Origin of the sequence: Flavobacterium branchiophilum FL-15 (genome assembly GCF_000253275.1) — a bacterium.
Classification (GTDB): Bacteria; Bacteroidota; Bacteroidia; order Flavobacteriales; family Flavobacteriaceae; genus Flavobacterium; species Flavobacterium branchiophilum.
Map to the genome: position 1 here is coordinate 57,672 of NC_016001.1, position 115,343 is coordinate 173,014.

Genomic DNA, 115,343 nt, shown 5'->3' on the forward strand with positions numbered 1-115,343 from the left:
CTCCTACTTTCACTTTATCTACCATAGGATGATTTCTTAAATAATAGAACGTCGAAATAATATCTTGAACCTCTTCGGTTACATGAAATGTTTTTTCGGTTTTGTCTTTATAGTTTTTAACAAATACTTTATTGGCATCCTGATTGAAAAAACCCTCCTGGTTTTTGGTATAGCCTCCCTCATTTATTTTTCTAACAAATTGAAAGGGTTTGCCTGTATTTCTGTCAAAATAACTTTCATAATGGTCTTCAACTTTAAAAAACATTTTGGTCATACCTGTTGTATAACCTTTGCCAACGGCATGAAAAACTTTTCTATTGTTTACAACGGCATCTTTTAATTCTAGTGTGGCATATCCTGCATTGACAAAGCCATAATGAATTCTAAATTTAAACCATTCTCCCACTTCAAAGGCATCTTCTCGTTGTACACTATCAAAGCTTAAAAGACTACAGATACACAAAATTGCAACTATTTTTTTCATCTTGAATTGTATTTTTTTTTGAATTGTTACAAATTTCGTTCCAAATGTATGAAAACAAAAAAACCCAGTCAAATAAATGACCGAGTTTTTATGCTATTAACCAACCAAAAAATTATAAATTATGAAAACTTATAAAAAAACAGATAGGAAACCACTCCTAATTGTTTTACGGTGAAAATTTAATATATTTTTGTTAAATATTCAACATTTTATCAATTTTAACATATATTTATCAACTATATGGTTGCTATAACGTTGTATTATGAAAAATTGATAAAAAAAACTCGTTTTTTTTATGCAGAATGTTTTTTTTGGCTGTAATAATTATATTTTATAAATGGACTTACTTTTTTATATAAACTACATTATTTTCTTTTTATTGCTCATGCAACAAATTTTTAAGGCTATTCCTTTATGGTTTTAATTAATATTACAAAATATGACTGTTTGTAACAGACAACAACTCAAATTCAATTAATTAATTTAATTCACAATAATACTGTTGCGGTTAGTCAATTATTAAAACACTTAACTAATGTTTTGAATTGATATTAAAACTTAAAAAACGTATTAAGAGGGTAATCATTGGGCTAAATGAACCCCATATTACATTTTGATTGCCTTGAACCATTTTTTGAGTAAATCAGTCTCTAATCAATGGTGTATCGTTATTTAAAATATTTTAGAATATAAAAGCAATAAGTTGGTTTCATTTTTTGATTGAAATAATAAATGTTAAATGACTAAAAAATAAATTTTTAATTCGAAATAACTTCTAATTATCGCTTCTTACATTTACTTTTATTTCGATTGAAAATAGTCTATCAATAACTGTATTTTTAGTGAATTTTTCAATTAGAACTGATTACAAAAATAGTATATTTGTAAACAATAAACAGATAGAATAAAAAAGTTCTTTGTTTTTTTTAATTATTTCAAATACTTTTGTAATATTGTAAATCTATTATAAACAATTTTAAGCATGGCAATAAATTTACAAAAAGGTCAAAAAATTGACATCGGATTATCAAAAATCACGGTAGGTTTAGGTTGGGATCCCAATGAAGGCACAGGACATGGTTTTGATTTAGATGCTTCGGCAATCATGATTGATGAAAACAGAAAATTATTAGGCGAAGAATATTTTATTTTTTATAACAATTTGAGTTCGCCAGACGGATCTTTAACCCACACTGGGGATGACCCAACAGGCGGAAACAGCGACGGAAGTGACGATGAAGCTATAAAAGTAGATCTTAGTTTGGTAAACGAAAAAGTGCAAGAAATCCTTTTTGTAGTTACTATCGAAGATTTTGAACGCAGAAAACAAAACTTTGGACAAGTTAGAAATTCGTACATCCGAATAGTGGATGAAAACACAAATACAGAAATTGCCAAATACGAATTGGACGAAGACTTTTCTATAGAAACAGGTGTTGAGTTTGGAAGGCTTTATAAAAGAAATGGCCAATGGAAATTTGAAGCTTCGGGTATAGGCTATCGAGCTGATTTGGGTTTCTTTTTAGAGAAATATTATTCAGGACAAATCATCAAATAATTTTGAAAAATACATCATTTCCTAACTTGCCAATACATCAATTCGAACATTTGTCTTTTGATTTATGGCTTACATTAATTCGATCCAATCCTGAATTTAAAGCCAAAAGGAATCAATTATTTCTTGATTTTTTTGAAATCAAGGCCTCTTTTGAAACTGTAAGTAAGCTCATCAGATATTATGATGTGTTATGCAATACTATGAATGAAAAAACGGGTTTAAATATTGATACTTTTGAAATTTATTATTTAATTTTAAACGCTTTACAGGTTGATATTTCAGCCATTTCTATCGAAAAATTAAATTTATTTTATTTGGAAACAGAAGAATTATTTATGCAATATAAACCAGTATTGATATATCCTAAATTGAAACAACAATTTAATGTTTGGTCTAAAGAGCATAAAACAATTAATATTTTGAGCAATACAGGATTTATAAAAGGAAAAACATTGCGTAAATTATTAAATTATTATGAGTTAGATACTTATATTTCTTTTCAAATATATTCTGATGAAGAAAAGTTTTCTAAACCAAATTTTATTATATTTGACAAAGTTTTTTGCCAAGTAAACCAAATCAAATCGCTCCAAAAAAACCAAATTGTACATATTGGCGATAATCCATTAGCCGATTATCAGGGAGCAGCTTCTTTTGGATTTAAAGCAATATTAATTTAATTAAACATAAGTGAATACACGTTTTAGCTTACATAAAATAATAGACAAAGACCAATATCCTTTTGACCCAAAGGCTTACAGCTGGTTTAAATTTGGCGATAAAAAATATGCGCAAGAATTTGCTTATGATTTGTTTCAAGCATTTATTTCAAATTATAAAGAGGTACTTTTAAAACATGACGAAATTGTGATTTTACCTAGCCCTTATTTGTCTATTCCTACGGCTTCTAATTTTTTGTGTTATTATTTTAAAAAAGAACTCAATCAATTTTTATTCCATCACCATAAAAAGGCCTCTTTAGAATCTAAAATCTATCGCAATCAAACGTATGTTACGGATTATGGTAATTTAAACTTTGAGGATAGGGTGCAATTGATTTCGAATGATACTTATTATGTTGACAGTAATTTTATAAAAAATAAACTATGTTTGTTTTTAGATGATATAAAAATAACTGGAAGTCATGAGCATACTGTGAATAAAATTCTAAATCAATATCAAGTTAAAGGCGATTTTATATTTATTTATTTTGCAGAATTAATTAATAAAGAAATACATCCAAAAATTGAAAATTTTTATAACTATTATGCTGTTCAAAACCTACATGATATTATCAACATCATCAACAGGCCAACTTTTCAGTACAATACTAGAATAGTAAAATACATTTTGAATTTGAATCAAGATTCGTTTCAAACTTTAATAAATGCTATTGGAGAAAACCAAAAAAAGGAATTATTTCATTTGGCAATTAGTAATAATTACCATCAAATCACGGATTATAAAACAAATATTCAATCAATTATAATTTAAAAAAAACCAAAAATTATGGCTATTAATTTACAAAAAGGGCAAAGAGAAAATATCAATGCACCACAATTTACAATCGGTTTAGGTTGGGATACCAATCAATCGTCAACAGGATCAGGATTTGATTTAGACGCTTCGGTTTTTGTATTAGGCGAAAACAAAAAAATGTTGTCCGATGATCATTTTGTTTTTTATAACAACTTAAAAACACCAGATGGCGCTGTAGAGCACACCGGAGATAATTTAACAGGTGATGGCGATGGGGATGACGAGCAAATCAAGGTAAATTTATCAAAAATAGCAGCCAATGCTTCTGAAATTTGTATTGTTGTTACTATTCATGATGCCGAAGAACGAAAACAAAATTTTGGACAAGTTCGCAATTCTTTCATCCGAATATTTGATACAGCAAGCAATCAAGAGATTTTAAAATATGAATTGGACGAAGATTTTTCTATAGAAACTGCAGTAGAATTTGGTCGAATTTACAAACGCAATGACGAATGGAAATTTGAAGCAGTAGGAATGGGAATGAAAGGTGGATTACAAGATTATTTAAACAAATACAATTAAATCATGGCTATCAATTTAGAAAAAGGACAAAGAATCAACCTCGAAAAAGGCAATGGAAGCAAATTACAAAATATTTGCGTAGGAATCAACTGGGGTGCTATTGAGAAAAAAGGGTTGTTTGGTACCAAAAAAGAAGCCGTAGATTTAGACGGAAGTTGCACCGTTTATGATGCCAATAAAAATGCAATAGATACCGTTAGTTTTAAAAAATTAATGTCATCTGATCAAGCTATAAAACACAGCGGTGATGATTTAACAGGCGATTTGAATGGAGACGATGGTCTTGATAATGAGATTATTACATTAGATTTAGCCCGTTTAAATCCGAATGCAAATTATGTTGCATTTTATATCAATAGTTTCCGTGGACAAGATTTTAAAGATATTCCTTTTGCATCCATTCGTATTTTTGAAGGAACGCCTTCAAGAGTGCAAGAAGTTTTTGCAAAATATGATGTGGCAAACGATAAAAACTTTGCAGGAAGTGTCTCTATGGTTTTAGGTGTTTTCTACAAAAGAAATAATGAGTGGAAATTTAATGCTATTGGGGAACCAACTAGAGATCGAAATATCGAAGAAACAGTGGTTACAATTCAACAAAATTATTTATAATTAAATGGAAACCAATCAAAACATGCATCCAGACAATGCTTTAGTCATTTCTAAAGAAGGAACAGTAAATTTAGAAGTGATTTCTCCAGCAGACATGACTGTTTATCAACCTATTACTGAAAAATTAGTAGAAAGCGACACCAATTCAATCATCAATTTTGGGGCTGAAATTCAACAAAATATTTCCAAACAAAGTGATCATTTTTTGAATTCCGTTCGAACGTATAATTCCGGAGAAGTGGGCAATCATATCAATGAATTATTAACCGAATTGAATTATATAGACGTTGACGAATTGCAACAATCGGGTTTTAAGAAATTCTTGAAAAATGTTCCTTTTCTGAAAAATTTGGTAACAAATGTTGAAAAAATGTTCCAAAAATATGATAAAGTTACGGCAAATATTGAAAAAATAAGCAATAAGGTGAAGGCAGGAATGATCAATTCTGCAAAAGATAATGCCGCTTTGCAAACTATGTTTGATGCCAATGTAAATCAAATTAAGGAAATCGAAAAATACATCGTTGCGGGTTCGTTGAAATGGAAGCAAGTTAACGAAGATTTGGCAGTTATGGAAGGCAATCCATCGCAATATCAAGACTATCAAATTGCTGATAAAAGAGATTTTTCTATCCGATTAGACAAGCGATTGGCAGACATGAAAATTGTTCGTTTTATTATGATGCAAACCCTGGCACAAATTCGTGTGGTGCAAAATAATAACACCTCAATAGCCGAAAAAGCACAATCTATATTGACCACGACCATGCCCGTTTGGAAAAACCAATTGACATTGGCAGTAGCATTACAACGTCAAAAACAAAATATAGAAGTGCAAAGAAAAGTATCCGAAACAACGAATACAATTCTACAAAAAAATGCGGAAATGCTCAAACAAAATAGCATCGAAGTGGCTCGAGAAAATGAAAATACCATTGTGTCTTTGGAAACCTTAAAAATGACTACACAATCTTTGATTGAAACCTTAACAGAGGTGAAACAAATTCATGAACAAGGTACAGAAACAAGAAGAGCATTGGATACGGGATTACAACAATTAGAAACCGAATTGAAGAAAAATATTATTTCTTAATCTATAAAAAATCATTTTTTTGGAAGAAAATGCCCTCATAAAAGACAGTGAAAAGCGCATCAACAAGTTGAAAGTATTGCATCATTTTTTTGATCATCAACTTGTTGTGGCTATTTCCGTTCGCACAAGGGTTATTCATGATATATTCGCTTCAAATACGGCTTTGGATAGCAACAAATTAGAGCTTTTTCATTTGCAATATACCGATTCGCTTTTGGATGTATTGAAAAAATTAAAGAAAAAAAACGAACAAAAATATTTGATTTTCAATAATGAAATCACGATAAATCAAGAATTGATAGATGAATTTCAAAAAGAAATAGAAAAAGATGTTTTTTATGATAGGGTAAAAACGCACAACTTGATCATGCAGGCATTTATGCAATCGCTTTATCAGGATTTGGCTTATGAAAATACGGTTTCTGTTTTAACCAATTTGAAAGAAAAAAACGATTTATCAGACGAATTGGGATTGGAATTTTATCGTAAAATTTCAGAAGAAAATTATCGAAAATTAGTATCCTATCCTAGAAATGCTTCGTATCAATTTTTAGATTTTGAAATCGAAAAAAAATTAATTGGAAAACTAAATACACAACATTTTATGTTCAAATTAAGTTGTGGTTTTCAATTTAATGGCGTTTTTATTGAAGTTTATGAATTCATTCATAGCAATGACTATTTTGTTTATATAAAAGACAAAAAACAGTATTTTTTCATTAATAAAAAAGATTTTAATGGCTTGGATTTTTCAAGAAACAAGTCCAATAAAAAGGAAATCATAGTGCAACTCAAACAAAAAAATGAACAAATTCAAATAAAAGCCAAACAGCAATTGCATTTGGTGCCCAATGAAGTAGAAAATGTATTAAAAGAGTATTTAGACAAAATTACTTCGGTAGAATTTTTAGATGATTTACAAAATATCGATGAAGAAACAAATATTTTAAAAACAATGTTAAACTTAAACATAAAATAATATGGCGATCAATTTAGAAAAAGGTCAAAGAGAAAAAATTAATGTACCGAGCTTCAAAGTAGGCTTGGGATGGGATAGCAATCAAAGTGCCACAGGGGATGCATTCGATATTGATGCCTCGGTTTTCATTTTAGGAGCAAATGGAAAATTAGTAAGTGATAATCATTTTGTATTTTTCAATAATTTAGCGTCACCAGATGGAGCTGTGGTGCATAGTGGTGATAATTTAACAGGTGCTGGCGATGGAGATGATGAAGTAATTTCAATAGATTTATCCAAAATAACAAACGATGTAACCGAAATTACATTTGTTGTAACCATTCACAAAGCCGCTGAAAAAAGACAAAATTTTGGTCAAATTAGAAATTCATTTATCCGAGTTGTGAACCAACAAAATAATGAAGAAATCGTTAAATACGAATTAGATGAAGATTTTTCTATAGAAACCGCAGTCGAATTTGGACGAATTTATAAACGCAATGACGAATGGCGTTTTGAAGCCGTTGGAAATGGACTAAAAGGCGGATTACAAGATTTTTTAAACAAATATAACTAACCAAAATCAATCAAAAATGGCAATTAATTTATCAAAAGGTCAAAAAATTGACTTAAGAAAAACCACAGGCGAAACATTAACAAACTTTTGTGTAGGTGTAAACTGGGGTGGTATTGAAAAGAAAACATTATTCGGTTTATCCAAAACAACTCAAGATGTAGATTTGGATTTAAGCTGTGTATTAATTGACGATCAAAACAATATTTGCGATCATTTATATTCTCCCCTATATCGTGTGGAAGTATTGCAAGAATTTGGTCTTCCTAAAGGAAAATTATTAACTTCGGATAGCGCTTTGAAACATACAGGTGATGATTTACAAGGGGATAAAGGCGGTGATGATGGTCTTGACAACGAAATTATTACAGTAGATTTAACAAAAATTAATAGCAATGTAAGCCAAATTTTCTTCTTCTTGAACAATGCAGGTGCTGAAGATTTTGCTCAAATTCCGTATGCAAAAATCAGAATGTATGAAGGAACGCCAACGCGTGTAAATTCCGTTTTTGCAGATTATAATGTTTCTGCTGAAGCACAATATGCGGGTAAACGCTCATTAATTATGGGTAAATTATACAAAAGAAATGGCGAATGGAAATTTAGTGCCATTGGAGATCCAACAGAAGATTCTTTCTTAGGACAAACAATTCATCGAATTGTAAAATCATATCTATAATTTATGCTAATCAAAAACATCGAAGGATTACGAGTTGCAGAAATTAAAGATTTAGTAAATAGAGGGGGGAAATTTGTTATTTTCCCCTATACCATTTCTTTTGTTGTTATGACTCTTCAACGCAATTCCGATATCTATTTTATTCGTCCTGAAGAAAAATCAATAAAATATTCTTTATCTTATGTTTTATTGAATTTTTTTATTGGTTGGTGGGGCATTCCTTGGGGTCCCATTTACACAATTGGGGCTATTTACAGACATTTACAAGGTGGTAAAGATGTAACCGCTATTGTTTTGGCAGACTTGATTCAAAATGATCCTGAAGCAGATACCTCAACTTATGCTATCAATACCATGAATTCTTCAGATTCTAATGCTAACAATGGGTATAATATTCCCCGTTAATTTCAATTTATTATGAGAAGATTACCAGTTTATTTGCTTTTAGACACTTCGGGTTCCATGAATGGCGAACCTATTGAAGCCGTGAAAAATGGCGTTCAAGTGATGATTTCTTCTTTAAGACAAAATCCACAAGCTATTGAAACCGCTTTTTTGAGTGTTATTACCTTTGATAGTGTGGCACAACAACTTATTCCGCTTACCGATTTGGCTTCTTTTCAAATGGTAGATTTGAAAGCAACTGGAGTTACCGCTCTTGGTGAAGCTCTAAAATTAGTAGCTCACAAAATAGATACCGAAGTAGCTAAAACTACTATGGATCACAAAGGCGACTGGAAACCATTAGTTTTTATAATGACCGATGGAATTCCAACAGACGATTGGCAAGCCGGATTAATTGAATTTAAAAACAGAAAAACCGCATTTACCGTAGCTTGTGCCGCTGGAAGTGGTGCAGATACAAAAGTACTCAAACAAATTACAGATAATGTAGTGAGTTTGGACAATGCAGATGGTGCGAGTATTAGTAAATTTTTTCAATGGGTAACCGCTTCTATCGGCGTTAGTTCTACAAAAGTGGAAGACAATGGTAAAGATATCCAAGGGTTTAAAGAATTGCCACCGCCACCGCCTGAATTAAATATTGTAGTTTAAAATGTCAAAATTCGGATTTTCATTTTCGCTTTCTAGATTATTAGGCATTACAGGTGTAAAGCAACGTTTTGCTAGAAAAACAGGCATACCAACATCAAAAACTGGTATAGAACGAAAAATTGGAAGTTTGATAATTCGTTCCTTATTTAAAAAATAATTTTATGAGAAGATTACCCGTTTATTTTTTATTAGACACTTCGGGTTCTATGTATGGCGAACCTATTCAGGCTTTGAATAATGCCCTTGCTGGAATGGTCAATAATTTACGTCAAGACCCATTAGCGCTGGATTCTCTTTGGATCAGTATTATTACTTTTGATCGAGATGTAAACGAAATTTGCCCGTTGACCGAATTGGCTTTGTTTCAATTGCCAGAAATTTCTTGTCCGCAAAGTGGGCCCACGCATACTGGAAAGGCTTTAGAATTATTGTATAGCAAAGTTCAAACCGATATAATGAAAAGTACTGAAACCCAAAAAGGCGATTGGAAACCCTTACTTTTTCTTTTTACAGACGGAAAACCTTCTGATATTCAATTATATAACGAAATAGCGCCTAAGTTTAAAAATCTAAATTTTGGAGCCATTGTAGCTTGTGCCGCAGGAAATTTAGCCGATGATTCCAAATTAAAACTATTGACCGATGATGTGGTACATTTAGACAATGCGGATAGTGCTACATTAAAGCAATTTTTCAGATGGGTTTCTGAAACTATTGAACAAGGAAATAAAAGTCAAGGAACTGGTGAAAGTGTAGCACTTCCTCCTCCTCCAAGCGAAATAACTTTAGTAATATGAGAACAATTTTGCATTTCTTTATTATTATAGTCATTGTAGGGCTGTTTTTATACAATAAATTATTGCCTTATAAAGAAAAACTCAATCCACAATATAAAAAAGTGTTTTCCTTTTTTGACGCTATTTTTTCTCCTGTTTTTGAAATATTGAAGTCAATTTTTAAACCTGTTCAAGTAGGATACGGATTATTTGTGGACATGACCCAAGTGATTGTTTTACTGATTTTATTGTTTTTATTACATTTATTTTAAAATATGAGAAGATTACCTATATATTTCTTGATAGACGTTTCCGAATCGATGGTTGGGGAACAAATTCAATTTGTTGAAGAAGGAATGGCAACAATAATCAAAGCCATTAAGCAAGATCCACACGCTATTGAAACCGTTTGGGTCTCCATTATTATTTTTGCGGGTCAAGCCAAAACCCTTGTGCCTTTGCAAGAAATCGTGAGTTTCTATCCGCCAAAATTTCCTATTGGTGGAGGCACTTCTTTCGGAAAAGGTCTGGGGCATTTGATGTATGAACTTAGAAAAAACACGGTTAAAACTACTTTTGAACAAAAAGGCGATTGGAAACCAATTGTATTTTTGTTTACAGATGGTGTGCCCACAGATGATGCCAAACCTGCAATAAACGAATGGAAACAAAATTGGGCAAGAACAGCAAATCTTGTAACCATTTCTTTTGGTGACGATACCGATACATCGCTGTTGAGTGAACTGACTGAAAATGTTTTACAATTTAAAAATACAACGGAAGAAGATTATAAAAAATTCTTCAAATGGATTACCGATTCTATCAAAACAAGCAGCGTTAGTGTCGAAAAAAGCAGCTCCGGATTTGAATTAGCCGAAATTGATCATGACACGATAACAAAAATTGATTTGACTAAGCAACCTCCAAAAAAAGCGAATGTGGACAGTAATTTTGTAGTGCTTTCAGCAAAATGTCAAAATTCTAAACGTCCGTATTTAATGAAATATAAAAAATTCGTTCAACCCTCTATTTATGCGGGTATGGAAACGCGTTCCTATCGATTAGTAGGTGGTTTTCAGATCGATAACTCCTATTTTGATTTGTCCGATGATGAGCAAATGAACACACAAATCAATAGTGATGAGCTAGTTGGTGCTCCTGCCTGCCCTTGCTGTGGCAATCAATATGGTTTTGCTATGTGCCAATGTGGAAAAATTCATTGCATTGGTGACGAAGAACTAAACACCTGCCCATGGTGTGGCAATCAAGGAAATTATGGCTTTGGAGATGGCAGTTTTGATGTAAACAGAACATTAGGATAATCAAAAAAAATGACAAAATCATATATAGAAAAATTATTATTTGCTCACAATAAGACAATAACTCCAAAAAAATAATCTTATTTTTGAAGCATTTATTAACGATTCTGAAATAATAAATGCAGTTGCAACTATATTAAATCAACAAAAACAAATTATGGCAAATTGGCAAATTCGTGAAAGTATTCATGACATCATTTCGGCTTCCATTCCAATTCCTAATGGCACCGTTGGAAAAGTGTATGACTATGCTTTTGCTAATGAAAATGCACTTTGGAACAACATCCTCCATTTTGAAATGGAAGGTCTTGAAAAGGTCGGTTTGCAATTTGACCCTATTGAAAAAAGAATTTTTGGAACCCCAAATAACAATGGTGATTTTAAAATAACTTTAAAATTCAGAGTTAATGGCGAACTAGAAAACAGCATTTTAAACGAAAAAACAATCAATTTAATCATCAATGCCGATCCAAAATTGCTTTGGCAAAATAAAGCGAGTGATCATACAGATCCATTTTGGAAAGAAGATAATGTAACTTCTTTTGAAAAAATTGGTGATAAAAATATTGTAGTAGCTTCAAAAAGAGGACGTTCTCATGCCAATGTAGGTTCGTTTCGAGACGATGATTTTGCCTTTCATCATTTTGAAAAAAACAATTGGAGTGTTGTTGCCGTTTCTGATGGTGCTGGAAGTGCAAAATACTCCAGAAAAGGCTCAGAAATTGCTTGTAATGAAGTCATTAATTTTTTTGAAATCCATTTTACAGAAGCTCCATTAAACGATTTTGATTTGCTTTTAAAAGAATATGCCAAAGAAAATAATTTGGCTAAAGAACTAATAAATACAGAAGCAATTCCTCAAGAACAGCCGATACAAGAGCAAGAAACTGCGTCGAATAAAACATCCAATCAAATAGCGATAAGCAAATTTATTTACCATTATTTAGGCGGTTGTGCCAAACACGTTTTTAATAAATTAGATGATTTTGCTAATAAAAACGGTTTTGAAATCAAAGATTTGCACAGTACATTAATTTTTACCTTGTTCAAAAAATACGATTTTGGGTATGTTTTACTTTCTTTTGGTGTGGGCGATTGTCCTATTGCTGTCATCAACAAAGATTTTTCTGATTTTAAACTCATGAATTGGTTAGATGTGGGAGATTATGGCGGAGGCACCCGATTTATTACCATGCCTGAAATTTTTACAAATGATAAATTTTCAAGTCGATTTGGTTTTAAAATTTTTGATGATTTTTCATATTTAATGCTCATGACAGATGGTATTTATGATGCCAAATTTGTGGTGGAAGCCAATTTGGAGAAATTAGATAAATGGAAAGAATTTATTGCCGATTTGAACGGAAAAAATGAAGAACAAGCAAAAGTAATTTTTGATGCAACCCATCCTGATTTAGCCCATCAACTATCAAATTGGATGGATTTTTGGAGTCCAGGAAATCATGATGACCGAACTTTAGCCGTGATATTTTAATTTAAAAACAATTCAAATGTCGATAATAACAGTAAAATCAATATTAAATGACGCAACTTATCAATATATTGATACGGGTGACCCCAAAAGTGGCACTGCTAAAAATGTCTATTTTAGTCCCGATAGAAAATATGTTGTAGCCATTTTCAAAGAAAAACAAGATTTTAACCAAATTGACCGTCTCAAACGTATTGCAAGTGTTCAACTCGAACGCATAAAAAAAATGGATGGAGGCGATTATTATTTGGAAGAATTGTTCCGATGGCCCACGGATGTTATTGAATCTAATGGAAAAACAGGGATAATTGTTCCGATTTATAAACCCAATTATTTCTTTAAAATAGGGTATGCCAATCAAGATTTAATCAAAGGAGAAGAGAAAAACGGCAAGTGGTTTGCTGGTGCTAAATTTAGAAACAAACTATTCCCATTGAGTTTAGATGCTTCAGAACTAGGCAATTGGCTCAATTATTTTCAAATTTGTATCAATATTTGCAGAGGTGTAAAAAAATTGCACCAAATGGGATTGGCACATTCCGATTTATCGTATAATAATGTTTTGATAGATCCCATTACAAAATCCGCAGTGATTATTGATTTAGATGGCATGGTGGTACCTGGAATTTATCCCGCAGAAGTATTAGGTACGGCTGATTTTATAGCTCCAGAAGTATTGGCTACCAAACATTTGGACCTCAACGATCCGAATAGAAAGTTGCCAAATATCAGAACCGATTTGCATGCCTTACCCGTTTTGATTTATATGTTATTATTACACAGACATCCATTAAAAGGTGGAAAAGTGCATGATTTGGACACCGAAAAAGATGATTTACTTTCAATGGGAGAAAAAGCGTTGTTTATAGAACATCCATCAGACAAAAGCAATCGCCCGAAAGTGAATCAAGTTTCCAAATGGGATTTATATTGGTCGGATATTGATAAATTGCCATACACCATCACTGGACCCTATTTGAAACCGCTTTTTGACCGAGCCTTTATCGATGGTTTGCATCAACCTATGGCAAGGCCAACTGCCGAAGAATGGGAAACCGCTTTGTTGAAAACTTCCGATTTGGTACAAACTTGTAGCAATACCGCTTGCGAACAAAAATGGTATGTGTTTGATAATACCAACACGCCTAGATGTCCGTTTTGTGGTACCAAACACCAAGGTTCATTGCCTATTTTGGATTTTTATTCACAATTCAATGAAGGCGTTTGGAAACCAGAAAATCATCGGTTGATGGTGTATCACAACCAATATTTGTTTCAATGGCATGTGAATAAAAACATCATTCGCAGTGAAAAATTGTCCAATGAACAAAAAATTCCTGTTGGATATTTTACTTTTATTGATAACAAATGGGTATTTGTGAACCAAAAATTAACTTCTTTGGTAGATAAAACAGAAAACAAAGAAATCCCTATTGGAACCATGCTCGAACTCACGGATGGAAAACAAATTCTATTGTCCAAAGAGCCCGGCGGAAGAGTGATGCTGGTAACCTTGGCTAATAAATAAAAAAAATATTATTTTTAAACACGATTTATAATTCAAAATTTTTTAAACTCAAATAAATTAAAAATGAACAATCACCCTATTTTTTCGGAGCATCCATGGCTCATTGTTACTTTTGCAGTAGCTGTTTTTGTCATGTTATTATTAGATCTTGGTATCTTTAACAAAAAAAGTCATGAAGTGTCGAACAAAGAAGCCATAACCTGGTCATTAGTTTGGATTTCTCTAGCAATGGCTTTCAGTGGTTTGGTATATTATTATGCTGGAGCTGCGAAATTTTATGAATTTCAATCGGCATATTGGATAGAAAAAGCCCTATCTGTGGACAATTTATTTGTGTTTATTCTTGTTTTCAAATTTTTTGATGTTGCGAATACGAACAAGCACAAAGTATTATTTTGGGGAATCATTGGTGCATTGGTATTGCGAGCCCTATTTATATTCTCAGGAGCCTTTTTGATTGAATTGACCTATTTGAACAAATTGTTAGGCCTTGCAGGAATAGAAGGTTTCAAATATGACATCAATATAATCATGACTTTGTTTGGATTGTTTTTGGTATATGCAGGAATCAAATCATGGTCATCAGGAGATGAAGATGAAGACGAAGATTACAACGATACACGAGGAGCAAAATTGATTCGAAAATTTTTCAATGTGAGTGATAAATACGATGGCGATAAATTTTTCACTTATGAAAATGGCGTAAAATTCGCAACACCATTATTAGTAGTTGTGGCAGTAATTGAGTTTACCGATTTGTTGTTTGCAGTAGATTCTATACCAGCCATTTTTGCCATTTCAAATGATCCATTTATTCTATATACCTCAAATATTTTTGCCATTTTAGGACTTAGAGCATTGTTTTTCTTATTAGACAATTTCATCCATTTGTTCAACAAATTGCCTTATGGATTGGCAGTAATTCTATCCTTCATTGGAGTAAAAATGATCATTGCTCCGTTTTATCATATCGAATCGTTGCATTCCTTGCTAGTTATCGGAGGTGTTTTGGTTATTTCTGTGATTTTGTCACTCCTATTTCCAGACAAGCAAGAAGAATAATCAATTAAAATACCAAACACTCATATAAAATAGCCCAATCTGCTAGCTCTTTTTCTCCAAATATTTCACAAAAAAATAATTACGTAGCCCAGCTATGAAATGATTTTTTTATAAAATCTTGAAAAAAAATAGCATTGCATTTTTAGACTATTTTATATAAGTGTTTGGTATAAAAAGTCAAAACACAGTAGCAACTTATTTTTTAGATAAGTCGCTACTGTGTTTATGAAATCAATAGAAATACGGGTGTTAGTATCTTTGGTATAAACCAGGTGGTTTTGTTATTTTTCTAATTGAAATTCTGTAATCCATTTTGCCACCACACCACACCATTCGTCTTCGTCATTCATACACGGAATGGCCATAAACTCTTCGCCTCCATGATGCAAAAATTGCTCGTTGGCTTCCATAGCAATTTCTTCTAATGTTTCTAAACAATCTGCCACAAATGCTGGCGTTACAACGGCTAATTTCTTAATCCCTTTTTCGGGCATTTTGTTGATTTCTACATCCGTATAAGGTGTTAACCATTTGTCTCCTGCCAATCTCGACTGAAATGTTTGGCTGTATTTCCCTTCGGGAATGTTCAATAATCGTACCACTTGTTTTGTAGTTTCATAACATTGATGACGATAGCAAAATTCGTGTGCTGGCGAAGGGGTGTTGCAGCAAGTACCATCTATGGTACAATGAGATTTTGTAACGTCTGTTTTTCGAATATGACGTTTCGGAATACCATGATAAGAAAACAACAAATGATCGTAATCAAAACCTTCCAAATGTTTTTTTATCGAATTGGCTAACGCTTCAATATATCCGGGTTTGTTGTAAAATGCTGGAACCGTTGTGAATTTCATGTTAGGGAAATGCTTGGCACGAAGCTCTTCTGCCAACACCAAAATCGTGGTGGTAGAAGCCATTGCATGCTGTGGATATAATGGAAAAAGCATGACTTCTGTTACGCCTTTTTCGTGCAATTCTTGTAACCCTTTTAGAATAGTCATGGTGCCATATCGCATGGATAATGCCACAGGGATGTCCACCAAAGTTTTCACTTTTTCGTGCATTTTTTTAGAAATCACAATCAAAGGAGAACCTTCGCTTGTCCAAATTCGAGCATAAGCTTCAGCTGATTTTTTTGGTCGGGTTTGCAATATGATACCTCTTACCAACAAAGCACGTAATAAAAACGGAACGTCTATCACGTATTTATCCATCAAAAACTCATCTAAATACGGTTTTACATCTTTTGCGGTTGGACTTTCAGGCGAACCAAGATTTACTAATAATACTCCTTTCATGATATTTTTTTAATTTATTGTTTTAATGGTTTCATCACCGCTAATATTTCTAACTTTTATTCGCAATGGTTTTTTGTCGCTGGTAATTTTGCCATCCCAAAAGTTTTTTGATTTTACTCCGTTGGTAATTACATAACCGAGTTTATCAATTTTAATTTCGGTGGTGCTGTGCCATTGTCCTTCTGTGTTTTCGCAGTCAAGGGCAATAAGTTCTATGAGCTCTAAACCTTCTTCGCTGATGTTGATTGGGTTGAATTTTTTACCTTTGGCAACGGACTGTAAATTTCCTTTTTGGTTGAACTCACCGATTTTCTGAATTAAACGGTCGCTGATGAATTTGGTAATTTCTGTTTCGTAACCGTCTTTGGTTTCGGTGGTTTTAAAATCTATGATGTCTTCAATTACCACATCGTGCAACAGATTTTTAAGGTCTTTTAGTTCAACTTCTATTTCTGTGGCGTTGTTGTCTTTTATGAATTTTTCCAATGCTTTTTGGTCGTCAATATCAATGTAATAAACAATTATTTTTTTGGCGTTGACTTCTAAGTTTTGTAATTCCTGATTAATGATAGTGTTTATGGTTGGAATATCCAAAACCTTTTCTTGTGTATTGAGTAAATTAGGAACATAAACTGGCACAATACCTTCTTTGCTTTTTGTGATTGCACCAAACCAAAAATTACTAATTCCTTTTACTCCTTTTTGTAAACCTGGAATAAGCTTTGCTAGCTTATCCATGGTTTGTTGTGGATTGCGGAACAAACTTACTCCGTCTTTTATTTCTAAAATTTGAAAATTGGCTTTTGCTTCAACTAACCTATCCCTTACAGTTTGAATACTGTTTAAACCTATATCACAATGAATAAATTTTCTATCCAAGTCGTTTGTTACTTTTGCTGTTACACCACTTCCTCCAAAGAAATCGGCTATTACCATCCCTTTTTTTGAAGCAATTTCAATTAAGAGTTCAACTAACCCTTCAGGTTTTTGAGTAGAATAATCAACCCTTTCCTTAGAAACATTTAAGACAGGTCTGCAACTATATTCTTTAATTGTACCATCAGGCATTACTCTATTAATAACACCAAGAAGTGTATCTGTTAAGATTGTATCAACATAAAACTTACCATTTTCATCTGTTAAAGTACCAATAAATTTTTTTTCTAAATATTGTCTTTCATTGATTGTATTTATTTCAAAATTATTTCTATCATTAGTGTAAAAATAAATTGAGTCGTGCTTTCGTGCTATTGAAGCTTTTTTTGAAGCGCCACCACTTCTATATGACCATATAATTTCATTAACAAAATTGTCTTCACCAAAGACTTCATCCATTAATATTTTGGCATAATGACCAATATGCCAATCCAAGTGCATATAAATACTGGCTGTTTCACTCATTATACTTTTGATTGCCATCAAATTTTCATACATCCAATTTAAGTAATCTTCTTTTTGCCAAATATCGCCATACATTTTTTCCTCAAATGCTTTGAGTTCGTCAATATCCATTTCTTGTTCTGCTTCGTCTACTTTTTCAGCCAATTTAGGATTTTTGCGTAAGTAAACTTTTTTAGCATAATCAGCACCACTGGCAAAAGGTGGGTCAATATAAACTAAATCTACTTTGACTCCTTGTTCTTTCAGGTAAGCACAAGCTGAAATACATTCGCCACGAATTACCAAATTTTCAGAAGGTTCGCCTACTGTTTCTAATGGTTCTACTTCGTAATAAGGCATACCTCTTTTTATACGGTCGTAAACCTTGTCGTTTTCACGGTAACGCAAAACTCGTTGTGTTCGGGTAATGTTGTCTAATATCGCTTGTCCTTCAACCGTGTTAGGGTAATATGGAATGTATTTTATTGGCATATCTTAATCTTTAAAAAAGTTGTTAATCTTATTGTTCAATTTTGTGATGTTGGCTGCAATGTTCTTGCTGTCCTCCAAATAAAGGAAGTCAAATCGTTGGTAGCCAAATTTTTCTTGGTTGAGTTTTAAAAACTCGGTTTCTACAAAATCCTTTCTTTTTACGAAGTCGGGATTATTACTAAATCCTTCTCCTTTTGTTTCAATCATCAAAATTTTATGTATTTTTTCTTTTGTAGATCTTTTAATGACAAGAAAGTCAGTTGTGTATTGACCAACTTTATTCCAACGGTTTGAATTGTTTTTTGCAAAGCAATCTATTTTAAATTGCGTTAGATAATTATCACCGTTGTAGTAAATTTCCAAATCCTTCGTCTTAAAGTCCGCTAAACGCAGTGTTTCTTGTATGGCTTGCATTTCAAAACCACTACTACCACTTGCACCAAAATTGTATGGTAAATAATGGAATGTATTATTTTTAGATTTTATTGGTAGAGAATAATCTTTATCTGATTTGAAAGTTTCATATTCAGGAACCCACTTTTCCATTCCTTGACTTATCATAGTTTCCTTCATTACCTGATAAGCCTTTTCAACTTCTGCCCAATCAAATTCTATATCTGCATTTGTTTTATCTAATTCAAGAATTTTGTTTGTGTCGGCTTCGCTCGGATATAGTTTAGGATTTTGCTCTACATCGTTTAAGCGTTCAGCAATCAATAATTCCGCTTCTTTCGGAATTACTTCTGTGTCTGTTTGTAATTCTCTTTTAATGCTAAATGCAACTCGAATTTTAGATTGTATCAAATGCAAATCATACAACTCATTGAAAAAACAGTTACCGTCTTTTTCAAAAGAAAGGGTTTCAAATATTTCGTTTAGTTCTGTATCGTATTGGTGCAATTGCGTTTCTGAAATCAAACCAAAACTTTGGCGACTTATTTCAAAAAGCCATTGGTTGTAATTGGCAAATGCAATTCCAGTTTCGTTAATAATGTCAATAGTTCCAGTATCAATGTTTGAAATTTCGCTGGTGCTTATCAAAGCCGAAGCCTTGTAATCTTCCATCTTTTTGATGATGGCTTTTAACTTGGCTTTTGTGTTTGCAGTTTCTTCTTCATCAATGCTTTGATAAGTAACTTTCATTTGATAAAATTCCACTTTCGGCAATTGCAAATACTCCATACGGCTGTGTCGTTCCACCATTTCCGCTTTCCCAATTCGTTTGGTGCTGTTCAGCTCATCAATACTGCTGTTTTGTTCTTGCTTCAATTGTTTGTTTAGCGTATCAGCATTATCTTTATTCAGCCAAATCAAAGCTGTTTCTTCTTTTCCTTTGTCCACTTGACGTAAACACCTGCAAGAAGTTTGCAAAACCATATTTTGTGGGCTGTCGCCTTTTTGCGAAAGGATTACGCCTGTTAAACTTGGGCAGTCCCAGCCTTCTTTACCTACTTGCACCAGAAGAATGTAACGCTTTTTTGAAATTGCCAAATCCAATGAACGGAACTCTAATTCATTCTCCTTTGGCAAAGTGTATTTTTTATTTCCTCCGTGAAATTTTAAAATTTCGGCAGGATTTATTTTCAATTCGCTTGTCAGAAAAGGGTAAACTTCTTCTTCTAAAACTTCAATGTTGCTGCAATAGATAGCAATCTTTGCAATTGCTCCATTTTCATAAACTGTTTTCTTGTATTGTGTATCAAAGTCTTCAATTCCTTTTTTAATGATTTGAAAACGGTCAAGGTTTTGTCCGATTTTTACGGTTGGTGTTTTAAGAAATTTTTTAATAGCTGTAACCAATGGATAATAATATACTGTATTAGTAATTTGCGAAAACTTAAAAGTATAATTACCTACATTGATGATTTCTTGTTTTTGTAGATAAGGCGTTCCTGAGAAACCCAAAACGGTAGTGATATTCCCTTTGTTGTGCCAATAATTAACCGCTTGTCGCAGTTTAACATCATCAGTTGCGGCATGATGAACCTCATCTATTAAAATTGTAAGGTTCGGAATTTGCCCGAACAATCTTTTTAAATCGTTGCTTGTATCTTTTTCTTCTTCGTCAAGTTCCAATTCTGTTTGAGCATTGAATTTGAAACTTTCTAAAATCACTTTCTCCGCATTTACTACAAACACTTGTCCAAATGGATTAGGTAAACAGGCGTTTACTTTTTGTGCATTTGGATTTCTTGCCTTGTTACTTTTCTTAGCTGATTTCTGCTCGTCCAAAACATCAAACTTCAATAGTTTTTTCAGTTTGCTTGCCGATGGCTCGGGCAATACCCAAGAAGGTTCGTAATTTTCAATTGTCTTTAAACTCGGAACGATAGAAGATTTTAAACCTGAAGGAATAAGCACCAAAAAATTATGTGCAAATGCTTTGTTCTCTGGTTCGTTGTCGGCAAAATACAAGTCTAAGTAAATGAAAGCAGCCATCAGAAAAGTTTTACCTGCACCCATTGGCAAACTCATTAAATAGTCGGCATAGCTTACGTTGTAAAAAATGCTTTTAATGATGGTATCGTAATCTAATGCGGTTGGATTACTCAAAATTTCATTTTCCAGACCTTGGATTTTTTGTTGTTTTGCAAAATCATACAAGGCATAAGCATTTTTATTTTGGGTTAAATATTCTCTAGCATTTTGATTGATGTTTAATTTGGATAAATCGGTCTCTTTTGTAAAAAAGCCTTCAGAGAATAATTTCCAAAGTGGTTTGTTCTGCCCCTCAATTTTTAAAAATAAATATGTTTCAATAGCCTCAATTTGGGTATCCCTTAAGTTTCCTTTAGTCCTTATATATTGAAGCAAGTTACTGATGCTACATCTTTCAGATAGTAACCAAATATTTTTTTTTTCTTTTATACTATTTTGAAGCATTATTAAAAATTACGTTTAATTAATTTACAAATATAATCAAATTTTTGTTGTTATTAGCCATTTAAATTCATCAAATACTTTTTTGGCGTAGTGCCAAATTTCTTTTTGAAAGCTGCAATAAAATGGCTTGAGGTGCTGTAACCAATTTTCAATCCCACTTCATTTACATTATACGAACCCGAATCTAGCAACTGTCTAGCATAATCCATTTTATAATCAAATAAAAAATTAAAAACCGTATCGCCATAAATTTCTTTAAAACCTGCTTTTAATTTTTTTAATGAAATGCCAACTTCATCTGCCAATTCTTGTAAACCTGGTGGCTCTGCCATGTTTTTAATGATGATTTCTTTCGCTTTTTTTATTTTCAACACATTTTCTTCATCTGATAAAAAAGGACAATGTTCTGCGTTTGGATCTTCATTGGTATTGAAAAACAAACTCAATAATTCGTAACTTTTTCCTTTTAAATACAAAGTTTTTATTGACGAATTTTGGTTGTAATGAAATATTTGATTCAACACAATTGCCATTGACGGGCTGATGCTTTCTTCTGCATAATATTTTTTTTCTAAATTGTCTTTGCTCAAAAACGGAATCATTTCTGAATCGGATGAAAATAAAGTATGAAATTTTTTGATAGAAATTAGAATAGAAATTATCCAACTTTTAGGTGCTATTTCTAAATGAAGTGGTAATTCTTTTTGAGGATTGTATAGCAAAAGCGCTTTTTCTTCAATCAAATCTAATGTATAAGAATTATTGTTAAAAATAAATTTCCCTTTCCCTTTTACATTAAAATGAAACTGAATTAAGCCCGAACCTACTTGTTTTTCTAATATTTCGGTACTTTCAGCATCGTTTTGAAATCGGAGTAAACTAAAATCGGTATCAATAATTATTTCTTCAAATGAACTCATAGCGTTGTTTTTTTTATAGAAAAATAATTTTAAATTCAAATCTTTTATTTATATTAATTCTAAACTAACATGTTTCAAGGGCTTAATATTGGTACAAAGTTATTGTTTTCTATCCAAATAAGAACTCTTTTTTATAAAAAAACTAATTACGATAAAAAAAGTACTTGTAGCGTTGTTTTTGTAAAGGTGTAAACTTTAATTTTGTGCGTCTTTAAGAGATAGTACAAACTATGAATAATCAAACACCTGCAAAACAAACTACCTTCTACGCTATTGGCTTGAGCTATAAAAAAGCTGATGCCGAAATAAGAGGTAAATTTAGTTTGGATGAAAAAGCCAAAATAGCATTGTTGGAACAGGCCAAAATCAATGAAATAGAAAGTTTGATTGTAACATCGACCTGCAATAGAACAGAAATATACGGTTTTGCGCAGCATCCTTTTCAGTTGATACAATTGCTTTGTGATAATAGTTTGGGTACCGTTGAAGAGTTTCAGAAATATGCCTACATTTATAAACAAAAGGAAGCATTAAATCATATTTTCAGAGTAGGAACGGGTTTGGATAGTCAAATTTTGGGTGATTTTGAAATTATTGCCCAACTAAAAAATGCTTTTGTAGAAAGTAAAAAACGCCATTTGGTCAATGCTTATTTGGAGCGTTTGGTAAATTCGGTCATTCAAGCGAGTAAGAAAGTAAAAAATGAAACCGAAATTTCTAGTGGTGCTACTTCCGTTTCTTTTGCTGCGGTTCAATATATTTTTAAAAATGTAGAAGCCATTTCTGATAAAAATATTTTGCTTTTCGGAACAGGGAAAATAGGTAGAAATACTTGTGAAAACCTCGTAAAACATTCCAAACACGATCAAATTACGCTGATAAATAGAACAAAAGACAAGGCGGAAAAACTTGCCAAAAAACTAAATCTTGTTGTAAAAGATTATACCGATTTGCAAATAGAATTACAAAAGGCAGATGTAGTTGTTGTGGCAACAGGTGCTCAGAATCCTACAGTAGATTTGGATATTTTAAATTTAAAGAAACCATTGCTTATTTTAGATTTATCGATACCAAAAAATGTAAACGAAAATGTAAAACAAAATCCTTTGGTTACCTTAATTCACATGGATCATTTATCGGAAATTACCGATGAAACTTTAGAAAACAGAAAACAACATATCCCTGCTGCGGAAGCAATTATTACAGAAATATTATCAGAATTTCTAACCTGGTCCAAAGGTAGAAAATATGCACCAACCATTCATGCTTTAAAAGCAAAATTGAATGCCATTAAAGAATCTGAAATCAATCACTTGAAAAAGAAAAATGCCGATTTCGATGATGAATATGCCGAAATTGTAACTAATAAATTAATTCAAAAAATAACCAGTCATTTTGCTAATCATTTGAAAGATGATAACACGGTTGTAGATGAAAGTGTAGAATGGATAAATAAAGTTTTTCAAATAAGCCCCCTAACCCCCAAAGGGGGAATTCCCAAAAAAGAATTAAATGACCAATAAAAATAACACTCCAACTATGCTCCCTTCGGGGGCTAGAGGACCTATCCGAATAGGCACCCGAGATAGTGAACTCGCACTTTGGCAAGCCAAAACAGTTGAAAAACAGTTGAACGATTTGGGTTACAAAACGGAAATTATCGCCGTAAAATCTGAAGGAGATATTGTTTTAGACAAACCATTGTACGAACTAGGAATTACAGGAATTTTTACCAAAACCCTCGATATTGCCATGATTAGCGGTCAAGTGGATATTGCAGTACATTCCATGAAAGATGTGCCAACTTCTTTACCAAATGGGATTGTACAAGCTGCGGTTTTGGAAAGAGCTTCTGTCTTTGATATTTTGGTTTATAAAGATAATTTAGATTTTTTATCTCAAGAAAATAGCACCATTGCAAGCAGTAGTTTACGAAGAAAGGCAAGTTGGTTGCACAAATATCCAACGCATACTATAGAAGATATTCGAGGAAATGTAAATACCAGAATGCAAAAAGTAGCAGAATCCAACACTTGGAGCGGTGCTATTTTTGCAGAAGCTGGTTTGGAGCGCATCAACCTAAAACCAGAAAAGGCAATTGTTTTAGATTGGATGATTCCCGCACCGGCACAAGGAGCTATGGTTGTGGTGTGTAATGCAGAGGATTTTTTTTCGTTTGATGCGGTTTCGCAATTAAATCATATCGAAACAGAAATTTGCACCCATATTGAAAGACAATTTCTAAAAACTTTAGAAGGCGGTTGTACAGCTCCGATTGGGGCTTTGGCAAAATATGACGAAGATAAAGACACGATTGAATTCCATGGTGTTTTGTTTTCGGTTGATGGAAAACAAAAATTCGAAATCGAAAAATCGGTAGATATATCCGAGTGGAAAAAATTAGGTTTTCATGCAGCACAAGAAATTTTGAATAATGGCGGTGCCGAATTGATGATGGAAATAAAAACACAGTTGAAAAAATAAAACAATGGCAAAAAGCACTCATTTAGAGTCGAAAAACTACCAACATTTATTAGTTGCGTTGGCTGATTTGGTGCAAAATCACCGAATTCATGCGATACATTCTGTGCAGACAATTTCTAATCAATTGTACTGGGAGATTGGCGAACTGATTATAACAAAACAACAAGAATTTGGTTGGGGAAATGCTATTGTTGAATCGCTTAGTAAAGATTTGCCTGAATTAATAGGGGAAGGTATTAGTTGGTCCACACGAAACCTTCAGTTTATGAGGCAATTAGTATTGGAATATTCAAATGTGAAACAGCCTGTTTCACATTTGGAAGAAGTGAAAAAATTAATTTTTAATGTAGGTTGGGGACAAAATATATTAATAATTCAGAAAGTCAATAATCCAAAAGCAAGAGTTTTTTATTTAGAGCAAACCATAAAAAACCGATACAGTCGTTCGGTTTTACTACATCAAATAAAAGCGAATGCATACGAAAATTATTTGGAAAATCCATCGCAACATAATTTTCAGGCAACTTTACCCGAACACTTTTTAGAACAAGCTAAAGAGAGTATAAAAAGTATTTACACCTTAGATTTTTTAGATATTAATCAACCAATTTCTGAAAGAGCCTTAGAAAACTCAATGGTTGAAAAAGTAAAAAAGTTAATGCTCGAAATGGGTTATGGTTTTTGTTTTATTGGCAATCAATACAAAATTTCTTTAGGTGAAAAAGATTATTTCATTGATTTACTTTTTTATCATAGAATACTAAAATGCTTAGTAGCTGTTGAACTAAAAGTAGTTGAATTTGAACCAGAATTTATAGGGAAATTAGATTTTTATCTCCAATTAATAGATGAACAATTAAAGCAAGATGATGACAAACCAAGCATTGGAATTTTATTAGTTCCACAAAAAAATCATTTAGAAGTTGAATATGCTTTGAGAAGTGCCAATAAACCAATTGGAGTTTCAGAGTATATTTTAAGCAAGCAACTTCCTGCAGAATTTCAAGGTAAATTACCAACAGCAGATCAATTTAAAAGCATTATGAACAATGATTGAAAACATTAAAATACTTTCTACCAAAATACTTTCACCAATTCAAAAACAAGTCTTGACAGATGCTGGTTTGGAAGTGTTGGAATATAATTTTATTCAGGTAGAAACTAAAAATTTTGAATTAAAAGGTATTAAAGACCATTTAATTTTCACGAGTCAAAATGCGGTAAAAAGTTTTTTGAATCACCCACAATTTGAAAAAAATAAAACAGAACTTCAGGCGAAAAAAGCGTTTTGCGTAGGCGTAAAAAGTAAATCAATTTTAAACGAATCAGGTTTTGAAGTGGTTGCTTATGCGGATTATGCTTCTGATTTGGCAGAAATTATTAGTTTGATTTATGCCGATGGGAGCTATACTTTTTTCAGTGGAAATTTGCGAAAAGAGACGTTGCCTTTGGTACTAAAAAATGCCGGAATTGAGTTCAACGAAATTGAGGTATATGAAACGCTATTGAAACCACATAAGATTAAGGAGGTTGTTGATGCGATTCTATTTTTCAGTCCGTCAGGCGTAGAAAGTTATTTGAAAGACAACAAAATCAAAAAAGAATTGTGCTTTTGCATTGGCGAAACCACTGCCGAAGCCATAGAAAAAGTAACCAAAAACATTATCGTTGCACAACACCCTTCTATTGAAGCCTTACTCGACGATGTAATCGAAGAATTAAAATAAGCCCCCTAACCCCCAAAGGGGGGATGTGGGAAGTTTATAAATTAAATAAATATTAAAATTTAGAAAGTTTAAATTAATACAATGAACAATATAGACAATCAAATTCTCCCTTCGGGGATTAGGGGTCTGCAAAACGACCTTTTTTTACGAGCTTTAAACAACGAAAAAGTAGAACGCCCACCCGTTTGGATGATGCGTCAAGCCGGAAGATACTTGCCCGAATTTAGAGCTTTGCGAGACAAATACGATTTTTTCACCCGTTGCGAAACCCCAGAATTAGCGGCTGAAATCACCGTGCAACCCATCCGAATTGTAAAACCTGATGCAGCAATTTTGTTTTCGGATATTTTGGTAGTACCAAGAGCGATGGGCATTCACGTAGAATTGAAAGACAATTTAGGGCCGATAATCCCAAATCCGATTCGTACGATGGAACAAGTGAACCAAGTTTTTGTGCCTGATGTACATGAAACTTTGGGTTATGTTTTTGATGCCATCAAATTGACCAAAGAAATGCTGAATAACGAAGTGCCTTTGATTGGTTTTGCAGGATCCCCTTGGACGATTTTTTGCTATGCGGTGGAAGGAAAAGGTTCCAAAAGTTTTGATACTGCCAAAGGATTTTGTTTCTCCAATCCAGTTGCAGCGCATATTTTGTTGCAAAAAATCACCGATACGACGATTTTATATTTGAAAGAAAAAGTAAAAGCGGGTTGCAATGCCATTCAGATTTTTGATTCTTGGGGCGGCATGTTATCACCAGTAGATTATCAAGAATTTTCATTTCAATATATCAACCAAATTGTAGAGGCTTTGGCAGATGAAACGAAAGTAATTGTTTTTGGAAAAGGCTGTTGGTTTGCTTTAGGCGAAATGGCAAAATCGAAAGCTTCGGCATTAGGCGTAGATTGGACGTGTTCGCCAAGAAATGCTCGTTATTTAACAGGCGGAAACATCACCTTACAAGGAAATTTCGATCCAAGTCGTTTATTGTCGCCAATTCCAACCATCAAAAAAATGGTGCATGAAATGATTGATGAATTTGGAAAAGATAATTACATCGTCAACTTAGGTCACGGTATTTTGCCGAACATTCCTGTGGATCATGCGAAGGCGTTTGTGGAGGCGGTGAAGGAGTACGGGATGTAAAAACCTATATTCATCCTGCGAGGTTTCCAAAACCATGAATACGATTCAACTACTTCGAGGTTTTTTATCTCCTGCAAGGTTTCCAAAACCTTGTAGGTGTTTTAAAATTGAAAGCGTTCAAAACAGTAAAAGCGTTATTACTCCTGCAAGGTTTCCAAAACCTTGTAGGTGAAAAAAAATGATATAATCAGTATATATGAAACTTGAAATTTTAGAAAAAGATAATTTTTATCACATTTATAACAAAGGAATAAATGGCACTACTATTTTTGAAAATGAAGAAAATAAACTATTTTTCCTGAAACAGTTAGCTAAATATTTATCTGAAAAAATTTCCGTTTTAGCATATTGTTTAATGGATAATCATTTCCATTTTGTTATCAGGATTGATGAAGAAGATAAAATCGTTACCCAAGCATTTTCTAATTTTTTTAATTCTTATGCAAAGGCTTTTAATAAACAGAATAATAGAACAGGAAGTCTTTTTGAAAAACATTTTAAAAGAATAAAACTTGAAAATGAATTGTATTTGAAGAATTTAATTATTTATGTACATCTAAATCCTAAACATCATTTAGGTTTGGACTATAAAAATTTTAAATTTTCATCTTTTAAAGCCATTCTTTCCGATAGCTATACTAGTATAAAAAGAAACGATGTCATTCAATCGTTTGGAGATTTGGATAATTTTGTTTTTTGCCATAATCAAAAAAATGATTTTTTAAATGAAAAATATACATTTGAATAGTTATCAAAAATAAATATAAAATTGAAAGTATAAATATCGATAAATAATAACAAATATAGATACCTACAAGGTCTTGAAGACCTTGCAGGAATCCTAGAAATCAAATTAAAAAATATGAATTGGTCTAAAATTTTAACTGTAGAAGTACCTTTGTTTTTACTAGTAATAAATATTTTATTTTTATTTACTGGAAGAAATACAAATCCAATGACATTTAGGTATAATAAAATTTTTACTCCAGATTTAAATACATGGGTTTATATTTCATTATGTTTTGTTTTAGGTTTGATAGGTATTTATTACCGTAATTTTAATATTGCCTTGTACTATTCAAGTCCGCTTTTTCTATTATTTGGGTTGATTTTTTGTAATCAAATTTTCAAAACGATATTTAATAGAAATATAATTATTGCTACAAGATGGGATTTTAAATCAGCTAAAATTAATGTTTTTGATAGAATATTTGGTTTTTTAATAGTTATAGCTCCGTTTCTTATGCCTATAATTTATCAGCAAATAATTAAATAATTAAAATAATTTCTTTAACCATTTATAAATTTTTTCATCCCAATGACCAAAGAAACCGCAATAAAACTATTTGAACAAAAACAAATTCGTTCTGTTTGGAGCGAAGAAGAGGAAAAATGATATTTCTCTATTGTTGATGTTATTCAAACTCTTACTGACCAAATCGAATATCAAACAGCAAGAAAATATTGGAATAAACTTAAAGAAAGATTAATAGCAGAAGGAAATCAAACGGTGTCAAATTGTCACCAGTTGAAAAAACGAGTTGGTTACAATTTATAACCAGCTGATATTATTGAAAAATTTCACAAAAATGAAAAACAAATTCTACACTTACATTCAAACCCTGCAAGATCAAATCTGTAAAGGGTTAGAAGACATCGACGGAAAAGCTAAATTCCGTGAGGATTTATGGGACAGGCCCGAAGGCGGAGGCGGTCGCACTCGCGTGATTGAAAATGGTAACGTCTTTGAAAAAGGGGGCGTAAACATTTCAGCCGTTCATGGAAAATTACCCGATTCCATGCAAAAATTATTCAACGTGGGAGAAGCGGATTTTTTTGCCTGCGGCTTGAGTATGGTCATTCACCCAAAAAATCCAATGGTACCCACAACGCATGCCAATTGGCGGTATTTTGAAACTTATCCTTCAACAGAAGCTGGAGAAACTCCCCCTTCGGGGGCTGGGGGGCTGTCGTGGTTTGGCGGTGGTCAAGATTTGACGCCTTATTATTTGTTTGAAGAAGATGCGATTCATTTTCATCAAACGTGCAAAACGGCTTGCGACAAACACCACCCTGATTTTTATTCAAAATACAAAAAACAATGTGATGACTATTTTTGGAACGCACATCGAAATGAAGCCCGAGGAATTGGAGGTTTGTTCTTCGATTATTTGAAAGCAACCGAGGAGCAATCCATGGAAGATTGGTACAATTTTGTTACCGAAATTGGCAATTCGTTTCTTGAAGCTTATGTGCCAATTGTGGAAAAAAGAAAGGATTTGGCATACACACCAGAGCAACGCACTTGGCAAGAAATTCGCCGTGGTCGTTATGTCGAATTCAATTTGGTGCACGACAAAGGCACTCTTTTTGGCTTAAAAACCAATGGAAGAATAGAATCGATTTTGATGAGTTTGCCTCCTCACGTGCAATGGCATTATGACCATCATCCTGTGGCGGGAAGCGATGAAGAAAAATTGTTGCAAGTACTACAACATCCAAAAGATTGGTTATAATATTGGAATTCAAATAATTAAAAAGGGTTGTCTGATATTTTTTGGTTGGCTCTTTTTAATTGTTTTCACTATTTGGATATGGAATACCTAATATTTCATCCATAATTTTTTAGAAAAAACAACTTCCTTATTGTGTTATTTATTAGAGTAAATGGTATTTCATTGCTCATGCGATGTAAAGGCTATTGGTATTATATTTAACATCAATAAAAAATGTTTATCTTTGCCCTTCAAATATTCTCAACTTAAAAGTTATATAGCATGCAACTGTACAATACTTTGAGTGCTGAAGAAAGAGCCAAATGGATAGACGCTGCGGGTAAGCAACGTTTAACCCTATCTTTTTATGCCTATACTCATTTAGAAAATCCTACACAATTTAGAAACGAATTGTTTTTAGCCTGGCATCAATTGGATGTTTTGGGGCGTATATATGTAGCACATGAAGGAATAAATGCCCAATTGTCGTTGCCTGCCGATCGTTTTTATGATTTTAAAAATGCGATAGAGGTTTATGATTTTATGAAAGGAATCCGCCTTAATATTGCTGTAGAGCAACAAAATCATTCCTTTTTGAAACTAACGATCAAGGTTAGAGACAAAATACTTGCCGATGGATTACAAGACAAAACATTTGATGTTACCAACATTGGCACGCATCTAAAGGCCAAAGCATTTAATGACTTGATGGACAATCCAAACACCATAGTTATTGACATGCGAAATCATTATGAAAGCGAAATAGGTCATTTTCAAAATGCAATAACACCCGATGTGGATACCTTTAGAGCCAGTTTGCCATTAATTGAAAAACAATTAGAACAATACAAATCAGACAAAAATCTTTTGATGTATTGCACCGGTGGGATAAGATGCGAAAAAGCCAGTGCTTATTTTAAACACAAAGGTTTTGAACATGTATATCAGTTGGAAGGAGGCATTATTGAATATACCAGACAAATCAAAGAAGAAGGATTAGAAAGCAAGTTTATTGGCAAGAATTTTGTATTTGATCACCGCTTGGGCGAAAGAATTACTTCGGACATAATAGCCCATTGTCATCAATGTGGAGAACTTTGTGATACCCATACAAATTGTATTAATGATGGTTGCCACTTGTTATTTATCCAATGCGATACTTGCAAAGCAAAAATGCAAAATTGCTGTTCGGATGCGTGTTTAGAAACGATTCAATTACCCGAAGACATCCAAAAACAGTTGCGAAAAAATAAGAAAAAGACAGGAAATCCGATTTTCAAAAAAGGAAAATCTGAAGTATTAATTTTTAAAAAGCAATAAAAAATGGTACAAAAAATAGAATTAATGGCCCCTGCTGGCAATTTTGAGTCGTTACAAGCCGCCATTGATAATGGAGCCGATTCAGTATATTTTGGAGTAGAACAGCTCAATATGAGAGCAAGGGCTACCGTCAATTTTACTATGGATGATTTGGAAGAAGTAGCTACACGATGTGCTACCAAAAACATTAGAACTTACTTAACGTTGAACACAATTATATATGACCACGATTTATCAATCGTAAAAACATTATTAAACAAAGCTAAGGAAGCTCAAATTACTGCCGTTATTGCATCGGATCAAGCGGTTATTGCAATGGCCCGAAGTATTGGTATGGAAGTTCACATTTCGACCCAATTGAATATTACTAATATTGAAACAATCAAGTTTTATAGCTTATTTGCCGATACAATGGTATTGAGCCGCGAGTTGAGCTTGCGTCAAGTAAAGAATATTACAGATCAAATTGCAAAAGAACAAATCAAAGGCCCCAACGGAAAGTTAATAGAAATTGAAATTTTTGGTCATGGTGCTTTGTGTATGGCTGTTTCGGGCAAATGTTATTTGAGTTTACATTCGCACAACTCGTCGGCCAATAGAGGGGCTTGTAAACAAAATTGTCGTAAAAAATATACCGTAATTGATCAAGAAAGCGGCTTTGAAATAGAAGTTGATAACGAATATTTGATGTCGCCAAAAGATTTGTGTACATTAGATTTTTTAGATCAAGTAATAGAATCGGGTATTCAAGTACTTAAAATTGAGGGTAGGGGCAGAGCACCAGAATATGTAGCCACGGTTATCAAAACGTATAGAGAGGCTATAGATGCTTTTTATGAAGGTAGCTTTACAAAAGAAAAAATTAAAGTGTGGATGGAAGCTTTGAATACGGTATATAACAGAGGATTTTGGGCAGGATATTATTTGGGGCAAGAATTGGGCGAATGGAGCGATGTACCAGGCTCATTGGCCACACAAAAGAAAGTTTATGTTGGCAAAGCAGCTCATTTTTTTCCAAAAGCCAGCATTGGCGAATTTAAAATTGAAGCTTATGATATTAAAATAGGCGATAAAATACTGATAACAGGACACAATACAGGAGCCCAAGAAATGCTGATAGAAGAAATGTATGTGGCAGATCAACCGGTTCAAAAAGCTACAAAAGGCGATAAATGTACATTTAAACTTGATTTTAGAATTAGAATGTCCGATAAATTATATAAAATAGTAGAGAACTAATGGTCATCATTACATTGCAAAGAGACAAGTGCATTGGCTGTAATTACTGTGTAGAAATGGCTCCAGCTCATTTTCAGATGTCTAAAAAAGACGGAAAATCTGTATTGATTCATTCCCAAAACGCCAAAGGATTTTATACCCTAAAGGCTTATGACCATGGCATTACCGAAAGTTGCGAACTAGCGGCAAAAGCCTGTCCAGTTCATATTATTACTGTAAAAGAAACTTAATATATTGATCTAACTTACAAAATAATAAGTATAATTATTTTGTAAGTTTTTATGTGTTTTTAATGTGTTTTGTAGCTTATTTGAAAAGTAGTGCCCTTGTCTATTTCAGATTGCATCACTTTGATACTTCCTTTATGATAGGCTTCTACAATACGTTTAGTAAGCGACAAGCCGAGTCCCCACCCTCTTTTTTTGGTCGTAAAACCAGGTTCAAATATTTTGTTAAAATCTTTTTTAAAAATGCCTTTGCCTGTATCTGAAATCAAAATCCTTACATAAACGCTATCATATTCTATTTTCAAACTTATTTTTCCTTTGCCTTTCATGGCATCAATCGCATTTTTTACTAAATTTTCTATTGTCCAGCTGTGCAAAATAGGGTTTATTTTAATATAAATCGGATTAGAAGGTGCTTGAAAATGAAATGAAATTTGTTTAGAAAACCGAGATTGTAGGTATTCAAATGATTGTTGCGTTTCGAAAATAATGTCCAAATCTTCTAAAACAGGTTCGGATCCAATTTTTGAAAACCGATCAGTAATCATCAGCAAACGGTTGATGTCTTTTTCAATTTCTACAACAAGGGTTGGCTCTATTTCATCAGCTTTCATAATTTCTATCCACCCCATAAGAGAGGAGAGGGGAGTGCCAATTTGATGGGCCGTTTCTTTTGCCATGCCGGCCCAAAGTTTGTTTTGCGATGCTACTTTATGGCTTCGGTAATAATTGTATATCAATAAAATAAAAAGCAAAATAATAAGCAACAACGAAATTGGGTAATATTTTAATTTGTTTAACAAATCAGAATTGCCATAATATAGTTTTTGCGATTTACCAGGCCCATAAACCATTACAATGGGTTCGTTTTGATTTTTTAATTTTTGTAAATAAGCCTTTGATTCTTCTTTGTTTTTTACAATGTTTTCATCAATATTGGTTGTGTTGATAATCGAATCTTTTTCAGTAACCATTATGGGAATTCGGGCATCTTGAATGATTTTTAACAACAATTCAATATCGGTATTTTCATTTGCATTTATTAACGATTTTTGAGCCTCTGCCCAATGTTCCATTTTAATACGCTCTTCTATTTTAAATATTTGAAAAAATGAAAAAGTATTCCATAAAATAAGCGAAATCACTACAAATGAGGCCAGGATTAAGCCCCAGCGAGTAATTTCTTTTTTGGGAAACGACAAACTATTTTTTATTCTATTATACGTGTTGTAACGTTCCATTCTTTATAAAATTGTTCTAAATACATTTCCATAAAACGATGCCTCTCTGTGGCCAATTCTTTTCCTTTTGCAGTATTCATTTGGTCTTTTAGCAACAATAATTTTTCATAAAAATGATTGATTGTTGGTGCAGTACTGTTTTTGTAGGCTTCTTTGCTCATTCCTATTTCGGTTTTAATACTAGGGTCATAAATTATTCGATTTTTGAAACCCCCATAATTAAAAGTTCTTGCAATACCAATGGCTCCTAAAGCATCTAATCTGTCGGCATCTTGAACGATTTGTAGCTCTATCGAATGGTATGTACTCTCTTGGTGCCCACCCTTAAAGGAAATGTTTATTATAATCAATACAACTTGCTCGATAACAGTTGGTTCTACCTGTTGATTTTCTAAAAAATACCGAGCCTTTTGAGGGGCAATAGTTTCATTGCCCCCATAAAATTTGCTGTCTGCAATATCATGCAACAAAGCGGCCAACGACACAACAAGCAAATTGCACGTTTCGTTTTGTGCTATCAATAACGCATTTTGATACACTCGGGCTACATGAAACCAATCATGTCCAGATTCGGCATTATACAGCTCTTTCTGAACATATTGAATTGTATTGTTGATTAGTTTTGTTGTTGTCATAGCATGCAATTTTTTATTATTACAAAAAATAGTAAACAAATAAAGTGGTTCAAGTTTTTTTTAAACGTTTTATCAATGGTACCCTTTATAAAACTCAAAACACACAAGTTTTTTGATTTTGTTTTGGTTTTACTCCACAAATTCAAACCATTTTACATCCGCATTTGATGAATTTACCACATTTTCTATAAATGCCATACCTCGAACGCCGTCCTGTTCATTTGGATAATCCAGCATTTGTGCTGTTGGTGTATTGCCGTTTTTTTCGGACAAAATGGTTAAAGCAAAATTTTTGTAAATATTTGCAAAAGCTTCCAAATATCCCTCTGGATGGCCTCCGGGTGTTCTACAATTATCGGTCATGTATGGACTTTGAAAACCATAGTTGGCACCAGCTCTATAAATTTGTGTTGGGGCATCTAACCATTTTACCAATAGGGTGTTTGGCTCCATTTGATGCCACTCTATGCCGCCTTTTTCGCCATAAATTCTTATTCTCAATGCGTTTTCTTCGCCTGCCGCTACTTGCGAAGCCATCAAAACACCACTGGCTCCGTTATCAAACCGAAGTAAAACGTTCCCATCGTCGTCTAATTTTCTACCGGGCACTTTAATACTTAAATCAGCACATAAAGTCGTGATTTTTTGACCCGATATGTATTCTGCCAAATGGGCTGCATGGGTACCAATATCGCCCATACACCCACTTTTGCCGCTTTTGTTAGGATCTGTTCGCCATGCAGCTTGTGCATTTCCTTCGCTTTCAGATAATTCACTCAACCAACCTTGTGGATATTCGACCCATATTTTACGAATGTTTCCAAAATCGCCGTTTTTTACCATAGCTTTGGCTTGTTTTACCATAGGATAACCAGAGTAGGTATGGGTTAAACAAAGTCTTAGTCTGGTTTTTTGTACTTTTTCTCTTAATAATTTAGCTTCTTCTAGTGTAAAGGTGATGGGTTTTTCCAATACGACATGAAAACCCAAATCGAGTGCCATCATGGCGGGTTCAAAATGAGCAAAATTGGGAGTTACTATCGATACTATGTCAATGCGTTCTGCAGCTGGCAATGCCGCTTCTTGGATAAGCATGTCTTGATAACTACCATAAATTCTATTAGCATCCAAGCCCAAATCCAATCCTGATGCTAATGCCGTTTCAGGATTGCTGCTCAATGCACCTGCGGTTAAGCTAATCAAGCCGTCCATACCTATTGCATGCCTGTGAATACTGCCAATGAAAGCATTTTTACCGCCTCCAATCATACCCATTTTAAGTTTTTTAATTTCCATTTTTTTCACGTTTTTAGTTTGATAGTAGTTGTTTAATAGTTCTTGATTTTTTTAAAATTTCAACATTATTTTATGATATTTTAAAAAATATACAACAATATTATCATTAATTTTTAGATTTAATGCACACCAATAAACCAATAAATTACCTTGTTGCAAGGGTGCAAATTACTGTTTTTTTATCATAAATCAGCAATTTAGCAACAGCTTTATTCTCAATTTTTATCAAAAACAATATTGAAAATCGGACTAAATAACTACCTAATTCATTCTTAGATGCTTTTGAATTTTATTAATTTTTAAAAATAAATAATAAAAAGATTATTATATAATACATAAATATATTTTTTTTTATAAATCTATTAAATAAATATAATAAAAATACTTCTTAAAAAGCAATTCATTTTTTTGTTTTTAATAAACACCATGTTGTATGAAAAAAATAATGAAAGTCGAATCTTGTTACTTACCAAGTCCAATCAACTATTCGGTATATTTCCAATATTTTCAATAATAATGGATGATTTAAGTCCTTAAATTCAACTTTTTCCCGTTTATTTTTTGGTAAATATACTTATTTTGATGTTTTATTTCCAAATCTTTTATTTGACCTATTAATTAAGGCATTTATTTGATTTGAAGTTAGACATTTTTTTAAGGAGTTTTATTTCAATTAAAGCTAATTTTAGATAAAAAATTGAAAACATCGATTATTTTTTAAAAGAATCGTTTTATATTTCTATTTTAATTGTTATATTTACAAATTTTTTTACAGTATGAAAAAACTTATATTTTATAGCTTTTGTTTGCTACTAACGGGTTGTTTTAACATTACCGAAACGGTCAAATATGGTACTAACCACAGTGGCAGTTATGGACTGCAAGTGGATTTTTCAAATTCGTGGCTCAAAACCAAAACCGCCATCATGTTGGAGGAAGTAGAGGGTACCAAAATTCCAAATGAAGCCGAAATCAAATCGAGATTGCTACAATTTAAAACCACGATATCCAAAATAAATGGCATTTCCGATATTGTAACATCAACTGATTTTGACCATTATATTTTCAAAGTTCAATTTCATTTTCAATCATTAGAAGCCCTCAACAAAGCTTTGAATCAGCTTGATAATCAGAAAAAAATAGTGCATTTTAAAGAGGATAAAGGCCAGTTTGAAAGAATTGCGGCTTATCCGTTGCCTAAAAAATTAATAGAAAAAGAAGACAAAAAAGACGATTTGCTAAAAGCCTATATCATGGCTATTTATACTTTTGATACGGAAATCCTATCTGCCCAAAATGCTGCTAGTAAAATTTCGAAATCGAAAAAAACCGTCTTTTTGAAACATAATGTTTGGTCTGTTTTACAACATACTGCTCAAATGGACAATAAAATTGAGTTGAAAACCAATAACTTAACACAATAAAACAAGAAGCATCAATTAACATTACAATTACAAACAACTAATTTACTTTTTATGAAAAAATGGCTTTATTTGCTTGCATTAGCAACTTCATTTACTTTTGCTCAACACAAAACGGATTATTTTATACATTTCAATACAGCACAATTGGCACAAAAAGTGCCTTTGGACAGCCTTTTGGGGCATAAAATGTTTAAAAACTGGAATCAACAAGGCAAGAATATATCCCTGAAAGATTGGGTTACTATTTTTGATACCTCAAAACCCATGTCTATTCACGGAAATTTTTCTGATTCTATTCCGTATTACCAAATGACTTTTGCCTTATCTAATGAAAAAGATTTGGAAAATTGGATTAACAAAAAAATGGCTCAAAAGGCAAACACTCCAATCGATACCCTTGATGAGACAATCAAAATATACAATAATTACAAAACATATTCGCCAAAAGGACAATCTTTTACTATGGCATGGAATAAAAATTATGCTATTATTTACGGATTATTAAAATCGAAACACCATGCCTACCCCCAAAACGATACAGACGAATTCACGATAGACTCTACAGCAGTGGAGGTAGATTCGGCTTATGCAATTGCAGATACTGTGGCTGTTGACTATGCTGTAGAGATGCCACATGACAGCACCGAAGCTGTTGCTTATACTGTAAATGCAGACGATGACCTACAAGCCACAGCAGTTGCAGATGATGCCGTAGCTGCAAGCGAAACAACAGAAGAAAGTGATGAAGCTTACCAACAATATTTGAAGGAACAAGAAGCAAAAGAAGCAGCCGAAGCTATAGAAAATCAATTGAAGCAAGAAACAGCCATAAAAATACTGTTTGAAAATGGTTTTGTAGTTCCTACATCCAATAAAATCAATCCCAATGCAGATATATCTTCTTGGTTAGACTATCAAGCAGTGTATTCGAGTTTAGATGTATTGAAATATTGGTACAAAAGTTTTGCTCCAAAACCCAATAACTTGTTTGCCAATAACAGAGTAATTGGTATGGTTGCCGATTTTTATTTTGATAATGACAAGGTTAGTATGCATGAAACCGTAGAATATTCGGCTGCAATGGCCAATATAATGGAAGAAATTATGAGCCGAAAAGCCAATAAAAAGGTATTTGACTATTTCCCAAAACAACCCCCATTAGCTTATGCAACCTACCATTTTAGTACAGAAGCATTACTTAAAAATTACTCGCAATTATCTGAACAAGCGTTGGCAAGTTTGCCAATTGAGAATGAAGATGCTAAAATTGTTACCGATTTGATGAGTACCCTAATAGACGAAAAAGCTACTTCAACTTTGTTTGATGGTGACTTTTCGGTGTTTTTACATCAATTAGAATCGTATGATGCTACTTTCAAATCAACTACTTATGACGACAATTATGAACCCATAGAAGAAGAAAAAACCATTACCAAAACCCGACCAATTATCAGCATGATCATGACAACCACACACGAAACTTTTCCTGATAGACTATTGGATTTGGGTGTGCGAAAAAATATTTTGATACAAAACAACAACAGCTATTTTTTGAAAAAAGAAGATCCTAAATTAGGAAAATTTGTAATTCAAAAAGAAGGCGATGTTTTGATTTTTACAAACGGATTGGATTATTTGAGTCAAGGTACAACATCAGATTTTGCCAAACAATTGAAAAAAGATTTGAAAAAGAATTACTTTTTAGGTACAGTTAATTTACAGGATTTGATTAAACAAATTATTAAAAAACAAGATTTTGGGTCAAATACTGCCAATGTTTTGCAATGGAGCAACCAGTTTAAAGACCTACAAGTTGTAGCTCCAAAAAAAGTATCTCAAAACAGCATGTCGTTTGATATGGAACTCCATTCAAATCATACCAACAAAAACATTATCCTTCAAACATTAGATTTGATGAGCTATTTAAATTAACAACTTTAGTTTAAAAAATAATAGGAATACAAAATTTGGCAAATAATAAAAAAAATGTTATTTTGTATTTCTATTATTTTATATGAATCGAGCCTAAGGCTCTAATATACAACGTGTAAATCCCGTAGGGATGACCCATATTATAACAACGGATTTCAATCCGTTGGATAAATGAAATAAAAACAAAAATGAGCAAAGAAAACATAAATGTATTCAGTATAGTAAGGAAAGTATGGGTGTTTTGCCAAACTTTGCGAGATGATATGAGCCGAGCCTATGGCTCTTTTCTCGTGTTGCTTGTAATATCGACTGGACTGAAGTCCAGCCTTATAATATGAATCGAGCCTACGGCTCTAATATACAAAGTGTAAATCCCGTAGGGATGACCGATTTTGTAACAACGGATTTTAATCCGTTTAATAAATGAAATAAAAAAAAATAAAATGAGCAAACAAAAAACCCTTTCACACCGAGGACTTGAAACGGAAAGCTGGATAAGCTCCCGAAAAAAGTAGGAAACACCCTTTGATTTGAATTGATAAAAATGAGTGTCTGGTATTGTAATTTGTATCTATTGACAAAATTGTTTAATTTTACGCAATAATATTTTAAAACCACAACATGGACACACCAAAACGGCTTTTTCTGCTCGATGCTTATGCTTTAATCTTTAGGGGATATTATGCTTTTATCAAAAATCCACGAATCAATTCAAAAGGTCTTGATACCTCTGCTATTATGGGCTTTATGAATGCGTTGATGGACGTTATCAAACGAGAAAAACCCGATCATTTGGCGGTAGCTTTTGACAAAGGTGGGAGTGACTATCGGTATGAAATGTATCAGGAGTACAAGGCACACCGAGACGAAACACCCGAAGCTATTAAAATTGCGGTACCTTATATTCAGGAATTGTTGCGGGCCATGCACATTCCTATTATTGAAAAAGCTGGTTTTGAAGCTGATGATTTGATTGGAACTTTGGCCAAGCAAGCTGAAAAAAAGGGATATCGGGTATTTATGGTAACTCCCGATAAGGATTTTGCCCAACTGGTTTCAGAAAATATTTTTATGTATAAACCCGCTCGAATGGGCAACGATATTGAAATATGGGGGGTACCAGAGGTGTTGTCTAAATTTGAAATTAGCAATCCGCTGCAAGTGATTGATTTTTTGGGAATGATGGGCGATGCGGCCGACAACATTCCGGGGCTACCTGGAGTGGGAGAAAAAACGGCAAAGAAATTTTTGGCCGAGTTTGGCTCTCTCGAAAATCTATTGAACAATACCGATAAACTAAAAGGAGCTATCAAAACTAAAATTGAAGCGAATAAGGAATTGGGGCTTTTGTCAAAAAAACTGGCTACCATTTTGCTAGATTGTCCTGTAGTATTTGATGAGCATGATTTTGAACTTTCAAAACCCGATATTGAAAAAACAGATGCTTTGTTTCAGGAATTGGAGTTCCGACAAATGAAAGCCCAGTTTGATAAATTGTACAATAGCCCTCTTGTTAATGAAGGAGAGATTGAGCAAGAAAAAACCAAAAAAGTGGTTTCTAAAAAAACAAATGAAGACCAATTTGATTTGTTTGGCTTTTCAGACGAAGATCAAACGGAATCCAATGCCAATACATTTTATAACAGCCTTGAAAACACGGCACATTCTTATCAAATTATTCAAGGTGATTTAGGGCTAAAATTATTGCTCCAAAATTTACTGAATCAAAAATCGGTTTGTTTTGATACCGAAACAACTGGTATTAACACCCTTCATGCAGAATTAGTGGGTATGTCTTTTTCGTATGAAAAAGGCAAAGGTTTTTATATTCCATTTCCCGAAAATCAAACAGAAGCTTTTGAACTAGCCCATAAATTGAAACCCTTTTTTGAAAATGAATCCATCGAAAAGGTGGGACAAAATATCAAATATGACCTGAAGATTTTGACAAATTACAACATTCAAGTCAAAGGGCCTTTGTTTGACACGATGATTGCTCATTATTTGATTAATCCTGATATGCGTCATAATATGGATGTTTTGAGCGAAACCTATTTAAAGTACAGTCCAAAATCTATCGAAACATTGATTGGCAAGAAAGGAAAAGGACAACTATCTATGCGTCAGGTAGATTTAGAAGCAATAAAGGAATATGCTGTGGAGGATGCAGACATTACTTTGCAACTGAAAGACAATTTTAGTCCCATTTTAGATAAAGCCGAAACTAAAAAATTATTTAACAGCATCGAATTGCCATTAATTTCGGTTTTGGCTGCTATGGAAACAGAAGGTATCAATCTTGACGTTCCATTTCTGAAAGAAATGTCGGTTGAAATGCAAAAAGAAATCAACAGTTTTGAGCAAAAAATATATGAAACTGCTGGCGAAAAATTCAATTTGGCTTCACCCAAACAGTTGGGCGATATATTGTTTGACAAACTAAAAATTGGAGGTGCCAAACAAAAGAAAACCAAAACAGGACAATATGCTACTGGGGAAGAGGTTTTGAGTTACTTGGCAAACGAACATCAAATTGTAAAAGACATTTTAGAATGGCGACAAATGGTAAAATTGCAAAGCACATACATTGACGCATTGCCTAATCAGGTTGATAGTAAAACAGGCAGAGTGCACACTGATTATATGCAAACAGTGGCTGCCACGGGTAGGTTGAGTTCCAATAACCCGAATTTGCAAAACATTCCCATTCGAACAGAAAGAGGGCGATTGATTCGAAAAGCCTTTATAGCACGAGACGAAAATTATACGTTGGTTTCTGCCGATTATTCTCAGATTGAGCTTCGTATTATTGCTGCATTATCGGGTGAAGAAAACATGATCAAAGCTTTCCAAAACAACGAAGATATTCACAAAAGTACTGCTGCCAAAGTATTTAATATCCCCTTGGAAGACGTTACCAAAGAGCAACGAAGCCATGCCAAGACCGTCAATTTTGGTATTATATATGGGGTTTCGGCTTTTGGATTGAGCAACCAAACTAATTTGTCTCGAAAAGAAAGTGCCGAATTGATAGACGCCTATTACCAGACCTATCCTAAATTGAAATCATACATGTCGGCACAAGTCGATTTTGCTCGAGAAAATGGCTACGTTCAAACCGTTTTGGGCAGACGACGCTATTTGAAAGACATCAATTCGGCCAATGCCGTAGTAAGAAGTGCCGCCGAACGAAATGCCGTAAACGCACCTATACAAGGAAGTGCCGCAGATATTATCAAAATGGCCATGATCAATATTCACCAAAAATTGATTTCAGAAAACTGGAAATCAAAAATGTTGTTGCAAGTACATGATGAGTTGGTTTTTGATGTACACAAAAGCGAGTTAGACAAAATCCAACCGATGATCAAACATGAAATGGAAAATGCCTTTACAATGGATGTGCCATTAGAGGTAGAAATCGGAATTGGGAAAAACTGGCTGGAGGCCCATTAGAAAGTGGTCAGTGTTCAGTAGCAGTTGGCAGTTAAATTTGTTTTGTCATTTCAAAAGAGGAGGAATCTCATAATATTAGAATTTAATGAAATATTTAGCTTTTTTTATAAAATTTATTTTTTTGCTTCTAATTTCATATTTTGTAATTGGAACAATTATCATTAATATCACAGGAGAAACAGGAATAAATAAAACCGTAGGTTGGGCTTGGGATTTGACTAGTTTTATTATTCCTCTTTCACTAATTTATTTTTCTACATATTCTGCATTGTTTTTAATGAAGATTAAAACCAATATGCTGTTCTCTATACTAAGTATACTTTTGCTTTTATTTTCTGTTTTATTCAAAAACTGTATTACTGTTTTCTTTTTAATAAGCTTTTTGATTTTTTTATCAAACGTTATTTTTTCCATTTATTTGAAATTCAAAAAATGATTACTGAAAAAGAAATAATTGATTTTATTGAAAAAGAATATTGGAAATCAAATCTTCAATCAGATTCTGATATTTTTACTTTATTGAAAATTGACGGTGATGATTGTGATGATTTACTTTCTAAATATGCTGAAAAATATAATGTTGATATGAACGATTTTCTTTGGTATTTTCATTATCAAGAAGAAGCAAGTTTGACATTTAATTTTGGTAACATATTTTTTAAAAACCCTCATAATAGAGTAAAAGAAATTCCGATTACACCAAAAATGCTAGCTGAATTTGCTGTGTTAAAAAAATGGGATATTAATTATCCTAAGCATGATCTACCAAAATACCGATATGATATTATTATAAATATAATTATTTTAGGAATATTGATTTTAGGGATAATATTACTGAAAGTGAAATTTTAACATCTTTATTTCAATAGAGTTTAAAAATATCATTTTTGTCCTATAAAAGTAAAATACAATTTTAATGCTTTGATTTTTAATTGTTTAAATATTGAAATTATATTTCAGCGTTTTTTATGCAGCAATTAAAACAAAAAAATTGCCACAGATTTCACAGATTTAGCGGATTTTTTACGATAAAATCTGTGAAATCTGTGGCAAAAAAATGTTCAAAACCTTATTGTACAATAGAAAATAACTAAATGAATTTGGAGTTATGCCATTTGACTTGGAATAAATTATATTATTAGCTATTACGGTATATAAATCATATTCGTTATAGTTAGCTAAACGAACCAAACTGTAATAGGATTTTTTTGAATTTGGACCATATATTGCAATTATCTTACATTGGTTACTAATTCTTTTAAAAACATCTTTTTTTAGGACATATTTTTGTTTTTTGCCAACCTTAATTTTCACTTCTTTGTTTGCTACAGTAAAAGTTTTTAAAACATCAATAACATTATTTTGCGAAAACGAAGAAATTGAAATTAGAAATGTAAAAATATATAAATTTTTTCTCATGTGTTTGATTTTAAAATTAGAAAGGCACAAGGCTACATGTATTGAACGTGATACCATTAAAAATATGAGGCGAATCCAATGGACATTCTACTTGATACTATGGTATTGTATAGGTATTTCCTGTTAAATCATGATTCTGTCAGATAAATTGCAACTTAATTTTTTATATTATTTTAATTACAAAAAATAGTGTTAGTGTATTAATTTTTCGTCAAAAATTTTAACAAAATGAAAACCCCTTGGATGATAACCATGGTTGTAATAAAATTTATGAGCCGCAAAATTACCCGTAAAAGCATCTAGTACTATAAAATTACAATTTAACTCCTTGGCTTTTTGTTCTACAAAAGCAATTATTTTTTTCCCAACTCCTAATGATCTACTTGCTGGATGTACAATAAAATTATCTATTTCTAAATATTTACCCGTCCACAATTTGGTCGAAAACCAACAGCCCGTCAATCCTAAACAGGTTTGATTGTCAAATAGGGCTATTTGCGAATAGCCGTTGGGCAACATGGCCTGCAAATGTTCCCGATATGTAGTCCTATTCATTTTAGGATAAAGTAATTGTATCAGTTCAAATTGTTCGAGCATCTCGTCGATTGTGGTCAGTTCTTGAATTGTCATGAAGTCTAATATTTGAAATTAATAAAAAGCAAAGGTATTCCAAATGGAGCAAATAGTATTTATGTTTTACATGAATAGGACACACCTTTCCAAGAAAATCGACCCCAAACGGCCATAAAACCGACATAGCTACAAAAAAACGGGTAAAACAAACTGCTCATAATAGGAAAAATCCATTTTTTTGTACCAATAGCCTTTGAGGTTTGAAGCAGCAACACCATATCAAAACTCCATTTGACTAAAAGCCAAATAAGCCATTGCTGCCAAGAATAATACCCAAAAATACAGCCAACAAAACTGCACACAAATCCAAAATTGGTAAGCAATACCACAACAGCAAGCTCTTTAGAAAACGGTATAGCATATCGGCTACTTTTGCTCCCCCATCTGATTCTTTGTTGTATCAAATTGTGCCATGATTTTTCGGACTTGGTTTGTACCAAAGCCGTTTTACTGTTCAAAAAACCTACTTTTTGTGGTTTGTTTTGTAACGCTTTTTGAAGCAAAAACACATCGTCGCCACTTGCCAAATCGGTGTTGCCCTCAAAACCATTGAGCGCTTCAAACCATTTTTTAGTATAAGCAAAATTGGCTCCATTGCACATAAAACCTTCCCCAATTCCAAAACTACCAATAGTTGTCCCTTGCAAACTAAGCATGTCAATGTATTGAAAATGAGATAAAAAGGTAGATTGGGGTATAGTCAAAACGGGAGCAGCCACCATGCTTACCTCATGATTTTGTATATAAGTGTCAAATGTCAAAAGCCAGTTTGGTTGTACTATACAATCTGCATCGGTGGTTATAATCCATTGGTATTTTGCAATGGGTATGGCCTGCAAAATGGCCGATTTTTTTGGCGATTTCGAGAGTTTTACCCTATTCAAAAGTGTTGTTTGAATTAACCCGTTTGCCATTCGCCAATGATGATATGTTTCAGCCGAATGGTCTGTTGATTGATCGTTTATGGCAATAATTTCAAACAAATTTTTGGGATAATTTAGTTTAGAAAAAGAATCTAAAAGTTGGGGCAACAGCGCTGCCTCGTTTTTGAAAGGGACAATAATGGTAAATGTCGTTTTTGGCTCGGCAAATGAGATGGGAGCATATTTTTTTATTTTTGAAAAACCAAAAATAAGCTGTACCATAAACAAGCCATAAAGGATTACTATAAAAATCATGCTATTCTTTTACAATGTTTATTTTTCTACTAATTTCGTTGCCCTGTGCATCCACAACGGTTATTTTATGCCAACCCGAAACGGGTTCTAAAGACATTTCATGAAATGTTTTTGTGGTTCCTTTAAACGCATCATCAACATACCAATACAATTCCATGTTGTTGTTGGAATGAGCCACTTTTACAATTACAGGTTGGATGTGGCTATTAAAATCTTTAGTTAAATAAATTTTAGTATTGTTTTTTGGATAAATAAAATCCATAGTTGTTGTTGCTGTTGCTAAACAATCTGCCCGAAATGGGGGTAATGCTTTGTAATCAATTTGCTGATTCTTGTAATACCACTCCATTACGGGGGGCAAAACAAAGTAACTTTTAGAAACAATATTATTTATGGCTTCGCAACTGGAATTGATTCTAAATTGTGCAGATTTGTCCAAATGTATAATTTTGTGATACGGACAAACAGTAGTAGATTTGCCTTTTGTAGGTACCCATTGCGTCACTTTCGGACAATGGTCTTGTGCCAAATGGCCGCTCGTACTACAAACCGTTACTTGAGTCAAATCGGCATAAGGAGTTTTAAACCATTTTTGTCTGGGCAACACATTAAAAATATCAAAAAGTAGTGGGGCAGCACTAGCAACTCCTGTTAGCAAAGGTCGACCTTCGCCTGTAGCATTTCCTACCCAAACGCCCACAACATATCGGGCATTTGTTCCAATTGCCCAGGCATCTCTGTTTCCAAAACTGGTTCCTGTTTTCCAAGCCAATTGCAATGAGCTGTCATAAAATTTCCAGGCTTCGTCTCCTTCGGGTCTGTTTACTTCTTGCATGGCATGGTATGTAAGCCAAATGGCTCCTGCCCCTACAATATTTTTATGGGTTGTTTCGGTACCAAAATCAATAGATTTATCAAACACATACGTTAAATCAGCAAACTCTTTGGTACGGTATTTTCCATTCGATTTTTCAAAATAATTCAATGTTGCAGTCAAATTGGCATACGTCCGACACAAATCCCACAAATTGCTTTCGGCACCACCCAAAATGAGCGATAGTCCATAATGGTGTGGTGCTTTTGAAATGTCGTTTAAATGAAATTTTTGTAATACGTCATAAAATTTGGGCACACCATAATCCTGAAGCATTAAAACAGCAGGAATATTTAACGATCTAGCCAAAGCCCTATCTGCCGGTACTGCACCATCATAAGTAAGATTAAAATTTTGTGGCGTATAACCCGCTATTTGCGTAGGAATATCGGGAGTTAAGGTATGTGGCAAAATGGCTCCATCGTCTAGCATAGAGGCATACAAAAAAGGTTTCAATATGCTTCCTGTGCTTCGGGCAGCATGTACAATATCAACATCTTTTTGATGAAATCGATCGGTTGGTGTATTGCCAACATAGCTTAAAACTTGCCGATTCTGTGCATCAATCACCAATACAGCCATATTGTGTACTTCGTTTTGCTTGTATTGGTTGTAATAATAACTAACCATTTGATTGACTCTGTTTTGCAACGCATAATCTATGGTTGTTTTTACACGCAATTCTCCTTCTTCGTGTGCTATATATTGCAAAAAATGTGGGGCAATTTGAGGCAATTGAAAAGGTTTTTGCGGCAATGGTTCTGTTAGGGCCAGTTGGTACGTTTGGTTATCAATAATATTATTTTGAAATAATTTTTGCAACAAACGATTTCTCTTGGTTTTTAATTTTTCTTGATTTTTTCCAGGGTAAATCAATCTTGGTGCATTGGGCAATACGGCCAATGTTGCACTTTCTGCCCACGACAATTGATGGGCACGAACCCCAAAATACCGCCATGATGCCATCTCTAGCCCTACCACATTGCCACCAAAAGGGGCATGTGCAGCATATAAATCCAAAATGTCATTTTTGGAATACCCCAATTCTAATCGAGTTGCCAAAATAGCTTCAACTATTTTTTCAAAATAATTTCTTTTTGTGCCTTTTCTCGATAAGCGGATTACTTGCTGGGTTATGGTACTTCCGCCCCGAACTACTTTGCCCGCTTTTTGATTTTGTTGCAACGCATGTACCATTGCTATGGGGTTGATGCCCAAATGGCGATAAAAATATTCGTCTTCATAATAAACCAAACAGTGTTTGAACTTTTGTGGCACACTGTCTTGTGTTGGAAATCGCCATTGCCCGTCAGACGCTATTTTGGCTCCCAATAATTCGCCTTCTCTACTTTCGATTACGGTAGAATAAGGCACAGAAAACAGGGTTTTTGGCAATGAAAAATAATAGAGCAATAATAAAACAACCAACAAAACACTTTTTTTAGGGTGTTTTTTGACATGCTTTAAAGCCATTTTTTGGATATAAAAAATACTGCCCTTCAAAAAATGAATTACTTTATTCATCGGGTGTAGTGGTGTTTTGGGTAACATATTTTAAATATACAAATCCAATAATTGCCGCCACACAAGAAGCTATCAAAATGATGAATTTAGCATTGTTGACCAACAAGACTTGATCAAAGGCCAACAACGTAATAAATATTGACATTGTAAAACCGATGCCTCCTAAAAAACCAACCCCCAAAATCATGCTCCAATTCAAATCAGAAGGTAACTGACAAATTTTGGCTTTTACAGCTACAAAACAAAATAAAAATATACCCATGGGTTTGCCTAAAACCAATCCTATGATAATTCCAAGACTATAATTTTCAGTTATAATTTGGCTAATTGGAGTACTCCAACTGATGGCAGTATTGGCCAATGCAAATACGGGAAGAATCAAAAAGGCAACAGGCTTATGAAGAAAATCTTGCAGAATATATGACGTTGATTGGCTATCGCCATTGCCAAAAGGAATGGCAAACGCTAATAGAACGCCAGTAATGGTAGCATGAACGCCCGAATGGAGCATGAAATACCACATGGCTACACCACCAATTAAATAAGGTATTAAGTTTCTGATTTTCATTCGATTGAATATCAATAACAATACAAATATGCTTAGTGCAAGTATTAAATCATTCCAAAAAATGGTTTTGGTATAAAACAATGCAATGATGATAATGGCGCCCAAATCGTCGATAACGGCCAAAGCAGTTAAAAATATTTTAAGCGAAACAGGAATTCTTTTGCCTAACAATGACAAAATACCAAGTGCAAAAGCAATATCGGTGGCCATTGGAATACCAGCACCAGCTTGAGTTTCGGTGTGCCAATTGACCCACAAATACCATCCAGCTGGAAAAATCATACCGCCCAATGCCCCAAAAATGGGCAACAAAGCGTCTTTGAAATGGGACAATTCGCCAATATATATTTCTCGCTCTAATTCTAATCCTACTAACAAAAAGAAAATAGTCATCAATCCGTCGTTGATCCAAAATTCTAGTGATTGATTTCCTATTAGTTGATGCCAAAAGTGACCATATTGGTTGCCCAAAACAACGTTTGTTAGCCATAACGAAAGTAAGGTACAACAAATTAAGATAAAACCCGAAGTTTTTTCGTTTTCAAAAAAGGCTTTGAATAGATTACTTGCTTTCATATATTATTTATAAAAAATTATTAAAAATTCATTTTCATTTATTTTTTTAATAAATAAACTTGAATTGAACCAATTCTAATACTCATTACTTCAAAACCAATTTCATGATGAATCGCTATTTAATTTTGTGAAAATTGTTTATTAAAAAAAGTGTTTCAGTACACCAAAAGGTTTATAATTTTAAAAAAAAATGTAACTGCAAAAATACAACATTTTTTGTATGCTATTCATGTAATTACAAATGAAATAACACAACCATCGATAATTTCTGTTTAATTATTTTTTAAAACCTTATTTTTATTGTACTTTTGAAACTCATTTACACATACCCAAAAAATATAGAACCAAAAAATATATTATTTGAAACAAATCATTACAAATATAAAGCAATATCAACATGATAATCCAAATTTTATTTGGGTTGTATCTGTTTTATTATCAATTCCACTTGATTACAAAATAAATAGTGCTTTTTTATTGCTTTTTTTTATTAATACTGTTTTTAATTTTAAAAAAACAAATTTTCGATTTCAATTTTATTTAATTGTTCCCCTATTGTTGTATTTGTTAATGTTTCTTTCCTATTTTTGGTCGATTGCTCCATCGTTAACTTGGCCTGCCCTTTCAAAAGAGTTATCCCTGTTAGTAGTACCCATTTGTTTTTGGATGAGCAAACCCCTAACAACACAGCAAAAAAACAGCATATTGGCTTTTTATAGTTATGGTATATTGCTGTATGCTATTTTTTATCTTACAAAAGCTAGTATTAGGTATTATTTAACCCAAAATAGCAACGTATTTTTTTATCACGAACTTGTAACAAAAGATGTCAATGCCATTCATGTATCGGTATATGTTGCGATGGCTTTTTTCTATTTTTTGACCAAACCTGTTCGTTCGTTTATTGATATTTTTGCCCTAAGCCTTTTATTATTGTTGGTATTATTATTGTCGTCGATAAATATTATTGTAGCCTTTTTTGGTTTGGTAGTTTTGTATTATTTATTTTATACCAAATTATCAAAAAAAATGCGTCTCAAAAACTTAATCATAATGCTAGCTTTGCTTTGTGTGGTGCCATTTGGAGGAAAAACAAACGAGTGGTTCAAACATGAATATGAAACCATGATGACCGATAGCACGATCAACGATGTGATTAGCAAAAATGAAACAATCGTATATAATGTAAGCATCAAACAAGCATGGACAAACAAAAGTTTTCGGGCAAATGATTTTTTTCCAGGAACGGCATTTCGGGTATATCAATTCAGGATTTTTTTAGAAATGTTGCAAGAAGACGCTGTTTTTTGGACAGGATATGGTTTGAACGCCTCCTATCCAAAAATAGAAGCCAAAGGCATCCATTATAAAATTTATTTGGGATCATCAACAACAGAGGGGTATCAAAAAAAGAATTTTCACAATCAATATGTACAAAATTTTGCCGAGCTAGGCGTTTTTGGTTTTTTATTGCTTGTAATCATGTTGTTTATCAATATTAAAAATGCTTTAGTAACACAAAATTTTATCCAAATTTCTTTTGCATTTTTAATGATTAGTTTATTTTTGACAGAGAGTTTTTTGTGGAGGCAACGAGGTGTTGTTTTTTTTACAACCATGTATTGTCTTTTCAATATTCAAAATACCTATAAATTTACAAATAATAATACAATTAACACACTATCATGAAAAGAATTTTAATAACAGGAGCAGCTGGTTTTTTGGGCTCTCACTTGTGCGACCGATTTATTGCTGAAGGTTACCACGTTATTGGTATGGACAATTTGATTACGGGCGATTTAAAAAACATTGAACATTTATTCAAGTTAGAACATTTTGAGTTTTATCACCACGATATTACCAAATTTGTTCATGTGCCTGGAAATTTGGATTATATCCTGCACTTTGCATCACCAGCAAGCCCAATAGATTATTTGAAAATACCCATCCAAACCCTCAAAGTAGGTTCACTTGGAACTCACAATTTATTAGGATTAGCAAGGGTTAAAAAAGCCAGAATCTTAATTGCTTCTACCTCTGAAATATATGGTGATCCATTAGTACACCCACAAACAGAAGAATATTATGGCAACGTAAACACTATTGGGCCTCGTGGCGTGTATGACGAAGCCAAACGTTTTCAAGAGTCAATAACAATGGCTTACCATACTTTTCATGGTGTAGAAACCAGAATCGTAAGAATATTTAATACTTACGGGCCAAGAATGAGACTCAACGATGGCCGTGTAATTCCTGCCTTTATTGGGCAAGCACTTCGTGGCGAAGATTTAACTATTTTTGGCGATGGTAGCCAAACCCGTTCGTTTTGTTATGTAGATGATCAAGTTGAAGGAATTTTCCGGTTGTTACATTCTGATTATGTTTTTCCAGTAAATATTGGAAATCCAGACGAAATAACCATCAAAGATTTTGCAGATGAAATCATCAAACTAACGGGTACCAATCAAAAAGTGGTTTACCATCCGCTGCCAATAAACGATCCACTTCAAAGACAACCAGACACCACCAAGGCCAAAGAAATTTTAGGCTGGGAGGCCAAAGTGAGCAGAGCAGAAGGCATGAAAATTACTTACGACTATTTCAAATCGTTATCTACCGAAGCGCTTTTGAAAGAAGAACACAAAGATTTTACTAAATACATATTTTAATTGAAAAAACGTATAGGCAGATACTCGGCTTACATAAGGCCCTTTACTTATCTTGTAGATTTATTGGTAATAAATCTACTGGCCGATTATTGGGTTTTTAGTAAATTTGGATATTTTGCCTTTGTTTCGATTGCTTGGTTTGTAACTTCTTGGAATACAAAATTTTATGAAGTTTACCGCTTTACAAAAGCTTTTGACATCCTCGAAAAAATAGTCAAGCAATTTATCGTTTTTCTTATTTTAAATTTTGCTTATTTAGGATTTTTATTAAAAATACAAGAGGCTTCTGTCATGATCAAATACATTAGCCTCTCCATTTTTATCATTTCTTGTTTCAAATTTGCTATCTTTTTTGCTTTACGAATTTTTAGAAGCTTTTTTGGTGGCAATTTTAGAAAAGTTATTATTATTGGCGAAGGTCAAAATGTTTGGCAATTGTCTGATTTTTTTTTAAATAATACAGATTTTGGATATAAATTATTTAAAGTATTTACCCCAACAGCCGATAATCTGTTTATTGAAAAAAGTTTTCAATATGTTAAAGAATATAATATTGATGAAATTTATTGTTCTTTGCCCAATTTGTCCAAAACACAAATTAAACATTATATAGATTTTGCAGATAACAATTTGAAAACCCTCAAATTTTTGCCAGACAACAAAGAAATCATTTCTCGAAGTATCAATTTTGATTATTATGGTTATATTCCAGTAATATCGTTGCGAAATATTCCTCTTGATAGTTTTCGAAACAAATTTATAAAACGGGTTTTTGATATTGTTTTTTCTATCCTTGTCATTGTTTTTGTTTTGTCTTGGATGATTCCTTTAATTGGATTATTGATAAAATTAGAATCCAAAGGACCTGTTTTTTTCAAACAACAACGCAATGGCTTGAATTATCACGAATTTAGTTGTTTGAAATTTCGTTCCATGAGGTTAAATCCTATTGCAGATTTGGAACAAGTTCAAAAGAATGACCCACGAATTACAAAAATAGGTAAATTCATTCGCAAAACAAGTATCGATGAAATGCCACAGTTTTTCAATGTATTATTTGGCTCTATGTCTGTTGTTGGCCCCAGGCCACACATGGTAAGCCATACAGAAATGTATGCCAAAAGTGTTGATAAATTTATGGTACGGCACTTTATCAAACCAGGAATTACTGGATTAGCACAAACCAATGGTTTTCGAGGCGAAGTCGAAAACGAAAAAGATATTATTTATCGTGTGCGTTATGATATTTTTTATCTTGAAAATTGGAATCTAATGCTCGATTTGAAAATAGTAATTTTGACAATAATAAACGCCATCAGGGGCGATAAAAAAGCCTATTAAAATAAGTGTTTACGCTATTTTTATAATAATCTACAATATTGTAATTATCTATTTTACACTAAAGTGTTACATTAAAATACATCAAAAGCCACCAAATTGTCCATTTGTTTTTGTAAATCAAATTGCTGATTGGCTTGTTCAAAAACTTGTCGCTTTTTTTGGTCAATCTCTACTTTTGTCAATAGAGAAATGTTTTTCAAAACGTTGTTAAAATCCTCAAAATCAGTAACTTTTGCCACCCAACCCAAGTTGTTTTGTGCTACTATTTGCTCGCCCTCGCCACCTCCAAAATATAAAATTGGGAACCCAAGCAAACTGTATTCAAATATTTTTGAAGGCACAGAACCATATATCCTGTTTTTGAGAGGTACAACGGCTATATCCATCGTTTGCAGTTGTTGATGTAATAATGCTCTGTCTAGCATACCATGAAACACCAACTTATTAGCCATTCCGTTTGTTTCAATCAATGCTTCTATAGCTTGTCGTTCTGCTCCTTCGCCAAATATGTGAAACTCTATTGGCAAATTTTTCAAATGAATTTGCTTACATAATTCAAAAATACCTTGTGCCACACCCAACAACCCAGCATAAAAAATCCGAATGGTACCATCTGTATGGCACTTCAAATTAAAAACAGCTTTATCATATACAGGATAATTGCGATACAAATAACACGGTTGTGGATGCCCTAAATTTTGAATATGTTCCAAAATTTCGAGTGATTGACCTAATATAACGGTGCTTTTTTGATAAATATTTTTTTCAAAATAACAGGCCATTTGGTGCGACACACTATTTTTGGCTATCAACTGAAGTTCTAATGCAGCCAAAGGCCAAAGATCCGAGACGTTTAAAATGATTTTTTTTTGTTTGAATTTCAAAATAATAATAGCCAAAAACGACAACAACAATGGAGGAGATTGAACGATAACTTTTTTGGGTGTTTTAAAAAAAAGCAAGTAAAACCCTAAAAAAGAAGCAAACGAAACAACCGAAAGTAAACGTTTTACTATATTTTTACTATTACTTGGATAAATCCAAAGCCGCTTGGTTTTGATGCCATTTATCGTTTCATGAACAATAAATTTTCCTTTATATTGTTCAAAAATACGCCCGTTTGGATAATTTCCCATAGGGCAAATTACTGTTACCTGATAGTTCAAATGGTTTAAATTTTGGGCCAATTGTGCTATTCTGTTGGCTGCGGCCCCTTTTTCTGGCGGAAAATAATTTGTAAGTATAAGTATTTCGTTCATTTGTTTTTTGTAATAATAGATTGGTATCATTGCTAATCCAATTTCAATTTCTTGAATGGCTATTAATCCTAATGGCTACATTCTCAATAAAATAGCGAATTAGACAGAGCCTATTTTGGGCATTCCTCAAGGGTCGGGCTATCTGTTTCAAACAACGTTCCTTGAACTCCAAATGAAATATAATATTGTGAAATAATCTTTTTTGATTACCACATTCAGATAGTTTATCATTGCAATACCTTCCCCTTTGGGGGCTGGGAGTCTTCTAAAAAATTTCCACTACTATCCTAACACAAAACCCTGAAATAATAAACCTTAAATAGCCTAATACCAAACACTTATATAAATAATCTAAAGTTACGACCTTTTATTTCAAGATTTTATAAAAAAATCATTTCATAGCTGGGCTACATAATTAATTTTTTTTGTGGAATTTTGGAGAAAAAGAACTAGTAAATTGGGTTTTTTTATATGAGTGTTTGGTATAATGCACAAAATTAACAAATTTCTGTCAAAATTCGTTAATTACCTTTGTCAAAATTTTATATTTTAGGAAAGATTAAATATCCAAAGCTGCAGTTGTTTTTTAGAAAAAATGCTGCATATTAGGATGATGAATCATTATTTTGAATATAATACCAAATATACATATAAAATAGTCCAATCTACTGGTTCTTTTTTGCTAAAATTATTAAAAAAAAAATAGTTCCGTAGCCCAGCTATGCAACGATTTTTTTTGAAAATTTTTTCTAAAAAATAACTACGCATCTTTGGACTATTTTATAAATATATTTGGTATAATTTTTCTATTACTTTTGGAACAATATAAAAAAACCTCAAAAATTTTGAAATTCTTTGAGGTTTGTTGTTTATTTGGTATTATATCACATTTATTTTACAATTGCAACCCAAAATCCTTTTGTTCTGGCCAATACACTATGGTCATACATGGCCTCGCATTGTAAGCCTGGCAAATAATAAGTGCCCAAATAGGAGGCATTCAAAAGGATTTTAAAAGTTTTGGTTTCACGGGATTTGAGAGCAAAATAAAAATGGGTTCTGTCATCTCTAATGTCTATATAATCGGCCACATTATGAGTTGCTTCGCCAAAATCGGTATAACGGGTGTTTACTATTTCAAAACCTGAAGGTAATATTTGAGACAACGCCATATTGGACACCATCTCGTTTTGCAAATTGGTAATTTGTACCTCTGCAATGAGCTCTGTTCCTTGGTTGATTTTTGCCATTTGAAGTTTTTCCCCTTTTCTGTTTTTAAATACAACTTGAGCAACTAAGTTATTCATTGCGGTTTGTTCCTGCCCAATAGGCAAAATACCCGATTGCATTACTCGAACATATACGGTGTTATTATGGTTGTTTTTGACAACCATACTGTTATTGCCAGAGGTAACCTCAAGGTCTCTATTTGCAGTAGCTTTGGTCGTATAAATGCGATCGGATTTGCCATTTTTTGTCCATGCCATTTGGATACCTTTGCCTCCATTGACTTGTGTAAATTTTGACATGGCATACAAACAATAAGCCGTTGTTTGGGTACTCATCCATTCGTTAGTAGCCATTTTTTTTGCTAATTTTTGTGCCATTATAAAGGATTTTTGTTGCTGTCCTAAAAGGATTAGGGATTCCAATGTCATAGCCGCATTCCGTTCTGCCGAACCATAGTAATTGTAAACCTGATGGGGATTTTCGTTTGGCTCGATTTGACTTTTCAACAATAAGGCATTGCCTGCGGCTTTTTGTCCCGCCAAGGTATAGGCGGCCGCAAGTCGAAGCTTGGCTTCGTTGGAAATGTTGTTGGTTTCTCGAAGTCTGTTCATAGACGCTAAATCAGGATTGCCAGACAACGCCAAAGTATATAAGCGATAGGCTTGTGCCAAATCGTTTTCAAAACTCGACTCAAACCGCCAATTTTTAGCCGTTTTTTGTTGGAACGAAATCCATTTTTGTTTGAAATTTAGGGGCAATACATAACCTTTCTTTTCGGCTTCTATCAAAAAGTGTCCTGCATAGGACGTGCCCCAATCGTCTGGATTGGACTGCCCTTGCCAATAGGAAAGACCGCCACTTGGCAATTGAAATCCAGACAATCTGTTGATTCCTGCTGTAACATTTTTTTGAATCATAGCCAAGCGGTTCGCATCTAAATCGCAAACATCGGACAAATACAATTGTGGAAAAACGGACGACGTTGTTTGCTCTACACACCCATGCGGATATGCAATTAAATATTGTAAACGATTATTGAAATTCAAATTTGGCATAGACGAAACTTCTATTTTTGCAGCATTACTTCCATAAATACCAAATGTTTTCCACGAAATAGTTTGACTAGTATGAGGAGCAACCACAACATCTGTGTATAAATTTGTTATAGGGTTTGGATTGGTCATGTCTATCGATACATCATATACAGATCGTTCTTTGCCCGAAGTAGCAATAACTTGAATTTTGCCAATACCAGTGGCTTGTCCAACCGCCAAATCAAAATAAACCATTTTTTCGTCGGGTTGGTTGAATGTTAGTTTTTGAGTTGTATTACCCAAAACACGAATTCCGTTATTGGTTTTGATTTGTATTGAAACATTTTTTACGTGTTTTTCCATTGCAAAAATGGTAACAGGAATGGTAACCCTTTCAGCTGGTGATATTTTACGGGGTACAGATGCTAATGCCATTAATGGACTGCGAACAGGAACGGCTTTTTCTGTGCTTCCATAAGCATTTTGCTGGGCATTTGCAGCCACTAACATGGCCCTAACCGAGCCAATGTATTTTGGAAGTTTAATCTGATGGGTTTTACTATCGCCTTTGCCTAAACTAAAAGGGCCAAGGTGTATCACAACTGGTTTAAAACGATTGGCTTTTTTGGTTTTGCCACCACCCAAATCCTGATCGCCTCCAATGCTAAAAATTTGGTTGATTTTGCCGCCATAAGCTCCAATCACGTTGTCATATATATCCCATGTTTTTACACCAAGGGCCTCACGGGCATAGAAATTGTCCCACGCATTTGGAGTTTTAAATCTGGTTAAATCCAGCAGTCCTTCATCTACAAGGGCTATGGTATAAGTCATGCTTTTACCAGTTTTTTCGCTTACTTTTAGGTTAAAATTTTGCTCTGGTTTCAGTACTTCGGGCATGGTTATTTGCGGTTGCAAAATAGTATTTTTATCTATTACGGCTATGGGCACAATGCCATACATCCTAATGGGCGAATCGTTTTTAGTAAAAGCATGGGGTTGCAATAGAGTAATGTTAAAATATACGTTGGGAGCCATATCTGCAGTTATCGGAACAGACACTTTGGTTTCGCCAGCCGTAGTTTTTGCCCAAATGGTTTTAAGTACTTTTGAACCATTTTCAATGGCAATCAAAGCCCTACCCCCTGCACTTGATGGAAAAGCAATAGTGGCTGTTTCGCCAACGGCATATTCTTTTTTGTTTGTCGAAAAAACAAGCATATTGGCCGATGTAGCATCGGTGTTGCGGGTTTTGCCAGACCATGATGGCCAATCGATGTTTACACTACTCGACGTGGCATGTCCTCCCGAAGGATCGCTTATTCGTATCAAATAACGGCCCCATTCTTCGTCTTTCAACGAAAATTGAAAACGTCCTTTGCCTGATTGGTCGGTACTGATACTAAATGTTTTAAAAGCAGTATTTGCATTTGAGGTATTGTAATTTGAAATATTATCTTCAGATGCGTCCCACCACCAACGCCATTGTACCTTAAAAATCGAGACTTCCAATTGTCGGTTTGCTTTTGGCTGTCCATTTTCATCTACTGTTACTACTTCAAATACATTATTTTTGCGGGTTTCTAGCATTTGATATGGGGTCAATTCAGGAAGTTTTAGTCCCACATAAGTATGATATGGTGCATATTGCATTGCTACAACATCTGTACTAAAATCGCCACCTTCTTCAAATACTTTGGTAATCATGGCTGCTCGTAAAAGTCCGGGTGCCTGACCTTGTATTTTGGGCTGTATAGGGATGCTTACCTTGCCAGCTGCATCCAATGTTCCAGAAAAAATCGTGGTTTCTTCGGTATTGAATTTGCGAGTTTCATCGTCAAAAATGTATTTTTCATAATGCTTAAAAACAGTGGTTTGCTCTGAAAATTTGGCTTCCATAACCACTTTCAAATTTTTTGCCACAGCACCATGTAACCAAGCAACTTCCAAATTATCGGTGTTTTGATGGGCAGCAGACAAGATTGGAGCCTGAAATATGTTTTTGATTTTCAAACGATTGGGTTTGATGGTTTCAATTTTAATGTTTTTATAAAATTTTGCTCCACCAACACTTACAACAGCTTCCCAACTGCCCGTTGGGGCATCGGCATTTGTAGGTATTATAAAACTATAATGATTAAGTTCATTGGTTTTTTGAACCGTTTCATAGGTAGTTTTGCCATTGGGATCGTTCAACTTGAACTTTATCGGATGGCCTAGTGGCAATTTGTTGGCTTGGTCATTTAAAATAAAGGATAAGTATAAATCATCGCCAGGACGCCAAACCCCCCTTTCGCCATACAAGTATCCTTTGAGTCCTTTTTGCAAAACCTCGCCCGAGACATCAAAATTACTTACCGATAACGAAAGCCCATCATCTAATTTAACATAGGTAGCTTGTTTCCCTTTTGTAACAATAGCAAAATAAGCAAAGGTATCCAGCTTAAAAGTAGCAAATCCTTGAGAGTCGGTTGATTGCGAGCCCAGTTTTTGTTGTTGGTAGCTGTATAAGGTAACGGTGGCATTTTCTATTGGAGTGGTATCTACAATATTGGCTACCGTAAAATGATAGCTTTTGTTTTCGCCACGTTTTGCTATTACCCCTAAATCTGAAGCTAATATATTGGTACCCACACGGGCATTGTAAAAATAGGAATCGCTACAAGGGTCTTGGCTTTCTCTCCATTCAAAATCGTCATAATAATAGTCGTCATAACTATCGCTATAATTAACGTCTTTTTCATCAATAGCTTCCTCTTCTACGGTGTTGGTATCTGTTGTACTATCGTTGCATTTGTACAACGAATATTTTTTGTTAAAACTCATTTCAACTCTATAAATAGCACCAGGCTCGGGTGTAATTATTTTAGACAAGTCCAAGCTATAAGCATTCCATTTGGTGTTTTGTAGCAATTGGTTTTTGTTCAATTCTATTTTTGATTTTGCAATGGGTTGTGCTACACGTTTTAAATTTCTGGCACCGTTGAGTTCGTTTTCTTGTAAAAATTGCAGGATGTTGTTTTTGTAAATTTTATAAACTTTTACATCAACAGCACTCAAATTTACGGCCTCAAAATTGATTTTCAAATTATTGGAACTAGGCAAAATAGTGCCATTTTTTATAAACCGCACATCGGGTTTTAAGGGTTCTAAAGAGATGGAATTATTATAATTTTCTTTCATTTTTGTGCCATATTGGCTTTCAATGCCTTGAAAAACTTCAATTTTCAAATGTGATAGATTGACTTCGGGTGTGTCGTTTTCAGGGGCATCTGCTTCTATCACAGTCGCAACCGAGTCTGTAGCGGCCATTACAGTATCTACCACAATGGCGGTCGTATCGGAAACCATAGCTATGGTATTGACTGGTTCAATGGGTTTTTCTAGTTTGTTTTCGCCATTAAAATATACTTTTAGCACATTGCCTTGTGCTGAAAATTTCAAATTTTTTGCTTGTTCAATCGATACCAATCCGCTAAAATCTTGACTTTTTTGCAAAGGTTCCGAGAAGTTGATGCTGATCATTTTGACATCGTCTTCGGGTGTGTCTATTGCCACAATTTTAAAATCGTTTTTGGCCGAAATGGCATATTTGAAACTGCCTTTTTGGTCTATGCCAAAATCTGTTCCGTCATATTCCACTTCAATTTCAGAGGCGTCGTCTGATCTTTTGATTTGATCGATAATCAATTTGAATGCTGTACCTGATTTTACATCTTCTTCAAATTTTATGGGCAAATTTTCTCCATCTTGTTGTGCATGAATGATTTTTTTGGCCGTTTCGAGCGACATCACATCGGCCGTTTTCAAAACAGCGTTTAGGTATTGTTTGTCGGGGCTATAGGATTGAATATCCAACGTATTGATAATAAAATCTTGTTTGATGGTTTGCACCGTAAAGTTAAAATCTTCACACTCTTTTGGAACGGCTTTGATTTTAGATACATGAAGTGTAACTTGATACGTGGTTCCCGATTCTAATTTTTCATTGGGTACAAATGCAACAATATGTGGCGAAAGTGCTACTACCTTGCCCTCTATGTTCGGCGAAATATCAAACAAGTCATTGTCCAGGGGTTGATTGGTTTTCCAGTTTGGGTTTTCAAAAGCCAAAACAACCCTAATGTCTGATTGGGCGGCAACGAGACCTCCAGAAAAACTGGTAATGAAATTTTTGAATTTGGACAAATCCGAATTGAAGTCGGCAGGAGTTTTGTGGCTACAAGCCATAACGAATAAAATAGTTAAACAAGCGGTAACTAAATTTTTTGCATTCATTTGTAATAAAAAATTAATAGTAAGAAAATAAATTTTGGTGCCTTTTTTTAATTAATATCCTATCAAAAAATACAAAGTAGTTCATTTTGAACGAAGTGTATAAATTTTAGAAAAAAATCAATTTTGTAGTAAAAGTAAATAATATAATTGAATATCGGCTTATAAAAAACGAAAAAAAACAGAAATATTTTTTTAAAGAAAAGGTTTATAATAATTTGCAAATTCAACTTTAAAACGAGTTAATAAATAAGGGTAATAAAAAATATTTTGAAGTTTGTTTTTTTTGGAATTACATTTTAAAATAGCAATAAATGAAATTTTTAAGTGATTATTTTCATTTAATACAAAAAAATATTGAAAAAAATGCAATAATTGAAAAAAGCAAAAAGTGCCGTTTTTTTATTATTTAAAAACAATATAAATAACAGCGAAAAGGTTGTAGTTAATATCAAATTCATGTACTTTTGTGATGTAATTTATTAAAAAATTTAATCAAATCTTATGGCAAAATCTGCATTATTGAAGTCGTCAATAGCAAAAAAAATTGCTATGGCGCTTTCAGGACTTTTTTTGATGTTGTTTTTAACGCAACATTTTTTTATCAATTTAACGTCTATATTTAGTCCTGATACGTTCAATGAGATTTCTCATTTTATGGGAAATAATCCATTGGTTCAGTATGTTATACAACCAATACTTATAGTTGGGGTGGTTTTTCACTTCATTATGGGTTTTGTGTTAGACATCAAAAACCGAGCTGCACGTCCTGTGGCTTATGCAAGTTATAACGGAGCAGCAAATGCTTCATGGGCATCTAGAAATATGATCATTTCTGGATCGGTAATTTTAGCTTTTCTTGGTTTACATTTTTACGACTTTTGGTTTCCAGAAATGGTTTACAAATATGTAGAATGTAATGAGTTGGACGCTACAAGATACTTTCATGAGCTTCAAGCCAAGTTTGAAAGCCCTGTAAGAACGGGTATTTATTGCTTGTCTTTTGTGTTATTGGCCATGCACTTGTGGCACGGTTTCAGTTCGTCGTTTCAATCTGTTGGAACACGTAACAAATACCAAGAAACATTACAAAAATTAGGTCATGCTTTTGCAATTATTGTTCCTTTTGGATTTATTGTAATTGCTTTATTTCATCATTTCAACAATTAATATTATATTATAATGGCATTAGATTCAAAAATACCAAATGGTCCTATAGCGGACAAATGGACAAATTATAAAGATCATATTAATTTAGTAAATCCTGCAAACAAACGTAATCTAGATGTGATTATCGTAGGAACGGGACTTGCTGGAGGTTCTGCAGCAGCAACGTTGGCAGAATTAGGATACAACGTAAAAGCCTTTTGCTTTCAAGATTCCCCACGAAGAGCACACTCTATTGCGGCTCAAGGAGGTATCAATGCAGCCAAAAATTATCAAGGAGACGGAGATTCTACCTTCCGATTGTTTTATGATACCGTAAAAGGTGGTGATTACCGTGCTAGAGAGGCCAACGTACACCGATTGGCAGAAGTATCGGCAAATATTATAGACCAATGTGTGGCTCAAGGGGTGCCATTGGCTCGTGAATATGGCGGATTGTTGGACAACCGTTCTTTTGGTGGAACATTAGTTTCCAGAACTTTTTATGCCAAAGGGCAAACAGGTCAACAATTGTTACTTGGTGCATACTCTGCCATGAACCGTCAAATTGGCCGTGGAAAAATTAAAATGTACAACCGCCACGAAATGCTAGATTTGGTAGTTGTAGATGGAAAAGCTCGAGGAATTATTGCCCGAAATTTGGTAACTGGCGAAATAGAAAGACACTCGGCTCACGCAGTAGTTATTGCATCTGGAGGGTATGGCAATGTATTTTTCCTTTCAACAAATGCCATGGGTAGCAATGCCACAGCAGCTTGGAAAATTCACAAAAAAGGAGCCTATTTTGCCAATCCTTGTTACACACAAATTCACCCAACTTGTATCCCTGTATCTGGCGACCACCAATCAAAACTGACCTTAATGTCTGAATCATTAAGAAACGATGGAAGAATTTGGGTGCCTGCCAAGTTAGAAGATGCAAAAGCCATTCGTGAAGGCAAATTGAAACCCACTCAAATAGCCGAAGCCGATAGAGATTATTATTTAGAAAGACGTTACCCATCCTTTGGTAACTTGGTACCTAGAGATATTGCCTCACGTGCTGCAAAAGAAAGATGCGATGCTGGTTTTGGTGTAAATAAAACAGGCGAAGCCGTTTATTTGGATTTTGCCGCTGCCATTCAAAGATATGGAAAAGACCAAGTAAAAATTAAAAACTTGGACGAAAACGATCAAGCCTTGATCAAAAAATTAGGTACAGATGTAGTGGCCAACAAATATGGTAACTTATTTCAAATGTATGAAAAAATTGTAGATGAAAATCCTTACGAAACACCAATGATGATTTATCCAGCCGTACACTACACCATGGGGGGTACTTGGGTAGATTATAATTTGATGACCACAATTCCTGGATGTTTTTCTATTGGAGAATCTAACTTTTCTGATCATGGTGCCAACAGACTTGGGGCATCTGCCTTGATGCAAGGATTGGCCGATGGCTATTTTGTATTGCCATACACCATTGGCGATTATTTAGCTCCAGATATTAAAATGGGTAAAATATCGACAGATTTACCAGAATTTATCGAAGCAGAAAAAGCTGTCAAAGCTCAAATAGACCAATTTATGAATAACAAAGGTTCCCATTCTGTAGATTATTTCCATAAAAAATTGGGAAAAATCATGTGGGACAAAGTAGGAATGGCTCGAAATGCAAAAGGATTATCTGAAGCTATCGAAGAAATTGCAGCTTTGAGAGACGCATTTTATAAAGAAGTAAAAGTACCAGGAACAGCCAATGGATTCAATCAAGAATTAGAAAAAGCTACCCGTGTAGCCGATTTCTTGGAATTGGGTGAATTGTTTGCCAAAGATGCTTTGCACCGAAACGAATCGTGTGGTGGACACTTCCGTGAGGAGTATCAAACTCCAGATGGAGAGGCACAGCGAGATGACGAAAATTTTGCTTATGTAGCAGCTTGGGAATATAAAGGAAAACCAAGCGATGCCGTGTTGCACAAAGAGCCTCTTGTATTTGAAAATGTGAAATTGGTACAAAGAAGTTATAAATAATTTGGTCAAAAGTCAAACGTTTAAAAGTATAAAGACCTTTTTGTCTATAAACTTTTGATTTTCGACTAGATGACATTCAAACTAAAAAGATATGAAACTTACATTAAAAATATGGCGTCAAGAAAACGCCAAAGCACAAGGACGGATTGTTGAATATCCGATTGACGGAGTTGAACCAGACATGTCGTTTCTTGAAATGCTCGACGTTCTAAACGAACAATTGAATAATAAAGGCGAAGAGCCCGTGGCCTTTGACCACGATTGTAGAGAAGGAATTTGTGGCATGTGTTCGTTGTTTATTAATGGCCAAGCTCACGGACCAGACAGAGCCGTTACTACTTGCCAGTTGCACATGCGAATGTTTAAAGATGGCGATACAATCTTTATCGAACCTTTTAGAGCCAAAGCCTTTCCAGTAATCAAAGACTTGGTTGTGGACAGAAGTGCTTTTGATAGAATCCAACATGCAGGAGGATTTATCTCTGTAAATACCTCTGGAAATACAATTGATGCCAATACAATTCCAATTAATAAAAAAGATGCCGATGATGCTTTTGATGCGGCCACTTGTATTGGTTGTGGTGCTTGTGTAGCCACTTGTAAAAACTCTTCGGCCATGCTTTTTGTGGCTGCAAAAGTGTCGCAGTTTGCACTATTGCCACAAGGTAGAGTAGAAGCCACAGACAGGGTGTTGAATATGGTAAATCAAATGGATCATGAAGGTTTTGGTAACTGTACCAACACTGGAGCATGTGAAGTAGAATGTCCAAAAGGAATTTCATTAGAAAACATTGCCCGTATGAATAGAGAATACATTACAGCAAGCATCAAAAAATAATATAATTTGAACTTGAATAAAAAAACCCAAAATCAATGATTTTGGGTTTTTTTTATGGAGTTTGGATGATTTATGGCTCATATAAAATAATTAGAGAGGATACTGTCCTAAAAAAGTTGTAAAGTTTTTTTTGTACTTTTATAATTCTAAATAAATATACAATTATGAACTTTACACACGCTATAAATTTCGGAATTATTATTGGAAATTGCAAATTCAGAAAATGCCACCAATTTGCAAACAGCCAAAGGACCCCCTTCAGTGGCTGGGGGGCTCTTATACTACTACCACCCCGACCATTTGGGAACTAGTACAGCTTTGACAGATTTTTTTGGTAATGCATACCAAATCAGAGATTCATCGAACTCCGCTGAAAAAAATACCAAAGTGAGATAATTTTTCTTAAATTTGCCTTTTGGAGAAATAACATTCATCGAACACCGCTGAAAATAAACGCTTGTGAGATAGACAATGGCACAACAACTATTACAACAGCCCCTACAAGTTTAACGGCAAGGAGCTAGACGACGAAACAGGGTTTTATTATTATGGGGCAGGGTATTATGACCCGAGGGTGAGTATATGGATGAGTGTGTATCCGTTGGCGGAGAAGTATCCAAACATATCTCCTTATGTTTACGTTGCTAACAATCCTATCAATGCTATAGATCCTGATGGTAGAGAAATAATATACGTTATCTATAACAAAGATGGTTCTGCCAAAGAAGAATTAAAATATAGAAATGGTAATTTTTATCATAATCGTGGTGAAGGAAAAAGATACAACCCAGGGAAAGAAAGTTTAAGTCCAAATATGTATAAAGTTTTAACAGCATATAGAAAGATTGAGAAATCTAACGATAAAGAATTAAAAAATATGCTATCGACATTAGCGGACTCCAAACAAACACATTATGTTACACAAGGAGAAACCAATCAAAATGAGGTAGATTCGCAATTTTATCCTGAAAATGATTTAAGGAACTATCAAGCTAGACAAGATGTTAAAAATGGTGAACCTGTGGACACAATGACTCATTATGATTTTTCTGAGGAATCTAAAAAAGATTATGAAAGACAAGAAGGTGTGCCAGATTCAGATTTTAGTACAGTTGTACATGAAATGAGACATCAGTTTGATTTTGATCAGGGAAATTTGGCAGATTCTAGAGGCAAAAGATATAATAAGTCACCAGCAGAAAAGAGAGCGGTCGATAGTGAAAACAGAGCTCGAAAAATTAATAACTTACCTAAAAGAACTACTTATGGAGGAAAAAAATTTGATATTGATTAAGTTTTTTTTGTTATTATTGATATTTGTTTCTTGTTCAAAAGAGAAAAATAAAGAAATAAATTTTCATGCCTTTTATTCTGAAAATGGTAAAGCAAATAGTAATAATAGAAAAATAAACAGTTATATTTTATTTTCTAAAAACACCGTTGGACAAATATGTTTAATTAAATCAAATGATATTTTTTATACATATAAAAAAAACAAGATAAAAGATAAATATGAAGTTTTTTTTAATAATGTATTGTCTCAAAAGACTTTAATGGAAATAGATTCATTAGATTACATTTGTTTTAAAGTAGATAATAATATTGAAAGTGATTTTATAAATTTAAAAAAGAACATTATTTTAAATAAATATACTGTTAAAAGCTCTAATGATAAGAGTTATATAATTAAAAATAAACTTAAAAACAATGAAATTTTAAGTGTTGCTTATACACTTTTTAAAAGTGGTTATGCAGTTACTTACAATGATTATTTAGGTGTGTATTATGTTAAAGAGTTAATGATTGTAACTGATGATTAAATTACATAATTGTAAAAATTAAAATTCCGATGTCGCGGATATGTCCTTCAACGGATATTGTGGAATTGCATTCAGTGCCCACAAAGAGAGTAAAATCAAATACAAACTACAACGATAAAAAGTTGTGGTTTTAAAACTATTTAATTTTTAAAACCCTGTTAGCGTTTATATGCTAACAGGGTTTTTAACTTAAAACTTGAAGCTAAATAAACTTGAAACAAGCAACAAAAAGTCAACTGAAAAACTACTTGTCTATTTTAGCCCTGATGGGAGCGGCATCCTCTTGTGGAGCGGTAGCGGAGCAAGAGATATAGCGGACAGCAGGACAAAATGGGTGTTGGAATGGGGTTGTGTGCTTCTTAAAAAAATCCAGATTGCTGTTGCAAGTATCCTTTGGTGTACCTACTAAATAAAATGAAAAATGCCACGTAACTGTTACATTTTGTTGTAAAAAAAACACGCAATTGCCTGTTTTTTTTATTTTAGAGGATATTTTTCAGGATTTTGCGAGGTATGAAAAACGGCATTTAAAAATACGGTTTTACTGGGTTCATCTACAATAAAAAAAGCGATATATGGAAATTTACTAAAAGGCAAAAAACGATAATTATTATCGTGAAACTGGCAAAACGGATTTTTTTGTAAGGTTTTGTATGTTTTTTTAAAATCTTTTATAAAATCATTAGCTACTTTTTTACTTACTTCTTCAACATAATAAGAAACCGCATTTTTAATGTTTTTAGAAGCAATTGGCGAAACAATAATCTTATAGTTCATATTTACTTTTTAAATCATCATAAAGTTTATCAGCATCAATATAAGTGCTTTTGTCAGAATTAAGTTGGCTATCTAATTGTTGTTGTTGTGCTAAAGATAAAGTATAAGGTTTGCTAGATGCTGTTGGTTCTATAAGTGCATCAATATATCCAACAACACGTTCTAAAACACTTTGTGGAGCGTTTTTAAGTTTTTCGTTTAAAGTGTTAAGAGTTATGGTTTTCATAGTAAGCAATATTTTTATTCTTTACAAAAATACAAAAAAATAAATAATAAAGTTTATTTTCTAAAAAGAGTGTTATGCTTATGTTATTATATGCTCAGCTCCGCAAAGATTACCATCTGAAATGCTCCGCAAACGTCTCCCCCCCGTTGGTGCACGAATCCTTTCGTGTACCAACTAAATAAAAAGCCAAAAACCACAACTCTAAAAAGTTGTGGTTTTAAAACTTTTTAATTTTTTAAACCCGACCATTTGGGAACTAGTACAGCTTTGACAGCTATTTTTGGTAATGCTTATCAAATCAGAGATTCATCGAACTCCGCTGAAAAAAACACCAAAGTGAGGTAATTTTTCTTAAATTTGCCTTTTGGAGAAATAACATTCATCGAACACCGCTGAAAATAAACGCTTGTGAGATAGACTATGACACAACAACTAGGCAACAACTATTACAACAGCCCCTACAAGTTTAACGGCAAGGAGCTAGACGACGAAACAGGGCTGTATTATTATGGGGCAAGGTATTATGACCCGAGAGTGAGTATATGGATGAGTGTGGATCCGTTGGCGGAACTTGCTCCAAATAAGACACCATACCATTTTTGCTCAAATAATCCAATAAATAGGATTGATACTGATGGAAGATGGGATATTGAAGTTCATGCATATAATGACAGAAGTAAAAGTGGATATGCAGTGATGATAATGAGAGACAATAATGGTAATGAGGTTTATAGAACTGTGGTAAAAACTATTGGAACTGGAGGAAGAGTTAGGAATATAGGAAATTCAGATACTCCTCAAGGCAATTATAATATTTTAGGCTGGAGAGAAACAGGAAATAAAAGATACAATTCTGTTAGTTTTGGACCGAATGATTTGCTAGCATTAGACTATAAAGGAGATGAGGGTGGTAGCCGTAACGGTATGCATATTCACGGTGGTCGACAAGAAGGTAAATATAAAGGAAGAAAGGATTTAGCAAGCACACATGGTTGTATGAGAATAAACGATGATGATATTAAAGTGATGAAAGAAATCGCAACTGGTTTAGAGAATAATGACAAAACCGAAAAACCTGGAATATTAAGTTTGACAGATGATTTATCTTCACCTGTGAATTATGATAATAATAGACATAACGCAGGTACAGATCAATTCCCTACTCAATCACAAGCTCCACAAGATATGTTTCAAATTAAACAAGAATTACCAGCGGTAAAAATTGATAATACTTTTGTGGCACCTAGAATTGATTATTCAAAAGAAATAAAAAAATTATAAAAGACTAATGAGAACTAAAATTTATACAATTATTACATTTTATTGTTTTACATTTTTTTATTCATGTAATAAGAATAATGCCGATTTAACCAGAAGTGTTGCTTCTGCCAACGAAAGCAAACTTCCAAATAGTAGTAAATCTAAAATCAGCCAAAAAAAAGTTGAAAAGAAAAAACAATCTAGAATAGAAAAAATAATTTCTAAAATAGAAAAAAAGGAAAAATTAGATTTAGAAGAATATGATTTATTTTCAAATTATATTCTAAACAATAATGACGAATCGTTTTCAGAAAATACGGGTTACTTATTATTCAATTATTTTGTTGACAACAAAAGTAGCATTAAAGATTTTGAGGACTACCTGATAACTAAAGATTCTAAATTTAAAGATAAGCTATTAGTTTATTTAGTTAAAGTTATGTGTATTGATTTAGCTGATGAAAAGTATAATTATGAGAAACTAATAGATAAATTTATTTTTTTTAAAGGAAATTTAAAAGTTAAAGAATCTTTCAAAGAATGTATTAAAAATTATTAGTTTAAACATAAAAAACCTTTTCAATTTGTAAGGGTTAAAAGCAAAAAGCCCCGAATTTCGGGGCTTTTTTTATAAAATAAACTTTTTTTCATCTTGATAATTATTCCAAAACCGCAAGAGCTCAATAGCATTATTTTCAAAACGATAATACAGCGTAATTTGTTTTAGAACAGGAACTTGAAACGTGTTTTTGTAAACTGTGGGCTTGAAAGTTAGGTTTTCTTTGGTAAGTAAATCTATAAGTTGATCTACCTTATCCATAAAATGATATACTTCGGTTAGTGTCCATTCTCTTTCCAAGTATTCAATATTGTTCCAATAATCGATTTTAGCAGGTTCAGACCAAGAAACTATTGTCATTGCTTATTGGTTAAAAAGATGTGGAAAACGTTTTTTGGTTTCTTCCATTACGATATTATGGGGTGTTGTTCCTTTGGTTTCTATAGATTGTAAAGCCTCGTCTATGGCGTTTTTTTGTTCATTAGACAACAAACAGGCTTCAGGCGAACTCATTATAGATTTTACCTTTTCTATAAGAGAATAGTCTTGTAATTGGCTAATCCAGTTGATAATATTTAATTTATCATTTTGCAATTGTTGTATGTTCATAATGATTTGATTTAAAGTGTTGCTATGTTTTTCTGAAAGAAATCTTTAAATTTCTTTTGGGTTAAAAATGTATCTACCATTTTAAAAGCCATATTTTTTTCTTCGGGTTCAAGTATTTGTATTAGTTTAACTTGTACCAATAGCGTTTTATTTTCTGTAGTTACTTCAGTAGGAATTCCGTTTTCATAATTTATAAATTGGTCTGTGGCTATTCCAAAATATTTAACAATTTTTTTTAAAGCATCAATAGAAAGTTCTCTTTGTCCATTTTTAATTTTAGAATAATTGGAACGGTGCATTGCAATAAGGTCTGTAATTGTTTGTTGCGTTAATCACTTTTGTGCTCTTATTTTCTTAATGCTTAATCCTGTACTCATTGTAATTATAAAGCAAAAGTAATCAATTAAAAGACAAAATAAAAACAATGTTCCTTTTTTTAAACATATTGTTATCTATACGGAACATTTTATATGATTTTGCAAGGTATCAAATAGGAACAACTAATTCATCAACAATTTTAAAACAACGGAAATCTCATCTATAAAACAATCTCTCACTTTAGAACAAGTCTTAAAAAACTACAATTTGCAAGCCAATCAAAACAAAATGCTCAATTGCCATTTTACAAGGATAAAACGGCTACTTTACAAATTAGCACAAAACAAAATTAATTAAAAAAAGGATAGTTATTAAAAAGTTTATCATTTTTTAGATACTGTTCTAAAAAAGTGAATTTAGGATTTGCAAACCTCAAAGGTTTCCAAAACCTTTGAGGTTTACAAATGGAATACTAGAAGGATTGCCCTTGGTAACACTTCCAAAAGTGGCAATCTAGCCCCGACTGGAGTGGAAATCCTTTTTGTTTTTTCTTTAAAAACAAAAAGATTGTAGCGAAAGGCGGGAACTGGCCCTGCGTGGAAATGCCAAAAGTGGCTGCTGCTGCTATTTTTGATTCATTTGTAGGATTTATGACGAATGGTGGTTTGTGGTTGAATGTAGGTATAGTAATTTTGCAAATATAGTTGCTATTTGTTCGTTTTTTTTGATGGATACTATTATTTTTACAGCATGATAAAAACCTGTAAACCATGATAGAGCATTCGATTTTTGATAACGGTTTAGACCAAAATCCAGCCAATTTTACGGCCTTGAGCCCGCTTTCATTCATCAAGCGTACGGCATTTGTATATCCTGATTATACAGCGGTTGTATATGGTAAAATTCGTAGAACTTGGTCCGAAACCTATACCCGATGTATGAAATTAGCATCGGCATTAAGTAAACACGGCATCAAAAAAGGTGATACGGTATCGATAATGGCACCTAATGTACCTGCTATATTTGAAGCACATTTTGGAGTTCCAATGACTGGTGCTGTGCTTAACACCCTTAATATCAGATTAGATGCTGCTACAATTGGTTTTATGCTTGAACATGCTGGGACAAAGGTGTTGATAACAGATATTGAATTTTCTGCCACTATATTGGAAGCCATAGCTTGTTTAGAAGATCCGCCATTGATTATTAATATTGAAGACGAGCATGCAGAAGGGGGTAGTTTAATTGGTGATTTGACTTATGAAAATTTTATTGCTCGGGGTGATGATGTGTTTGAATGGGAATTGCCTTCGAGCGAATGGCAGGCCATTTCGCTTAATTATACGTCTGGGACAACGGGCAACCCCAAAGGGGTGGTTTACCACCATCGGGGGGCTTATTTGAATGCTGCCAATAATATTATTACTTGGAGTATGCCACAGCATGCCGTTTATTTGTGGACTTTGCCCATGTTTCATTGCAATGGGTGGTGTTTTCCGTGGACATTGGCAGCCCAAGCCGGCACTAGTATTTGTATAAGAAAAGTAAAAGCAGATGTAATATTTGAGGCTATAGAAAATGAAAAAGTAACCCATTTTTGTGGGGCTCCCATTGTTTTGGGGTTATTGACGAATGCGTCCGAGGCAGACAAAAAACCTTTGCAAAATACGGTATATGTGATGACGGCTGGTGCTGCACCACCTGCAGCCATCATTGAAGGTGTAGAGGCTATGGGTTTTAAAATTACACATGTATATGGATTGACAGAAACCTATGGGCCAGCCGTGGTGTGTGCCTGGCAATCGGAGTGGGATGATTTACCCATTTCGGAGAAGGCAGATTTGAAGGCCAGACAAGGTGTGAAATATTTGTTTTTGGAGGATGTTATGGTTGCCAATCCTGATACTTTAGAACCCGTGCCAGCAGACGGCACCACAATTGGCGAAATTTTTATTAAAGGCAATATTGTAATGAAAGGCTATCTGAAAAACGAGCCCGCTACACAAGAGGCTTTTGCAGGGGGTTGGTTTCATACTGGCGACTTGGCGGTGTGGTATGCTGATGGATATGTGCAAATAAAAGACCGATCGAAAGACATTATCATTTCGGGAGGCGAAAACATATCTACCATCGAAGTAGAAAGTGTTTTGTACAGGCATCCTGCTGTTTTAGAAGCTGCTGTTGTGGCCCGCCCAGACCAAAAATGGGGCGAAACGGTTTGTGCATTTATCACACTAAAGCCCAACCAACTACTAACAGAATTAGAAGTTATACAATATTGCAAACAACATTTAGCAGGTTTTAAAACACCTAAAACAGTCATTTTTTCGGAATTGCCCAAAACATCAACTGGTAAAATTCAAAAATATGTATTAAGAGCCGAAGCTGCTTTGCTTGAATGAAAAAATGTTTGAAAACTTTTGGGATAAAAAAACAAACGGTTGATGCTTTTGGCATTAACCGTTTGATTGAAATGACTATCAATTGAAATAATAGTGCAAGCCAACGCCAAAGGTTATGGATTTGAAATGTATATTTGGTATTATATGCATTAATAAAAAAACAACAAAAAGGTAACCCTATTTTTTAAATAAATTACAATAAGAATGATTTTTTAAAAATTCACATGATATACATCGGTCGAATTTCGTTGAATGTCAAAAGCTTCAAAAGCACCTGATTCTGGAATGATTTCCAAAATATCAAAAGACATACAACCCTTTGGAAGCCCTTCAAAAACAAGCGTAAAATGATGTTCCACCTTATTAATATATAGCCATTGCGGGTATAATGCAATGTTAAAATGTTGTATCAATTTGCATCGATGATTACTTTCTTTTGGGAATAAATAAATGGTAGGCCATACCCGCAATTGCCAGGGTATATTTGGTATATATCTTGCATGACAATGAACAATTACTTGTTTCTCAACATCAATTTGAACGTCACTCAAAAGCTCTGGAGTCATTTCTATTTTTTCTTCTATTAATTCCATAATGATTGTTAACCCAACTTGCCGAAAACCCAACACAAAACCCTGATTATCAGTAGCTTTTTTTTATCAATGGTACACTACATGAACTTTTTTAGTTTTTCTAATAATTTTAAATTTCAAGCAATCGTAAATCTTTTGTACTTCTTCTATGGGTTTTGAGGTTTTTTCTATGGTTAGATTTTTGGTTTTTGTTGGAAGTTTTACCTGAACTAAACTTTGTGTGTTCAGAATTCTCACTATATTTTGCCAATCATAATTTACTCCAGCATCTTTCAAATAATATCGTATTGCATTGACAATCTGATAACTAAGAATGGTTTGATAGATATGTCCTTTTACTTTTATATCGGTTTTATGATAAACAGGACGAATTAATAAATCTGATTTTAAACATCTAAAAGTGGCTTCAACCTCTCTAATAATATTGTAAATTTCCCACAATTTATTTTCTTGTACGTCTTGATAATTTGTTCTAATAAAATATACGCCTTCTTGTTTGGTTTGGTTTTCTTTTGGTTCAATTTTCGACCAATTTACACTCGTAGCTATAAGTTCATTTACTTGAATATCAACTTGATATCTTGAGCTAACTAACTTGTGTTTTTGTTTTATTCTTCCTAGTCTTTCACTAATTTTTAGAGCGTTTTTGATGGTTCTTTTTTTAGATAATCCATCGTTTAAATTTTGTAATTCCTCAAGATAAAGCTTTTCTAATTTTTCAGCCATTGAATTTTCTTTAATCCTTTTTTGCTCACTTTTTACATACATCCAATTATCGGCATGCTTTTCAGACTTAAATACTTGTAAATCAATAGAATTCCCTTTATTATCAAAGACTTGAATCAGCTCTTTTTCTGGATTTATCTCATAATTTTTTATTTTATTCCGAGCCACAGCAACATATTTCATCTGTTTGCTAGTAATCAATTCTAAATTGTCTTCTGTAGCAAAACCAGCATCCATGACAATTGTAACATCTTTAATTGCAACACCTTGCGTTTCAAAATCTGCTAGCAATAGTGCTATAGTTTTGCTATCGGACATATTGCCTTGATAAATTTTTGAATGTTTAATAAACCCTTTACTATCAATAATTCCAGTAAAAACAACCTGCTTACAATCATATCTTTTTTCTTTACTTCGTCCAAATTGGGCAATCTCGCTAGTGGCTTTTCGTCCTTCAAAATAGAGGTTTGAAAGATCATAAATAACAATAGACTGATCGATGTCAAAAAGCGTATTGATATTAGCATACAATTTTTTATCAATTTGCATTTGAAAATCGTGTAATTTATCTAAAATAGGATATAAATCCCTGTGAGTGAACGATTTATTATAATCAATAATTGAGGTTAAAGCACTATTATCACGAAGAATTTGAGCCGTTTTTTGTTCAGATGCACTAAAAATGGTGCGCGATAAAATGCTCAATTGTGCCATTTTTATATCCGATTCAGACCAATTTAACTCTTTGAAAATTTGTTCAAAACCTAGTTTTTGGTACATTAAATTGCAAATATTTTCAGCTCCAAAAGATTTAGAAGCTACAACATCAATACTTGCAACATCAATTTCTTGATAATCGCTTCCATCGTGTTTGGGAGGAGATGAAACTACTTCAGAATAATCTGTATTTTGAGCAAATTTTATTTGAAATTTTTCAAAATATTTAGTAGCCAAATCAATTGAGGTCTTGTTTTGAACAGGAAAAGCTAGCTCTTGATTGAAAATTTTAGCCTTCAATAAAACTAACACCTCGTTTTTAATATCATTGTTAAGTAGTTCAATATCAGAGCCTAAGCTCAATATATTGGACTGTTTTACCTTGCCATTAATCCTTGAATTTTGGGCAAGCATAAACTGGTAAAAAATTTTACCTTCTTTAGAATTTTGCTTTTTTACTACTCTTATAAACATTTTGCAAATATATCAAACGCTTATTAAATAAACAATAATCATACCTCACTACAAACGAGATTTACAAACTACTGAAAATTTATAAACTGCTGATTTTAAAGCTTTTAAATTTTTTAGACTCAAGCAACAACCTTATATTTAACATATATTTAACACAAAATACACTTGTTGCTAATTTTTAAAATGCTAAAATCGGCAAGTTGGGTTAAGTCAATAGATAATTCAATAAAATCATCAGCTGGAGATGGAAAACCTGCACTAATTCCAACATCAACAAAAGGTAGTTTAAACTTTGTTGAATAGTCTGGAGCATAAAACTCAAATATTTTAGTGGAATGTAAACTTCTTAATTTCATTTTACAAAATTAAGAAAGTTAGGTTTATTTTGATATGAAATTATGGTAAATATTTATTAACGAAATGAAACAAACAAAGAACTGGCTTTAGGAATACTTGGACTAAATACGGTTTTTGTGCAGCTGAATGATGTAATAACTATTATAAAGTAAATGCAAACTACTTATTAAGTGAAGGATGTTGGAATGGAATGATGTTTATTTTAAGGTTTTCCAAATTGATATAGTTTTTACATTTATAATTGATTTATGATTAGTGTCCAATCATTTTTTCTTGATTTATCATCTTCGTTGAAGTCTGAAAAGTTGAACCATCTAAATTTTACATCTTTCTTTGCTTCTCCAGTTCTTGAGTGTGGTTTGTCAATATAATTGATGTAGGTTTCGTTTACTCTATCTACAAAATCATCGTATTGGTATAAGTAAAATTCATTTGGTGCATTTGTTTTTAGGTTTACTAATGCTAGAAATAAATTAGGATTATTTTTTCTTGTAGTTATGCCCGTGCTTAACTTCCAACCTTGTTCGTTTTTCAATCCCATTGTTTTAACCTGTATAGCAACATGTTTTGAGCCATCATTATTTGTTGCAATAATATCAAACAAAGGATTGTTTTTTGGGGTTAATAGTGGCAATATATTGAGTTTACTTAATTCTGAACAAACAAAATATTTTCCTGCATTTTCTGTTAAATTATAAGTGTTTTTCATATTTAGCAATCTAAAAGCAATTAATTATACTTTAAAATAACCTAATTGAGTTTAATGGTAAACCTGTATCAGTGAACTTTATTCCTTCCCAAAAATCAGGATTACTTGATTGGTCTGATGTAGAAAAAACATTTTCATAAAAAACCTTTAAAGACTGATGTTTTGCTTGATTTTCTTTAATGATAGTGTGACCTTGTAAAATATTGTAAATTGTTTTCCCTCGCAATAATATGCTATCACTACCTGTTTCTTTATAAAGTTTAGTGTTTTCATCAATGATAATATCAAATCTAAACGGCTTTGAAGTTTTTTTATCATTCATTTCAAAATGTAGTTTTGTACCAACCGCAAGAACATTTCTAATTTTAACTAACTCAAAATAAGATTTAAATAAATTTAAGCACTCTTCAATTTCCGTTTTAAATTTAGCATTATCAATATCATCGTGACTTGAAGAGTTTAAAAAGAATTTTCGATACTTGTCTAATTCTTCAAATGGAGCTTCGTTAATTTCATTTTTTAATGCAAAGTTTTTGCATTTTACAATCATACCGTTTAAATCAAGACTTGAATAATCTTCTGTAATTGTGTCGGTTTTAGATAGAAACTTTTTACAAAATGCTTCGGCAGCTTTTCTTAAATTATTAGCACTTTCGTCTAATTGATTATCGTTTAAAAAATCTTCTGCTTTTTCAACATAACTTCTGTTCTTTTTTATATCTGGACGAGTTGTTAAACCATCTTTCTTTTCGTGTAATTCGTAATATACCCAATTTTCTTGTTCGAGAAGGCTAATTTTATATTTAGCCATTTGATAAAACATTTTATCGTGTGTGAGAATGATTAATTGGTAATTATTTACAAACTCGTCTGACATTAATAATTCTAATACCTTTTCACGATTTTTCATATCGAGACTTATTAGCAAGTCATCTAATACAATGAATTTTAAACAATTTTCTAGTCGTTTTGAGCTTAAGATTGCTAACCGTATAGAAATTGCTATGGCTGATAACTTGGCTTCATTTAAAAATGAATGTGGTTTATAAACCGATTGAGTTTGTGTGTCATATTCGGGAATTATTATGCGAAGTACAAATGGAACTGGTTCATAGACAGTTTTACCTTTATAATATCCTGCTTCTTTTTCTAAACTTAAATAAAATGGAAATGTATATCCTAACTTTTGAAAGAAATTTGGAGCTTGAACATTGATATAATCAATAAGTTTCTTTAAACTATCATTGAATGAATTTACTAACACGTCAAATTCTTTATACTCATTACTGCCTTTGTATGCTTTTATTTTTTTTGGATTCGTGCTATTAACACTATCTACAACTTCGTGGCCTTGTTCAATTTCTTGCCATATTTCGGCGGCATTAGTTATTTGTTTTAGAACTCCATTTCTAGTGATTTGAACTCTTGGAAACTGCACATATTTAAAAATATCGGCTACAAATACCCAAAACAAATCTATTTTATCGGAATGGCGAAAAGCAGAAATGCTAGACAACATTCTGTAATTAATAAAGTCTGATGCGTAGTTAGTCTGCTTTGCATCAATATTTGTATTTATTAACGTATCGTTTTTAGAAATCTTAAACGTTTTTGAAGGATTATCAGTAGTAATTAATTCTATATAACTATTGTAATCGTCTGAACCAATTGGATTTTCTTGTGCGTGAATATTGATTAAATTATCTTCAATCCTGATGATTTTACTAAAGTATTTTTTAATGTCATTATCATTTGATTTTAAAGACGCTTCAAATAATGTATATAACGACCAATAAATCGATGACTTACCACTACCATTTTCGCCATATAATAACAAGTTATTATCATTAAACTCAATGGGGTTTTCGTCTCTAAAAAACTTAAAGTTGTTAATTTTTAATGATTGTATCCTATTCATAAACCTTATTTTGTTGCACTATTAATTACCGAAAGTATGTCAGGACTTTTAATGTCAATACTATTAATTCGTTGTCTAACTTTGTTATCGGCAGTTTGCAACCACAAATAAAAGTTTTTAATTACTTCTACCTTATCAGTATCGTTGTGTAGATTATCAATAGGTTTTGGTTGTATGAATTGTAAAACATCTAAATCATTTTGTTTCATATGTTCCTCAAAATAGAGCTCATAGACCATCATATTTAAAACTTCTTCAATATTTGAAGCTAGTCTTTCATTTGTTGTATGATCTAAAATTTGAATTTTTAATTTATTTTTTAAGAATAACAAATAATCTACTAAAATCACAAATGAAATTTGAAATTCAGAATTAATAAGTCTAATAGGTAAACCATCTATTTCATAACAGTTAACATTACTATTTGTACTTGTTTTTCTAAACATCCAATTAATTAAACTTGAATTTGTTAATGCTAATAAATATTTAATTTCTACCTCGTTTGAAAACTCATCTTTAATAATTATATAGTTACAAGAATTAGCACAAAAGTTACCATCATTTAGCATTGTCATCACCAATCTAGTTTTATCATTTGCTCCTGTTATACCTTGCAAAGCAATTCTTTCTTTTTTATAATGGGTTGACTTTATTGTTGTCCCATAATCTTTTAAATACATATCTAAATCTAAATACTGTATCTCACCTTGACTAGGCGTATCAGTAATAAAATACCTTTGAACTTGAGCTCCTTTGATAATTTTTGGAAAATTACTGTTTGAAGTAAAATAACTTTTGTGAAAAGTCATATTCAATTCACCTTCAATACATTTTGCAAAATCAGATAATAAATTAAACTTAGATTCTTTAATTTTTAAAATAATCTCTAATTCTTGATATTCAATATTTGGGATAATTAGATTTTTTTTATCAAATCTATAAATATCCTCCTTCGAGAAAATAATAGTGTTTTTTATGTTTGATTTATCTCTCCAATTATTAACCTGAAATGAATACGTTGGAAGTTTTGTATTTCTACTCAACATAATGCAAACACTCATTTTAGCACTCTCAAATACTCTTGTATGAATATTATCTCTTTCAGGGTAACTATCAATTTTTATTATATGTTGCTCATCAATAAAATATTTTCTCAATTTTGAAGCAGAATTATCAGCTAAAAATGAATTTTGAAATATTTCGCACATAATACCATCTTTTTTCAGCAGTAAAACACTTTTTGCTAAAAATAATTTATAAGCATTCAATTTACCTCCTTTTGTTATTTGATAATCTGGATGCTTGTTGAAAATTTCAATCTCTTTAGATTTCTTACCTTCATATACGTCATATGGTGGATTGCCAATAACAATATCAAATCCTTTGTTCTTGCCGTGATATACTTCGCTAAAAAACAATTCAAAATCAAAATCTATTAAATATGGAGAGAATTGATTTGCTAGTTTTAAAATTTTATGAGTGGTTTTATTTATTTTTTCTTTAAGGTCTTTTTTAACTTTTGAGTCTTTTGTTGAGAAATACTCATCTTTTAAAACTTCTAACTCTTCAGCTTCGTCAACATTAAACACACTATTTGGTGGAATGTTTAGTAAACTATTGCCACGCATAATTTTAAAATCTAAATTTGGTAATGGTTGCGGTTTTTCCTCGTCTACGATTAAACTCAACCAAAAACGAAGTCTTGCAATATCTACAGCTCCGGCATCAATATCTACACCATAAATACTTTCTTGAATTATATGCTTTTTTATTTCAGCTTCATTTTTTTTCCCCCATCCTTCATAATTATGCAAAATAACCATAAGGTTAAAAACTTCTTGTAAAATTCCCATTGGAAAAGCACCCGAACCAATTGCAGGATCACAAATTTTTACATTTTTAAGAATTCCAATTAAATCGTGTGCATTTTGTTTAATCCAATTTTCCTCACTTTGTAAAAGTTCAGTTTGTTGCATCAACTTGTCGATTACATTTCTCTTTGAAATATCATAATTTGTAACAATATGTTCTTTTAAACTTTCTTGGCACATATAATGCACAATCTCTTTTGGCGTATAAAATGCACCTTTATCCTTGTTATCTTCTAAAAGGTTTTCGAAAATATGCCCTAACATTTCTGGGTCAACCGCTACTGTTTGCTCATCTGGAGCATCTTCGTGAATAGTAAAATTGAAATCGTTGAAGTATTTAAATAACTTTTCAAAAATAATTTTAGGCAGTTTTAATTCATTATATTTTTCATCTATTGTATTATCAAACAAACCACCATTAAGATAAGGAAAACGTAATATTCTATCTTCATTTTCAGAATTGAAATTATTAAGAGTGGTAAAGAAAAGCGGTACTAATTCTTTACTATAAAAATTATCATCGTTATTGGAGTTTTTAAATAAGTCATATAAATAATTCATATTTCCTTCTCCCCAATTTTTGCCTTGTGGAACTGCTAACCAGCCTTTCTTTTGGATGAAATATAAAAATACAATACGTCCCATCATTCTTTTACAAAAATCACGAGCTTCTCTTTCGGGTTCGCTACTTTTAAAAAGTTCCTTTAATTGATTATTTGGTTCCGAAACCGGTTGTTCAACAAATTTGTTACCCTGTTTTTTGTAACGTTTACCCGTTAAATATTCAACAAAATCTTCGTAAGTATCTTTATATTTTTTAAAGAAATCTTTACTTAATGCTTCAACCGAAAATGCTTCTTCAAAGTCATTTAGACTTAATAATTGAAAAATGTTCTGCTGTTGTTTGTTAATCAGTTTTTCAAAACGGTCTGATGCAGTTCTGGCTTTTTCGCCTTTACCGAATAAATAGGTAAAACGTTTTGGAGCTGTTTCTTTATCTTCAATTAGATTGGTATTTTTGTTTTTTACTTTTCGTTTACTAATGTAACTGAAACGCCATTTATCACCTTGAACAAATACAACCATTGCACCTGCAACTTGTGCAGAAACTTCTTTTATAAGATTACGCAAAGCAACTCTATTACGAGAAAGATTTACTTTAGGTGCTAATTGAATTTCAAAAATACCAATCTTAGTAAAATCATCAACTGCATAATTACCTAATGAGTAACATTCGGTATATAAATCGCTTTTGCCCAATTGCAATGTGTAATCATCTTTGGTCAACTGGTTGTTTGTAAATTGTGTTTTAATGAAGTCTTTCCATACAGTACGGTTGTATGGTGCTTCAAGAATACTTCTTATTTCGGTTACTGTCATTATTACTTTTATCTTTATAAAAAGGTTTCTGAAATTATAATTTTAGGATCTAACGGTTCAAGTTCTTTTTTGATATTTCGTTTAATCTTTGATGTATATTTTTGAGATAGTAAAATTATATCTCTTTCTAACTTAATTGCATTTTGTTCTTTTCGTAATTTATATACTTCGTTAGTTAAGCTAGAATAGGTTCCGTTTTGTAATAATGGTAACAAATTCAACGCTGCTTCTCGTGATTGTTGCGTGTCAAAAATAGTTGCAATCCAATTAGAAACTGTATTGATTACTGATTGTGTTCTAACATCTAATTTATCATCACTACCACCAATCATATCTGGAGTTGTAATGTCTTTCTCGAATTGGTTTACAATGCTGTTTATTTGCGTATAATGTATTTCTGGAATTGGTAAAATTCCTTCTTCATCTTTGCTGGCTTCAAAAATTTTAACCGCTTTTTCAAATGGTATTACTGATGCTCCTTTTTCATTTTGAATGTAAATATTTTTATACTCTCCATTTTTTACAAAAGCAATACTTTGTTGGTTGTCTTTTATATTACGGATACATCTTAATTTTAAAGGCATTTTTTTAATGTTACTAAACTCTGTTGGATATTTTTCCTTAAAAGTTCGTAGCCATTCTAAATATTCGGTTCTAATGTCTTTTTCTTCCTCTTTTTCTTCAAACATATTGAACTGGTCAATAATTTCATCAAGTGTATAAATCTTGCTATCTTCTCCAAATGTACTATGAGCACTTTGTAATTTTACCAATGATTTTTGACGCAAGTTAATTCGTTTGTCTCCTTGTTCGGATGGATAAAAATTATAATTGTATATGTATTCTGCTTTTGTTCCAATACGATTAATACGACCTAATCTTTGAATTAACTTTGTTGGATTCCAAGGTGTGTCATAGTTTACTATCACATTAGCACGATGTAAATTGATTCCTTCAGCTAATACATCGGTAGTTAAAATAATATCAAAATCATCTTTGAATACACCTTCAAAATTGGCATCAAAATTTTCACGTATAGTTTCAAATTGTCTGTTTCTGTTTTCAGAAGTGATTGAAAGCACTTTATAATTGGTTTCTTCTTTTAACCTTTCTGTTAGATAATTTAAAGTATCTGCACTTTCGGTAAAGATTACTAATTTACCTAATTCGTTTTTGGTTTTATTGAAATATTCCGTTTCTAAAAGTTCTATAAACACATTCCATTTTGGGTCATTATGTGGCTCTATCAATTGCCATTGCTCATTTAGTTTTACTAAATTTTCATAATCCACTCTTAATCCCTCAATAAAACCATCTTTGAAATCTTCTCTTTTGAAAACTCTATTTTTTGGTTTGTCATCGTCAATCTTTAAGATTTCAATTTCAATTTCTTCATCGGTCATTCCTTTGTTTAACAAATCTGAAATATCTAAATCAGGTGCAATAAAAACACTATCTCTTTCATACATTTCAATCATTTGCTTTGTAGAAGTAGTTATTTTATTTAATGATTTTTTAAAAGCATAGAAACTACTTTCCAATCGTTTTATTAATTGGGTTTGCATAATGTAAGCTAACGAACGAGAAACTGTTTTTGCGTTTTGGTAGGTTCCGGCATTAGCTTCATCAGTTAAATATGCGATGGCTTGATAACGGAAAAAGTCTATTTTGGTTTTATCAATAATACTGTTTGCTGTTTCTAAAAATAATGCTGCTAAATCAGAATTAAGTTCATACTCGTTTTTAAATGGGTCAGCCACTTTTGGGAAAATAATTCCTTGAGCAATCAAATCATTTTTATAACGTTCATTTTTAAATAAATCTGTTCTTGTTCTTCTGATAGTAATGTCTTTAATAACCAAGTCTCTAATATTTTCAAAAATATCGTGAATTGCATTTAAATCTAACGGTGTTTGTTGAATAAGAAGTTTATATCTTTGAGTATGCGGATAAAAAAACTTTTGTAAATTAGTTACAGCCAAATTACTATTTCTGATGTCTTGAAATAAAGAAATAAGGTTATAAATATCGTCAGGTTTATTGTTTAAAGGTGTTGCAGAAATCAATACTACTTTCTTTTCAAAACCTTCAATTCCGCCAATATTTTCGCGCCCTGCTTTGCAGATGATTTGTAAATTTTGAAATTGCAAACTACTATGGTTTCTAAATTTGTGAGCTTCATCAACCAAGATTAAATCATATATTTCTTTATCTGAATAATTATGGTCGCCATCAACAATTTTATTTAAACTACCATTAGCTATAAAATGACATTTTTCATCAATTCTAAATTCTTTGAATGTACTTTTCCAATTCTTCTCTAAAGTTGGAGGATAAACAATTAGAATTTTAGTTTTTGGACCATTATTAATAATGAATTTTTTTGCTAATAAAGCTGCCATAACCGTTTTACCTGTACCCACTACATCGGCTAAAAAGAATCCATTATGTTTTAATAATAACTCATAACCTTGATTAACGGCATCAATCTGATAGCTTAATTTTTTGAACTTTTTAAGCGGAATATCACTAATGCTATCTGGATCATAATCTATGTTTTTACCAAAGAATTCAATTAAGAATTTTACATATAATTCAAAAGGTGTTGGAGTTACATCTAAATAAGTTTTCTTAATTAATGCAGGAGCATCAACTGGAAGTATTGGAGTGCTTTCAATCCATAGTTTTTCAAACTCTGCATCAGCAAATTTTACGTTTTCATAATCTCTTAATTCAATATTCATTTCATAATTGAATTGAACATTCTCCAATCCTAATCCTTGTGCTGATAAATTGGAAGAACCCATTATTACCATACCATTAGGATTGTGTTCGTTGAAATTTGGCGATAAGAAAATATAAAATTTTGAATGTAATTTTTTAGAGTTGTGTGCTCTTATTTCTATTCTATTTGAAACAATATCATCAATTAATAATAATATTCCTTTCTCTATTTCACTGCTATATTTCGCTTTAAAAATGTCATCTTGAATTTGTTCAATAAAACTATCTTTAGCTTCTTTAGCTTTAAGATTAAACAATAATCCTTGTTTTTGGGCTAATGCAATGAATGGGTCAACATTAATTCCTGCAATGATTTTAACTTTCAAATCTGGTGGAAAGTGTTCACGAACTGCAAAATAGCCCGATGCTCTGAAATATCCAATAACTGATTTGAACATTTCGATATTTTGCATATTAGTAAAAATACCTTCAAATTTTTTGTAAAGTGTATTTTCTCCTTGATTTGTAAAAAAGTTTGATGCCATTATTAAAATAAAAAAATTAAAACACAAAAATAATATATTATAAGTTATATAAAGCTTTTTTTATTTTCAAATGTTTTTAAAACAAAACGCCCCATGCACTTTTGAGACTGTTTTTTTTGAATAATTTTAGCAAAAAGGCAAGTAAATAAAGCTATTTGGTATTATTGATCACTTATTCAAAAAAAACAAGCAAATTGAGATGGTTTTATACAAAAGTTTTATATTTTTGCATCATCAATTAGTCGTCGAATAGCGGGAACTATTTGAGGTTTTTAGACGTATTTATTGGCTCAACAAACGGGTTACTAGCTGGTTTTTTGAGCTTTTTTTTATGCTTTTTGGATACTATTTCTGCCTGTTTTTTTTATATTATTTTGTTTAAAACAATATATTCTTAATATTTTTTACCTAATAATCTTTGATTTTTCGTTTTTTTCGTTTTTAATTTCCAAAATCAGTGCTGTTTTTTCGTTTTTTTGTCGTAAAACCATTTTGTCATTTCGACCGTACCCAATTTTTGATTCGACCGCACGAAGCAAAAGTTTCGACCGCACGAAATGAAAGTTTCGACCGCACGAAATGAAGCCTTTTTTGCTGCCAAAAAGCAAAAAAAAACCTCAAGTGCGGGAACACTCGAGGTTTTTAGACGGCCATTTACTGGCTCAACAAACGGGCTACTAGCTGGTTTTTTTGAATTGTGCGGTTTTCAAAAACTGACGCAATTTTTTACCTGGCCGAAACAAAATACGGCTTTTTTTGATGGCATTTGCCGTTACTTCGCCCGAAGTTACTTTGCCTTCGGAACTGATGCCTACTTGAAAATTGCCCAACCGACCTAGTTTTACAATACGACCTTCGCCCAACTCGCCAATGATGTTGTGTTCTAGCGAGGTTAAAACCGCTAAACAATCTGACTCTGTAACGGTACATTGGTACGAAATAAGCGTTGCCAAACGCTCCAAATCTGTTTCGCCTGCTGCAATGGCAGTGGCATAAAATTTTTCCGGTGCAAGTAAATCTTGCGGGTTCTTCTTTGGAAGAACTTTAAAAGTAATACTCATAAATGAATAGAGTTTAAATTAATAATATTTATCAAGTTCTCTATAACTTGATAGGACAAAATTACAAAATAGGGATTGTCAAAAAAAGATAAAGTTATTCACAATATGGTGTCTTTTTCAACAAAATGATGTGATATACAGAATTAAGAAACATAATTATAGCCATTTTTTATACGAATACTAACATTTTCAACATGGTGTTTTACACAAATTGTATTGAAGTTGTACCGTAATTGGGAGTTGGGTATTTTATTTTTTTTTAAAGATGAAATTGATACGAGATGTTTTTAACTAATAGCGAAAAACTCTCGATCTCCTTTTTTTATTTTTCATCAAGGCTTTTTAAAATTTTCTAATTGCTCTTATTATAGTATATATGCGACCCCAGCGAGGTCATACATTGGCTTGTATAATTTGTAATCGGCTAGAAATATAGGAACCCTACGGGGTCGGTTTGAAACCTAAATTTCGCTTTTATTATTTATAGAAAATAAATAATAAGGTAACCCTAGATTAAAGATTTTTATAAATTTAAACGTCTTAATAATACCAGAATGGGTATTGCTTTGAATGTAACCATAATTCATTATCCTATTTTTTTGTGGCCTCTCAAACCTAAATTCACCCTAAAAATAAATTACAATAATAGTGCAAGCCAACGCCAAAGGTTTGGGCTTAAGGTATTAAAAATCAATATAGTAGATTGTTTTTTGTGGCATAGCACAAGAGGGGCATTGGTTCTAAAAATTGACATACCATTTTTTTTGCAATGAAGGGCGGAATTTATTTTTATAAATGTTTTTTAAATGTATCTGTTGAAAATATTTTTTTGATAAATTTTGAGTATCTTTGTCCCGTCTCAAAGGGGTGCTCTAAATTACGAGCTGAGATTATACCCAACGAACCTGAACAGGTAATGCTGTTAAGGGAAGAGCAAAAAAATATTTGGAGTGCACGCCAGATAACATTTTTTGCAACAAATCAATAAATAGAAATCCAAAGAATAATGACCCCTTTTATTCGTAATTTTAATTTTTTACGAATGAAAACATTACATCGAAATCGGTTTTTTAAAACCAAAACCATTACAAACAAGCACAAACTCCTTTTTTGTGCCACATTTTTATTTTCAATAAACGTTTTTTCTCAAAATCCAGACAGTACAAAGGTTCGGGAGCTTAATGAAGTTTTGGTTAGTGCCACAAGAATCAATGCCAAAACGCCCATGAGTTTTAGCAACATGAATCAAAAAGACATCGAAAGGCAAAATTTAGGTCAGGACATTCCTATTTTATTGCAAATGTTGCCTTCTGTAGTTACCACATCTGATGCGGGCAACGGATTTGGATACACCGGGATGAGAGTGAGGGGGAGCGATGCCAGCAGAGTCAATGTTACCCTAAACGGTATTCCTTATAACGATAGCGAAAGTCAGGGTACTTTTTTTGTAAACCTTCCAGATTTTGCCTCGTCTTTGCAAAGCATTCAGTTGCAGCGTGGGGCAGGGTCTTCTACCAATGGCAGTGGTGCCTTTGGGGCAAGTTTGAACCTACTTACAGAAAATGCTTCAAAAGAAAGCAAAGGCGAAATTTCAAATGCCTTTGGGAGTTTCAATTCCCGAAAAAGCACCGTCAAATGGACTACAGGATTGATAGACCATCGTTTTGAAATTTCGGGTCGTTTGTCAAATTTGTATTCAGATGGTTATATCGACAGGGCTTCGTCCAAACTCAAATCTTATTTTTTGCAAGCCCATTATGTTGGCAAAACAACACATATTAAGGCCCTTTCTTTTGGTGGATCCGAAAAAACGTATCAGGCTTGGTACGGACTAGACGAAGCCACCTTGCATAGCCATCGGACTTTTAATTATGCGGGTATGTATGTTGATGCCAATGGCAATACCCAATTTTATGACAACCAAACAGACAATTACCAGCAGGATCATTATCAATTACATTGGAACGAAAAATGGCATGCTCATTGGAACACCAACTTGGCTTTTCATTATACCAAAGGCAAAGGATATTATGAAGAGTACCAACAAAATCAAAATTTTTCGGATTATGGCCTGCAACCTGTTGTTATTGGGAATCAAACCCTCAATCAAACCGATTTAATCAGACAAAAATGGCTTGATAATGATTTTTATGGGACTACTTTTTCTGTTAATTACCAAAAAAACAATACCGCTATCATACTAGGATCGGCACTCAATCAGTACAAAGGCAGCCATTTTGGCAAGATCATTTGGGCACAATATGCTTCAAACAGCACACCAAATGTACCATATTACAATTATTTTGGCAATAAAAATGAAGCCAACTTTTTTGTAAAAATCAATGCCAATATCAATACTAAATGGGCTTATTACCTAGATTTACAACACCGATCACTGCAATATGAAGCCATTGGCGTTTTGAACGACAAAGTAAACGAATCTTATAGTTTTTGGAATCCAAAAGCAGGTTTGACTTTTAATTGGAACAAACACCATCAATTTTATTTGTCTTATGCAAAGGCTCAAAAAGAACCCAACAGAACAGACTTTGAAAACGGCACACCCAAACCCGAAAAATTACATGATTTTGAACTAGGATGGCGTTTTGAAAAAGGTCAAACGCAATGCAACATCAATAGTTTTTATATGCTATACCAAGACCAATTGGTACTTACAGGAGCTCTGGACAACGTAGGAAACCCAATTCGTACCAATGTTGGTAAAAGTTACCGATTGGGAGTCGAAATGGATGCTCAGTTTTGGATGCACTCCAAATGGCATTGGAACACAAACCTCACGTGGTCTGCCAATAGAAACCTCGATTTTGTAACCACAAACCATTTGGGTATTACTACCATTGGCAAAACAAATATTGCATTTTCGCCCAAAATTATTTTTGGAAATGCCCTAACATTTGTACCTCAAAAAAGTTTTCAATTGGTTTGGTTGTCCAAATTTGTAGGAACTCAATATTTGTCTAACGCAAACGACCCTAATGCTATGTTGAAAGATTATTTTGTACATGATTTGATGGCCAATTATGAAATAAAACCTAAAAACATTTTCAAATCGATACAGTTTTTATTGAAAGTTAATAATATTTTCAATGTTCAATACGTTTCAAACGGTGCCGATTATGGGGGGGGCTATGTATATTATTTTCCGCAAGCCGGCAGTAACTTTCTTTTGGGGTTGAATTTAAAATTTTAAATTACACCATTGATTGTCATTTAGTTAATAAAAAATGGCCCATAATGGCTTTGTCATCAACTGATGTAGCAAAAAACCGAAAATTATTTTTATAATACCAAATATATTTATAAAATAATCCAAAGAGGCGTAGTTATTTTTTAGAAAAAATTTTCAAAAAAAATCGTTGCATAGCTGGGCTACGGAACTATTTTTTTTTGACTCATTTTAGCAAAAAAGAACCAATAGATTGGACTATTCTATATGTATATTTGGTATAAAAAGCATCTTGTCAAGTACTTACTCTTAACAAGATGCTTTTTTTGTGATTGTTTGTTTTTTAAGTCTAAAAAAATATATAATGTAAAAAAAGACAATATTTTTTAGGATTGATAAAATTTATTTGTAAGTTTGATAAAAATAAAGTACTTTTGGTCTATCGTGTTAAAATGACGCAATAGAATTCCAAAAAAACAACTATTAAAAACTAAAAAACTACATTAATTTTTATGAAAAAAGACATTAGAATTAAACTATCCATTATGATGTTCTTCAACTTTTTTGTTTGGGGCATTTGGTTTGTAACCATGGGAACTTATTTGACAAAAGGCGATATTGCAGCCAGCGGCACTCAAACAGGCTTGGCTTATGGCACACAATGTTTGGGGGCTATTGTAGCACCATTTATAGTGGGTATGATTGCCGACAAATTTTTTGCAGCACAAAAAATATTAGGTATTTTGCATCTTGTTGGTGCTGGAATCTTGTATGTATTAGCTTCGCAAACCAATTTCGATTCTTTTTATAGCTTATTATTGGTTTACATGATTTTGTTTATGCCAACTTTAGCTTTGGTCAATTCAATATCTTTGAATCAAATGCAAGATGCCGAAAAAGAATTTTCAAACATTAGGGTTTGGGGTACTATTGGTTGGATAGTTTCGGGCTTGATTATTGGTTGGATGGCCTGGGAAGGTTCGCCCAAAACGTTGAACATCACATTTTTAGTTTCATCCATAGTCTCTGCGGGTTTTGGAGTGTTTTGTTTCTTTTTGCCCAATACTCCTCCACCAAAAGCGGGCAAACAAGTTAGTTTTTCTGAAACTATAGGACTTGATGCCCTCAAAGTATTGAGCGATAAAAATTATTTAATCTTCTTTATAGCTTCTATTTTAATTTGTATTCCGTTGGCCTTTTATTATGGTCAGGCCAATCAATTTTTGAACGAAGTGGGCATGGAAGGTGCCGCAGCCAAAATGACATTTGGACAAATGTCTGAAACATTATTTTTATTCTTAATGCCTTTGTTTTTTGTTCGATTTGGAGTTAAACAAATGTTGCTCATTGGAATGGTTGCTTGGGTGGTTAGGTATTTACTATTTGCCTATGGCAATATCGACGACAATTTATGGATGCTGTATTTAGGAATTACCCTTCATGGCGTTTGTTATGATTTCTTTTTTGTAACAGGGCAAATCTACACCGATCAAAAAGCGGGCGAACAAGTACGTTCTTCGGCACAAGGGTTGATTACTTTAGCCACTTATGGTGTTGGAATGTACATTGGTTTTTATGTTGCAGGTTTGATTGTCGATCAAAATGCTGTTGGCGATGGAATGCACAATTGGTACAAAATCTGGATATTCCCTTGCTTGTTTGCTGCTGGAATTTCGATGATGTTTTTTGCCTTTTTTAAAGAAAAACAAAAAATTCAAGGCGGACATTAATGTTTCTAATACATAATTCATCTCAATTCATCTGTTTTTTTAAACGGGTAATTACAGTTTGTATTTGGTAACATTTTGTTGCAAAACTATTTTGAATTTTATCATAATACCAAATATATTTATAAAATAGTCCAAAGATGCGTAGTTATTTTTTAGAAAAAATTTTCAAAATAAATCGTTGCATAGCTGGGCTACGGAACTATTTTTTTGGATAATTTTAGCAAAAGAGAACCAATAGATTGGACTATTTTATATGTATATTTAGTATAATTACACTTTTACAAATATGAAAAGAAGAGCATTGTTAAAAAATCTTGCATGGGGTGGCCTTGTGGCCCTGACCCCCCAAATAGTATTGGCACAAGATGACAATAAATTTGCCTTGTCAAATGGGATTCAAAAGCCTTTAAAAGGCAACATCAAACATTCGGTTTGCCGCTGGACTTTTGATCATTTGTCTGTTTCAGATTTGTGTTTGTTAGTCAAACAAATAGGTTTTTCTGCCCTTGATTTGATAGAGCCAAAAGATTTTCCAATCCTCAAAAAACATGGCGTTCATTGCTCAATGTGCACGGGTGCTCACATAAGCCTGACCGAAGGCTGGAACGATTTAAAAAACCACCCTGTTTTGATAGACAATTACCTCAAACATATTGATTGGGTTGCCGATGCAGGGTATCAAAACCTAATTTGTTTTAGTGGCAATCGAAACGGCATGAGCGACCAAGAGGGACTTGAAAATTGTGTAATTGGTTTAAAACAAATTATGCCACATGCCGAAAAAAGAGGGGTTGTGATACAAATGGAGTTGTTTAATAGCAAAGTAAACCACCCCGATTATATGGCCGATTCTTCTCGTTGGGGAATCGAATTGTGTAAAGCATTGGGGAGTTCTCATTTTAAACTTTTGTATGACATATACCATCTTCAAATAATGGAAGGCAATATCATTGAAACCATTCAAAAAAACCACCACTATTTTGGACATTACCACACGGCAGGTGTGCCTGGCCGACATGAAATAGACAACACCCAAGAGCTCAATTATCCAGCCATCATGAAAGCCATTTTCAAAACAGGATATACAGGATATGTTGCACAAGAATTTATAGCAACTGCCAAAAACAAAACAGAATCATTAGCAAAAGCAATTGCCATTTGCGATATTTAATAAAATAAAATTTAACTTAAACTATTAACTAAATTAAAGTAATTAAAATGACTGAAAATCAATATGATGCCATAGTAGTAGGCTCTGGAATATCTGGAGGCTGGGCTGCAAAAGAATTAACTGAAAAAGGCCTAAAAGTGTTGCTCTTGGAAAGAGGACACAACATAGAACACATTAAAGACTATGCGGAACAAAACAAACCCATTTGGGAATACCCGCACCGTCATTTTAGACCAACCAAAGAAATGGTTGCCGAAAATCCTGTACTCAAAAGAGATTATCCACTTAATGAACGAAACTTGTCTTATTGGGCAAGCGATAAAGACAATCCTTATAGCGAAACCAAAAGGTTTGATTGGTTTAGAGGCTACCATGTGGGTGGACGTTCATTGATGTGGGGCCGTCAAAGTTACCGTTGGAGCGATTTAGATTTTGAAGCCAATTTGAAAGATGGCATTGCAATTGATTGGCCTATTCGATATAAAGATATAGAACCTTGGTACACGTATGTTGAAAAGTTTATTGGTGTTAGTGGCTCGGTAGAAAATTTACCTCAATTGCCAGACAGCCATTTTATGCCTCCAATGGAACTAAATGCAGTAGAAAAAACGGTAGCCGAAAAGATAAAAGCCCATTATGCCGATCAACGACGCCTGATTATTGGAAGAACAGCTCACAACACTGGTGGCAAATTAGAAGGCCGTAGCGAATGTCAGTACCGCAATATGTGTTGGAACGGTTGTCAATTTGGGGGATATTTTTCTACACAGGCTTCCACTTTACCTGCCGCAGTTAAAACAGGCAATTTGACACTTCGTCCATTTTCAATCGTAAAAGAAGTAAATTACGACAAAAATACCAAAAAAGCTACTGGTGTAACCGTTATTGATGCTGAAACCAAAGAAGAGCACGTTTTTTCTAGTAAAATAGTGTTTCTATGTGCCTCGGCTTTAAACTCGGCTTGGATATTAATGAATTCTGCTACCGATGTTTGGAAAGAAGGTTTGGGTAGTTCTAGTGGTGAATTGGGGCATAATGTTATGGACCACCATTTTAGAGTAGGAGCAAGTGGTGAATTTGATGGTTTTGATGATTCCTATTATTTTGGCTACAGACCAACTGGTTTTTATATCCCACGTTACCATAATATCAATGACAAAACCAAGCGCAATTACATCAGAGGTTTTGGATATCAAGGGGGAGCATCAAGAAATGGTTGGGAAAGCCAAGTGGCCGAAATGAACATTGGAAAAGATTTGAAAGACGTTTTTGGTAGTTTAGGTGGTTGGAGCATTGGAGCAACTGCTTTTGGTGAAATGTTGCCTTATCATGAAAATAAAATTTCATTAGACCCTGATTTGAAAGACAAATGGGGCTTGCCTGTATTGAAATTTGATGTCGAAATCAAAGAAAATGAAAAGAAAATGAAAATCGACATGATGAATGATATGAAAGAAATGCTCGAAATTGCGGGTGCTAAAAACGTAAAAACCTTTGAAGCCGACTATGCTCCAGGAATGGGTATCCACGAAATGGGGGCTGCCCGTATGGGAGCCGACCCAAAAACATCGGTTTTGAACAAAAACAATCAAGTGTGGGACTGTTTAAACGTTTTTGTAACCGATGGTGCTTGTATGACTTCGGCAAGTTGTGTTAATCCGTCGCTTACATACATGGCTTTGACTGCTCGTGCCGCAAATTTTGCTGCCGAAGAAATGAAAAAAGGAAATTTGTAACCAAATCTAAAAACCAAAAAATCAATAGTATGAATCGTAGAGACTTAATAAAAAATATAGCATTAGTAAGTGGTGGCCTTTTTGTGGGTTCCAATTTTCTTTTAACTAGTTGTAAAAATGACCATGCAGGTTCACAAAAATTAGACCAATCAATGCTGGCACTTTTAAGCGAAATTGCCGAAACCATTATTCCTGAAACCGATACACCCGGTGCAAAATCTGTTGGTGTGGCAGCATTTGTAGATAAAATTTTTCAAGATATTTATACAGACGAAGAACAAAAAGCCTTTTTAGAAGCATTAAATAAAATTGAAACTAAGGCAAAAACCATGGGCGATACTTTTGCTAAATTAACTACCGACAAAAAAGCAGCTGTTTTTAATGCTGTTAAAAACAAAGAGGATAAAGGCTTTTTAGCTATGTATCAAATTATTTTGTTTGCCTATTTAACCTCCGAAAAAGGCCTCAAAGCTACTTTTAATTATGTGCCAATTCCTGGAAAATTTCAAGGGGATATTCCTTATAAAAAAGGAGATAAGGCTTATGTTGGATTGCAAGGTTAAACCATTAAAAAAACTTAAAAATGAACAGAAGACAATTTGTTACAAAAGGAAGTCAAGCAGCAGCTTTGTTGGCAGTATTGCCCCATATTGCTTGTGCTTCAAAAACAGGAATGACTCCAGGTATTTTCAACCATTTTGGTATCCAATTATGGACCCTAAGAGACATTATCAACGACAATCCAAAGGAAACGCTTTCGCAAATTGCTAAAATGGGTTTTACTCAAGTTGAAAGTTTTGAAGGTGCAAAAGGCATTTTTTGGGGTATGCAACCCAAAGAATTTCAATCTTTCTTACAAGGTCAAGGTTTGCAAATGATAAGTGCTCACTGCGATTGGACCAAAGACTTGGAACAAAAAGCTGCAGATGTGGCCAGTATTGGCGGCAAATATTTGGTTTGTCCATGGCTTGGCCCTCAAAAATCGATAGACGATTTTAAAATGTATGCCGATAAGTTTAATAAAGCCGGTGAAATTTGTAAAAAAGAAGGCATCAAATTTGCCTATCATAATCATGATTATTCTTTTAAAGTACTCGATGGACAAATCCCTCAACAAGTAATGATGGACTTAACAGATCCACATTTGGTAGATTTTGAAATGGACATTTATTGGGTAGTTACTGCGGGTATCAATCCTGAAGATTATTTTAAAAAATACCAAAATCGTTTTAAATTAGGGCATATCAAAGACCGCTTGAAAAATACTACAGAACCATTTGCCTCTTGCAATTTGGGCGAAGGAATGATTTCTTTTTCAGAAATATTGCAAGTAGCTCAAAAGTATGGAATGGAACATTTTATATATGAACAAGAAAAATACGATAGCAAAGGGGTACTTGCAGATGCTCAAATAAGTGCCAATTACTTGAAGCAATTTAAAAAATAAGACAAATTATATGGTAACAATAAAAGGACCAGCCCTATTTTTGGCACAATTTTATGGAGATCAAGCACCATTTGATACCATAGACCACATTTGTCAATGGGCAGCTAGTTTAGGGTACAAAGGTGTACAAATACCAACCTGGGATAATCGGTATTTTGATTTACAACGTATAGCAGAAGATCCTGTTTTTGCTCAAGAATATAAAGCCAAAATCAATAGTTATGGTCTTGAAATCACCGAGTTGTCCACCCATTTGCAAGGCCAATTAATTGCTGTTAATCCTGCTTATGATGCCTTGTTTGATGGATTTGCTCCCGATTCGTGCAAAAACAATCCAGCAGCCCGTTACCAATGGGCTGTCCAACAATTGCTGTGGGCTGCAAAAGCCTCCGAGCATTTAGGACTACAAGCACATGCAACCTTTAGTGGCTCTTTACTTTGGCATACGGTGTATCCGTGGCCTCAAAGGCCTGCTGGAATTGTTGATGATGGTTTTACAGAACTAGCCAAACGTTGGACTCCTATTCTTAATGCTTTTGACCAATCGGGTGTCGATTTGTGTTATGAAGTACATGCTGGCGAAGACTTGCATGATGGAGTGTCTTATGAGCGTTTTTTAGATAAAGTACACCAACATCCAAGAGCCTGTTTGCTTTATGATCCTTCGCATTTTATCTTACAATGTTTGGATTATGTTGCTTACATTGATCATTACCACGAACGCATCAAAGCATGCCATATCAAAGATGCAGAGTTTCATCCAAATGGCAAACAAGGAGTATATGGAGGCTATCAAAACTGGACCGATCGGGCAGGCCGTTTTCGCTCTTTAGGAGACGGGCAAGTGGATTTTAAACAAGTTTTTAGCAAATTAGCCCATTATGATTTTCCTGGCTGGGCGGTTTTAGAGTGGGAGTGTTGTTATAAAAATCAAGAAGATGGTGCTAAAGAAGGAGCTATATTTATAGACAATCACATTATTAGGGTTACAGACAAAGCCTTTGACGATTTTGCTGGTAAAGGACAAGACAACGATTTTAATAAAAAGGTTTTAGGAATTTGAAACCTACAAAAAATCAAACCAAGCGGTACATTATGCCGCTTGGTTTGTTTCAATACCTTGTTCATTTATACCAATAATATAATCAACTTGTTTTTTTAGCAAAAAAGAACCAATAGATTGGACTATTTTATATGTATATTTGCTGTAATCATAAATTTCAAAAATCAAATTTTAGTTGTACAAAAATACTTTTTTTAGTTGTTTCTGTATTCAAATTACTCAATGAAATGCCCAATAATCGAACAGAGTTTTTTAGTTTTTCTTGGTATAAAAGTTCTTTTGCAAATTCAAAAAGCAAACTTTTGTCTGAAATAAAATAGGGCAAGGTTTTACTCCGAGTTTGCTGTGTAAAATCGCTATACTTGATTTTTAGGGTAACTGTTTTTCCTGCTTTTTGGTGTTTTTGAAGTCGGCGTTCGAGTTCATTGGCAATTTTACTTAGTTTTTCTAACATAAATATTTCCGAGGTCAAATTGATGTCAAAAGTGTGTTCGGCTGCAACCGATTTGGCTATTCTGTTGGCTTTTACTTCGCCGTTGTGAACCCCTCTAACCACATGATAGTAAAATGTACCCGACTTTCCGAAATGTTTTTCTAAAAAATCCAAACTTTTTGACTTCAAATCCAATCCAGTAAAAATGCCAAGTTGGTACATTTTTTCGGTAGTTACTTTGCCCACTCCATAAAATTTCTTGATGGGCAATTGCTCCAAAAACAGTAATACCTCATTGGGAGCAACCGTTTTTTGGCCATTGGGTTTATTGTAATCCGAAGCAATTTTGGCAACAAATTTATTTATTGAAATGCCTGCCGAAGCCGTTAAACCCAATTCTATAAAAATTTTTTGCCTAATTTCTGCCGCAATCATGGTAGCACTCGACATGTTTTTCTTGTTTTGCGTTACATCCAAATATGCCTCGTCCAACGACAATGGCTCAACCAAATCTGTATATTCATAAAAAATCGATCTTATTTTTTTTGAAATTTCTGTATATCTATCAAATCGAGGTTTTACAAAGATGAGGTCTGGACAATATTTTTTGGCCAACACCCCGCTCAAAGCACTCCTTACGCCAAATTTTCGTGCCTCGTAACTCGCAGCCGATACTACACCCCTAATTTCGTTGCCCCCCACAGCTATGGGTTTGCCTCGCAACTCTGGCTGGTCCAATTGCTCCACCGATGCGTAAAATGCATCCATGTCTATGTGAATTATTTTTCGTAAAGGCTTGCCATTCTCCATATTGTTCTAACAAAGTTGTGTTGTTCCCGAAAAATTAATACCAAATATATTTTATATGTATATTTGGTATAAGCCTACTATTCAAATAAATGGGGTTTACATAAACCTGATTTTTCAAAAAAAAAGCTCAATTCTAAAATCAAACAACCAATCCGTTTACTATATTTTGGGCGTTACCACAAGGGTCGGGCTATCCGTTGCAATCTTTTTTTGGGTGGGCACGGGCAGAAAAAGCCCGCACCCACCCAAAAAAAGGATTTCCACTACTATCCCTAACGCAAAATACGGTGCATAATAACATTTAGCTCAAAAAACAACATTATTGATTTAAAATCATGGCTATGTCTTTGGCAAAATAACTTGCAATTATATCGGCTCCAGCCCTTTTGAAAGCCGTAGTTTGTTCAAACATAACGGCATCATGATCCAGCCACCCTTTTTCGGCAGCGGCTTTTATCATGGCATACTCTCCAGATACTTGATATACTGCAACGGGAACATTTACGGCATTTTTTATATCTCTTACAATGTCCAAATAAGCTATTCCAGGTTTTACCATTACAATATCAGCCCCTTCGGCTATATCCATTTGGGTTTCTCGTAGGGCTTCTATCCTATTATGATAGTCCATTTGATATGTTTTTTTGTCTTTTGGAATGTGTTGCAAATCAACTGGAGCACTATCTAAAGCATCTCTAAATGGCCCATAATGTGCCGAAGCATATTTTGCACTATAACTCATAATGCCCGTATGGCTATACCCTTCGTGTTCCAATGCCTGTCTTATAGTGCCAATTCTGCCGTCCATCATGTCGCTAGGAGCTACAATGTCGGCACCCGCTTGGGCGTGTGAAATACTCATTTGGGCTAAAAAATGGGCTGTGGCATCATTGGCAATTTGTCCATTTTCTACAATACCATCATGCCCATATATCGAATACGGGTCTAGGGCTACATCTGTAAAAACCAACATATCAGGACAAACATTTTTTACTGTTTTTATGGCTCTTTGCATCAAACCATTGGCGTTCAAAGCCTCTTTTCCAGCATTGTCTTTCAAATGGTCGGGCACTTTTACAAATAACAATACTGATTGTAAACCCAAACTCCATAACAGTTTGACTTCTTGTTCCAGGTAATCCAAACTCAGTCTAAAATACTGACTCATCGACGGTATTTCTTCTCTAATCTGTTGTCCTTCAACTACAAACAGCGGCACTATAAAATCAGTGGGCAACAAAATAGTTTCTCTAACCAGGCTTCTAATTACTTCATTTTGTCGCAATCGGCGGTTTCTTTGCAATGGGAACATATCTTTTATCGTATCAATTAATATTACTTTATGGGCTGTAAAGATAATTGATTTTTTTATTGAAAAATTAAATTTATTCCAGACATCACAAGGTGCTTTTTTTAATTTTTTGATGCCTATAAATCAAATATGTAATTGACATCCTGATTTCTTATTTGGTAAAAGGTGTCATGCTATAAAAACAGTTTCAAACTGTACTTTGTTTGTTCCAAAGTTCAAAATATTTGCCTGATTGTTATAAATTTTTTTATAGTTATAAGGTTTACGAGGGTGTTTATTGTGGGTACATCTATTTTAATTCGAAATGTTTTTTAAAATGCTAATTTTAGATTGTATGTCGAAAGAATAGGTCGAAGTTTTAATTTGATAAGATTCATACAACCCAATTATTTGAGTTGATAATTCACTTTTGGTGTTTGCATTGTTTTCTAAAGTATATTTGATAAAATAAATATCTGCTAAATCTTTGATGTTTTCGTAATTATCGGTTTCAATTATTGCAATTATTTCGTCTGTTGACTTTCTTAAAAGGGAATCTGAAGTTATGTTATAATTTTCTACGAGAAATTTATGTATATGGGAATCTATAACTTCTAAATTAATTGCTTTTTGCTTTGTTAAACTCATTAAAAAATCCGAAAAATATTTTAAATTTCGTAGCATTAAATCTTTGTTAGTTTCCATTTAAACACTTTATTGATGTAATAATAATGAAACATATTTATATGTATCGCCTTTTTTATATATTTTTAATGGATACCATTCCTATCAAACATTAGAATATGATACGCATGAAAAAAACGTAACTTGCTATAATTTAAATACTTCTGAAGTGGCTTTGTGTTTTAAATCATAAATTGCACATTGCTTACCAAGATTGTACAATAGAACAAGTACAAACAAACCTAATAGCAATAATTTTATTATTTTGTTAAAATCCATTTTCATAGTCATACTAAATTAATTTATTGTTTATTTTTTTTTTTATGTCTTTGGTCGTATGCAGCGGGTACAACACCAATTCATAACTACACCATAATGCTGCTATACCAAGTGAAGCAAGACTAATAGAATCAATAGCATCCCCGATTATTACATTTGTATCTTCGAAAGTAAATCCTTAAACTTATTTTCAAGATTAAAAATTTAAATGATACCCAAACCAAATGGTCCGCATAATACATAACAATCATAACCAATTGTTATATTTGTTCCACCAAAAACTCCTTCAGTCTCCTGAACTTCTTGAGCATTAAGTTCCACTAAACCATAATTTTATAAATCTAACATCATTTTTTGTTTTATGTTTCGTGATTTGCAAAACAAAGTTAATACTATTTTTTTGATTGTCAAAACTTTTTCTCGAGATATTTTGATGTTGAAAACATACATAAAATAATTTAATTAACAAACAATCGTATGTTAAAATTTCAATTAATAACGCAGAAATTTCCAAAATGATAATTTATGGATAAATCTAGGGAGTTAAAATTGTTAGGACAACGAATTCGAGCGTTACGAATTGAAAAAAAATTGTCTCAAGCAAAACTTGGCTTGAAAATTTTCAAAGATCAGCATTCTATTTATAAAGTTGAAGCAGGTCAGTTTAATCCGTCCTATATCTATTTATTAGAAATTTGCCAGGGTTTAGACATTACAATTGAAGAATTATTAAAAAGCAGATAATTTTGCTAATAACAATTGTTTGTTAACGGTACGTTATCTTGATAACTTTTGATAATCCCCCGACTTTGACTGCTGATGTCTATTTTGATAATGGGTAGTAATGCAATTGCTGTAATAATACAAAGAACAATCACAAAATATATCGAAATACTTTTTGTTTTGTTCTTGGCAATAAGGTTTTCGATGTTGTTTATGGGGTCTGAACTGAAGTTCATTTGTTTTATTTTGATTATTCAAAAATTAATTTTTGAATATGATTAAAATTTTCTTTTTCAAATTGTGTCAAACTTTTGTTATTTACTACAAAAATTTGTTTGCAATTATTATATAAAATATCCATTATATGAGAAGAAATTATAATAATACTTTCATTAGATTTTTGAATTATATACTGCATTAAAATATAATTTGATTCTAAATCTAGACCATTAAAAGGTTCATCTAAAAAATAAATTGGATAATTTTTTTGAAAAATGGCATTTAAATATACTTTTTTTTTCATTCCTGTTGAAAATTCGCGAATCAATTTATTTTCTGGAACTTCAAACAATGGATTAATAGTTACCTCATTTAGGTTTAATAAATTTTTGTAAAATTCATAGAATTCATTAGCCGTTAATTCTCCGTAAATTGATGGCTCTGCTGGACACCAAGCAACATTATGTAATGCTATTTTAGAATTATTAACATAACTTTCTCCTTTATATTTTTCTAATCCTAAAATACATTTAAATAAAGTAGTTTTACCTTGCCCGTTTTTTCCAACAAGTCCGTAAAGTCCAAAATTGTTAATTTTTAAATCTATTTTTTCTAAAATTAATTGTGTTGTATATTTTTTTTCTAAAATATTAATGGTTAGCATATTTTATTGCATTTAAATTTTCAATTGATTTTTTATATAAATATGGAATTATCAGTAAGGTAACTCCGTAAAGAGTAATTGTTAAACCAACAAAAAATATAAAGACAATTTGATGGAGGTATGGATTTGAATAAAAAACATACTTTAAAAGAATATTAATTAAGGTTATGATAAGAATTCCGAAAAGGGATAAAATTAAATCCCATTTTAGAAAAAAACACAGTGCAATTGCAATTGGAAATATTATATATAAAGTATTAATTATTGAATTTTTAATCTGATAAATTAAATATTTTCTAGAGTCAAAAGGTGTAATTTGTATTTCTTCTAGTCTCTCTCTTTCAAATGAAGGAATACAGGAAATTAGAGCTAAAACAATAAAAGAAAAATAAATAATATTTTCGTTGTTGTGCTCAATTGCTATGTATATTAAAATCAAAACAATTGGAAAAAAAAGTGCAAGTTTATATTTCCTAAAACTAATGTGCCAAAATGGATTGAATAAATGAAAAGGATATGGGATTGTTTTAAAATTTATTTTTGGAGTGTTAATAAGAATAATTTTAAATAAAATAAATCCAAGAAATAATAGATATTCTTTTTTAAGTAAAAACACAATAAGAAAAGGCGAAAGATAAATTACATATTCAAAGAAAAGAATAGTCTTATAATTGTTTTTAAGTTTTAATAATTCTAAATCTGACCTATTTATATAATGTATTAAGATGTCTACCAACATAATAAATAAATAATTATAAAAGTCAATATAATTTATAAACGCAATTATTGCAATGGAAACATATAAAAAACATAGAATAAAAATTGCTAAATAATCATCTTTTGAAACTATTTTTCTAAATCTGATTATAAATAAAAAGTATAAAATTTTGGTCATTAAAAAACTATTATATTTGTAATTATTATAAAGTGTGCCAATAAAATTGGCGCACTTATAACTTTTTTAGTATGCTTTATGAGTCGCTAATGGGTGCAACAAATAAAAAGCTACTACAAGAGCTAATGGTAAAAAACCACCCTCTACTTCTTGAACTTCTTGAGCATTAAGTTCCACTAAACCATAATTTTATAAATCTAACATCATTTTTTGTTTTATGTTTCGTGATTTGCAAAACAAAGTTAATACTATTTTTTTGTATAACAAATGGTTATCAGCAGATATTTTTATTATAGCAAATATCAAATTAACTTTTGGGTCAATAATCAAATCTTTAAAATGATATAATGCAAATCTCAAAGGTGGGGTGTAAATTTCGAAAGAAAACAATAAAATTATACCTTCTCTTTTTTTGATTAGTTATTGTAGCTTCGTCTCCCTCCCCAAGGGGAGGGTCGGGGAGGGGACTATATATTTTTTATCCTCCCCTCGTCTCCCTCCAAAGGAGGGGGTGACATTAACTGAAAATAATACAAAATAAAATATTCTAAAACATCCGAAGCAAATTTCTTTAAAATTATTTATAATTTACACCCCACCTCAAAGGTTTTGGAAACCTTTGAGGTTTGCAAATGAAATACTAGAAGGATTGCCCTTGGTAACACTTCCAAAAGTGGCAATCTAGCCCCGACTGGAGTGGAAATCCTTTTTGTTTTTTCTTTAAAAACAAAAAGATTGTAGCGAAAGGCGGGAAATGGCCCTGCGTGGAAATGCCAAAAGTGGCGGCTGCTCATCGTTTGTAAGTTGCTTAAAAAAAGCTATCATTTGTTTGTGTTCAATTGTTTGATTTCTGAGAGGTAGGAGGGTTTATGAATGTGTTTTTTTTGTGTTCTTAAACTATTTTATTTGAAATTTGGTTCGCATTAAAAAAAAAATTACTTTTAGCCGTTGTTAGTATCAATTTTCAAGGTTTGAATATGATAGATAAAATAAAACTCGACCATATTTTATTTTTGGATATAGAAACAGTTCCAGAAAATGAACATTTTAGCATGCTCGACCACGACATGCAGTCTTTGTGGGAACACAAAACACAGTACCAACGCAAAGACGACATGTCGGCTGCTGATTTTTATGAGCGTGCAGGTATTTGGGCAGAGTTTGGTAAAATTATTTGTATATCTGTTGGTTTTTTTTTAACAAAATCGGATGTTAGAAATTTTAGGGTAACTACTTTTTTTGGCGACGAAGTCAAAATTTTATCAGATTTTAATCAATTAATCAACCAACATTTCAGTCAGCCACAGCATGTGTTGTGTGGACATAATTCCAAGGAATTTGACATCCCTTTTTTGGCCAGACGCATGATCATCAAGGGTATTGCCATACCTGCAAAGCTGCATTTGTTTGGAAAAAAACCATGGGAAATTCCGCACCTAGACACGCTAGAGTTATGGAAATTTGGCGATTATAAGCATTATACGTCACTCAAATTGTTGTCAAAAATTTTGCAAATACCTACCTCAAAAGACGATATAGATGGCAGCCAGGTTGCGGAAGTTTATTATAAAAACAAGGATATTGATCGCATCATTATTTATTGTGAAAAAGATGTAGTGGCAGTGGCTCAAATATTCTTACGGTTGCGTAGAGAACCCTTATTAATAGAAGAAGAAATTATTCATGTATAAAAATAAATTATGGTTTTAAGTAGATTTTGGTTAGCAATTTTTGTTTCGTCTATAGTGTTTGTTGTTATGGGTTTGTTTTTAGGCCATCATTATACAATTGATTTTGTATTAAATGGACATAAAGACGATCCTATTTTGATAGACGAAAAATTTTGGCACCAAATGCCCGCTACTATTCAAGACAGCCTCAACAAATCGACAGATAAAACTTGGATATGCAACAAAGTGGCAACCAATCCTGATACGACCTATGTTTTTAAAAATAAAACGGTCAAAATTTTTTCTGGAAATCAAAAAACAGACGGCTTGTTGCCCACTTGCAAAAACAGTTTGGTTGATTTGATTATACCTTTGATTGCTTATTTGGCCTTTTTTTGTGGATTAATGGAACTTTTAATACTTTCTGGAGCCGCAGAAAAATTGGCCCAATTACTAAGTCCTATGTTTGAAAAAGTATTTCCAAGTATTCCAAAAAATCATGAATCTATATCCTATATGACCTTAAATTTTGCAGCAAATTTTTTAGGGTTAGATTCTGCTGCAACCCCCTTTGGATTGAAAGCCATGGAAAGTTTACAAACCCTTAATACCAACAAAGACGAAGCTAGCGATGCCCAAATTATGTTTTTGTCCCTGCATGCTGCAGGCCTTACCTTGATTCCAACGTCGATTATTGGATACAGAGCTGCAGAAAATGCCACAAACCCAGCCGATGTCATGTTGCCATGTATCCTAACGTCCTTTATTGGCACATTGGCAGCATTTATAATTGTTGGTATTCGTCAAAAAATCAATTTCAAAAGTGCCTCTTTAATCCTTGTGATTACGGTAATTATCGCCGCAATTGCCGGATTATTGTTTTACATCAATCAATTGGATTTGATAGAAAAAAACTTTTTTACCTCAAATCTTTCAGGACTCATGTTGGTTGTCATTATCGTTTTTACCTTAGTGTTTTCGTTTGTCAATGAGTCTAAATTTACAGCCAAAAACACAACCGTTTTCGATACTTTTGTTTCTGGAGCACACAACGGATTACAAACAGGTGTCAAAATATTTCCTTATGTAATGGGCATGCTTGTGGCTATTTCTTTTTTTAGAAATAGTGGTTTATTTGAAATCATTAGCAACGGAATTTCCTTTGTGTTTTCAAACATTGGCGTAAGCAAATCCATTACCGATTCTTTGCCCGTAGCACTTTTACGCCCATTTAGTTCGGGTGGATCCAGAGGTTTTATGATTGATGCCATGAGAAGTTTTGGGCCAGATTCCCTAACAGGAAGGTTGAGTTGTATATTTCAATGCAGTGCCGAAACTACTTTTTATGTCATTGCTGTATATTTTGGTTCCATCAACATCAAAAATACCCGATATACCCTAAGCACCATGCTGTTAGTAGATTTCATTTGTGTGATAGCAGCCATTATAGTTGCCAGTTGGTTTTTCTAAAAGAAAAAGAACATTATCCATTATACCTATAAGGGTGTGCCCCTCCGCAAGCTACAGGTCTGGCTATCCGTTACAAACAACGTTCATTGAACTCCAAAAGAAATATAATATTGTGAAAATCCTTTTTTGCCCCTCATTTTGGCGCAAAAAAGGATTTTCACTGCTATCCCTCACACCAAAAAACACCAAACTCAAACAGCACCCTGCTCATAAACTTCTACAAGGTGTTCTAAGGTGTTCAACAACATTTCTGGACAATCCAACGTAACCAGCTTTTGACGGTGCTCTTTAAAATGGGCAATGCCCTTAAAATAATTGGTATAATGCCTACGCATTTCGACAATGCCAAGGCGTTCGCCTTTCCATTCCATCGACCATTGCAAATGGTTCTTGGCCGCTTCAACCCTGTCTGCCATTGTTGGTGCTGGCAATATGTTGCCCGTTTGCAAAAAATGTTTAATTTCATCAAATATCCATGGATATCCAATAGCCGCCCTACCTATCATAATGCCATCTATACCATATTCATTTTTGTATTGTAAGGCTTTTTGAGGCGAATCAATATCGCCATTGCCAAAAATGGGCATTGTAATGCGTGGATTGTTTTTAATCCGTGCAACATGAGACCAATCTGCTTGCCCTTTATACATTTGCGATCGGGTTCTAGCATGAATAGACAATGCCTGAACACCAATATCCTGAAGCCTTTCTGCCACTTCATCTATGTTAATAGAATTTTCATCCCAGCCCAATCGGGTTTTTACAGTTACAGGCAAATGGGTAGCGTCTATAACCGCTTTTGTCAGTTTGATCATCAAATCGACATCTTTCAAAACACCAGCTCCTGCTCCTTTTGTAACTACTTTTTTTACAGGACAACCAAAATTGATGTCTATCAAATCTGGATTGACTGCCGAAACAATTTTTGATGACAAAGCCATAGCCTCTTCATCTCCACCAAAAATCTGGATGCCAATAGGGCGTTCGTAATCAAAAATATCCAATTTCATTTTGCTCTTAATAGCATCTCTAATCAATCCCTCCGACGATATAAACTCAGAATACATCAAATCTGCGCCGTGCCTCTTGCACAAGCGTCTAAACGGCGGATCGCTTACATCTTCCATTGGTGCCAATAACAAAGGAAATTCAGGCAATTCAATAGAGCCAATTTTAATCATAATAACAATATTTAGTGCAAAATTACATTAAATTTTTTGTAGAAAAAAAGATTTATAACACACCCCTTTTAGTAATATGAAATTTTTGTACGAATATGGTTTATTATAAAATAGAACTATCCGCAAAGTGAACAATTTTTTAAACTCAAACACTAAACAAAATTAGGTAACATATTAAAAAAAAAGTAAAAAAACCGAGTAAATATTTGTTTGTTCGGTTTTTTTGTTGTTATTTTGCTGTTACCTAAATAGGTTATGTTTTATAATGAAAACAACTAAAAACACACATCCTGATTGGGTTCTTATACACAAGAAACCAAATACTGAAATCAAAAAAATAAACGGTAGATTTTATCTCTATGGTGTAAAATCTGTTTACGACAAAACCACCAAGCGATCAAAAAAAGTTTCTCTGGGTATTTTGGGAAGTATTACTCAAGAAAAAGGGTTTGTACCCTCTGAAATAAATGAATTGAAACTAAAGGGTCAAAAATCATATCACAATAAATCCATATTGGCATTTGAGTACGGATTGGCAAAATGGCTTTTGGAAACATTTGATAATGAAGGGATTACTTGCGAACTGAAAAAGCATTTTCCTAATCACTGGGAATTTATTATCATTATGGTTTATTGTAGAATCGGATATCAAGCACCCTTAAAAAATGTTCCGTTTATTTTAGAACAATCTGCCATTGGTGATTTGTTAGGTTTTGAAGATAAAATTAGCATCCAAAAATGCAGTGATTTGTTGTTTGAATTAGGTTCAAATCAAAAAATGATTCACGATTTTATGACACCAAAAAACCAAGATACCAGAACTGTTTTGATTGACGCAACAGATATTGCCTTGCAATCCAATAATATAGCACTGGCTCAAAAAGGGTATAATCAAAATATGGATTTTCAACGTCAGTTTGTTCTACTCTATCTCTATGATGCTACTAGTTTCAAACCTTTGTATTATAGAATTTTTCCAGGCAATCTGAAAGATGTTTCTACCCTAAAAAACACCATTTCCATCAGTGGACTTGAACAATGCGTGTATATTGCTGACAAAGGATTCTTTTCCGAAGCTAATATTTTAGAGCTTGAACGTTTGGGTATGCAATATATTATTCCGCTCAGAAGAGTAAATAAACAAATACCTTATGACCAAATAAAGGATATAGAACTTACAGATAATTATTTTGAACATGCCGAACGATTTATTTTTCATGCCCAAGGGATAAAACAAGAAAACAGAACCATTGAATTATTTTTGGACGGTAAACTAAAAGAGCAAGAAAAAAATGACTATTTGAAAAGAATTCATACTCTTCCAGAAGATTTTTCAAAAGCAAAATTCAATGAAAAAATAAAAGCAATGGGAACGCTTTCGCTTATTCATAACACCCAATTAGATTCTAAGGACGCATACAAAGAATATAAATCAAGACTCCAAATAGAACAGTTTTTTGATCACTACAAAAACACCATAGATGCATCCTGCACCTATATGCAAAGAGAAGAGTCTTTAAATGGTTGGATGTTCATCAATCATCTGGGAATGCAAATCATTTACAGCCTTTTTTACAAATTGAAAAACACTCCAATGACTAAAAAATTAATGCTCAATCACAAATATTCGATAAACGATACTATCGAACATTTAAAATCAATTAAAAAAATACAATTCTCCAAAAATGAATTCGTAATATCTGAACAAAATAAACTAACCAAGACCCTCCTAGAAAAACTTAATTTGTCTATTACCTAAAAGTTTTAGTGTTTGAGTTTAAAGTATAAATTTGTTTTCAACTATTTTTATGAGCCGAAACTTGATTCACTATTCTCATTGCGATGCTGCAAGTTCCATTTTCACGCATAGAAGCATAGTACTTTAATACCAAATATACATATAAAATAGTCCAAAGATGCGTAGTTATTTTTCAGAAATTTTTTTAAAAAAATCGTTGCATAGCTGGGCTACGGAACTATTTTTTTGACTCATTTTAGCAAAAAAGAACAAGTAGTTTGGACTATTTTATAGGTGTATTTGGTATTAGTATTTTACCAATTACTAAAGGTGAAAGTAGTCGTAAAGTAAAGGAAGTATTAGCTAGATACAGCTAGTTTTGAGTAGATACCAAAAAACCAACTCGATAAGAGTTGGTTTAAAGTTTGTTTTATATTTTGTTTTAAGTTAATTAACCTTTTAGGGCTTCGGCACCACCAACAATTTCAAGAATTTCGTTGGTAATAGCCGCCTGACGGGCTTTATTATAAGTCAATTTCAGCTGATCTCTCAATTCAGTTGCATTGTCAGTAGCTTTGTGCATAGCAGTCATTCGAGCACCATGTTCAGACGCAAATGAATCTCGAACCCCTTTATACAATTGTGTTTTTAACGATTTTGGAATTAAGGTTAAAACAATTTCTTCTTTTGAAGGTTCAAAAATATAATCACTTGCCGCTGTTGAAGCAGATGCTATGGGTGCCAATGGCAAAAACACTTCTGTTTGAACTATTTGAGTAGCGGCATTTTTAAATTGATTGTAAATAATTTCAATCTTGTCATAATCACCAGCTACAAATTTATCAGTCAAATTTTGAGCAATTACGGCTACGTTTTCAAAAGTCAAATCATCAAATAATTTACTTTGATTTTCAATAACATTCAAAGACTTACTCAATACATCATTACCTTTTTTTCCTATTGCAAAAACATCAACTTGTTTGCCTGCATAAAAATCAACACGGCTTTTGGCTTCTTTGATTACATTTGTATTAAATGCACCACACAAACCCCTGTTAGAAGTAATAACCACTAACAAAACTTTTTTTAACTCGCGTTGTGTTGTAAAAGCACCACCCACTTCGCCTTCAAGCGTTGCAGAAAGTCCTTGTAGCAGTTCTGTCAATTTTTCAGCATACGGACGCATTGCAGTTATAGCATCTTGAGCTTTTTTAAGCTTTGCAGCAGACACCATTTTCATTGCCGATGTAATTTGCATCGTTGATGAAACGGACGTAATTCTGTTACGGATTTCTTTTAAATTTGCCATGATATTGTATTAAGATTTTAGTATGAAGTAGTAAGACACTTATTCCTTGTTACATCAAAGTCTTGAGTCATAATACTTCATACTTAATACTATTAATTATATTTTGCTGAAATTTCTTTTGCTACTTTTTCGATAACATCTGTAATGTTGTCGTCCAATTTACCAGCTTTCAACGCATCAAGTGTGTCTCTGTGCTTATTGTTTAAGTATTCCAAGAAATCTTTTTCAAATTCTTTAACTTTATTTACAGGTACATTTCTCAACAAGTTTTTTGAACCAGCATAAATTATAGCTACTTGATTTTCAACAGTATAAGGATCATTCAAACCTTGTTTCAAAATTTCAACGTTTCGTTTTCCTTTTTCAATTACGTTCAAAGTAACCGCATCCAAATCAGATCCAAATTTAGCAAACGCTTCCAATTCACGGAATTGTGCTTGATCTAATTTTAAAGTACCAGATACTTTTTTCATGGACTTGATTTGTGCATTTCCTCCCACACGAGATACAGAAATACCTACGTTGATTGCAGGACGAACTCCCGAGTTAAACAAATCTCCATCTAAGAAAATCTGACCATCTGTAATCGAAATTACGTTGGTTGGGATATATGCAGAAACGTCACCTGCTTGAGTTTCGATGATTGGCAAAGCTGTCAAAGAACCACCACCTTTTACAATTCCTTTTAAAGAATCTGGCAAATCGTTCATGTTTTTTGCAATTTCATCGTTGTTAATTACTTTACATGCACGCTCCAATAAACGAGAGTGTAAGTAAAAAACGTCTCCAGGATAAGCCTCACGTCCTGGTGGTCTTCTCAATAAAAGAGACACCTCACGGTAAGCCACCGCTTGTTTAGACAAGTCATCATAAACTATCAAAGCTGGACGACCAGAATCTCTGAAATATTCACCAATTGCAGCACCTGCAAACGGTGCATATACTTGCATTGGAGCAGGGTCTGATGCGTTAGCTGCTACAATTACTGTATAGGCCATGGCACCTTTTTCTTCTAACATTTTTGCAATTCCTGCAACAGTTGAAGCTTTTTGTCCAATAGCAACATAAATACAAAATACAGGTTTTCCTGCATCGTAAAATTCTTTTTGATTTAAAATGGTATCAATACATACAGTTGATTTACCAGTTTGACGGTCGCCAATTACCAACTCACGCTGACCACGACCCACAGGAATCATCGCATCTACTGCTTTTACACCTGTTTGTAATGGTTCGGTTACTGGCTGACGGAAGATTACACCAGGTGCTTTTCTTTCTAAAGGCATTTCAAAAAGTTCTCCGCCAATAGGACCTTTTCCGTCAATAGGTTGCCCTAAAGTGTTTACTACACGACCAACCATTTGTTCTCCAGTTTTCAAAGAGGCAATACGTTGCGTTCTTTTTGCAGTTGAACCTTCTTTGATACCTGTTGATGGGCCTAATAATACCACACCAACGTTATCTTCTTCTAAGTTTAAAACGATTCCTTCCAAACCGTTTTCAAAAACTACTAACTCACCGTATTGAACATTTGATAAGCCGTAAACACGAGCAATACCATCTCCAACTTGAAGTACTGTTCCAACTTCTTCTAGCGTAGCACCAGTTTCAAAACCTGATAATTGCTTTTTTAATATTGCTGAAATTTCAGCTGGGTTAATTTCCGCCATAATTATTTATAAATAACTAGTTACTTAATTCTCTTTTTAATACTTGTAATCTGTTGGCAACCGATGCGTTGTATTGATTGTCGCCTATTCTTAATATAAATCCACCAATGATTGATGTATCTACAGTAGTTTTTATATTGATTTTTTTATTTGAAAAAGTTGCAATTTTTGATAAAACTTGCGCTTCTAAAGCCGCATCCATTGGAAAAGCTGTAGTTACATAAGCTACTTCTACGCCATTTTGTTCGTCAAATAATTTGCTATATTCTATTGCAATAGCTTCTAATATTTCAAACCTTTTGTTTTCAAACAACAAATGAAACAAACTTTTTGTAACTCCATTTGTTTGAGCAAAAACTTCTAATAAAACATTTTCTTTAGCCTCAACTTTGGTAGTTGGGTTTTGGATAAAAGTATCCAAATCAACATGACCTTTGATGGTCGAAGCGATAAGATTCATGTCTGTATTTACCATTTGGGCTACGCCCTTTTCTGATGCTACATCCAATATGGCTTTGGCATAACGTATTGCTGCTCTTGTACTTGCCATAATATTAGTTCATTTTTACATCGCCCAACATTTTCTCTACTAATGCAGTTTGAGAGGCTTTGTCAGTCAATTCACTTTTTAATAATTTCTCTGCAATTTCGATAGACAAATTTGAAACTTGTGCTTTCAAATCGGCCATAGCAGCATTTTTTTCACTAACAATAGCTGCTTTTGCTTGCTCAATCATTTTAGATCCTTGGGCTTGAGCTTCGTTTTTTGCATCGGCAATCATTTTGTCTTTCATTTCACGAGCTTCTTTGAGTAAAGTATCTCTCTCCAAACGAGCTTCTTGCAAAATACGTTGGTTATCGGCTTGCAAATTTTGCATGTCCCTTTTTGCATTTTCAGCAGATAAAAGGGCATTCTTTATACCTTCTTCTCTTTCAGTAATTGATGTCATGATTGGTTTCCAAGCAAATTTAACCAATAAAGTTATTAAAATTACTAAAATTATGGCTTGCCAAAAGAATAATCCGAACGAAAAATCATTTATTAACTTATCCATTTTTTATAATATATAGTTTTGATTTATTTAATACTTCTTTAAATAAACCTGCAACCAACCGTTGCAGGTTTATATATTTTTATTATTATGCTTTACCTAAGATTAACGCAGCAAATGCCAAACCTTCTAATAAAGCCGCAATGATAATCATTGCAGTTTGAATTTTCCCAGCAGCTTCTGGCTGACGAGCGATAGCGTCCATTGCAGATCCACCAATTTTACCTAAACCTAATCCAGCACCGATTACAACTAATCCAGCACCTACTAACATTGGAATGTTCATAAATATATATATAAAAAATTAAACTTCAAAAAAATTAATGATGATCACTTCCGTGGTCATGGTCTTGAACTGCCATGCCAATAAATAGAGAGGACAACATTGTAAAAATAAAAGCTTGTAAAAAAGCTACTAACACTTCAATTATAGAGATAAACAGCGTTAATCCAAGCGAAATAGGTAAATCTGCAGCTAAATTTTTCCCCAGAAATATCATTGAAATTAAACTCATTATTACAACGTGACCAGCAGTTATATTAGCAAATAAACGTATTAACAATGCAAAAGGTTTTGTTAATGTTCCTAATATTTCAATAGGTGCAAGTACTATTTTCATTGGTACAGGTACGCCAGGCATCCAAAAAATATGTTTCCAATAATCCTTATTAGCACTAAATTGCGTTATCAAATATGTAAAAATAGCCAAACAAACAGTAACTGCTATATTCCCAGTAACATTTATTCCAATAGGTGTCATGCCTAGTAAGTTTAATAACCAAATAAAGAAAAACACTGATAGTAAATAACCCATGTAATGTCTATATTTTTTTTCTCCAATATTTGGAATTGCAATTTCGTCTCGGATGAATAAAATTAACGGTTCTAAAACTCTTCCAAATCCTGTTGGAATTGCTGATTTTGTATAAGATTTTGCTAAACTGATGAACATAAATAATAACATCAGTGCTACAACTATAATTGATATTACGTTTTTGGTTATTGAAAAATCTAATGGTTTTTCGTTTTCTGGATGATGGTGTTCATTATATTTTATATCTCCACTTACATTTGTTTTGTATATTTTTCCATGTACAAGTTTATAATAATTTCCATTTGATTCTGCAACTGATTCACCATGATTAAATTTTGAAGATGAAAAGAATTGAAAACCATTATCGTATAAAATAACAGGTAATGAAAACCCATAATGTTTATTCTCTTTAGAATCTGAAAAAAATACAAAATCATGTGAGTCTTGTAAATGATGCTCTATGTAAGCATCAATAGAAGCTTTATTATTAGTTTCACCCTCGCCATGTGCATTTTCTGTTGTTGCAACGGTTGTGTTGTGGGCTTGCGGTGCCTCTGGAGTTTCATTTGCATTGCTTACAAATGGAAGACATACAACTAGAGCTGTAAATAGGAATCTAAGTGGTTTGTTTGAAATCACCATATCTATTGTATCAATTTTTAATTGGTTTTCTAAATTTGGTGCAAAGGTACATTTTTTTTAATTATTTAAAAATGAAACCCACTTTTTTTTTGAATTATTTTGCTATAATCTTGTAATTTATTGATTTTTATTTAACATTCTAGCGGTTGTGCTTGTTTCTATTGCTAAAAAAAGAACAAATATTATAAAAAAGTTAATTTTCTCTATTTTTAAATCACTTTTTGTAGCCTGATCAAATTCATATATAAAATAATAGGAACTGGCCATTTGAATAGTTGTTAGTGCTAAAAAGGTGTAACCTACTATGTAATTGTTTTTTTCGTTAAGGATACTCAATATCATTGCTATTGTTGCTGCAATTGCTATGAAATACATATAAATAGTTTCTAAACTAAATAGGAAGGTAGTTTCTGGCCATTGTATTGCCACTATAATTTTATGAATTATATAGGTTATGATGCCTAAAATTAAGGTTTCCCATACGGCTCTTAATTTTGATAATGTCTTCATTCCTCTGGAGTTTCGTTTATTTTTTTGAGTTGTCTGTTTAGATTATAAAAAGCAATAGCAACACCAATAAGAACCATTACTTTGACTCCTATTGTGTTGTTGAGTTTGTATGTAGTGTCTAGCCAAGTGCCTACCCAAGAAAAGCCATAGATGGTTATTCCCATTTGAATAGGCATGTTGATTAAGGCCAACCACTTTCGAGTATTAGGATTCTTTTGAGGTAGCAAGGGGTGTTGTTTGATGTTTTAATTGGTCTTTCATGACACAAGTTCCTGTAAATAAAGCTCCTGGCTCTACCGATAATTTGCCACATACCACTTCGCCATCTATTTTGGAGGTGGCTTTTAGGTTTAGCAATTCGCTTACTTGTATTTTGCCTTTAAATTCGCCTTCAATATCTGCATTTTCGCAAAAAATATCGCCATGAATTTTACCCAATGGGCCAATGACA

96 protein-coding genes and 3 pseudogenes (2 of these 99 cut by a window edge) are annotated in these 115,343 nt (G+C 33.0%); 55 read left to right on the top strand and 44 right to left on the bottom strand.

Going from position 1 to position 115,343, the window contains the following annotated elements:
* Positions 1–484, bottom strand: partial view of a DUF3108 domain-containing protein gene (locus FBFL15_RS00260; protein ID WP_014082686.1) — the 5' portion only. Its footprint begins 293 nt before the window's first position; 484 of the gene's 777 nt are visible here — the first part of the coding sequence; it begins with the start codon at positions 482–484; its stop codon lies off the left edge, out of view.
* A 982-nt stretch (positions 485–1,466) separates the two neighbouring features.
* Here FBFL15_RS00260 and FBFL15_RS00265 point away from each other — a divergent pair.
* The 18 genes from FBFL15_RS00265 to FBFL15_RS00345 all read left to right on the top strand — a co-directional run bounded on the left by FBFL15_RS00265 (position 1,467) and on the right by FBFL15_RS00345 (position 15,255).
* Complete coding sequence (locus tag FBFL15_RS00265) at positions 1,467–2,042, top strand: TerD family protein (RefSeq protein WP_014082687.1); 576 nt, start codon at positions 1,467–1,469, stop codon at positions 2,040–2,042.
* Positions 2,043–2,044: 2 nt separating this feature from the next.
* Positions 2,045–2,722 (top strand): HAD family hydrolase, encoded by a 678-nt coding sequence (locus FBFL15_RS00270; RefSeq protein ID WP_014082688.1) that lies wholly within the window; start codon positions 2,045–2,047, stop codon positions 2,720–2,722.
* Positions 2,723–2,732: 10 nt separating this feature from the next.
* Positions 2,733–3,536 carry a phosphoribosyltransferase family protein gene (locus tag FBFL15_RS00275; protein ID WP_014082689.1) on the top strand — a complete coding sequence of 268 codons (804 nt, stop codon included), beginning with the start codon at positions 2,733–2,735 and terminating at the stop codon, positions 3,534–3,536.
* Positions 3,537–3,551: 15 nt separating this feature from the next.
* Entirely contained in the window at positions 3,552–4,106 is a 555-nt protein-coding gene (locus FBFL15_RS00280; protein WP_014082690.1) for a TerD family protein, read from the top strand.
* Between the two features lie 3 nt (positions 4,107–4,109).
* Positions 4,110–4,718 carry a TerD family protein gene (locus tag FBFL15_RS00285; RefSeq protein ID WP_014082691.1) on the top strand — a complete coding sequence of 203 codons (609 nt, stop codon included), beginning with the start codon at positions 4,110–4,112 and terminating at the stop codon, positions 4,716–4,718.
* Positions 4,719–4,722: 4 nt separating this feature from the next.
* Positions 4,723–5,811, top strand: coding sequence for a toxic anion resistance protein (locus FBFL15_RS00290; RefSeq protein ID WP_014082692.1), 1,089 nt, complete (start codon positions 4,723–4,725; stop codon positions 5,809–5,811).
* Positions 5,812–5,830: 19 nt separating this feature from the next.
* On the top strand, positions 5,831–6,790 hold the full coding sequence (locus FBFL15_RS00295; protein WP_014082693.1) for a hypothetical protein: 960 nt from the start codon (positions 5,831–5,833) through the stop codon (positions 6,788–6,790).
* Position 6,791: 1 nt separating this feature from the next.
* Positions 6,792–7,346 (top strand): TerD family protein, encoded by a 555-nt coding sequence (locus FBFL15_RS00300; protein ID WP_014082694.1) that lies wholly within the window; start codon positions 6,792–6,794, stop codon positions 7,344–7,346.
* A gap of 16 nt (positions 7,347–7,362) precedes the next feature.
* Positions 7,363–8,022 (top strand): TerD family protein, encoded by a 660-nt coding sequence (locus FBFL15_RS00305; RefSeq protein WP_014082695.1) that lies wholly within the window; start codon positions 7,363–7,365, stop codon positions 8,020–8,022.
* A gap of 3 nt (positions 8,023–8,025) precedes the next feature.
* Positions 8,026–8,427: a hypothetical protein gene (locus FBFL15_RS00310; RefSeq protein WP_014082696.1), complete on the top strand. Its 402-nt coding sequence runs from the start codon at positions 8,026–8,028 to the stop codon at positions 8,425–8,427.
* Between the two features lie 12 nt (positions 8,428–8,439).
* On the top strand, positions 8,440–9,078 hold the full coding sequence (locus FBFL15_RS00315; protein WP_014082697.1) for a vWA domain-containing protein: 639 nt from the start codon (positions 8,440–8,442) through the stop codon (positions 9,076–9,078).
* A 1-nt stretch (position 9,079) separates the two neighbouring features.
* Entirely contained in the window at positions 9,080–9,235 is a 156-nt protein-coding gene (locus FBFL15_RS16600) for a hypothetical protein (RefSeq protein WP_014082698.1), read from the top strand.
* 4 nt (positions 9,236–9,239) lie between these two features.
* A complete protein-coding gene (locus FBFL15_RS00320) occupies positions 9,240–9,875 on the top strand; it encodes a vWA domain-containing protein (protein WP_014082699.1) in 636 nt (211 codons plus the stop codon).
* The gene (locus tag FBFL15_RS00325; RefSeq protein ID WP_014082700.1) at positions 9,872–10,126 is read left to right on the top strand and encodes a YggT family protein; all 255 of its coding nucleotides are present in this window, start codon (positions 9,872–9,874) and stop codon (positions 10,124–10,126) included. Before FBFL15_RS00320 ends, FBFL15_RS00325 begins: the two co-directional genes overlap by 4 nt.
* Positions 10,127–10,129: 3 nt before the next feature.
* Positions 10,130–11,176: a TerY-C metal binding domain-containing protein gene (locus FBFL15_RS00330; RefSeq protein ID WP_014082701.1), complete on the top strand. Its 1,047-nt coding sequence runs from the start codon at positions 10,130–10,132 to the stop codon at positions 11,174–11,176.
* Positions 11,177–11,330: 154 nt separating this feature from the next.
* Complete coding sequence (locus FBFL15_RS00335) at positions 11,331–12,668, top strand: PP2C family serine/threonine-protein phosphatase (protein ID WP_014082702.1); 1,338 nt, start codon at positions 11,331–11,333, stop codon at positions 12,666–12,668.
* A gap of 16 nt (positions 12,669–12,684) precedes the next feature.
* The gene (locus tag FBFL15_RS00340) at positions 12,685–14,193 is read left to right on the top strand and encodes a helix-hairpin-helix domain-containing protein (protein WP_014082703.1); all 1,509 of its coding nucleotides are present in this window, start codon (positions 12,685–12,687) and stop codon (positions 14,191–14,193) included.
* A 63-nt stretch (positions 14,194–14,256) separates the two neighbouring features.
* Positions 14,257–15,255, top strand: a complete 999-nt coding sequence (locus FBFL15_RS00345; RefSeq protein ID WP_014082704.1) for a TerC/Alx family metal homeostasis membrane protein — start codon at positions 14,257–14,259, stop codon at positions 15,253–15,255.
* Positions 15,256–15,536: 281 nt separating this feature from the next.
* Here the strand turns inward: FBFL15_RS00345 and hemH are convergent, their stop codons facing one another.
* Genes hemH through FBFL15_RS00365 form a run of 4 tightly spaced genes read right to left on the bottom strand, consistent with a single transcriptional unit; the run spans position 15,537 to position 22,231 of the window.
* Positions 15,537–16,556, bottom strand: coding sequence for a ferrochelatase (gene hemH, locus FBFL15_RS00350; protein ID WP_014082705.1), 1,020 nt, complete (start codon positions 16,554–16,556; stop codon positions 15,537–15,539).
* A gap of 9 nt (positions 16,557–16,565) precedes the next feature.
* On the bottom strand, positions 16,566–18,428 hold the full coding sequence (locus FBFL15_RS00355) for a DNA methyltransferase (RefSeq protein WP_014082706.1): 1,863 nt from the start codon (positions 18,426–18,428) through the stop codon (positions 16,566–16,568).
* Positions 18,429–18,431: 3 nt separating this feature from the next.
* On the bottom strand, positions 18,432–21,311 hold the full coding sequence (locus FBFL15_RS00360) for a DEAD/DEAH box helicase (RefSeq protein WP_014082707.1): 2,880 nt from the start codon (positions 21,309–21,311) through the stop codon (positions 18,432–18,434).
* Positions 21,312–21,364: 53 nt separating this feature from the next.
* Complete coding sequence (locus tag FBFL15_RS00365; RefSeq protein WP_014082708.1) at positions 21,365–22,231, bottom strand: helix-turn-helix transcriptional regulator; 867 nt, start codon at positions 22,229–22,231, stop codon at positions 21,365–21,367.
* Positions 22,232–22,461: 230 nt separating this feature from the next.
* Between FBFL15_RS00365 and hemA the strand changes: the two genes are divergently transcribed.
* The 11 genes and pseudogenes from hemA to FBFL15_RS00420 all read left to right on the top strand — a co-directional run bounded on the left by hemA (position 22,462) and on the right by FBFL15_RS00420 (position 32,875).
* On the top strand, positions 22,462–23,754 hold the full coding sequence (gene hemA, locus FBFL15_RS00370; protein WP_014082709.1) for a glutamyl-tRNA reductase: 1,293 nt from the start codon (positions 22,462–22,464) through the stop codon (positions 23,752–23,754).
* Positions 23,744–24,715 carry a hydroxymethylbilane synthase gene (gene hemC, locus FBFL15_RS00375; RefSeq protein ID WP_231847475.1) on the top strand — a complete coding sequence of 324 codons (972 nt, stop codon included), beginning with the start codon at positions 23,744–23,746 and terminating at the stop codon, positions 24,713–24,715. Before hemA ends, hemC begins: the two co-directional genes overlap by 11 nt.
* Before the next feature lie 4 nt (positions 24,716–24,719).
* Positions 24,720–25,772: a PDDEXK nuclease domain-containing protein gene (locus FBFL15_RS00380; RefSeq protein WP_014082711.1), complete on the top strand. Its 1,053-nt coding sequence runs from the start codon at positions 24,720–24,722 to the stop codon at positions 25,770–25,772.
* A complete protein-coding gene (locus tag FBFL15_RS00385) occupies positions 25,765–26,442 on the top strand; it encodes a uroporphyrinogen-III synthase (protein ID WP_014082712.1) in 678 nt (225 codons plus the stop codon). Before FBFL15_RS00380 ends, FBFL15_RS00385 begins: the two co-directional genes overlap by 8 nt.
* Before the next feature lie 81 nt (positions 26,443–26,523).
* Positions 26,524–27,591, top strand: coding sequence for a uroporphyrinogen decarboxylase (gene hemE, locus FBFL15_RS00390; protein WP_050881261.1), 1,068 nt, complete (start codon positions 26,524–26,526; stop codon positions 27,589–27,591).
* Positions 27,592–27,787: 196 nt separating this feature from the next.
* A complete protein-coding gene (locus FBFL15_RS00395) occupies positions 27,788–28,339 on the top strand; it encodes a transposase (protein WP_014082714.1) in 552 nt (183 codons plus the stop codon).
* Positions 28,340–28,453: 114 nt separating this feature from the next.
* Positions 28,454–28,867: a hypothetical protein gene (locus FBFL15_RS00400; RefSeq protein WP_014082715.1), complete on the top strand. Its 414-nt coding sequence runs from the start codon at positions 28,454–28,456 to the stop codon at positions 28,865–28,867.
* 313 nt (positions 28,868–29,180) lie between these two features.
* Entirely contained in the window at positions 29,181–30,107 is a 927-nt protein-coding gene (gene hemF, locus FBFL15_RS00405) for an oxygen-dependent coproporphyrinogen oxidase (protein ID WP_014082716.1), read from the top strand.
* Positions 30,108–30,368: 261 nt separating this feature from the next.
* Positions 30,369–31,403, top strand: a pseudogene (trhO, locus tag FBFL15_RS00410) (oxygen-dependent tRNA uridine(34) hydroxylase TrhO); the annotation flags it as partial.
* A 6-nt stretch (positions 31,404–31,409) separates the two neighbouring features.
* Positions 31,410–32,645, top strand: coding sequence for a peptidase U32 family protein (locus FBFL15_RS00415; protein WP_014082718.1), 1,236 nt, complete (start codon positions 31,410–31,412; stop codon positions 32,643–32,645).
* Positions 32,645–32,875, top strand: coding sequence for a ferredoxin (locus FBFL15_RS00420; protein ID WP_014082719.1), 231 nt, complete (start codon positions 32,645–32,647; stop codon positions 32,873–32,875). The genes FBFL15_RS00415 and FBFL15_RS00420 overlap by 1 nt, the downstream gene beginning before the upstream one ends.
* A gap of 59 nt (positions 32,876–32,934) precedes the next feature.
* Here the strand turns inward: FBFL15_RS00420 and FBFL15_RS00425 are convergent, their stop codons facing one another.
* From FBFL15_RS00425 to FBFL15_RS00435, 3 genes are all read right to left on the bottom strand, one after another.
* The gene (locus tag FBFL15_RS00425; protein WP_148267877.1) at positions 32,935–34,113 is read right to left on the bottom strand and encodes a sensor histidine kinase; all 1,179 of its coding nucleotides are present in this window, start codon (positions 34,111–34,113) and stop codon (positions 32,935–32,937) included.
* Positions 34,083–34,748, bottom strand: coding sequence for an HD domain-containing protein (locus FBFL15_RS00430; RefSeq protein WP_014082721.1), 666 nt, complete (start codon positions 34,746–34,748; stop codon positions 34,083–34,085). Before FBFL15_RS00430 ends, FBFL15_RS00425 begins: the two co-directional genes overlap by 31 nt.
* A gap of 129 nt (positions 34,749–34,877) precedes the next feature.
* Positions 34,878–36,044 (bottom strand): Gfo/Idh/MocA family protein, encoded by a 1,167-nt coding sequence (locus tag FBFL15_RS00435; protein WP_044031940.1) that lies wholly within the window; start codon positions 36,042–36,044, stop codon positions 34,878–34,880.
* A gap of 776 nt (positions 36,045–36,820) precedes the next feature.
* On the opposite strand from FBFL15_RS00435, the gene FBFL15_RS00440 reads away from it, so the two are divergent.
* The 4 genes from FBFL15_RS00440 to FBFL15_RS00460 all read left to right on the top strand — a co-directional run bounded on the left by FBFL15_RS00440 (position 36,821) and on the right by FBFL15_RS00460 (position 43,708).
* Positions 36,821–37,468: a hypothetical protein gene (locus FBFL15_RS00440; protein WP_014082723.1), complete on the top strand. Its 648-nt coding sequence runs from the start codon at positions 36,821–36,823 to the stop codon at positions 37,466–37,468.
* A 51-nt stretch (positions 37,469–37,519) separates the two neighbouring features.
* A complete protein-coding gene (locus FBFL15_RS00445; protein ID WP_014082724.1) occupies positions 37,520–39,400 on the top strand; it encodes a hypothetical protein in 1,881 nt (626 codons plus the stop codon).
* A gap of 621 nt (positions 39,401–40,021) precedes the next feature.
* Positions 40,022–42,856 carry a DNA polymerase I gene (polA, locus tag FBFL15_RS00450; protein ID WP_014082725.1) on the top strand — a complete coding sequence of 945 codons (2,835 nt, stop codon included), beginning with the start codon at positions 40,022–40,024 and terminating at the stop codon, positions 42,854–42,856.
* A gap of 432 nt (positions 42,857–43,288) precedes the next feature.
* Positions 43,289–43,708: a DUF1493 family protein gene (locus FBFL15_RS00460; protein ID WP_014082727.1), complete on the top strand. Its 420-nt coding sequence runs from the start codon at positions 43,289–43,291 to the stop codon at positions 43,706–43,708.
* A 171-nt stretch (positions 43,709–43,879) separates the two neighbouring features.
* On the opposite strand, the gene FBFL15_RS00465 is transcribed toward FBFL15_RS00460, so the two are convergent.
* The 5 genes from FBFL15_RS00465 to nhaA all read right to left on the bottom strand — a co-directional run bounded on the left by FBFL15_RS00465 (position 43,880) and on the right by nhaA (position 49,628).
* Complete coding sequence (locus FBFL15_RS00465; RefSeq protein WP_014082728.1) at positions 43,880–44,275, bottom strand: hypothetical protein; 396 nt, start codon at positions 44,273–44,275, stop codon at positions 43,880–43,882.
* A 192-nt stretch (positions 44,276–44,467) separates the two neighbouring features.
* On the bottom strand, positions 44,468–44,905 hold the full coding sequence (locus FBFL15_RS00470; RefSeq protein ID WP_014082729.1) for a GNAT family N-acetyltransferase: 438 nt from the start codon (positions 44,903–44,905) through the stop codon (positions 44,468–44,470).
* Positions 44,906–44,964: 59 nt separating this feature from the next.
* Entirely contained in the window at positions 44,965–46,086 is a 1,122-nt protein-coding gene (locus tag FBFL15_RS00475; protein ID WP_014082730.1) for a glycosyltransferase, read from the bottom strand.
* Between the two features lies 1 nt (position 46,087).
* Positions 46,088–48,433, bottom strand: coding sequence for a penicillin-binding protein 1C (gene pbpC / locus FBFL15_RS00480; protein ID WP_044032376.1), 2,346 nt, complete (start codon positions 48,431–48,433; stop codon positions 46,088–46,090).
* Between the two features lie 43 nt (positions 48,434–48,476).
* Complete coding sequence (nhaA, locus tag FBFL15_RS00485; protein WP_014082732.1) at positions 48,477–49,628, bottom strand: Na+/H+ antiporter NhaA; 1,152 nt, start codon at positions 49,626–49,628, stop codon at positions 48,477–48,479.
* A 360-nt stretch (positions 49,629–49,988) separates the two neighbouring features.
* Between nhaA and FBFL15_RS00490 the strand changes: the two genes are divergently transcribed.
* Genes FBFL15_RS00490 through FBFL15_RS00500 form a run of 3 tightly spaced genes read left to right on the top strand, consistent with a single transcriptional unit; the run spans position 49,989 to position 53,638 of the window.
* Positions 49,989–51,317: an O-antigen ligase family protein gene (locus FBFL15_RS00490; RefSeq protein WP_014082733.1), complete on the top strand. Its 1,329-nt coding sequence runs from the start codon at positions 49,989–49,991 to the stop codon at positions 51,315–51,317.
* A complete protein-coding gene (locus FBFL15_RS00495; protein ID WP_014082734.1) occupies positions 51,314–52,297 on the top strand; it encodes a UDP-glucuronic acid decarboxylase family protein in 984 nt (327 codons plus the stop codon). The genes FBFL15_RS00490 and FBFL15_RS00495 overlap by 4 nt, the downstream gene beginning before the upstream one ends.
* Positions 52,298–53,638, top strand: coding sequence for an exopolysaccharide biosynthesis polyprenyl glycosylphosphotransferase (locus tag FBFL15_RS00500; protein WP_014082735.1), 1,341 nt, complete (start codon positions 52,298–52,300; stop codon positions 53,636–53,638).
* A gap of 71 nt (positions 53,639–53,709) precedes the next feature.
* Here FBFL15_RS00500 and FBFL15_RS00505 read toward each other — a convergent pair whose 3' ends face one another.
* Together FBFL15_RS00505 and FBFL15_RS00510 are read right to left on the bottom strand one after the other, a co-directional pair.
* Positions 53,710–54,897: a glycosyltransferase family 4 protein gene (locus FBFL15_RS00505; protein WP_014082736.1), complete on the bottom strand. Its 1,188-nt coding sequence runs from the start codon at positions 54,895–54,897 to the stop codon at positions 53,710–53,712.
* An 890-nt stretch (positions 54,898–55,787) separates the two neighbouring features.
* Positions 55,788–61,439 carry an alpha-2-macroglobulin family protein gene (locus FBFL15_RS00510; RefSeq protein WP_014082737.1) on the bottom strand — a complete coding sequence of 1,884 codons (5,652 nt, stop codon included), beginning with the start codon at positions 61,437–61,439 and terminating at the stop codon, positions 55,788–55,790.
* A 501-nt stretch (positions 61,440–61,940) separates the two neighbouring features.
* On the opposite strand from FBFL15_RS00510, the gene FBFL15_RS00515 reads away from it, so the two are divergent.
* The 5 genes and pseudogenes from FBFL15_RS00515 (at position 61,941) to FBFL15_RS00540 (ending at position 67,277) form a co-directional block, all read left to right on the top strand.
* Positions 61,941–62,606, top strand: coding sequence for a succinate dehydrogenase cytochrome b subunit (locus tag FBFL15_RS00515; RefSeq protein ID WP_014082738.1), 666 nt, complete (start codon positions 61,941–61,943; stop codon positions 62,604–62,606).
* Positions 62,607–62,618: 12 nt separating this feature from the next.
* A complete protein-coding gene (locus tag FBFL15_RS00520; RefSeq protein WP_014082739.1) occupies positions 62,619–64,619 on the top strand; it encodes a fumarate reductase/succinate dehydrogenase flavoprotein subunit in 2,001 nt (666 codons plus the stop codon).
* 91 nt (positions 64,620–64,710) lie between these two features.
* Entirely contained in the window at positions 64,711–65,457 is a 747-nt protein-coding gene (locus tag FBFL15_RS00525) for a succinate dehydrogenase/fumarate reductase iron-sulfur subunit (protein ID WP_014082740.1), read from the top strand.
* Positions 65,458–66,004: 547 nt separating this feature from the next.
* Positions 66,005–66,751 (top strand): annotated as a pseudogene (locus FBFL15_RS00535) (RHS repeat-associated core domain-containing protein); the annotation flags it as partial.
* The gene (locus FBFL15_RS00540; RefSeq protein WP_044031951.1) at positions 66,723–67,277 is read left to right on the top strand and encodes a hypothetical protein; all 555 of its coding nucleotides are present in this window, start codon (positions 66,723–66,725) and stop codon (positions 67,275–67,277) included. The pseudogene FBFL15_RS00535 and the gene FBFL15_RS00540, both read left to right, overlap by 29 nt.
* A gap of 477 nt (positions 67,278–67,754) precedes the next feature.
* Here the strand turns inward: FBFL15_RS00540 and FBFL15_RS00550 are convergent, their stop codons facing one another.
* Entirely contained in the window at positions 67,755–68,054 is a 300-nt protein-coding gene (locus FBFL15_RS00550) for a type II toxin-antitoxin system RelE/ParE family toxin (RefSeq protein ID WP_014082742.1), read from the bottom strand.
* The gene (locus tag FBFL15_RS00555) at positions 68,044–68,280 is read right to left on the bottom strand and encodes a hypothetical protein (protein ID WP_014082743.1); all 237 of its coding nucleotides are present in this window, start codon (positions 68,278–68,280) and stop codon (positions 68,044–68,046) included. Before FBFL15_RS00555 ends, FBFL15_RS00550 begins: the two co-directional genes overlap by 11 nt.
* A 420-nt stretch (positions 68,281–68,700) precedes the next feature.
* Here FBFL15_RS00555 and FBFL15_RS16435 point away from each other — a divergent pair, with 420 nt between their 5' ends.
* Entirely contained in the window at positions 68,701–69,561 is an 861-nt protein-coding gene (locus FBFL15_RS16435) for an RHS repeat-associated core domain-containing protein (protein WP_044031959.1), read from the top strand.
* A gap of 7 nt (positions 69,562–69,568) precedes the next feature.
* The gene (locus FBFL15_RS00565) at positions 69,569–70,099 is read left to right on the top strand and encodes a hypothetical protein (protein WP_014082744.1); all 531 of its coding nucleotides are present in this window, start codon (positions 69,569–69,571) and stop codon (positions 70,097–70,099) included.
* Between the two features lie 69 nt (positions 70,100–70,168).
* Here the strand turns inward: FBFL15_RS00565 and FBFL15_RS00570 are convergent, their stop codons facing one another.
* The 3 genes and pseudogenes from FBFL15_RS00570 to FBFL15_RS00580 form a co-directional block, all read right to left on the bottom strand.
* On the bottom strand, positions 70,169–70,459 hold the full coding sequence (locus tag FBFL15_RS00570) for a hypothetical protein (protein WP_014082745.1): 291 nt from the start codon (positions 70,457–70,459) through the stop codon (positions 70,169–70,171).
* A gap of 3 nt (positions 70,460–70,462) precedes the next feature.
* On the bottom strand, positions 70,463–70,708 hold the full coding sequence (locus tag FBFL15_RS00575; protein WP_014082746.1) for a hypothetical protein: 246 nt from the start codon (positions 70,706–70,708) through the stop codon (positions 70,463–70,465).
* Between the two features lie 11 nt (positions 70,709–70,719).
* Positions 70,720–71,028, bottom strand: a pseudogene (locus tag FBFL15_RS00580) (helix-turn-helix domain-containing protein); the annotation flags it as partial.
* 768 nt (positions 71,029–71,796) lie between these two features.
* On the opposite strand from FBFL15_RS00580, the gene FBFL15_RS00585 reads away from it, so the two are divergent.
* Entirely contained in the window at positions 71,797–73,428 is a 1,632-nt protein-coding gene (locus FBFL15_RS00585; RefSeq protein ID WP_014082748.1) for an acyl-CoA synthetase, read from the top strand.
* A gap of 212 nt (positions 73,429–73,640) precedes the next feature.
* Here the strand turns inward: FBFL15_RS00585 and FBFL15_RS00590 are convergent, their stop codons facing one another.
* The 8 genes from FBFL15_RS00590 to FBFL15_RS00630 form a co-directional block, all read right to left on the bottom strand.
* Complete coding sequence (locus tag FBFL15_RS00590; protein WP_014082749.1) at positions 73,641–74,021, bottom strand: hypothetical protein; 381 nt, start codon at positions 74,019–74,021, stop codon at positions 73,641–73,643.
* Between the two features lie 66 nt (positions 74,022–74,087).
* Positions 74,088–75,938, bottom strand: coding sequence for an IS1634 family transposase (locus FBFL15_RS00595; protein ID WP_014082750.1), 1,851 nt, complete (start codon positions 75,936–75,938; stop codon positions 74,088–74,090).
* A 149-nt stretch (positions 75,939–76,087) separates the two neighbouring features.
* Positions 76,088–76,294 (bottom strand): S24/S26 family peptidase, encoded by a 207-nt coding sequence (locus FBFL15_RS00600; protein ID WP_044031960.1) that lies wholly within the window; start codon positions 76,292–76,294, stop codon positions 76,088–76,090.
* Positions 76,295–76,530: 236 nt separating this feature from the next.
* Positions 76,531–77,004 (bottom strand): hypothetical protein, encoded by a 474-nt coding sequence (locus tag FBFL15_RS00605; protein ID WP_014082751.1) that lies wholly within the window; start codon positions 77,002–77,004, stop codon positions 76,531–76,533.
* 31 nt (positions 77,005–77,035) lie between these two features.
* Entirely contained in the window at positions 77,036–78,922 is a 1,887-nt protein-coding gene (locus FBFL15_RS00610; protein WP_014082752.1) for an AAA family ATPase, read from the bottom strand.
* 5 nt (positions 78,923–78,927) lie between these two features.
* Positions 78,928–82,173: an Eco57I restriction-modification methylase domain-containing protein gene (locus FBFL15_RS00615; RefSeq protein WP_014082753.1), complete on the bottom strand. Its 3,246-nt coding sequence runs from the start codon at positions 82,171–82,173 to the stop codon at positions 78,928–78,930.
* A gap of 14 nt (positions 82,174–82,187) precedes the next feature.
* On the bottom strand, positions 82,188–85,442 hold the full coding sequence (locus FBFL15_RS00620) for a helicase-related protein (protein ID WP_014082754.1): 3,255 nt from the start codon (positions 85,440–85,442) through the stop codon (positions 82,188–82,190).
* Between the two features lie 677 nt (positions 85,443–86,119).
* Positions 86,120–86,503: an HU family DNA-binding protein gene (locus tag FBFL15_RS00630; RefSeq protein ID WP_014082755.1), complete on the bottom strand. Its 384-nt coding sequence runs from the start codon at positions 86,501–86,503 to the stop codon at positions 86,120–86,122.
* Between the two features lie 1,042 nt (positions 86,504–87,545).
* Between FBFL15_RS00630 and FBFL15_RS00645 the strand changes: the two genes are divergently transcribed.
* From FBFL15_RS00645 to FBFL15_RS00675, 7 genes are all read left to right on the top strand, one after another.
* The gene (locus FBFL15_RS00645; protein WP_014082756.1) at positions 87,546–89,714 is read left to right on the top strand and encodes a TonB-dependent receptor; all 2,169 of its coding nucleotides are present in this window, start codon (positions 87,546–87,548) and stop codon (positions 89,712–89,714) included.
* A 488-nt stretch (positions 89,715–90,202) separates the two neighbouring features.
* Positions 90,203–91,420 (top strand): nucleoside permease, encoded by a 1,218-nt coding sequence (locus FBFL15_RS00650; protein WP_014082757.1) that lies wholly within the window; start codon positions 90,203–90,205, stop codon positions 91,418–91,420.
* A gap of 286 nt (positions 91,421–91,706) precedes the next feature.
* Positions 91,707–92,591 carry a hydroxypyruvate isomerase family protein gene (locus FBFL15_RS00655; protein ID WP_014082758.1) on the top strand — a complete coding sequence of 295 codons (885 nt, stop codon included), beginning with the start codon at positions 91,707–91,709 and terminating at the stop codon, positions 92,589–92,591.
* Positions 92,592–92,638: 47 nt separating this feature from the next.
* Entirely contained in the window at positions 92,639–94,327 is a 1,689-nt protein-coding gene (locus FBFL15_RS00660) for a GMC oxidoreductase (protein WP_014082759.1), read from the top strand.
* A 29-nt stretch (positions 94,328–94,356) separates the two neighbouring features.
* The gene (locus FBFL15_RS00665; RefSeq protein ID WP_014082760.1) at positions 94,357–94,890 is read left to right on the top strand and encodes a gluconate 2-dehydrogenase subunit 3 family protein; all 534 of its coding nucleotides are present in this window, start codon (positions 94,357–94,359) and stop codon (positions 94,888–94,890) included.
* Positions 94,891–94,910: 20 nt separating this feature from the next.
* On the top strand, positions 94,911–95,774 hold the full coding sequence (locus FBFL15_RS00670) for a sugar phosphate isomerase/epimerase family protein (protein WP_014082761.1): 864 nt from the start codon (positions 94,911–94,913) through the stop codon (positions 95,772–95,774).
* A 10-nt stretch (positions 95,775–95,784) separates the two neighbouring features.
* Positions 95,785–96,837, top strand: coding sequence for a sugar phosphate isomerase/epimerase family protein (locus FBFL15_RS00675; RefSeq protein ID WP_014082762.1), 1,053 nt, complete (start codon positions 95,785–95,787; stop codon positions 96,835–96,837).
* A 157-nt stretch (positions 96,838–96,994) separates the two neighbouring features.
* On the opposite strand, the gene dinB is transcribed toward FBFL15_RS00675, so the two are convergent.
* From dinB to FBFL15_RS00690, 3 genes are all read right to left on the bottom strand, one after another.
* On the bottom strand, positions 96,995–98,080 hold the full coding sequence (gene dinB, locus FBFL15_RS00680; RefSeq protein WP_014082763.1) for a DNA polymerase IV: 1,086 nt from the start codon (positions 98,078–98,080) through the stop codon (positions 96,995–96,997).
* Positions 98,081–98,399: 319 nt separating this feature from the next.
* On the bottom strand, positions 98,400–99,392 hold the full coding sequence (hemB, locus tag FBFL15_RS00685) for a porphobilinogen synthase (protein ID WP_014082764.1): 993 nt from the start codon (positions 99,390–99,392) through the stop codon (positions 98,400–98,402).
* A 294-nt stretch (positions 99,393–99,686) separates the two neighbouring features.
* Positions 99,687–100,076 (bottom strand): hypothetical protein, encoded by a 390-nt coding sequence (locus FBFL15_RS00690; RefSeq protein WP_014082765.1) that lies wholly within the window; start codon positions 100,074–100,076, stop codon positions 99,687–99,689.
* A 783-nt stretch (positions 100,077–100,859) separates the two neighbouring features.
* Here FBFL15_RS00690 and FBFL15_RS00700 point away from each other — a divergent pair.
* A complete protein-coding gene (locus FBFL15_RS00700; RefSeq protein ID WP_014082766.1) occupies positions 100,860–101,078 on the top strand; it encodes a helix-turn-helix domain-containing protein in 219 nt (72 codons plus the stop codon).
* A gap of 229 nt (positions 101,079–101,307) precedes the next feature.
* On the opposite strand, the gene FBFL15_RS00705 is transcribed toward FBFL15_RS00700, so the two are convergent.
* The 3 genes from FBFL15_RS00705 to FBFL15_RS17180 form a co-directional block, all read right to left on the bottom strand.
* A complete protein-coding gene (locus FBFL15_RS00705) occupies positions 101,308–101,940 on the bottom strand; it encodes an ATP-binding cassette domain-containing protein (protein ID WP_014082767.1) in 633 nt (210 codons plus the stop codon).
* On the bottom strand, positions 101,927–102,835 hold the full coding sequence (locus FBFL15_RS00710; RefSeq protein ID WP_014082768.1) for a hypothetical protein: 909 nt from the start codon (positions 102,833–102,835) through the stop codon (positions 101,927–101,929). The genes FBFL15_RS00705 and FBFL15_RS00710 overlap by 14 nt, the downstream gene beginning before the upstream one ends.
* A gap of 66 nt (positions 102,836–102,901) precedes the next feature.
* Positions 102,902–103,012 (bottom strand): class IIb bacteriocin, lactobin A/cerein 7B family, encoded by a 111-nt coding sequence (locus FBFL15_RS17180; RefSeq protein ID WP_148267878.1) that lies wholly within the window; start codon positions 103,010–103,012, stop codon positions 102,902–102,904.
* Positions 103,013–103,812: 800 nt separating this feature from the next.
* Between FBFL15_RS17180 and FBFL15_RS00715 the strand changes: the two genes are divergently transcribed.
* Together FBFL15_RS00715 and FBFL15_RS00720 are read left to right on the top strand one after the other, a co-directional pair.
* Complete coding sequence (locus FBFL15_RS00715) at positions 103,813–104,526, top strand: 3'-5' exonuclease (protein WP_014082769.1); 714 nt, start codon at positions 103,813–103,815, stop codon at positions 104,524–104,526.
* A gap of 9 nt (positions 104,527–104,535) precedes the next feature.
* Positions 104,536–105,975 (top strand): nucleoside recognition domain-containing protein, encoded by a 1,440-nt coding sequence (locus FBFL15_RS00720; protein WP_014082770.1) that lies wholly within the window; start codon positions 104,536–104,538, stop codon positions 105,973–105,975.
* A 191-nt stretch (positions 105,976–106,166) separates the two neighbouring features.
* On the opposite strand, the gene dusB is transcribed toward FBFL15_RS00720, so the two are convergent.
* Positions 106,167–107,156, bottom strand: coding sequence for a tRNA dihydrouridine synthase DusB (gene dusB / locus FBFL15_RS00725; RefSeq protein WP_014082771.1), 990 nt, complete (start codon positions 107,154–107,156; stop codon positions 106,167–106,169).
* A 265-nt stretch (positions 107,157–107,421) separates the two neighbouring features.
* On the opposite strand from dusB, the gene FBFL15_RS00730 reads away from it, so the two are divergent.
* The gene (locus FBFL15_RS00730; RefSeq protein ID WP_014082772.1) at positions 107,422–108,915 is read left to right on the top strand and encodes an IS1634 family transposase; all 1,494 of its coding nucleotides are present in this window, start codon (positions 107,422–107,424) and stop codon (positions 108,913–108,915) included.
* A 430-nt stretch (positions 108,916–109,345) separates the two neighbouring features.
* Here the strand turns inward: FBFL15_RS00730 and atpG are convergent, their stop codons facing one another.
* The 9 genes from atpG to FBFL15_RS00775 all read right to left on the bottom strand — a co-directional run.
* Positions 109,346–110,203, bottom strand: a complete 858-nt coding sequence (atpG, locus tag FBFL15_RS00735; RefSeq protein WP_014082773.1) for an ATP synthase F1 subunit gamma — start codon at positions 110,201–110,203, stop codon at positions 109,346–109,348.
* A gap of 92 nt (positions 110,204–110,295) precedes the next feature.
* Positions 110,296–111,873 carry a F0F1 ATP synthase subunit alpha gene (gene atpA / locus FBFL15_RS00740; RefSeq protein WP_014082774.1) on the bottom strand — a complete coding sequence of 526 codons (1,578 nt, stop codon included), beginning with the start codon at positions 111,871–111,873 and terminating at the stop codon, positions 110,296–110,298.
* A gap of 16 nt (positions 111,874–111,889) precedes the next feature.
* Positions 111,890–112,423, bottom strand: a complete 534-nt coding sequence (atpH, locus tag FBFL15_RS00745; protein ID WP_014082775.1) for an ATP synthase F1 subunit delta — start codon at positions 112,421–112,423, stop codon at positions 111,890–111,892.
* A gap of 4 nt (positions 112,424–112,427) precedes the next feature.
* The gene (locus tag FBFL15_RS00750) at positions 112,428–112,928 is read right to left on the bottom strand and encodes a F0F1 ATP synthase subunit B (protein ID WP_014082776.1); all 501 of its coding nucleotides are present in this window, start codon (positions 112,926–112,928) and stop codon (positions 112,428–112,430) included.
* Positions 112,929–113,013: 85 nt separating this feature from the next.
* Complete coding sequence (gene atpE, locus FBFL15_RS00755) at positions 113,014–113,211, bottom strand: ATP synthase F0 subunit C (RefSeq protein WP_014082777.1); 198 nt, start codon at positions 113,209–113,211, stop codon at positions 113,014–113,016.
* A 34-nt stretch (positions 113,212–113,245) separates the two neighbouring features.
* Positions 113,246–114,382 (bottom strand): F0F1 ATP synthase subunit A, encoded by a 1,137-nt coding sequence (gene atpB, locus FBFL15_RS00760; RefSeq protein ID WP_014082778.1) that lies wholly within the window; start codon positions 114,380–114,382, stop codon positions 113,246–113,248.
* 117 nt (positions 114,383–114,499) lie between these two features.
* On the bottom strand, positions 114,500–114,892 hold the full coding sequence (locus FBFL15_RS00765; protein ID WP_014082779.1) for a hypothetical protein: 393 nt from the start codon (positions 114,890–114,892) through the stop codon (positions 114,500–114,502).
* Positions 114,889–115,119, bottom strand: a complete 231-nt coding sequence (locus FBFL15_RS00770; protein WP_014082780.1) for an AtpZ/AtpI family protein — start codon at positions 115,117–115,119, stop codon at positions 114,889–114,891. Before FBFL15_RS00770 ends, FBFL15_RS00765 begins: the two co-directional genes overlap by 4 nt.
* Positions 115,097–115,343, bottom strand: the 3' portion of a protein-coding gene (locus FBFL15_RS00775; RefSeq protein WP_014082781.1) for a bactofilin family protein. 152 nt of this gene lie beyond the right edge of the window; the window shows 247 of its 399 coding nt (coding positions 153–399); its start codon lies beyond the right edge, outside the window — the gene reads right to left on this strand; the stop codon is at positions 115,097–115,099. The genes FBFL15_RS00770 and FBFL15_RS00775 overlap by 23 nt, the downstream gene beginning before the upstream one ends.

Excerpts from the sequence above, each read along its gene's own strand:
- FBFL15_RS00265 (WP_014082687.1), top strand. The coding sequence starts at position 1,467 with ATGGCAATAAATTTACAAAAAGGTCAAAAAATTGACATCGGATTATCA.
- FBFL15_RS00280 (WP_014082690.1), top strand. The coding sequence starts at position 3,552 with ATGGCTATTAATTTACAAAAAGGGCAAAGAGAAAATATCAATGCACCA.
- FBFL15_RS00285 (WP_014082691.1), top strand. The coding sequence starts at position 4,110 with ATGGCTATCAATTTAGAAAAAGGACAAAGAATCAACCTCGAAAAAGGC.
- FBFL15_RS00290 (WP_014082692.1), top strand. The coding sequence starts at position 4,723 with ATGGAAACCAATCAAAACATGCATCCAGACAATGCTTTAGTCATTTCT.
- FBFL15_RS00300 (WP_014082694.1), top strand. The coding sequence starts at position 6,792 with ATGGCGATCAATTTAGAAAAAGGTCAAAGAGAAAAAATTAATGTACCG.
- FBFL15_RS00305 (WP_014082695.1), top strand. The coding sequence starts at position 7,363 with ATGGCAATTAATTTATCAAAAGGTCAAAAAATTGACTTAAGAAAAACC.
- FBFL15_RS00310 (WP_014082696.1), top strand. The coding sequence starts at position 8,026 with ATGCTAATCAAAAACATCGAAGGATTACGAGTTGCAGAAATTAAAGAT.
- FBFL15_RS00315 (WP_014082697.1), top strand. The coding sequence starts at position 8,440 with ATGAGAAGATTACCAGTTTATTTGCTTTTAGACACTTCGGGTTCCATG.
- FBFL15_RS16600 (WP_014082698.1), top strand. The coding sequence starts at position 9,080 with ATGTCAAAATTCGGATTTTCATTTTCGCTTTCTAGATTATTAGGCATT.
- FBFL15_RS00320 (WP_014082699.1), top strand. The coding sequence starts at position 9,240 with ATGAGAAGATTACCCGTTTATTTTTTATTAGACACTTCGGGTTCTATG.
- FBFL15_RS00325 (WP_014082700.1), top strand. The coding sequence starts at position 9,872 with ATGAGAACAATTTTGCATTTCTTTATTATTATAGTCATTGTAGGGCTG.
- FBFL15_RS00330 (WP_014082701.1), top strand. The coding sequence starts at position 10,130 with ATGAGAAGATTACCTATATATTTCTTGATAGACGTTTCCGAATCGATG.
- FBFL15_RS00335 (WP_014082702.1), top strand. The coding sequence starts at position 11,331 with ATGGCAAATTGGCAAATTCGTGAAAGTATTCATGACATCATTTCGGCT.
- FBFL15_RS00340 (WP_014082703.1), top strand. The coding sequence starts at position 12,685 with ATGTCGATAATAACAGTAAAATCAATATTAAATGACGCAACTTATCAA.
- FBFL15_RS00345 (WP_014082704.1), top strand. The coding sequence starts at position 14,257 with ATGAACAATCACCCTATTTTTTCGGAGCATCCATGGCTCATTGTTACT.
- hemH (WP_014082705.1), bottom strand. The coding sequence starts at position 16,556 with ATGAAAGGAGTATTATTAGTAAATCTTGGTTCGCCTGAAAGTCCAACC.
- FBFL15_RS00355 (WP_014082706.1), bottom strand. The coding sequence starts at position 18,428 with ATGCCAATAAAATACATTCCATATTACCCTAACACGGTTGAAGGACAA.
- FBFL15_RS00360 (WP_014082707.1), bottom strand. The coding sequence starts at position 21,311 with ATGCTTCAAAATAGTATAAAAGAAAAAAAAAATATTTGGTTACTATCT.
- FBFL15_RS00365 (WP_014082708.1), bottom strand. The coding sequence starts at position 22,231 with ATGAGTTCATTTGAAGAAATAATTATTGATACCGATTTTAGTTTACTC.
- hemA (WP_014082709.1), top strand. The coding sequence starts at position 22,462 with ATGAATAATCAAACACCTGCAAAACAAACTACCTTCTACGCTATTGGC.
- hemC (WP_231847475.1), top strand. The coding sequence starts at position 23,744 with ATGACCAATAAAAATAACACTCCAACTATGCTCCCTTCGGGGGCTAGA.
- FBFL15_RS00380 (WP_014082711.1), top strand. The coding sequence starts at position 24,720 with ATGGCAAAAAGCACTCATTTAGAGTCGAAAAACTACCAACATTTATTA.
- FBFL15_RS00385 (WP_014082712.1), top strand. The coding sequence starts at position 25,765 with ATGATTGAAAACATTAAAATACTTTCTACCAAAATACTTTCACCAATT.
- hemE (WP_050881261.1), top strand. The coding sequence starts at position 26,524 with ATGAACAATATAGACAATCAAATTCTCCCTTCGGGGATTAGGGGTCTG.
- FBFL15_RS00395 (WP_014082714.1), top strand. The coding sequence starts at position 27,788 with ATGAAACTTGAAATTTTAGAAAAAGATAATTTTTATCACATTTATAAC.
- FBFL15_RS00400 (WP_014082715.1), top strand. The coding sequence starts at position 28,454 with ATGAATTGGTCTAAAATTTTAACTGTAGAAGTACCTTTGTTTTTACTA.
- hemF (WP_014082716.1), top strand. The coding sequence starts at position 29,181 with ATGAAAAACAAATTCTACACTTACATTCAAACCCTGCAAGATCAAATC.
- FBFL15_RS00415 (WP_014082718.1), top strand. The coding sequence starts at position 31,410 with ATGGTACAAAAAATAGAATTAATGGCCCCTGCTGGCAATTTTGAGTCG.
- FBFL15_RS00420 (WP_014082719.1), top strand. The coding sequence starts at position 32,645 with ATGGTCATCATTACATTGCAAAGAGACAAGTGCATTGGCTGTAATTAC.
- FBFL15_RS00425 (WP_148267877.1), bottom strand. The coding sequence starts at position 34,113 with ATGGAACGTTACAACACGTATAATAGAATAAAAAATAGTTTGTCGTTT.
- FBFL15_RS00430 (WP_014082721.1), bottom strand. The coding sequence starts at position 34,748 with ATGACAACAACAAAACTAATCAACAATACAATTCAATATGTTCAGAAA.
- FBFL15_RS00435 (WP_044031940.1), bottom strand. The coding sequence starts at position 36,044 with ATGGAAATTAAAAAACTTAAAATGGGTATGATTGGAGGCGGTAAAAAT.
- FBFL15_RS00440 (WP_014082723.1), top strand. The coding sequence starts at position 36,821 with ATGAAAAAACTTATATTTTATAGCTTTTGTTTGCTACTAACGGGTTGT.
- FBFL15_RS00445 (WP_014082724.1), top strand. The coding sequence starts at position 37,520 with ATGAAAAAATGGCTTTATTTGCTTGCATTAGCAACTTCATTTACTTTT.
- polA (WP_014082725.1), top strand. The coding sequence starts at position 40,022 with ATGGACACACCAAAACGGCTTTTTCTGCTCGATGCTTATGCTTTAATC.
- FBFL15_RS00460 (WP_014082727.1), top strand. The coding sequence starts at position 43,289 with ATGATTACTGAAAAAGAAATAATTGATTTTATTGAAAAAGAATATTGG.
- FBFL15_RS00465 (WP_014082728.1), bottom strand. The coding sequence starts at position 44,275 with ATGAGAAAAAATTTATATATTTTTACATTTCTAATTTCAATTTCTTCG.
- FBFL15_RS00470 (WP_014082729.1), bottom strand. The coding sequence starts at position 44,905 with ATGACAATTCAAGAACTGACCACAATCGACGAGATGCTCGAACAATTT.
- FBFL15_RS00475 (WP_014082730.1), bottom strand. The coding sequence starts at position 46,086 with ATGATTTTTATAGTAATCCTTTATGGCTTGTTTATGGTACAGCTTATT.
- pbpC (WP_044032376.1), bottom strand. The coding sequence starts at position 48,433 with ATGGCTTTAAAGCATGTCAAAAAACACCCTAAAAAAAGTGTTTTGTTG.
- nhaA (WP_014082732.1), bottom strand. The coding sequence starts at position 49,628 with ATGAAAGCAAGTAATCTATTCAAAGCCTTTTTTGAAAACGAAAAAACT.
- FBFL15_RS00495 (WP_014082734.1), top strand. The coding sequence starts at position 51,314 with ATGAAAAGAATTTTAATAACAGGAGCAGCTGGTTTTTTGGGCTCTCAC.
- FBFL15_RS00505 (WP_014082736.1), bottom strand. The coding sequence starts at position 54,897 with ATGAACGAAATACTTATACTTACAAATTATTTTCCGCCAGAAAAAGGG.
- FBFL15_RS00510 (WP_014082737.1), bottom strand. The coding sequence starts at position 61,439 with ATGAATGCAAAAAATTTAGTTACCGCTTGTTTAACTATTTTATTCGTT.
- FBFL15_RS00515 (WP_014082738.1), top strand. The coding sequence starts at position 61,941 with ATGGCAAAATCTGCATTATTGAAGTCGTCAATAGCAAAAAAAATTGCT.
- FBFL15_RS00520 (WP_014082739.1), top strand. The coding sequence starts at position 62,619 with ATGGCATTAGATTCAAAAATACCAAATGGTCCTATAGCGGACAAATGG.
- FBFL15_RS00525 (WP_014082740.1), top strand. The coding sequence starts at position 64,711 with ATGAAACTTACATTAAAAATATGGCGTCAAGAAAACGCCAAAGCACAA.
- FBFL15_RS00540 (WP_044031951.1), top strand. The coding sequence starts at position 66,723 with ATGGAGGAAAAAAATTTGATATTGATTAAGTTTTTTTTGTTATTATTG.
- FBFL15_RS00550 (WP_014082742.1), bottom strand. The coding sequence starts at position 68,054 with ATGAACTATAAGATTATTGTTTCGCCAATTGCTTCTAAAAACATTAAA.
- FBFL15_RS00555 (WP_014082743.1), bottom strand. The coding sequence starts at position 68,280 with ATGAAAACCATAACTCTTAACACTTTAAACGAAAAACTTAAAAACGCT.
- FBFL15_RS16435 (WP_044031959.1), top strand. The coding sequence starts at position 68,701 with ATGACACAACAACTAGGCAACAACTATTACAACAGCCCCTACAAGTTT.
- FBFL15_RS00565 (WP_014082744.1), top strand. The coding sequence starts at position 69,569 with ATGAGAACTAAAATTTATACAATTATTACATTTTATTGTTTTACATTT.
- FBFL15_RS00570 (WP_014082745.1), bottom strand. The coding sequence starts at position 70,459 with ATGACAATAGTTTCTTGGTCTGAACCTGCTAAAATCGATTATTGGAAC.
- FBFL15_RS00575 (WP_014082746.1), bottom strand. The coding sequence starts at position 70,708 with ATGAACATACAACAATTGCAAAATGATAAATTAAATATTATCAACTGG.
- FBFL15_RS00585 (WP_014082748.1), top strand. The coding sequence starts at position 71,797 with ATGATAGAGCATTCGATTTTTGATAACGGTTTAGACCAAAATCCAGCC.
- FBFL15_RS00590 (WP_014082749.1), bottom strand. The coding sequence starts at position 74,021 with ATGGAATTAATAGAAGAAAAAATAGAAATGACTCCAGAGCTTTTGAGT.
- FBFL15_RS00595 (WP_014082750.1), bottom strand. The coding sequence starts at position 75,938 with ATGTTTATAAGAGTAGTAAAAAAGCAAAATTCTAAAGAAGGTAAAATT.
- FBFL15_RS00600 (WP_044031960.1), bottom strand. The coding sequence starts at position 76,294 with ATGAAATTAAGAAGTTTACATTCCACTAAAATATTTGAGTTTTATGCT.
- FBFL15_RS00605 (WP_014082751.1), bottom strand. The coding sequence starts at position 77,004 with ATGAAAAACACTTATAATTTAACAGAAAATGCAGGAAAATATTTTGTT.
- FBFL15_RS00610 (WP_014082752.1), bottom strand. The coding sequence starts at position 78,922 with ATGAATAGGATACAATCATTAAAAATTAACAACTTTAAGTTTTTTAGA.
- FBFL15_RS00615 (WP_014082753.1), bottom strand. The coding sequence starts at position 82,173 with ATGACAGTAACCGAAATAAGAAGTATTCTTGAAGCACCATACAACCGT.
- FBFL15_RS00620 (WP_014082754.1), bottom strand. The coding sequence starts at position 85,442 with ATGGCATCAAACTTTTTTACAAATCAAGGAGAAAATACACTTTACAAA.
- FBFL15_RS00630 (WP_014082755.1), bottom strand. The coding sequence starts at position 86,503 with ATGAGTATTACTTTTAAAGTTCTTCCAAAGAAGAACCCGCAAGATTTA.
- FBFL15_RS00645 (WP_014082756.1), top strand. The coding sequence starts at position 87,546 with ATGAAAACATTACATCGAAATCGGTTTTTTAAAACCAAAACCATTACA.
- FBFL15_RS00650 (WP_014082757.1), top strand. The coding sequence starts at position 90,203 with ATGAAAAAAGACATTAGAATTAAACTATCCATTATGATGTTCTTCAAC.
- FBFL15_RS00655 (WP_014082758.1), top strand. The coding sequence starts at position 91,707 with ATGAAAAGAAGAGCATTGTTAAAAAATCTTGCATGGGGTGGCCTTGTG.
- FBFL15_RS00660 (WP_014082759.1), top strand. The coding sequence starts at position 92,639 with ATGACTGAAAATCAATATGATGCCATAGTAGTAGGCTCTGGAATATCT.
- FBFL15_RS00665 (WP_014082760.1), top strand. The coding sequence starts at position 94,357 with ATGAATCGTAGAGACTTAATAAAAAATATAGCATTAGTAAGTGGTGGC.
- FBFL15_RS00670 (WP_014082761.1), top strand. The coding sequence starts at position 94,911 with ATGAACAGAAGACAATTTGTTACAAAAGGAAGTCAAGCAGCAGCTTTG.
- FBFL15_RS00675 (WP_014082762.1), top strand. The coding sequence starts at position 95,785 with ATGGTAACAATAAAAGGACCAGCCCTATTTTTGGCACAATTTTATGGA.
- dinB (WP_014082763.1), bottom strand. The coding sequence starts at position 98,080 with ATGGAGAATGGCAAGCCTTTACGAAAAATAATTCACATAGACATGGAT.
- hemB (WP_014082764.1), bottom strand. The coding sequence starts at position 99,392 with ATGTTCCCATTGCAAAGAAACCGCCGATTGCGACAAAATGAAGTAATT.
- FBFL15_RS00690 (WP_014082765.1), bottom strand. The coding sequence starts at position 100,076 with ATGGAAACTAACAAAGATTTAATGCTACGAAATTTAAAATATTTTTCG.
- FBFL15_RS00700 (WP_014082766.1), top strand. The coding sequence starts at position 100,860 with ATGGATAAATCTAGGGAGTTAAAATTGTTAGGACAACGAATTCGAGCG.
- FBFL15_RS00705 (WP_014082767.1), bottom strand. The coding sequence starts at position 101,940 with ATGCTAACCATTAATATTTTAGAAAAAAAATATACAACACAATTAATT.
- FBFL15_RS00710 (WP_014082768.1), bottom strand. The coding sequence starts at position 102,835 with ATGACCAAAATTTTATACTTTTTATTTATAATCAGATTTAGAAAAATA.
- FBFL15_RS00715 (WP_014082769.1), top strand. The coding sequence starts at position 103,813 with ATGATAGATAAAATAAAACTCGACCATATTTTATTTTTGGATATAGAA.
- FBFL15_RS00720 (WP_014082770.1), top strand. The coding sequence starts at position 104,536 with ATGGTTTTAAGTAGATTTTGGTTAGCAATTTTTGTTTCGTCTATAGTG.
- dusB (WP_014082771.1), bottom strand. The coding sequence starts at position 107,156 with ATGATTAAAATTGGCTCTATTGAATTGCCTGAATTTCCTTTGTTATTG.
- FBFL15_RS00730 (WP_014082772.1), top strand. The coding sequence starts at position 107,422 with ATGAAAACAACTAAAAACACACATCCTGATTGGGTTCTTATACACAAG.
- atpG (WP_014082773.1), bottom strand. The coding sequence starts at position 110,203 with ATGGCAAATTTAAAAGAAATCCGTAACAGAATTACGTCCGTTTCATCA.
- atpA (WP_014082774.1), bottom strand. The coding sequence starts at position 111,873 with ATGGCGGAAATTAACCCAGCTGAAATTTCAGCAATATTAAAAAAGCAA.
- atpH (WP_014082775.1), bottom strand. The coding sequence starts at position 112,423 with ATGGCAAGTACAAGAGCAGCAATACGTTATGCCAAAGCCATATTGGAT.
- FBFL15_RS00750 (WP_014082776.1), bottom strand. The coding sequence starts at position 112,928 with ATGGATAAGTTAATAAATGATTTTTCGTTCGGATTATTCTTTTGGCAA.
- atpE (WP_014082777.1), bottom strand. The coding sequence starts at position 113,211 with ATGAACATTCCAATGTTAGTAGGTGCTGGATTAGTTGTAATCGGTGCT.
- atpB (WP_014082778.1), bottom strand. The coding sequence starts at position 114,382 with ATGGTGATTTCAAACAAACCACTTAGATTCCTATTTACAGCTCTAGTT.
- FBFL15_RS00765 (WP_014082779.1), bottom strand. The coding sequence starts at position 114,892 with ATGAAGACATTATCAAAATTAAGAGCCGTATGGGAAACCTTAATTTTA.